Raw genomic sequence first — 115,343 nt, forward strand, 5'->3', positions numbered from 1 at the left:
CGCAGGGTTCCGTTCGTTCTCCCCCTGCCGGAGCAGGGTTCGCAGGCTTGACGGGTGAGTGACGCGGTTCACCGCCGCTGAGGGCGATTACTTCCGGCTCCGGCTTCGCCGGAGTGCGTTTGCGACTCCGGATCCGGACCACGACCGGGTTTGTGTCTTTGTCCCAGCCACTGTCACGCGGCTTGTTCCACGTGCCGCCGGTAGGTGTCGGTCCCGTCCCACTGCCGTCGGCGTCGTCCCCCGTCAGGCAGCGCCGGCAGCGGCATGCTTCATCGTGATCACGCCACCTCCTTGGCTCTCTCGGCTTCTCCGTGGCCTGTCGGTGGGGCCCCGGAGATCCTTCTCCACCCTGGCCGTGGGCTCGCAGCCGTCGTAAGGAACGCCGGTCAGGCGACTTACGACGGGGGCTGGAGCACCTGGTCGACGATGTGGACGACGGCATTGCTCGTGGCCACGTCGCCGCACAGGATGGCCGCGGAGTCGTTCACCTTGAAGGAGTCCCCGGACCCGGACGTGGTCAGTTCGGCTCCTTCGAGGCTCTGGAACCGGCCGTCGGGCAACTGGTCCGCGGTGACCTCCGTGCCGACGACGTGGTACGTCAGGAGCTTCTTCAGCTGCTCCTGGTCGTTGAGGACGGCGTCGAGTTGGGCTTGGGGAATCTTCGCGAAGGCATCGTTGGTGGGCGCGAACAGCGTGATCCCGTCGGCGTTGTTCAACGTCTCCACGAGCCCGGCCTTCTTCACGGCGGCGACCAGGGTGGACAGCTCCGGCTGCTGCGAGGCAGCGGTGGCGACCGGCTGGTCCGCCATGCCGGCCGGGCTGCCCGCACCACTCGTCGGCAGCGCGGCGCAGCCGGGCCCGAAAGGCTCAGCCGGGGGACCGGCCTGGGCCGTGGGAGCGAGGGCGAGGAGCGGAAGCGGTACGAGGAGGACACCGGCGGCGGCGAGAGCGGCGCCCCTGAGGCGATCGGTTGTCATGAGCTTCACCTTTGCTAAGAGGGAGTCGGCGGGCCCTCCGGCTGCCCGCCACACTCCACTCTTCGCGGGAAGCCCGCTTCCCGGATGCCGCCGGGCGGCGCGTTCTCACGGGCCGGGGTGCGCTCGCCGCAGCTCGCGCCCGCGGCCCCTCGTCCCTCGCCACGGCGGCCGCAGCCGCTCGCCCGCACGGCACGCGGCTCCCCGCTCTCCGTCCGGCGAGCCGGGCCCCCATGGTTTCAGCGGGTTCAGAACGGTTCGAAGCCCGGCTTGCGCGGGCCGATCTCACCGGCCGCAACGAGCTCCTCCAGGTCCTCCGGTTCCAGGAACTCCAGTGCCTCGGGATCCAGGCCGTGGTACCGGTCCACGTCCCGCAGGCCCTCCACGAACGACGGCACGAACTCCGCGAACGGCCCGTCGAACGTCCGGCATCCGACCTCGTGCACCATGGTCACGACCTTCCACCGGTCGGGGTCCGGCCCGCAGGGCAGGAAGAAGTGCTCGTCCCCGCCGTGGTCGTAGCCCCAGGAGACCAGCCCGCCGGGCTCGGGGTGGAAGGGGTGCGGAATGTGCTCGAGGTCCCCCTCGGCCGAGGCCGCACGGCGCCGCGCGGCGAACATCCGGTGCGTGGCCTCCATGCGAGGCAGCAACGGGCTGGAGCCCTCGGGGTGGAGGACGACGAGTTCCCCGCACACGACCCCGCTGCCGTACGAGTCCAGGAAGGCCGTGAAGTCGCGGGGCAGCGCGGAACCGACGTACCGCTCCACTCCGGCCCAGCCGGCCGTCCCGTGGGACCGGCGCACGGGTGCACCGAGCAGCGCTTTCAACTCGGCCAGAGCCGACATGGACCACCCCACCACTCCGCCGCGGGCAACGGCCCGTGAGCCTACTCCCGCCCCGAACGGTCGGACCGAGTGCCCCCGCGGGCCGGACCGGCCGCCGACTCCCACGACGGCGACGCACCCCGGTGTGGCTCCGTCGCCCGCCGACGACCCGCCCGTACGGTGGCCACGCCGGGCGGGGGCCCGGACGCGGCACGGTCCACGGTCCGGGTACGGGAGTACCGCGAGTGCGCCCCGCGCCGCACCCGACATCCCGTGACGTCCCGGACCTCGGCGACGTCGCCGATGAGCACAGGAGAGCGCTGACGATGGAAGGCGAGTGGACCTCGACCGTGCCGGACGACGTCCTGCGCACACTGCCGCGCACGGACGCCGCACTCGCCGACCCCCGCCTGGCGGCGGCCGTGGACCGGCTGGGACGCAGGCTCGTGAAGGCGGTGGTGGCAGCCATGCAGGAACGAGCCCGCGCCGGCGAGTTCCCGCCCTCCGAGATCAACGACCGCGCACTCGCCGCGCTGCCGGACACGGCGTCCGCACTCCGGCCGGTGATCAACGCGACCGGGGTCCTGCTCCACACCAACCTCGGCAGGGCACCGCTGTCCGCCGCCGCCCGTGACGCGGCGCTCGCTGCCGGCGGCACCACCGACCTCGAACTCGACCTCGACTCCGGCCGGCGGTCGCGGCGGGGCCTTTCGGCGGTCGACGCACTGCTCCGGCTGGTGCCGCCGGCGGAAGCCGCCCAGATCGTCAACAACGGGGCGTCCGCTCTGGTGCTGGTGGCGACCGCGCTGGCGAAGGGCCGGGAGATCGTCGTGAGCCGCGGCGAACTGGTGGAGATCGGTGACGGCTTCCGCTTGCCTGACCTGCTCGTGTGCACCGGCGCCAGGCTCCGCGAGGTCGGCACCACCAACCGCACCGACCTCGCCGACTACGCCGCCGCGGTGGGACCCGCGACCGGGTTCGTCCTGAAGGTCCATCCCTCCAACTTCCGTATCACCGGCTTCACCCGCGCAGCCGGGGTCACCGAACTCTCCCGGCTGGCGGTGCCCGTGGTCGCGGACATCGGATCCGGTCTCCTGGCCCCCGAACCGGCACTCCCGGACGAGCCGGACGCGACCACATGGCTGCGCGCCGGCGCGTCCCTGGTCACGGCCAGCGGCGACAAGCTCCTGGGCGGCCCGCAGTGCGGGCTCATGCTGGGACGAGCCGACCTCGTGGAGCAGCTCGCCCGCCACCCCCTCGCGCGGGCGATGCGGGTGGACAAGCTGACGCTCGCCGCCCTGGAAGCCACCCTGCGCGGACCCGCCACCCCGGTCCACCGCGCGCTCCACGCGAAGCCCGGGCGGCTGCGGGAGCGCGCCGAGCGGCTCGCGGGGGAACTGCGCGGCCACGGCCTGGACTGCCGGGCCGTCGACTGCGAGGCGGTGATCGGCGGCGGCGGAGCACCCGGCGTCACCCTGCCGAGCGCCGCCGTGTCACTGCCCGCGTCCTTCGCGGCGCCGCTCCGCCGCGGGCGGCCCGCGGTCATGGGCAGGGTCGAGGGCGGGCGTTGTCTGCTGGACCTCCGTGCGGTCCCGGAGGAGGCGGACACAGCGCTCGCCGCGGCCGTGCGGCACGCGTGCCCCCCGGCCCCCGCCGGCCACGACGAGACCGGCGGGTGAGCCGTGCACGTCCTCGCCACGGCCGGGCACGTCGACCACGGCAAGTCCGCCCTGGTGCGGGCCCTGACCGGGATGGAGCCCGACCGCTGGGCGGAGGAACGACGCCGGGGGATGACCCTCGACCTGGGATTCGCCTGGACCCGGTTCGCCGGGGTGGGCGAGTTGGCCTTCGTCGACGTGCCGGGCCACGAACGGCTGGTGGGCAACATGCTCGCCGGCGTGGGCACCGTACCGGCGGTGCTGTTCGTCGTCGCCGCCGACCAGGGCTGGCAACCGCAGTCGACGGAGCACCTGGCCGTCCTCGACGCGCTCGGAGTGCGCCACGCGGTGCTCGCCGTCTCCCGCAGCGACCTCGCGGACCCGGCGGCGGCACGCGAGGAGGCGCTGCGCCGGATCGCGGAGACCTCACTGGGAACCGTGCCGTCCGTGGCCGTGAGCCCGGTGACCGGCGACGGCCTGGACGACCTGCGCACAGCCCTCACCGGGGTGGCGCTGACACTGCCCGCTCCCGATCCCGACGCGGACGTACGGCTGTGGATCGACCGGGTCTTCACGGTCCGCGGCCGCGGGACGGTCGTCACCGGCACCCTCGGCGCGGGCACCCTCCGCGAGGGCGACCGAACCGAACTCGCCCGGACCGGGGAGCAGTTGCGCGTGAGAGGGCTGCAGACCCTCAAGGAACCCCGGCCGGAGGTGAGCGCCGTCGCACGGGTCGCGGTCAATGTCCACGGGCCCGGCGCCGGCGCACTGCGCCGCGGGGACGCCCTGCTCACCCCCGGACGCTGGCTCGGCACCGACGTCGTGGACGTACGGCTCCACGGCGACCCCGCCCGCGACCTCCCCCGGCACCTGACGCTCCACGCCGGCTCCGCGGCCGTGCCGGTGACGGTGCGTCCGCTGGGCGACGACACTGCCCGCCTGAGGCTGGCCCGCGCCCTGCCGCTCCGGATCGCCGACCGGGCCCTCCTGCGCGACCCCGGCCGGCATCGCATCCCGGCCGGGGTGACCGTCCTCGACGTCCGCCCCCCGGCGCTCACCCGGCGCGGCTCGGCAGCCGCACGCGCCCGCGAACTGCGGGCGGTGAGTGAAACCCCCGACGGAGCAGGGGAGTTGCGCCGACGCGGCCTCGTGCGCCGCTCGGACCTGCTCGCCATGGGCGTCGAACCGCCCGTCGAACCGGTCGCCGGGGACTGGCTCGCCGACCCGGCCCACTGGACCGCATTGCGCGACCGGCTCCACCGGGCCGTGGAGGAGCACGCCGGACAACACCCCCTGGAACCGGGCCTGCCCCTGGAGGCGGCCCGCCAGGCGCTCGGCCTGCCGGAGCGCGCCCTGGTCGAGGCACTGCTGACGTCCGGCACCGGGCTGCGGCAGCGCGACGGGCGCGTCTACGGCAGCCGGAACCGCCCCGCGCTTCCGCCCCCGGTCCGGGACGCCGTCGACGCGGTGTGCGCCGACCTGTCCCGGGCACCGTTCCGCGCCCCGGAGACCGAACGGCTGCGGGAGCTCGGGCTGACGCCCCGCATGCTCGCCGCCGCCGAGGCGGCGGGCGTGCTGCTGCGGATCGGGGACGGCATCGTGCTGCTGCCCGACGCGGACGAGCGGGCCGCGGCGGTCCTCTCCCGGATCGACCAGCCGTTCACCGCGAGCCAGGCGCGCCGGGCACTGGACACCACCCGCCGCGTCGTCATCCCCCTGCTGGAACACCTGGACCGGCACGGCTGGACGGTCCGGCTGGACGGTTCCCTGCGGCGCTGTGCGGCGCACGGCGCCGGGGATCCCGCAGGACCCGGCCGCTGATGCCGGCGGGCCCCGCCGCGCTCACGCCGCCCGTGCGCGGCTCACCCCCGTCGCCCACCGGGGTACGGATGCTGAGCGGAGACGGACGGGAATCGAACCCGCCTGCCCGAGTTGCTCGGACACCTCGGTTTTGAAGACCGGGAGGGCCACCAGGCACCTGGACGTCTCCCCGCCGGAACCGCGCGCGTGGGCGCGGGCCGGCGGAGCGCCCATCGAACCCCCGACCCGGAGAGGCGTCAACGCGCCGCGCCGCCCGCCCCGTACCGGCTCGACCACGACCCCGCGAGAAGGGAACCGACGATGACGAGCACCACCCGCCGCAGCGACATCCGGCTCACCCAGTACGCCCACGGCGGCGGATGCGCCTGCAAGATCCCCCCGGGCGAACTGGAGGAGGTCGTCGCCGGACTCATCGGCCGCACGCCCCTCGCGGGCCCGGCCGCGGACCTCCTCGTCGGGGTGGACAGCGGGGACGACGCCGCCGTGGTGCGGCTGCCCGGCGACACCCGTGCCCGGGCCGTCGTCGTCACCGCCGACTTCTTCACCCCGGTGGTCGACGATCCGTACGACTGGGGACGGATCGCCGCCGCCAACGCCCTGTCCGACGTGTACGCCATGGGCGGCACACCCCTGGTCGCCGTGAACCTGCTGTCCTGGCCCCGGGAGGTCCTGCCCCTCGAACTGGCGCGTGAGGTGCTGCGCGGCGGGCTGGACATCGCGGCGGAGGCCGGCTGCCATGTCGGCGGCGGCCACAGCGTGGACGACCCGGAACCCAAGTACGGCATGGCCGTCACCGGCCTCGCCGACCCCGGCCGGCTGCTGCGCAACGACACCGGCCGCCCGGGCGTGCCGCTGTCGCTGACCAAGCCCCTCGGCCTCGGCGTTCTCAACAACCGTCACAAGGCCACCGGTGAGGTGTTCGCCGAGGCCGTGCGGACGATGGTGACGCTCAACCGCGACGCGGCGCAGGCCGCCCTGGACGGCGCCGCGGACTGCGCGACCGACGTCACCGGCTTCGGACTGCTGGGACACCTGTACAAACTGGCACGCGCCTCGGGCGTCACCGCCGTCGTCCACTCCTCGGCGGTCCCGCTCCTCGACGGGGCCCGGGAGGCCGCCCGCGACGGTTACGTCAGCGGCGGCACCCGCCGCAACCTCGAATGGGTCGCCCCGCACACGGACTTCGGCGGGACCGACGAACTGACGCGGCTGCTGCTTGCGGACGCCCAGACGTCGGGCGGCCTGCTGGTGGCCGGGGAGGTGCCCGGCGCACCCGTTGTCGGCGAACTCGTCCCCGAAGGCGAACACCGCCTGGTCGTCCGCTGACCCGGTGCCCGGCGCGACACGCCGGGAAGGGCCGTCCTCGGGGCGCGCCCGGCCGTGTGGCGTGCAGGTCGGGGTCGGAGCCGTGCCCGCACTGTGCCGCGGGCGTGGGCCCGGTGACCTGGCCTGTGCGCGGCTGCGGGGCTGCGGGGCTGCGGGGCTGCGGGGCTGCGGGGCTGCGGGGCTGGACCAGCTGTGCCTCATGTGCCGGTCCGGGGCGGGGCGCGCCCGGCCGGGCGGCTTCGGTCCGGGGCGCGGCGAGCCGTGCCATGACCCGTGGTCCGGGCCAGGCGAGCCGTGTCCTCGCGTGCCGGTCCGGTACGGGGTCCGGTCGTGCGGTGCCGGTCCGGCGCTGAACGAGCCGTGCGTGTTCCACAGTCCGGGTCAGCCGTGCCGTGTCTTCACGTGCCGGTCGGGGCAGGCCGTCCACCGCGGGCTCGGGCCCGGTGACCTGGCCTGTGCGCGGCTGCGGGGCTGGACCGGCCGTGCCCTCATGTGCCGGTCCGGAACGAGACGGTCCGGCCGTGTGGTGCCGGACGGCCGCTGAACGCACCCGGCCGTGTACCGCTCCTCAGCCGCTCCGGGGCTGAACGAGCCGTGCCGTGACCCGCACTCGGGTCGGTCGAGCCGGCCCTCACGTGCCGGTCCGGCCGCTGAACGCACCCGGCCGTGACCCGCGCGTCGGCGGGCCGTGCGCGTTCGCCACCCGCCGACGACTCGTCAACCGCGGTCGCGCCCACCGGCCCCCGGCTCCTCGGGCTCCTCCGGTTCCTCCTGTGCCCCCCACCGTTCCCGCTCGCGCTCGGCCGCCCGCAGTCGCTCACGCTGAGGGACCACGACGTACGCCGGATCCTTCGTGGAGGCGACACCCGCCTCGAACGTGCCGAAGCGCTGCAGGACGCTGCCGGCGAGCAGCGCCGCGCCGGCCGCGGCGGCGCCCCGCCTGCTGCGCCCGGCGAGTGTCAGCGCGGCAACGGCACCGCCCAGCGTGAGGTACTCCGAGGCCCGGCGCAGCCGATGCGCCCGCCCGCTGGTGTACGCCTTCGCCACCAGGCCGGGCCGCCGTTCCATGAGCCGGGACGCGACGAGTTCCGCCGCCGCCCCCGCCGCGCCGAGCCGCCGGGCGGGGCCGGCCTCGGCCACCGGGGCGACGAGCATTCCGAGACCGCCGCCGGAGGCCGCCGCGGACCCGGCGAACAGGAACGGCAGTTCACGGCGGGCGTCGTGCCACGCGGGCACGGCCGTCTGGGACAGCAGCACCGCCGTGTACGAGGCGACCGCCGGGGCGAGAGCCGCGGCCCACAGCCCCGCGGGCCGCGCCGTCGCCCGCAGCAGCCGGCCGGGCAGGGACGGACGCCCGCTGGTGGGCAGCAGTTCCGACACGGCCGCCAGCACACTCCCGGGCCCGAACGCCGTGAGGATCCAGGTGCCCACCGACATCGGCGACGTCGGCCTGGCGACCCGCAGCATGTGGTGGAACCGCTCGGGCCGGCCCAGATCCGCCACCAGCAGATACATGCCGGCCACCAGCGCTCCCGAACCACCCAGCCGGCACCCGCGGCACAGCGCCGCCCGCCCGGTGACATCGGCGCCCGCGGCCACCAGCGCCGAACCGGCTGCCAGCCCGCCCGTGAACAGGTACGCGGCGATCCTCCAGTCCCACACCGGTGTCTTCAGCACCTGCCGCCCGTAGTAGGAGCGGAACTCCGCGCGCGGCACGACGGTCCGCTCCCGGCTCCCGTCGCCGTCCCGTCCGGAATCGAACGTCCGTGCCCAGTGATCGGCCGCCCCCGCGTCGCTGCGCGGCTCCCGCGGAAGTCCGTCGTCCTCGGTCATCGCCGCCGCCCTCTGCCCAGGAACGCGGCGGCGGACGCGGCCAGCAGGGCCGAGGCCGCCATCCCCGCGCCCTTCCACATCGCGGGCAGATCACGCGTCGGCACCACCGGGTCCGGCGGCAGCCCGTACACCTCCGGCTCATCCAGCAGCAGGAAGAACGCGCCGTCACCGCCCACCCCGTCGTTCGGGTCGTGGCCGTACAGCCGGGCCTCGGCCACACCGGCCCCGTGCAGCTGCTCCAGCCGCTCCGCAGCCCGCTCCCGCAGCTCGTCCAGCGGGCCGAACTGGATGGAGTCCGTGGGGCATGCCTTCGCACAGGCCGGCTCCAGGCCGTCGCGCAGCCGGTCGTAGCACATGGTGCACTTCCAGGCCCGCCCGTCGTCGGCGCGCCGGTCGATCACCCCGTAGGGGCAGCCGGACACGCAGTATCCGCAGCCGTTGCAGATGTCCGGCTGCACCACGACCGTGCCGAACTCGGTGCGGAACAGCGCCCCCGTGGGGCACACGTCGAGGCATCCGGCGTGCGTGCAGTGCTTGCACACGTCGGAGGACATCAGCCACCGGAAGTCCTGACGGCTCTCCGCCCCCGCCGCGGCACCGGGCAGCTCGAAGGACGGAAGCCCCAGGTCCACCGGCGTGTCGCCGGGACGTCCGGCGTCCCCTCCGGCGTGGCGCGGCCCTCCGGCCGGCAGTCCGTCCCGCCCGTGGGTGCCGGAAGGGCCGGTGGGCAGCGCGGAAAGGCCGGCATCCTGCCGGCCCAGCGGGCGCTCCTGCTCGATGAAGGCGACGTGCCGCCACGAGTTCGCGTCGAGCCGGCCGGTGTTGTCGAACGACATCCCCAACAGATCGAGTCCGTCCTCGGGCACGCCGTTCCACTCCTTGCAGGCGACCTCGCACGCCTTGCAGCCGATGCAGAGCGAGGTGTCGGTGAAGAAGCCCACCCGCGGCGGGTGGTCCGCATGGCCGGCGTCCGCCGCGGGATCGTCGAGTGGTCCGGACAGGCTGTGGTCGTGCGTCATGGTGATCCCTCCGGCGGGCCGGGTTCGGAGTGCGGCGGCGGGTCGTCGGCGGCGCCGGACTCGTTGTCCGACGGGGGTTCCCCGGCGGCGCCGGGCTCGGCGTGCGACGGGGGTTCCCCGACGCCCGTGGTCACGATGCGGGTACCGGTCTGCGGGGTGATCCCGGCCCGCCGACGGAATTCCTCCACATAGGCCCGCAGCGCGGGACCCCGGGGCCGGCGCCCACGTCGGATGTCGCACGTCAGCACCTTGCTCTCCTGGATGAGCACATTGGGCTCGACCACCACGCCGATCAGGTCGTTCACCGTGTCGCCCGTGGTGAGCCCCGCGGTGCCCCAGTGGTAGGGCATCCAGACCTGATGGACCGTCCGGCCGTCGACACGCAGCGGCGCCATCCGGTCGGTGACGAACACACGCGCCTCCACCGCCGTCCTGCTGGTGATCACATGCGCCCAGTCCAGATGACGCAGTCCCCGCTCCGCCGCGAGCTCCGGCGACACCTCCACGAACAGCTCCGGCTGCAGCTCCGACAGATACGGCAGCTGACGGCTCATCCCGCCCGCCGTGTGGTGCTCGGTGAGCCGCGCCGCGGTGAACACGAACGGGAACACCTCACTGTGCGCCTCGGGCGGCGCGGGGTTGGACGGGTTGTCCGGACGCCCGTACACCTTCCGCACCGGGCTGCCCTGCTGGGCGTAGAGCAGGTTGCGCACGGGGGACTCGTGCGGCTCGTAGTGCGTGGGCAGCGGCCCGTCCGCCAGCCCGGCCGGTGCGAACAGCCACGCCTTGCCGTCGGACATCATGATGAACGGGTCGTCGCCGGCCAGCGCCGCCGGCCCAGAGGCGTCCCCGGGCGGCCGGTACCCCGGGGGCTTGTGCTTCTCGAAGTCCGGGATGTCGTGGCCCGTCCACTCGCCGAGCGCCTCGTCCCACCACACGAGCGCCTTGCGTTCGCTCCACGAGCGCCCCTGCGGGTCGGCCGACGCCCGGTTGTACAGGACACGCCGGTTCAGCGGCCAGGTCCAGCCCCACTCCGCCTCGTAAGGGCCCTGCTCGAACCGGGACTTCCTGCGTCGGGACCGGTTGACCTCGCCCGCGTACACCCCGCTGTAGATCCAGCAGCCGCAGGCCGTGCTGCCGTCCGCCCGCAGCTCGGTGTATCCGTCGACCGTCCGCCCGGTGCGCAGGTCGATGCCGTTGAGGTGACGCAGCACGTCCGCGGCGGACGGCTCCCCGTCCTCCACCTCGTAGTCCCAGGCCAGGTCCAGCAGCGGGCGGTCGCGCTCGTCGCGCGAACCGGCCAGCTTCTCCTTCAGCCGCCGGCCCAGGTGGTAGAAGAACCACAGCTCCGACCGCTGGTCGCCCGCCGGTTCGACGGCCTGGTCACGCCACTGCAGCATCCGCTGGGTCTGGGTGAACGTGCCCGACTTCTCCACGTGCGAGGCGGCGGGGAAGAAGAACACCTCCGTGCGGCAGCGCTCGGCGGCGATCTCACCCGTCTCGATCTCGGGGGAGTCCTTCCAGAACGTGGCGCTCTCGATCATGGCCAGGTCCCGTACGACGAGCCAGTCGAGGTTCGCCATGCCCAGACGCTGCAGCCGGCCGTGGGCCGAGCCGACCGCCGGGTTCTGGCCGAGGAGGAAGTAGCCGAAGACCTTCCCGTCGACCATGTCCATCGCCGTGCGGTACGTGCCGTGGTCGCCGTCGACCCTCGGCAGGTAGTCGTAGCAGTAGTCGTTCTCCGCCGTCGCGGCCTCGCCCCAGTACTCCTTGAGCAGCGAGACCATGTACGCGTCGGCGTTGCCCCAGAACCCCTTCTGGTTGCGGGGCCGGACGGAGTCCAGGTACGCGGCCAGCGTCCCGTGCCCCGTGTCCGGCATGGGCAGATAGCCCGGCAGCAGATTGAACAGCGTCGGCACGTCCGTGGAACCCTGGATGCTGGCGTGCCCCCGCAGCGCGAAGATCCCGCCTCCCGGGCGCCCGATGTTGCCCAGCAGCAGCTGGACGATCGACCCCGCCCGGATGTACTGGGCACCGACGGAGTGCTGGGTCCAGCCCACGCTGTACACGAGCGCGGTGGTGCGTTCCCGGCCCGAGTTCTCCGTCCAGTCGCGGCAGACACCCAGGAACAGGTCCCGCGGCACCCCGCAGATCCGCTCCACCATCTCCGGGGTGTAGCGGGCGAAGTGCCGCTTCAGCACCTGGAACACACAGCGGGGGTGCTCCAGCGTGGGATCGGCGGCGATCTCGCCGGCGGCCCCCTCGACGGACGGACCGCGGGCGCCGTGCTGGTACGCGGCGGCCTGCTCCTTCGCCCGGTGCCCGAGCCGCTGCTCCGCCTCGACGCTCTCGTACAGCCAGGTGGACGGGTCGTACGAGGCGGTGTGCGGGTCGTAGCCGCTGAACAGCCCGTCCAGGTCCTCGGTGTCCCGGTAGCGCTCACTCAGCAGGAACGGTGCGTTCGTGTACGCCCGCACGTAGTCCCGGAACTCCAGGCCGTGGGACAGGATGTAGTTGACGACCCCGCCCAGGAAGGCGATGTCCGTACCCGCCCGCAGCGTGACGTGCTGGTCGGCCAGTGCGCTGGTACGGGTGAACCGCGGGTCGACGTGGATGACCCGGGCGCCGTGCGCCTTGGCCTCCATGACCCACTGGAATCCGACCGGATGAGCCTCGGCCATGTTCGAACCCATGATGACGACGCAGTCGGAGTTCGCCAGGTCCTGCTGGTAGTCGGTGGCGCCGCCGCGCCCGAACGAGGCTCCCAGACCGGGAACCGTGGCGGAGTGTCAAATACGCGCCTGGTTCTCGACCTGCAGGGCCCCCAGCGCCGTGAACAACTTCTTGATCAGGTAGTTCTCCTCGTTGTCCAGCGTGGCTCCGCCGAGGCTCGCGACGCCCATGGTGCGCCGCAGCGTCTTCCCTCCACCGTCCGTGTCCTGCCAGCCCTTGCGCCGCGCGTCGAGGACCCGGTCGGCCACCATGTCCATGGCCGTGTCGAGGTCCAGGTCCTGCCAGTCACTGCCGTAGGGCGGCCGGTAGCGCACCTTCAGCTCACGCTGCGGTCCGGTGACGAGCTGCCTGGAGGCCGAGCCCTTGGGACAGAGGCGGCCGCGGGACACGGGGCTGTGCGGATTGCCCTCGATCTGGACGACCTCCTCGTCCTTCACATAGACGCGCTGTGCGCAGCCCACCGCGCAGTACGGGCACACCGAGTCCACGACCCGGTCCGCGCTCGCGGTCCTGGCGGTGAGTCCGGCCGAGCGTGCCGACTCGGCGGCCTTGCCCCGCCCGAGCCGGTCCGTCCCCGTGAGCTGCCGGTACACCGGCCATGCCCGCAGCCAGCGCCTCACGCCCATCCGTCCGCTCCTTCGTGCGGTCACGCGCGTCCGTTTCGGACTGTACGCCTCGGGGGTGCCACCGCAAGCGCGGGAAGCCGCCGCGGCAGGACCCCGGCGGGCGGCGGATCCGCTGCGGGGCGCGCGGAGGGCTCCGCTATCCGCGTGCGACGCGGTGGCGGCCCGGCGCACAATCTCCCGGTGATCCTTCTGCACCCCGTTCTGGAGGTCCGTGCCGCCCGAGGCTTCGCACTCTGGCCGGTCGCCGACGTCGGTGTCGGTCCCTACGACTTCCTGCCGCTCAGCGGCGCACTCCAGCCCGCAGAGGTCGGCACCGCGGTGCTGGCCATCGCCGAGTGCAACGATGTCGGAGCGGACGACGACGGCCCGCCGCGGCCCGCCGATCCGGTCGGGAGCGTCCTGCACGGACTGCTCACCCAGGACCCCCTCGCCGCCGCCGGCGGTCTGCGCGTCATCGACACCGACAGCGCCACCACCCTGCTGCCGGGCTGCTGCAACGGGCTGGAGGAGCGGCGGGACTGGTTCCAGGTCCTCGACGGCGACGGCCGGGCCTCCTTCGGGCACGACCCCGGCCCGTGCGCCGAACGCGTCGGTCACACCGTCCAGTTGACGGTCGACAACGACCAGGACGGCAGCCCGGTGATCGAGCTGCCCGTCACGGAGCTCCGCCGTCTGCTCGCCGGCGCGGAACGCGACCTGGGCGACTTCCACCGCCTGGCCACCGGCTGGGCCGCACGGCATCTTCCCGACCACGCCGTCGCCGTGTCCGCCGCCCTCGCACGCGCCCTGGACCTGCCGCCCATGCCGCCGAAGCCGTAGCGCAACCAGCAGGGCCGGCCCTCCTCATACGCCCGTACAAGGCGTACGAGGAGGGCCGGCCGTCCCGCCGATGCCCACCGGTCACGCGCCCGTGCCGGGGGCGGATCACCCGGTCTCCGTCGGGCAGCGGATCCCGCTCACCCGGTTTCCGGGCTCACCCGATCTCCAGGAGGAGGTCGCCCCCCTCCACCTGCTGGATCCGGTTGATGGCCAGCCGGCCGACCTGGCCGGCCTTCGGGGCCGTGATCGTGGCCTCCATCTTCATCGCCTCGATGGTCGCCACCGTCGCACCGGCCTCCACCTGGTCCCCCTCGGAGACCGCGAGCGTCACGACACCGGCGAACGGCGCCGCCACATGGCCCGGGTCGGAGCGGTCGGCCTTCTCGGTGACCGGTACGTCCGAGGCCGCCGCCTCGTCGCGCACCTGGATGGGCCGCAGCTGACCGTTCAGCGTGGCCATCACCGTCCTCATGCCCCGCTCGTCGGCCTCACCGACTGCCTGCAGTTCGATGAGGAGCCGGACGCCGGGCTCGAGGTCGACTCCGTACTCCTGCGACTGGCGCAGTCCGTAGAAGAAGTCCTTGCTGTCCAGCACGCTGGTGTCGCCGAACGCCTGCCGGTGGGTGTCGAAGTCGCGCGTCGGGCCGGGGAACAGCAGCCGGTTGAGCGTGGCCCGGCGGTTCTTCTCGAGTCCCGCCCGGTCCTCGGCCGACAGCTCCTGCACCGGCTTGGCCTCGGCGCGTCCCTGCAGCGCCTTGCTGCGGAACGGCTCCGGCCAGCCGCCCGGAGGCGTGCCGAGCTCGCCGCGGAGGAATCCGATGACGGAGTCGGGGATGTCGAACCGGTCGGGCGTGGCCTCGAACTCCTCCGGGGACACCCCCGCACCGACCAGGTGCAGGGCCAGGTCGCCGACCACCTTCGACGACGGAGTGACCTTCACCAGCCGGCCGAGGATCCGGTCGGCGGCCGCGTACATCGCCTCGATGTCCTCGAAACGGTCGCCCAGGCCGAGCGCGACCGCCTGGGTGCGCAGGTTGGACAGCTGCCCGCCGGGGATCTCGTGGTGGTAGACGCGCCCGGTCGGCGACGCCAGACCCGCCTCGAACGGCGCGTAGATCCTGCGCACGCCCTCCCAGTAGGGCTCCAGGTCGCCGACGGCCTGCAGATCCAGGCCCGTGGGGCGCGGGGAGTGGTCGGTCGCGGCGACGATCGCCGAGAGCGACGGCTGCGAGGTCGTGCCCGCCATGGACGCGACCGCGCCGTCCACCGCGTCCGCACCCGCCTGGATCGCGGCCAGGTACGTGGCGAGCTGGCCGCCGGCCGTGTCGTGGGTGTGCAGGTGCACCGGCAGGTCGAACTCGCGGCGCAGCGCCGACACGAGCGTGGCCGCGGCCGGAGCGCGCAGCAGACCGGCCATGTCCTTCACGGCCAGGACATGGGCGCCGGCGGCGACGATCTCCTCGGCGAGGCGGAGGTAGTAGTCCAGCGTGTACAGCCGCTCCGAGGGGTCCGACAGGTCGGAGGTGTAGCACAGGGCGACCTCCGCCACGGCCGTGCCAGTCTCCCGCACGGCCTCGATCGCGGGCCGCATCTGGCCCACGTCGTTCAGCGCGTCGAAGATGCGGAAGATGTCGATGCCGGTGGCCGCCGCCTCCTGGACGAACGCGTCGGTCACCTCGGTCGGGTACGGGGTGTAGCCCACGGTGTTGCGGCCGCGCAGCAGCATCTGCAGACAGATGTTCGGGACGGCCTCCCGCAGCGCCGCCAGACGCTCCCACGGGTCCTCGGCGAGGAAACGCAGGGCCACGTCGTAGGTGGCACCGCCCCAGCACTCCAGTGACAGCAGCTGCGGCAGCGTCCGTGCGACCGTCGGAGCCACGGCGAGCAGGTCCTTGGTGCGGACCCGGGTGGCGAGCAACGACTGGTGGGCGTCGCGGAAGGTGGTGTCGGTGACGCCGATCGTCGGCGACTCGCGCAGCCACCGGGCGAAGCGCTCCGGGCCGAGTTCGACGAGCCGCTGCCGGGAACCCGCGGGCGGCTCCCCGGCGGGCAGCGGCGGCAGCTTGGCACCCGGGTCGATCAGGTCGGGCCGCTCCCCGTGGGGCTTGTTCACCGTCACGTCCGCCAGGTACGTGAGCAGCTTCGTACCGCGGTCGGCGGAGTGCCGCGCGGTGAGCAGATGCGGCCGCTCCTCGATGAACGACGTCGTGACACGCCCGGCCTGGAAGTCCGCGTCGTCCAGCACCGCCTGCAGGAACGGGATGTTCGTGGCCACTCCGCGGATGCGGAACTCCGCCACAGCACGCCGGGCCCGGCTGATCGCGGCCTTGAAGTCCCGGCCCCGACAGGTGAGCTTGACCAGCATCGAGTCGAAGTGGGCGCTGATCTCGGTGCCCGCGTGGGTCGTGCCGCCGTCGAGGCGGATCCCGGAGCCGCCCGGTGAGCGGTAGGCGCTGATCCGGCCCGTGTCCGGACGGAAGCCGTTCGCCGGGTCCTCGGTCGTGATACGGCACTGCAGGGCGGCACCCCGCAGCGTGATGGTCTCCTGGGCCAGCCCGAGGTCCGCCAGCGTCTCACCGGCGGCGATGCGCATCTGGGCCTGGACCAGGTCGACGTCGGTGACCTCCTCCGTCACGGTGTGCTCGACCTGGATGCGCGGGTTCATCTCGATGAACACGTGGTTGCCGTCGCGGTCGAGCAGGAACTCCACCGTGCCGGCGTTGCGGTAGCCGATCCCGCGGGCGAAACGCACCGCGTCCGCGCAGATCCGGTCCCGCAGCGCGGGGTCGAGGTTCGGCGCGGGCGCCAGTTCGATCACCTTCTGGTGCCGGCGCTGGAGGGAGCAGTCACGTTCGAACAGATGGATGACGTTGCCCTCGCCGTCGGCGAGGATCTGCACCTCGATGTGGCGCGGATCGACGACTGCCTTCTCCAGGAAGACCGTGGGATCGCCGAAGGCGGACGCCGCCTCTCGGGACGCCGCCTCGATCGACTCACGGAGGGCGGACGGGTCCTCCACGCGGCGCATGCCGCGCCCCCCGCCGCCGGCGACCGCCTTCACGAACACCGGGAAGCCGATGTCCTCCGCCGCCCGCACCAGCTCGTCCACGTCCGTCGACGGCTCGGAGGAGCCCAGCACCGGCACCCCGGCGGCGCGGGCCGCTGCGACGGCCCGGGCCTTGTTCCCGGTCAGTTCGAGGGTGTCCGCGCTCGGCCCGACGAAGGTGATGCCCGCCTCCTCGCAGGCGCGGGCCAGTTCCGGATTCTCGGACAGGAACCCGTAGCCCGGGTAGACGGCGTCCGCCCCGGCCCGGCGCGCGGCGCCGACGACCTCCTCGACGGAGAGGTAGGCCCGCACCGGGTGCCCCTGCTCACCGATCTCGTAGGCCTCGTCGGCCTTCAGCCGGTGCAGCGAGTTGCGGTCCTCGTACGGGAAGACGGCGACGGTGCGCGCCCCCAGCTCGTAGCCGGCGCGGAACGCGCGAATCGCAATCTCGCCGCGGTTGGCGACCAGCACCTTGCGGAACATCCTGGATCCCTTCAGCCTGGTGGCGACATACCCCATGGTCTCAGCCACCCCAGTCCCTACCCAGCGGTAACGTCAAGAGTCCCGTGGTGATCGGCACACCGATACGGCGTTGCGTTGATCACGTCACCCCTCGCCGGGCCGCGCCCCAGGCCTGTCACGTGCTCCGCGACGGCCGTCCGGGCGGGTCGTGAGCCGCGGTCGGCGGGGGCGGCCCGGTCGTGGCGGTCCGGCGGGGGAGGGCGGTCACTCAGCGGTCCTGCGAGAGCCGCAGCAGTTCCGCGAACGTGCCCCCGGCGTGGACCAGGTCGTCGTAACGGCCGCGCTCGGTGATGCGCCCGTCTTCGAGGACCACGATGTGGTCGGCGAGCCTCGTGTTCTCGAGGCGGTGGGTCACCACCACGGTGATGCGGTCACCGGCGATGGCCTTGATCCTCTCGAAGATCCGGTGCTCGCCACGGGGGTCCATCTGCGAGGTCGGTTCGTCCAGGATGAGCAGCGGCGGCTGCCGGTACAGGGCCCTCGAGCAGGCCAGCCGCTGCCACTGCCCGCCGGACAGCTCGGCCCCGCCGAAGATCTCACGGGCCAGGAGTGTGTCCAGCCCGGCGGGCAGGGCCTCGACCGCCTCACGCATGCCGACCGCGTCGAGCGCCTCCCACACCGCCCCGTCGTCGAACGTCCGGGGCTGGCCCAGGGTGACGTTCTCCCGCACGCACAGCGGCCACTGGGCGAAGATCTGCGGCACGAGTCCCGTGTTCGCCCACACGGTCGCGGGGGCGACCTCGGCGAGATCCGCGCCGTTCCAGGTCACCCTGCCCTTGTCGGGCAGGGTGATCCCGGTCAGCAATCGCGTGAGGGTCGACTTGCCGGAGCCGTTCACGCCTACGATGGCGAGGATCTCGCCGCGTCGCAGCGTCAGCGAGACACCGTCGACCGCGGGCTCCTCCTTGCCCGGGTACCGGTAGCCGACCTCCTCGAGCCGGATCTCCTCGACCGGCCCGCAGACCGCGAGATCACCGCGCTCGGGGGCGCGCGCCGCAGCGTCGTCGAGGAACGTCTGCATGTCACCCAGGTACAGGCTGGTGTGGAACACCGCGGCGCCGTTGACGACGACCTGGGACAGTGCCGCCAGCGTCGTCTGGACGGCGACGACCGCCGTCGCGGCCACCGCGGGCCCGATCCTGCCGGTCACGGCCAGCCAGGCCAGCACCGCCCAGGTGACGACCAGGAACACACCGCCCGCCAGCGAGGACAGCAGCGCGATCCGCAGCGTCCTCGGAGCGGCCGCCACCGTCCTGCGGTCGCACCGATCGGACAGCGACCGGTACCAGAACAGCAGGTAGTCGGTCATCGAGTTCGCGCGGACCTCGTCCGCGTACTTGGGCATCGTCGCCCACCAGCGCATCATCCCGCGCACATTGCGGTCCGCGACGTTGCGGTAGTGGATCTCGTAGTCGACACGGGCCGTGAGGACGGCGCCCGCACCGGCGGGCAGGACGGCCAGGAGCAGCAGCGGCAGCATCAGGAGGTTCAGCACCGACAGCACGCCGCAGGCGGTGACCATGCGGATCAGCGCGGACAGGAACCGCTGTGCGTCGGCGACCATCACCTGCGTGCGGATCACCCCCATCTCCGCCGCCTCCTGCCGGTCGGCGAAGCCGTCCACCGCGTAGGCCGCGGCCTCCACCCTGCAGACCGCCTCGACCAGAGCGGTGTCCGTCCCCGTCGTGAGGCGCGGCGTGAGGCGCCGCTCGGCATAGGTGGCCACCGCCCCCGAGACCCTCGCCGCCGCGGCGGCGGCCGCCACGACGACCAGCGCCGGCAGAGCCTCGCGCAGCCGCTCGCCCACCGACCCGGCACCGAGGACCGGTTCCATCGCCCGCGCGGTCGCGGCGAGCAGCACGGCGGCGGACACGCCCGTCACCACCTGGCAGCCGACGAGGAGTTGCACCGCGCGCCGGTCGGTGCGCCACGAGAGCCGGGCGATACGTCCCAGCACGGAGGGGATCCGCGCGCACATCCCCCGGAAGGACACCTGGGCGAGCGGATTGACCGAGTACTGCCCGCTGTAGGTGATCTCCGCCGGTGGCGGTGGCGGCGGGACGGTACGAGAACGGGTGGTCGCGGAAGTCAACTGGTCCCCCTTGCCGGTCGCCTGGTGTGCGGTCTCGCCCAGGTCAACGAGGGGGAGCGGTTATCGAACACATATTTTTCGGACGCGACGGAAACCGCATGACCGAGCGAAATCCGGACGTTGGTGGATGCACCCACCCGTAGCGCGCGGGCGCCGCGACCGGAGACGGGATTGGCCGAAACGCCGTGGCCGATACGGATGTGACGGGTGGGTTTTGCGGACATCTGCCGACCCGGCCGTGTGGATGTGCCGACCGGCCGGGCGGGTCCGCGCACCGGGCCGGGCGGGTCCGCGCACCGGGCCGGCGCCTGTGCGAACCCTGCCGGAACGGCGAACGGCGCCCCCCACGTCCCGAGGGGTGCGCCGTCCGCAGCCGTCAGGCGTCCGGGCCCGCCGTCGCCGGCGGGCCCGGACGCCGCGATCAGACCAGGTCGAACCGGTCCAGGTTCATGACCTTGTCCCACGCCGCGACGAAGTCCTTCACGAACTTCTCCTTCGCGTCGTCGCTCGCGTACACCTCCGCGAGCGCGCGCAGCTCCGAGTTCGACCCGAACACCAGGTCGACCCGGGTGCCGGTCCACTTGACCTCGCCCGTGACGTCGTCGCGGCCCTCGAAGGTGTTCGCGTCACCGGACGTCGCCTGCCACGTCGTACCGAGGTCGAGCAGGTTCACGAAGAAGTCGTTCGTCAGCTTCCCCGGTGTGGCCGTGAGGACGCCCAGCTGCGACTGCTGGTGATTCGCGCCGAGCACGCGCAGACCGCCGACGAGGACCGTCAGTTCGGGCGCGCTGAGCGTCAGCAGGTTCGCCCGGTCGATGAGCAGGTACTCGGCCGGCAGCCGGTTGCCCTTGCCCAGGTAGTTGCGGAAACCGTCGGCGGTCGGCTCGAGTGCGGCGAAGGACTCCGTGTCGGTCTGCTCCTGGGACGCGTCCGCGCGGCCCGGGGTGAACGGGACCTCGACGGCGACGCCGCCGTCCCGGGCCGCCTTCTCCACGGCCGCGCCGCCCGCGAGGACGATCAGGTCGGCGAGCGAGATCCGCTTGTCGCCGCTCTGGGCCGCGTTGAAGGACTCCCGGATCCCCTCGAGCGTGCGCAGCACGCCCGCCAGCCGGTCGGGGTCGTTGACCTCCCAGCCGCTCTGCGGCTGCAGGCGGATGCGTGCGCCGTTGGCGCCGCCGCGCTTGTCGCTGCCGCGGAAGGACGAGGCGGACGCCCACGCGGCCGACACGAGCTGGGACACCGACAGGCCCGAGTCGAGAACCTGCGCCTTGAGGGCGGCGACGTCAGCGGCGTCGACGAGCTCGTGGGTCACCTCGGGGAGCGGGTCCTGCCACAGCAGCACCTCGGACGGCACCTCCGAGCCGAGGTAGCGCTGGATCGGGCCCATGTCACGGTGCGTCAGCTTGTACCAGGCCCGGGCGAACGCGTCGGCGAACGCGTCGGGGTTCTCCAGGAAGCGCCGCGAGATCTGCTCGTAGACCGGGTCGACACGCAGCGACAGGTCGGTGGTGAGCATCGTCGGGGCGTGGCTCTTCGACGAGTCGTGGGCGTCGGGGACCGTACCCGCGCCCGCGCCGTCCTTCGGCCGCCACTGGTGCGCGCCGGCGGGGCTCTTGAACAGCTCCCACTCGTAGCCGAACAGAATCTCGAAGAAGCTGTTGTCCCACGTGGTGGGGGTGTTGGTCCAGATGCCCTCGAGACCGCTGGTGATCGCGTCGCCGCCCTTGCCGGTGCCGTGGCTGTTCTTCCAGCCGAAGCCCTGCTGCTCGATCGGGGCGGCCTCCGGGTCCGGGCCGACGGCGTCCGCCGGGCCGGCGCCGTGGGTCTTTCCGAAGGTGTGACCGCCGGCGATGAGCGCGACCGTCTCCTCGTCGTTCATCGCCATGCGGCGGAACGTCTCGCGGATGTCGCGGGCGGCGGCCAGCGGGTCCGGGTTGCCGTTGGGGCCCTCGGGGTTGACGTAGATGAGGCCCATCTGGACCGCGCCGAGCGGGTTCTCGAGCTCGCGGTCGCCCGTGTAGCGCTCGTCGCCCAGCCAGGTGGTCTCGGGACCCCAGTAGACGTCCTCGTCGGGCTCCCAGACGTCCTCACGGCCGCCGGCGAAGCCGAACGTCTCGAAGCCCATCGACTCCAGGGCGACGTTGCCGGCGAGGATCATGAGGTCGGCCCACGAAAGGCTCTGCCCGTACTTCTTCTTGACCGGCCACAGCAGCCGGCGGGCCTTGTCGAGGTTGCCGTTGTCCGGCCAGCTGTTGAGCGGGGCGAAGCGCTGCTGGCCGGCTCCGGCACCGCCGCGGCCGTCGCTGATGCGGTACGTGCCCGCGCTGTGCCACGCCATGCGGATGATGAACGGCCCGTAGTGACCGAAGTCCGCCGGCCACCAGTCCTGAGAGGTCGTCAGCACCTCGGCGATGTCCCGCTTCACGGCCGGGAGGTCGAGGCTCTTGAACGCCGCGGCGTAGTCGAACTCCTCACCGAGCGGGTTGGACACCGCGGGGTTCTTGGCGAGGATCTTCAGATTGAGCCGCTCCGGCCACCACTGGCGGTTGCCGCCGCCCTGCGTGGGGTGCGCCGCGCGCCCGTGGGCGACCGGGCAGCCACCCCCGCCCTCGGCCTTCGCGTCGGCGACGATTGCGTCATGGTTCTCGGACATGGGAATCCTTCCGGACTGGGCGGATCACGTGCTCAGGAACTGCGGGCGGTCGTACTGTCGGGGCGCGTCCTGCCGTGCTGAACTCCTCCGCACCCTTGGCTGTCGCCGGAACCGATCCTACGATGGACACAGTCCAGGTCAAGAAGCTCGCCTAATCCATATCCGATCAGAATCCGGACACCCACCGTTACACTTCGGCCATCCGCCACGTACGAATAGGTGAACCGACATGAGTGACCTGCTGGAGCGGCTGCGAGGGCGTGGCTGGCGCGTGACCGCCCAGCGGCGCGTCGTCGCGGAGGTCCTCGACGGCGACCACGTACACCTCACGGCGGACGAGGTGCACGCCCGTGCGGTGCGGCGGCTTCCCGAGATCTCGCGGGCGACCGTCTACAACACGCTGGGTGAACTGGTCGCCCTCGGCGAGGTCGCCGAGGTGTCCACGGACGGTCGCGCCAAGCGCTACGACCCCAACGCACACCACCCGCACCAGCACCTGGTGTGCTCCGGCTGCGGCACGATCCGCGATGTCCGTCCGACCGGCGACCCGCTGGCCGATCTCCCGGCCGAGGAGCGGTTCGGGTTCACGGTGTTCGGGGCCGAGGTCACCTACCGCGGGCTGTGCCCGTCCTGTGGCTGAATCCCGTCGATCCCGGGAACGGCGCGTGCGGGACGGCGTCGACCTGTTCCGGCGCGTTGCTGCCCGGCGCCGACTTCCGTGCCGCGCTCGACCCGCCTGCTGCCGCGCCCGCCGGTGCGGCGGGGGAGCGGTGCGAAGCAGTCCTGCTGCCGTCCGGAAGACGGCTGCGCCGCGTTGATCGGCGACGCCGGGGGCGCGTATCGCGCACAGCCGCCGCCATGGCCCGGGTGCGCACCAGGCTCCGGGCTGGTGTACGCGGCTGTGGCCGACTGCTTCAGTGGGGGGCCGGCGGCTGAGTGGGCGGCCTCGGCGCTGCACCGGGGCGGGGTCCGGTTCCCCGGGAGGCCGTCAGAGTGTCGGCGAGGCAGGCTGAATGCATGCTGTCGCTCTTCCGCTCATCCCCTCGGCCAGGAGCGGGCGGTCAAAGCGGGGTCCTGCTCACCCTGGCGCAGTGCGTGCCGTTCTTGATCGCGCTGGCCGTGCTGATCATCGAGCTCACACCCGCTCACTTCATCTACACCGGCCCCCTTCTCACCGCGGTGCCGGCGCTGGCGGCGGTGACGATGGCTCCCGGGCGCACGGCCTTGGCAGTGGCTCTGGCGCTGGCGGTCAGCGTGACGACGGCCACCTACAACCAGGCATGGGGCACCCTGCAGGTCTACACCAACTTCCTGGCTCTGGCTCTGGTCTCCGTGGCCGGTTTCATCACGAGTGGCGCCGTGCGTGCGTACAGGCGGAGCGAGCTCGACCAGGTCCGCCGGATCGCCGTGGCCGCACAGGAGGTCATTCTGAGACCTGTCCCCGAGCGCCTGGGCCCGGTGCGGGCGGCCAGCCTGTGTCTCGCGGCCGGGACGGGGGCACAGGTCGGCGGGGATCTGTACGAGGCTGTTCAGACGCGTTACGGCGTCCGGATGATCGTGGGGGACGTCCGCGGCAAGGGCCTGAACGCCATGCGCGCGGTCGCGGTGGCGCTGGGCGCGTTCCGGGTGGTCGCGTACTACGAGGACGACCTCGTGGCGGTGATGAACCACTGCGCGGCCGCGCTGCGCCGGGAGGCCGCCGTGCCGGGCGCCTATCCCGAGGAAGCCCGGATGGAGGGATTCACCACCGCGCTCATCGCCCAGGTGCCGAACGACGAACCCGTGGTGCAACTGGTCAACCGCGGACATCCGCCCCCGCTGGCACTCCACGAGGGCCGGACCCGGGCGTTGGTGCCCGCCTCGCCGCTTCCGCCCCTGGGCCTGGAGGACCTTATCGCCGCCTCTCGCGAGAAGCCGGAGAGCTACCCGTTGGTGCCGGGCGACCGTCTGCTCCTCTACACCGACGGCGTGATCGAGGCCCGCAACACCGACAACGACTTCTTCCCGCTGCCGGAGGCCATGGAGTCGATCGGCTCCAGCCCCATCCCTCAGGAGTTTCTGGAGCGACTGCACGAGGCGTTGATCCGCCATACCGGAGGCCATTTGGCGGACGATGTGGCGATGATCCTCGCCGACCGGCTGGAGGAATCCGGCACGCCGGTCGTCTGACCATGGGGTGAACTCCTCCACGAACCCGGCGCCCGTGGCGAGGTGGACTGGTCTCGGTGCGTGATCGACGCGGTCGGCGTCCGCGCGGCAAGCGGAAGCCACGTACGGGACCACCCGACTGCCCGCGGCAAGAGCGGATCGAGTACCCACCGGATCACGGCCGCAACGGACTGCCCCTGCCGGCTGCCGCCGTGGCGCAGGGCGTCGGTGGCGAGCTCGGAGACCGCGAGAGCGAGTGTCTCCGCGGTCCCGGCGGCCGAGCCGGGTCCCGCTCCCTCGTCGAGGGAGCGGGCGACGTCATCAGCGCGAGCGATACCGGCGGGACCGTCGCCTTCGGCGACCACGAGGGCTCTGGGGGTCTGCGTGCGCGTCGTGTCCGTGTCGGTCATGCACTGCGACTGCGCCTGTATCGGTGGTGCCGGGCTCGGCGGGTGCCCGCCTGGCGTGCTTGAACTCGGGACACCACCCTTTCGGCTGCAATCACGGCAGACATCCGCCGGCCGGCTTTGGAGAAAATCTGTTGTGGTCGCGGTAGACATTGGTTCTTCGCTGGGTTAGTGTTTGCGTTGTACTCAGGAAGTCGATGGGGCACGGCAGAGACGAACTGCCGTGCATGCAGGTCAAGAAGTGTGCGGCCCGAGGGTCGCGAGCAGAGTGCAGTACCAGTGTTGTCCGTAGTACAACCGAGTAACCGAAGGTGAAGGAGCAGAACGCCATCAGGATCGCCCGGGCGAGGAAGAGGTCCGCCCGGGTACCGCAGACCCCGGATTGGAAGGTGGTCCCCGGTCACGCATCCGCGATCCCCGCAGTGCTGTCCTCCCAGGCGGAACTGCGGACAAACAAGGCCGGCGCAGTGTGCCGGTAGATGGTGTTGAAAGCTCGGGGCTCGGGTGCCGCACGGCGCCCGAGCCCCCCGACGCGTCCCCGAAAGAAGAGGTCTATGCCCCCTGCCGGTTCCCAGCCCCTCGACAATCTCGACGATGACGCCTACCCCGCCTACACGATGGGCCGGGCCGCCGAGATGCTCGGCACCACCCCCGCTTTCCTCCGCGCCCTCGGCGAACACCGCCTGATCACCCCTTTGCGCTCCGAAGGCGGTCACCGCCGCTACTCCCGCTACCAACTGCGCATCGCCGGCCGCGCCCGTGAACTCGTCGACCACGGCACCCCCATAGAGGCCGCCTGCCGCATCATCATCCTTGAAGACCAACTCGAAGAAGCCCAGCGCATCAACGAGCAACTGCGCACCGAGAGCGGCGAGTCACAGGCGAACACCAGGGCCTGATCAGAATGCCGGGGCGACAGCGGCGGCGAGCCGCGCGGATGGTGCGTGACGAGGTACTCCGGGGGCGTTCCGGACGGCATGTGCGGGTGGTGCCGGCTCCGGCCGTGGCGGTACGACGCCCGTGTTTCCCGGACCGCTCGGATTGTTCGTCATGGTCTGTCCTCGAGCGCCGCACTCCGTGACTCTCGTCGTACTCGGCCGTGTCCGCCACCGCCACCGCCACCGCCGTCCGGGACTGCGGGGCCGGTACCGCCGATGGCGCGGTGGTGGGAACCGGGCTGCTTGGCCTGAGGGGTTCGGTGGGTTCGCCACTGGTTGCGGTGGAGGGAGCACCGGGCTCGGGCGGTGACGTTCGTGCAGGCGATGTCGGGCCGGTCGTCGACGCCGACGGCGTGGATGGCGACGTGGGTACGGACGGCGTCGTGCGGCTGCTCGCCGGCGGAGGTGTCAGCGGGGCGCCGGGGACGGGGGCCATGGGCCCCGCGAAGTACCGGGGCGCCGTGATGAGGGCCGTGACCGCACATGCCACCCCGAACCCCGTCGCCGTACGCGGCATGCGGCGACGGGGTTGTGCGGCGGATCTGCGCACAGCGGCCGGGCGTCGCGGCCAGGTGGTCGGAGGGGGTGCAGGACCATCGCGAGGGGTCGTCGGGCCGGGGTCCCGGGCCGTCCGCGCCGTCGTCGAAACGTGTGGTGAAGGCGGGATGGGTCGCGCCACGGGATTGTCCCTAGTGTCCTGAGTCGGAGATTTGTCGTTGGTCTGGTGTGAGTTGTCCTGGACCGAAGATTCCGCCGGTTGTGCTGACTGATGCCGAGCGGGAGATGGTGCAGTCGTGGGTGCGTCGTCGTTCGAGTGCCCAGTCGTTGGCGTTGCGTTCGCGGATTGTGTTGGAGTGTGCCGAAGGGCATGCGATCGCGGAAGTCGCCCGGCGGTTACGGATCACCACGGACATGGTCCGCACCTGGCGGCGGCGCTTCCTCGAGCGCCGGCTGGACGGTCTGTGCGACGAACCGCGACCGGGTGTGCTACGCAAGATCACCGACGCTGATGTCGAGCGGGTGATCGTCAAGACACTCGAGGAGACACCGAAGAATGCCACTCACTGGTCGACCCGGTCCATGGCCGCGTCCACCGGTATGTCGCAGTCGGCGATCTCCCGGATCTGGCGGGCATTCGGACTCCAGCCGCACCGGGCCGAGACGTTCAAGCTGTCCAAGGACCCGCTGTTCGTGGACAAGGTCCGCGACGTGGTGGGGCTGTATCTCGATCCGCCGGAGCGGGCACTGGTCCTGTGCGTGGACGAGAAGTCCCAGATCCAGGCCTTGGACCGCTCCCAGCCGGTTCTGCCGATGATGCCCGGGGTGCCTGAGCGCCGCAGCCGCGACTACGTGCGTGCGGGCACCACCACACTCTTCGCCGCCCTGGACACGGCAACGGGCAAGGTCATTGGCTCACTGCACCGCCGGCACCGGGCAACGGAGTTCAAGAAGTTCCTGATCAAGCTCGACCGCGAGGTGCCCCGCGAGCTCGACGTGCACCTGATCCTGGACAACTACGTCACCCACAAGGTGCCGGCCGTCAAGAAGTGGCTGGCCGCCCATCCGCGCTTCCACCTGCACTTCACACCGACCGGATCCTCGTGGCTGAACCTGGTGGAGCGGTGGTTCGCCGAACTCACCACCAAAAAACTCCGCCGAGGCGTCCACCGCTCCGTCCAAGCCCTCGAACGCGACATCCGCACCTGGCTCGCCGACCGGAACACCAACCCACGGCCCTTCACCTGGACCAAAACAGCCGACGAAATCCTCGACAAAGTCGCAACATACTGCCGAAGAATCTCCGACTCAGGACACTAGGGGGATCTTGCGTGCCGGTGGCATCAGCCATCGCCATTGCCGTCGCTTTGGGTGGGCACGCACGCAGATCCAAGCCCGCGAGGTCTCACCGTCGAACCATGCGCGAGGTCGAAGAGGCCGTGGCAGTTGCGGCGTTCACGGGCACACGACGGACGAGCCCATGGTGCCGGGGCGCATGGTGTGGACGTGGGCGCACTTTCGGACACGGGGGCGCACAACACCCTGGGACGGATCTGGCCACTGCGAGGTCCGGTGCACGGAAAAATTCGCGGACTTTCGAAAGTCCGGGGAGGTGGACCCACATACGGAATGTTGCGCTTCTAAGTGTCCAGAACCGTTCCGGCCAGATCGAATTATGCCCCTTACCGTTGCGTGTGAGCCTCAATAGACTCGCTGTCGCTCACAATCGTCAGGCACCCGCCTGTCGATTCTCTCTTCCTTGGACGGAGGAATTATGGGCGAGTCAACCACCCACGAGCAGACCATCATCGAGGACATCGAGTCCCTCGACAGCCTCGAGGTGCTGGAGGCCGAGGACCTCGACGAAGGCGTGGCGTTCCACGCCTTCCGCTTCCGCAACTGATTGCACTGCGCCGGCTCCGGAGCTGCACTCAGCCCGGGGCCGGCGACCCCCGCCGCCCGCCCTTGTGAAAGGCTCCGCATTTCCGGTGAGAACCTACCTTCAACTGCTCGGCCACAGGCGGTTCGCGGCACTCTGTTTCGGGCAGGCGGTTTCGCTGCTCGGAGACGCGCTTTTCCCGATAGTCGTCGTGGTTTCCGCGGCGCAGGCGGGAACTCCGGCGGAAACGATCGGTGCGGCGTTCGCGGCGCGGTTCCTCGCCCTGGGCGGCGTGGTGCTGTTCAGCGGTGCCGTGCTGGACCGGATCAGCCCGGTCGTCGCGGCGGTCTGCGCGGACGGCACCCGGGTCGCGGCGCTGGTGGCCCTTGCGGTGTTCTGGGACGGCAACCTGGATCCGCTGGTGCTGGTCGTGGCGGTGGTCATCGGACTCTGTGAGGCGGTCAGCGAACCGGCGCTGCTCGTCATCGCGCCCCGAATCCTTCCCCGCGGTCCTGAATCCGGTCCCCGCCCGGCGGAATCGGACGGCGGGACGGCGCCGCACGCCGACGCGGTACCGGACGGCGGGGCCGGCTCGGACGCCGACGAGGAGCGTGTCACCGCCGCCTACGGCCTCCTCGAAGGCATGCGCAACCTGTCCGGCATCTTCGGCCCCACTCTCGCTGCGGGCCTCGTCGCCGTGTTCAGCCCGTCGGCGGGTGCCTTCGCCGCGGCGGTGGCCTTCGGGCTCTCGGCAGCCGCCACCCGCTGGGCCGGCGGCCGATTCGCGGCCGCTGGCCGGGACGACACCGCCGGGGAAGCACCCGCGACGGGCGCGGGCTCGGACACCGCCGGGGAAGCACCCGCGCAGGAGACGGGCCGGGAAGCGGACGGGGAGGGCGGTGCGGACGCAGGGCAGGAGTCGCTGCTGAGGTCCGCACTCGGCGGACTGGCCGTGCTCTGGCGGATCCGCTGGCTCCGACGGGTCCAGCTGCTGGCCGTGGTCCATGTGCTGTTCGCGGTCGGCCCCTGGATGGTCGCCCTGCCCGTCCTCGTCATCGAACGGCAGCACACCGCCACCGTCTACGCCCTGGTACTCGGCTCGTTCGCGGCCGGCACGGTCGCCGGTGCCTTCCTCGGCGGCCGGATCCGCGGGCGCCACCGCGGCCTTGTCTCGCTGGCGCTGCTCGCCCTGTTCGGGCTGACCGCCCTGAGCCCGGTCCTGACCGGCTCGGTCCCTGTGCTCATGGCCGCGTTCCTGGTCGGCGGAGTCGGCCAGCAGGCCTTCGACGTGGTGAAGATGGCCGGGCTGCGCCGGGAGGTGCCCGAGCGGTTGCACGGCCGGGCGTTCTCCGCGGACTTCTTCTTCTCCTTCGCCTCGCTGCCCCTGGGCCAGCTGCTCGGGGCCGTGCTGCTGCGGTTCACGGAGGCCGAGGCGATCATGCTGTGGGCCGGCGGACTGGTCATCGCCACCACGGTCCTGGCCATGGCGGGCAAGGACGTCCGGGAGTTCCGCTCGGGGCAGCCCCCGGCACCGGACGACGGGGTACCGGAGCAGCGGGAGCCCTGGACGGGCAGCCCCGCGGAACAGGACGAGAATGCCGGGACACGTTGACCTGTTCGAGGAGCACGGCGAAGTGGCGGCCCTCTGGCCGCAGGGCGGCTACCGGGACCGCACCGTGGTCTGCTTCGACCGCCACCTCGACCTCAAGCCCCTCGCACCGGGCGGCGAGGAGGCGCTGCGGTGCGCCGCCACCCTCGGCGAGGACCCGGCCGCACACCTGCGCCGGCTTCCGGTGCGTGGTGTACCCGGCGCCTTCGGCCTCGACGACTTCTGGTCCGCGGCCGCCCTGGCGGGCGGTCTCACTTCCCTGGTGTGGGTGCCCAGTTGGGGCTCCCATCCGCAATGGCGGGCGACCGCGCTGGACTCCGTCTCCCTGATCTCCACCGGGGGCGTGACGCCCGACCCGCGGGTCAGCGGCTGCTGCCTGACCGTCCGGCTGTGCGGGGTGAGCCTGGCGATCGTCCCGCCCGACCTGCTGGCCCGCCATCTCGCCGTGCACGTGTCCGGCGAGGTGGTGGCCGACATCGACCTGGACTGGCTGATGGACGAGCACGGGCGGCCCGACCACACGGTCGACGAGCTGGCGGCTCTGGTCGCGCTCTGCGGCGGCGAGTTGTCGGCGATGACCTGGTCGACCCGCTCGGGCTTCCTGCCGGGGGAGTTCCGGCAAGTCGGCACCGACGTCGCCGCCCGGCTCGGGCTGCGGGCCCGCACTTCCTCGTTCCTGCCGGCCACGCCCTGGCCCGAGGACCTGCTGCTGAGCGTGCACCGCGGCGCCCCGCTGCCCCAGGGCGAGGAGGACGGCGGGGTGACCGTCGCCCTGCGCGGCCTGGCACTGGCCACCACCGACCCGGCGCAGGCCGAGGAGTGCCACCGCCGGGCTGCGGCGGCCGGGTACCGGTCGAGCTGGCTGGCGTACCGCATCGGCATCGCGCACTACGCCCGGGGCGGCCACCGCACTGCCCGGGAATGGCTGCGCGAGGCGGTCGCCGTCGACGGCCGCGACACCCTGGCCATGCACGCGCGGATCATGTCCGCGCGGGCCACCGCGCGGCTGGACGGCCCGGACCGGGCTTTCGCGGAACTCCGCGCCCTGGCCGGGGAACTCCCGCTGCGGTCCGGGGTCTGGCGGACGCTGCGGGTCCTGGCCCGCAGCTGCGGCGACACCGAGGCGGCGGCCGAGGCCGACGCCCGGCTGGCCCTGCTCGACCGGCTCACCGAGCCCGCCGTGGCCACGGCGGGGACCGGGCCCGACGACGGGGGGCGGGAGTGAGCCCCGGTGCGGCCACGGACGTCCTGCTGGTGATGCCGCCGGTCAGCGAGGCCGTGCAGTTCCCCTACCTGGCGCTGCCCCAGCTCGCCGCGGCCTGGACCGAGCGCGGCCACCGGGTGGTCTGCTGCGACCTGAACCTGGAGTACCGGACGGCCGTGCTGCGGCGCCACGGCGCCCCGGAGCGGGACGGGGACCGGGCTGCCACGACAACCGGTGGGGCCTTCGCGAAGGACGCCTTCCGCCGCATCAGCGAGCGCTACCGGCAGGGCCACGGGCAGCGGCTGCTGGATCGTTCCCGGGACCGCAGCTCGGGCTTCGACCAGGAGGTCGCGATCCGCGCCGTCGTGCGGTACGTCACCCAGCAGGCCACCGCGGACGGCTGGATGCTGCCCGGACCGTTCCCGCTGTCCCGGCTGGACGATCTCGTCGCGGACGGGCGGTCCGGCTGGTCGGCCGAGTGGGCGGCGCAGCGGCTGACCGAGCTGCTGGCCCTGCACCGACCGCGACTGCTCGGATTCTCCGTACCGTTCTTCAGCCAGCTGGTGCCCACCCTGGCGCTGTGCGGACTGCTCAAGGAGCAGCGGCCGGACCTGCGGATCATGCTGGGCGGGCCGACCGTGCAGATGTGGGCGGCCGCACTGCGCCGCCGGGTGGCCGCGGCCCGGGCCGTCGACCACTGGTGCCTGGGCCACGGCGAGGACTACCTCGGGCGGATCCTCGACGGCGCGTCGCCGGAGGCCGAGCGGACGGCCGAGCGCGCCGGGCTGGCCGACGGGTTCGTCCTCAACGAGCAGGCCATGCCCGACTTCGGGCAGTTCGACTTCGCCGACTACAGCAACCAGGCCCACCAGTTCCCCTACCGGCTGACCGTCGGCTGCTTCTGGGGCAGGTGCACCTTCTGCTCCTACGGCAACCGCTACCACGACGCACGGGCGTTCCAGCAGGTGTCCCCCGCGGTCGCGGCCGGGCACCTGGTCGAACTGGCGGCCCGGCTGGGCATCACCGATGTGGCGGTCACCGACGAGAACACCGGGCTGCGGCACCTGCTGCGGGTGATGCGCGCGGTCCGTGCGCGCGGCGCCCCGCTGACCTTCCGCGTCCGGGCCCGGCTGGAACCGGAGCTGGCCGACCCGGAGTTCTGCGCGGAGCTGTACGCCCTGGGGTGCGTGCAGATGTCGGCCGGGTACGAGACGGACGCGCAGCCCGTCCTGGACGCGTTGAACAAGGGCCAGGACGCGCGGCACGCGGAGCGGGCGGTGGCGAACCTGACCGCCGCGGGGATCACCACCAACCTGTCCTTCATGGACGGGTTCGCGCACCCCGACGCGGAGCGGGCGTACCGGGACACCGTGGCGGTGATCCAGCGGCATCCGGCGGACATGGGGCTGGACACCATGCAGTTGCTGGTCGCCGAGCCGGGCAGCCACCTGTGGGCGAGCAGGCGGGGCGCGGCGGACGACCCGCACGCGGACGCGGATCTGGTCACCAACGAAGGGCTGGCGTTCGCCGCCGGCCGGGTCGGCGGGGCGCTGCTGGACCCTCAAGGCACGGAGGAGGCCAGGCAGCGGCTGCTGCGGATGGCGGTCGAGGCCGTGCCGGACGCGGAACGGACGAGCCGCCCCGACCTGGAGCAGCGCCCGCGGGTGGCAGCCGGGACGGGCCCGGATGCGGACGGCCTGGTGGCCGCGGGCACGCCGGTGCGCCCGCGCTTCGGGGTGGCGCTGGACACCGTACGAACGCAGTGGTTCCTGGCCGATCTGGCGTGGCCGCGGATGGCCGCGGTCCCACCGGGTGTGGCGCGCGCCGGGGACGGGCGGCTCACGGCGGACGGGCCTGACGGGCGCAGGTGGCTCTCGAGGATGGTGGAGAAACGCCTGCTGGAAGTGGAAGGGGGCGGCTGATGGAACGAGTGGCGCGGCGGGCACGGGAGGAGCGGGGGGAGGGGAAGGGGGAGGACTCCGGGCGGCTCGGTCTCGGGCTGGGCATGGACCTGGTCTGGGGCGAGCGCATCGGGTTCGAGAAGACCGGCGAGGGACGGCCCACCGACCGGGTCGCGGCCTTCCTCCAACGGCACGCGCAGGACTACGACTACATGTTCGTGGCGTTCCAGCCGATCGACTACGGCCCACTGGAGCCGGAACGCTACTTCCCCGCCTACGACCGGCTGTTCGAGCTGTTCGGGCCGGGACGGGCGCGGGCCTTCCACCACACCATGCTCAACACCGGCAGTCCGGAGGAGTACGAGAAGGAAGCGGTGGCGGAGTTCACCAACGCGCTGATCGAACGGTACGGCTTCCGGTGGGTGATCGAGGACCTGGGCATCTGGTCGCTGGGAGGCCGGAGCCTGCCCTATCCGATGCCTCCGGTGCTGACGACGGAAGGGCTGCGGCGCTGTGTCGGGCACGTCGGCGAGTGGGTGCGCCGGCTGGATGCGCCGCTGTCGGTGGAGTTCCCCGGATTCACCGAGGGCGGCAGTTTCCTCGTCGGCACCCTGGACGCGTTCGCGTTCTTCGACACGGTGATCCGGGAGACCGGCGCGCTGGCCACCCTCGACGTCGGGCACGTCCTGGCCTACCAGTGGCTGATGGGCCGCACCGGGAAGCGGATGTTCGAGGGTGTGGAGGCGCTGCCGCTGGACCGCTGCCACGAGGTGCACCTGTCGGGCTGCCAGATCGTCGAGGGGCGGTTCCGGGACCTGCACCACGGCGTGCTGCTCGACGAGCAACTGGCCCTGCTGGAACACCTGCTGCCGATGATGCCCCGGCTGACCGGGGTGACGTACGAGGACCCGAACTTCGACGCGGCGGGGCGGCTCGTGCCGAAGTCCCGGCCCAACGCGGAGCGGCTGTTCGCGATCGTCCGCGCGTGGAAGGAGGAAGCGGATGCCGGAGCCCGACGGGTCGGCTGAGCACGACCGGATCCTGCGGGTGCTGGACCGGTTGCTGTACGACGAGGAGACGCGGAGCGCATTCGTCGAGCACGGCCCCCACCATCCCGCGCTCGGGCTGGACCCGGCGCTGGCCGCGGCGTTCGCCCGGGTCGACGTACGGGAACTGACCCTGGTCGGACGCAACATCCGCTCCGAGGTGGTGAGCGGGGGCACCGGGACGGGCCCGGGGCTGGCCCGCGGCTTCGCACGGTCGCTGCGGGCGATCCGGGAGCGCACCGGACTCACACCGAACGAACTCGCCGAACGGTTCACCGCATCGGTGGAGTTCCGCCATTTCCGGGACGTGCCGTTCTCGGCGGCCGGCCGCGGACGGCTCATGCCGGAGTGCTTCCACCGCTTCGTCGCCGCGTCCGCGGAGCCCCTGGCCGCAGTGGAACCGCTGGTGCACCACGAGGCGGCGGTGGGGGTTGCACAGGCGGTGGCCACCGGCGCGGAGGCGACATTCGACGTGGGGCTGGCGGGGTTCGCCGCGCACGGCGGTGTGCAGTGCGGGTTCCGGGAGTACGGGGAGGCAGCCGTGGAGTGGGGACTGGAGCCGACGCTGTACCTGGCGACACCGGGCCGCTGCATCATCGGGCGTGCCACCCGGCCCGTGTTCGAGGGGCTGGTGGCGGTCCTGGCGGGCCGGGACGGACCGTTGGCCCCCGCGACCCGGGCCGCACTACGGGACCGGCTGGACCACTGGGGGCTGCGATGAACCCGGGCCTGCTGGAGACGGACGTGCTGGACGTGGCGGAGTTCCGGCGTGAGTGCTGGCGGCGCCGGCCGGTGGTGTGGCGGGGCCGCGGAGCGGACTTCCTGGCCCCCGCCCTCGACTGGGCACAGGTCGCCGAGCTGGAGGAGCGGCTCGCCGCGACGGGCCACGGGCAGGCGGCGGTGCACCGGAGCGACGACGGGCAGGTGCTCTTCGTCAACCAGGCCCAGCACGTGATGCCGGTGCTCCGTGCGGCGTGCACGGTGCTGGCGGACCGGTTCGGCTGGGCCGAGTGCACCGCCGACCTGTCGGTGACCCGGGGCCGCGGCGCGGGCATCGGCTGCCACTTCGACCACAGCGACAACTTCGTCGTGCAGCAGCAGGGGGCCAAGGACTGGCTGGTGGGGCTGCCCGCGCACACCTCCGAGGCGCGGCAGCGCAAACGGATGCTGGAGACGAAGGGGTTCGTCCCCACGGGGCGGCTGCCGTCGGAACCGTTCCGGGTGCGGCTCGAGGCCGGCGACGTGCTGTACCTGCCGGTGTTCGCCCCGCACGAGGGGGTGGAGACACCGCCGGGGCCCGGCACGGGCGCGGAGCCCGGCTCGGTGAGCGTCTCGTTCTCGTGCAACGCCGAAAGCGCGCTCGGCCGGTATCTGCGGCCGTTGGTGCGCCGGCTGTCCGAGCAGCGGGAGTGGTGGGAGCCGCTGCCGACGGACGGGCCGGACACGGACCGGTTGGACCGGGCGCTGCTGCGGGCGCTGCGGGAGGTGCGGGAAGAGGGCGGGGACCACCGAGAGGGAGGGGACGGACATGCGGGTGAAGGATCTGAAGGCGGACCGGTCGGCGGCGGGGCTGCCTGACCTCTCGCTGATCGTGCTGGCCGAGGACGCGGCGGCGGTCGCGGCCAACGAGCAGCTCCACCGGGTGGTGGCCCGGCAGTACCTGGTGCGGGTGCTGCGGGCGGTGCAGCGGCTCGACGAGGGCCACCGGGCGGATCCGGCGCTGGCCCGGGTCCGCGGGCTCCTTGACGCGATGGACGTGGACGCGGCGCTGCTCTGGGCGCTGCGTCCGGAGGTGACGGGCTGGGTGTGGCGGGCCGAGAGCGGTGCGGTGGAGCCGGAGCCGCTGCTGCGGCTGCTGGCGCGGGCCCTGGCGTACGATCCGGACGCCGCGCCGGCCTCGGTGCGGCTGGCGGCGGCCGACGGCCCGGCTCCTGTGGTCACCGGCGACGGCCCGGCGCGGGGGGACCTGCTGCTGGAGTGGGCATCGGAGGGCGACGAACCGGCGGTGCGGCTGGAGGCGGCCGACGCGGCGGCGTTCGCGGCCCGGCTGCAGGAGGCGGCGGATCTGCTGGGGCGGGAGTGGCCGGAGGGGCTGGCGATGGCGGCCCGCGACATCCGGGCCTTCGCGGCCCTGGGCGGGCACCGGGGACTGCGCCCGCTGAACTTCAGCGTGCACGGGCTGCGCGGGCTGGTGCTGACGAGTGAGCGCCCGGCGTACATGCTCGCCCAGACACTCGTGCACGAGGGCACCCATCAGCGGTTCAGCGGGGTGCTGGACTGTGTGGCGCTGGTGCGCAACCCGCGGGCCACGCACCATTCGCCGTTCGTCGACGCGGAACGGCCGCTCGGGCACATCTTGCACGGCATCCTGTCGTTCATCAACGACGCCTGGGCGGCGGGGAGGCACCAGCAGGTGGAGGAGGACCCGGTCGAACGGGACCGGCTGGAGCGTTACCGCCAGGAGAAGGCCGGACAGCTGCTGGCGGCGGAGAAGAACCTGCTGGAGGTGGCGGACCCGACACCCGCCGGGGCCCAGCTGCTGGCCGGCTGCCGGGCCGCGATCGCCCGGCTGACCGGTGGCTGACGGGCTGTCGGCGGCGCTGGCCGACGCGGCCCAGGAGCTGGGTCCGGCAGCATCGCTGTCGCGGCGGGAGCAGCCCGACGGGCTGGTGCGGGTCCATGTCCGGCTCGGCCCCGCGGCACACGGGCACACCCCGCAGTGGGGCGTGGCCGCCTACGACACGGCTTTCGTGCTGGCGGAACTCCCCCGGGGAGTGTGCCGGTTGCTGGACGACCGGGAGCTGCTGGCACGCCGGACACCGGTCGGGGACGCACCGCTGGTGGGGCCGGCGGTGCTGTCACCGGCGGCGGCGGGGGTGTTCGTGCACGAGTGCTTCGGGCACACCAGCGAGGCGGACAACTACCTGGCCGCGCTGTCCGGCGGGGCGGACCGCGGACTGGGCGACCGGTGGACCCCGGCCCCGCTGACGGTCCACGACCGGCCGGCGACCCGCCCGTACGCGGGCAGTTACCGGCGGGACGACGAGGGGACTCGCGCACGGACGGTCGCGCTGCTGACGGACGGGCGGTGGACGGGACTGCTGACCGACCGCGCGACACGCCACCTGAGCGGCGGCCGGAGCACGGGCCACGGGCGGGGCCCGGCGGGGGCGGTGCTGCCGCGGTGCAGTGTGCTGGAGGTCTCCCCGGGCACGCATCCGCCGGCGGAACTGCTGGAGCGGTCGGACGACGGCTGGCTGCTGGGCAGCCCGGTCGGCGGCTGGTCGGTACGCGGACTGCTGGTGCTGGAACTGCTCTGGGTACGCCGGATCCGGCGAGGACGGCTCACCGACGAGATCCGCGGCCCGGCCGTGGTGTGCGCACGGAAGTCGGCACTCGCCGCACAGGTCGTGGCGGTGGGCGACGACCCCGTCGTGCTCAGCTCGCCGTACACCTGCGTCAAGGAGGGACACGAGGTCGGGTCGACCCTGATCAGCCCGTCGCTGCTGCTCCAGCAGTGCGTGCTGCGCCCGCTCGACAGGGTCGTGCGGGCGGACCGGGCGGCACGTACGCCCGCGGTCCCGGCACGGGGAACCTGACCGGCCGTCCGGCGAAACCGCAGGCTTGCCGCCGTCGCGGCCGACCGGGGAAGCAGAAGGACCGCCGGACCGTCGGGCGGGAAGCAGGGAGCGACCGTTCCGTGGGAATGCCCATCGGGCGGACGCCGGGGCGCGGGGGAGCAGCGGACGGGTCCGGAAGTTCACGGGCCGGATCGCGCAGCGCCGCGCCGTTCGCAACTCGGCGGAAGCGGCGAGCAGAGAGGCTTCCTCGCGTGAGCGCCCCCCGACTGCCCGGCGCTGAGGACAGACCCGTAAAGGATCTCGCCGCGCTTGCCGAGTTCCTGCCTCCTCGGTCACCGGGCCACGGTGAGGCCGCCCCGGGCGATCGCCCACGCGCCCTCAGGGTCCCGCCTCGGCGGCGTGTTGCAGCGCCTGCTCGGACCGTTTGACGAACATCGTGGCGTAGGCGGCGAGTCGCTCGCCGCTCACGTACGTCGCCTTGCCGAACGCATCGATCGACAGCACCGTCGTGCCCACCAGCACCGTCGCCCTCGCGTGCGGATCCCCCGTGGTCTCGAACGTGCCGAGGCGGCCATGACGACGCTCACCGACCGCCCCGAGGGCGACGTCCCGCTGCGCACGGTCAGCCTGATCCCGTTTCAGAACCAGCGCGTACGCGGCTGCAGCGGCCTTGCGGTCCCGGTAGGCGGTGAGGGCGAAATTCACGTTCGCCTCGCCCCGTGTCACGAAAACGGACGCCCCCGTCGTCATCGCACCGGCGCACAGCGCCTCGTCCTCACCCGCAACGCACGCCCCGGTACCCGGGTCCCGTGAAGGGATGACACTCCGCATCCCGTTCTTCAGGCCGGAAACAGCCGCACCCTCTGGCAGAGCCCCGGCCACCTGCTTCTCACTCAGCACGGCCGACAGGGCCGCGCCGGTCACAGGCGAGGCCGTGGCCCGAGCGGGCCCCGCGGCGCCACCGTCTCCCTGGGCGCGAGTGATCCCGCCACCCCCGCCGCACCCCGCCAGCAACACCACCGCTGCCATCGCCGCCGTTGCCGCGATCCGCCCACATCTGCCGCTCTTCACGATCCCCTGCCCCTGACGATGAGAGCCTTGAGCATACGGAGGAGTCCGACACCACCGGCCGGCGCCCGGCTCCTTCAGCGCCGTCCCGCCGACCCGGACCATACGCAAGAGCCAAGCCCTGCCCCCGGTCGGACCGTCCAGGACGCGGCCGGAAGCACGGACGAGCGCGGACGCCGGCGGGAACCCGAGATCCTCGCGCCTCCCACGCACGCACTCGGAGGAACGAGGCGCCGTCGTCCGGGCCCGCGGTGACCAGCCCGCGGGCGCCGCCCGCGTTGTCAGAGGGGCCAGTCAGGATAGGAGTCATGACAGACGGAACGACCTGGCTCGCCGCGCCGCGATCCATCGCCTTCGGGGGCTACCGCGTGGTGCTCGCCCGCGGACTCTCCCCGCAAGAGCTCGCCGGCCGCCTCGCGGAGACCGTGTCGTACGACGGGGAGCACCTCGTCGTGGAAGTGGGGGCCCACACGGGAGAGTCTCTTCTGGAGCTCATGGACGACACCTACGGCGATTCCTCCGACGGCATCGGCCTGCGCCTCGGCAGCGCCGGTGACTGGGCATACGCGGTCGCGTACGGCGGCTGGCAGGGGGAGTTCGGCCCCCTGACCCCCGTGTCGCGCGGTGGTGCGCACGTCTGCCTCCTGGAGTACGAGGAGGAGAACGGCAAGCCCGTGCCGCCGCAGTTCGCGTACTTTCACGACGGCCGCCTGCTGAGTGCCTGCAATCTGCATCTGGACGCCTCGTGGGGCTGTCAGGGCGTAGAAGGCGACCCCGCGACGGCCGCCCCCTTGCAGGAGTTGCTGACCGCTGCCGGCCTCCCGGACCCGGAGCGGGACAACAGGGAGGTGCACCGCACCGCGCTGGGCATCGTGGAACGATACTTCGGGCTCTCGCTGCCACAGGGCCCCATCGTCAGAGGCACCCTGCCGGCGGTTCTGGTGGAACCGGCGTAGTCCGGAACCGGACTCCCGGGAAGCCGCAGGGAAATGTGCGGGCCACCCCGAGCCCGGGTAGCTCATAGTGGAGCCCTGCACCTGTTGATCAACACGAACGGACGGCCTGTGCCTGTGACCACCGCCTACAGCGAAACCTCCACCGCGCGCGTGCCCGGACGGTCCTGGACGGTCCGGCTGATGGGCCACGCGGATCACTCCGCCACGGTCTCCTGCAGTACCGCCGCGTGCCGGATGCCGCCCCGGTCCAAGGACCTCGCGAGCTTGCGCGCGTTCGCCGCCCGGCACGCCGCCGCCCACGCCCGCGCCGCGACCGTCCGTCCGAACGCGTCATGCCACTGCCGTGCCGAGCAGTGCGGCGCACACCAGGACACCCGCGTGCAGTGCGCCGGATCCGTGGTCATGATCCTGCGCCACGACCCGACCGTCGGGCGGGTGTGGAGCGTTGCCGAGGTGTGCGCAAGCTGCGCCCCGCTGCTCCCGCACGCCACCGTCATCGCCGGCGCCGCCCGGCCCCGCCCCGCCGCCGCGGCCTCGCCGAGCGCGCCCGAGGTTCCCGCCGCCCGGACCCCCTCCCCGGTGCCGGGAGGATTCTCCTCGCCCGGTGCTGCCGGTCCCGAATCCGATGCCGTGCGGCGGCGGCCCAGGCGGGGCGGACAGCGCCCCCGCCGCCGGACCGGGCAGGGACACTGAGCTCGCACCGGCCTCGTTTCCGGGGCTGCCCGCCCCGGCTGCCCCGAGTGAATCCCAGCCGGTGCTCGGGAACGCCGGTACCACCGGAGTGGGGGAGCTCTTGCTCAGTCGTGGCTGTGTCCTTGGGCGGCTGCTGGGGGAAGAGGGGACGCAACCGATGGCAGATCTGCACTGTCCTGGTGATGCGTGAGAGGACGTCTGACCGGTCGTGCCTCTGACCGGTCGGCGCCGTACTGCCCTGACCGTCGAAGCCGCGATCCTCGTGGCCACGGGAGTGTCCTCCACAGGAGGGGACCTGCTCGATGCCAACTGACCGAGGCCCGAGCGCCGTATCGACCCCAGACGCTTCCCGATCTGGTGAAGCCGGCCTTCGGCGTGGTCGCCGGGGCTGCCTTGGTCGCTCTCGTCGTGGCCTGACGGCGGCAGCGTGTCCACGAGGACGGTGCTCTGCGGGTGGCCACCCGCCTGCACACCGAGCGCTTCCCCAGCGCGCGGTGAGGTCGCGGCGGTCCGGCTGGAGCAGTCCGGACTGCTTGCCCTCGGACTGCCGGCGAGGGTGCGGCTGCGCCCCGCGGCACTGCGGTGGCGGGACGCTCCAGGACCAACGGCAGAGCAACTCCAGGTGGTCGCCGAGGCGGTCCGGGACGACCCGACCGACTTCGACCGGCGGCGAGATCGCGTGGCTGGGCCCTTGCCACCATGTCCGCGGACAAACTCTGTGGACAACCTGCCTCTTGCCCACGTACGGTCCGCGAGCGCCCGCCGCAGGTGGTGGACGTCGTACACCTGTGGGGGGTTGTCTGTCATGTCCACGTTGCCCATGTTTACACCCAGACCTGAGTTCCGCGTGCCGGTTCCGACCGGGCTCGCTGCGGCGACCTGCGTGCTGCTCGGCCTCGCTGTGCTGGCCGACGTGTTCTCGCTCGGCGTCGGCCGGCAGTACTACGGCCTCTGGAGCGGCCTCGGAGAGGAGGGGATCCCGACCGCCCTCGAGGAGTTCGAGCGGGTCGAACGCCTCTACAGACTCTCGGGCGTCGTCCAGACCGTGACCTTCCTGGTCTGCGGGATCGTGTTCATCGTCTGGTTCCGGCAGATGCGGGAGAACGCCCAGCTCTTCGCGCCCGAGGTGCACAGGAAGTCGCCGGGCTGGGCGGTGTGGGGCTGGATCGTACCGGTCGTCTCCCTGTGGTTCCCGCGCCGCATCACCCTGGACATCTGGACGGCGAGTGAGCTCCGGCGCGATGTCCCCGATGCGCCACGCACGCCGGTCACCATCGTCAATGTCTGGTGGACGGTGTGGATCTGCGACGTCACGCTGGGCAATCTGGCCTCCCGCTACCTCGTCCGGGCCGACGAGGCGGACGCGATCAAGCAGGCAGTGGGGCTGCTGATGGTCGCCGACGTCCTCGACGTCGGCGCCGCCGTGATGGCCATCGTCGTCGTACGCAGGCTGACCAGGATGCAGCAGCGCAGGGCCGCGTGGACCGACTCCGGCCAGGACAGCCCGCTCGAAGCTTCCGGACAGCCCGCGTGAAAGCGTTCCCGCGGCTGGCGAACGCTTGCCTGTCGCTCAGGACACCGCATCGGACAAGGGCGCTGAGGACCACTGCGCGGCCGCGTCGGTGAAGTGGAGCCCGGGGCGGGCGGGTTGTCCGGTCCGCGAGTCTTGACCGCTGTCGAGGCTCCCGGATTCCGAACGCCTGCTGCCAGGACCGGAGACAGCCCCGCGTTCCTCGATCAGAGTGCGATCGGCCGGTACTTCAGGGCCTCGTCGACGATCTCCTCGGCAGATGCATCCTGGAGGAGGGGAGAGAAGATCAGACCACTGACCCCGGGTCGCAGCACGTTCGCTTCGAGGAGCAGCAGGTAGTAGTCGCTCTCCGGGTCGGCCGCGAGCACTCTGCGGACGATCTCGGCGAGCTCACCCCGCGTGATGTCCGGAACCCGGGGCCGAGCGGGCCGTGCCGCCTCTCTGGCGAACTCCTCCAGGCTCCTGCCTGCGTCGTACTCGGCGAAGTCGAGGGCCCGGTAATCGTGGCCGGTCATCGCGTTGAAGGCCCGGATCGCCTCGTCTCCGTCCCCGGTACGGCCGGTCACCAGGTCGGCGATCCGCTTGATCTCGCAGCTCAACTCATCCAGCCGTTGCCGGCTCACGGGCGGGGGCACCAGCTCTGGTCTCAGGTTCACAGCCGAATTATGTCCACGGTGACAGCAGACGAGCGAACGCGGAGCACGTTCCTCCAACAGTCGGCCGGCGGAGGACCGTCCCTCCGACTGACGGGTTCCCCTCGACCGGAGAAGGGGAACGCGAAGCCTGGCGTTGGGCCTGCCACCGGGTGTCGATCGCCCGTGCACCGCGAGGCCGTGCGGCGCCCTGCGTTCGGTCGCTCGTGTTCCCCCGCATCCGGCGAACACCGAGCAGTGCGCCGTGCCCGACGTGCGGATGACACATGTACGGGCATCGGGAGCGGGGCACGCGCACAGCCCTCGGACCCTGCCTGGCAGATCTTCCCCACCGCCGAGGGTTCCGCTTCCCCCGGACAGGCCAACGAGTACCCAAGCCGACCGCGACACCCTCAACGGCCTCTGTTTCAGGGCCCCTCGAGTCGGCGTTGCAGGATGTAGAGGTCCCAGCTGTCGGGGTCGCCGATGTAGACGAACAGCTTCAGGTGTTCAGGCGTCCCGAGGACCTCCCAGGCGTCCCTGGGGCAGTCGTCGAGGGAGACATCCACCTCCTGGGACCACGGTCCGGCGCCCGGGTCGTACTCCCAGGTTCCGACGCCCGTGCACTTGTGCACCACGGGTTCGAAGGAGTCGTCGATATTGAACGTTTCGACGTGGGGCGCGGTTGCCTTGCCATCCGCCGTGAGGATGAGCGTGCCGCCCTTTCCGTCCGACCAAGTCCCGGTGACCTGTTCGGTGCTCAGCCGCAGAGGTTCGTATCCGATTCCGGCGTACAGGGCGATGCCGGCGACCATACCGGTGTGACGACGGCGAGTGTCCCGTACAGCGCCACCCGACCGAACATCGCCACGCCGGAGAGCCGTGGCCGGTCCGGCAGCAGCAGCCTGCGGGCGACCAGCGCCGTGACGGTGAGCGCCGCCGTCGCGGTGAGCCATCCGCCCAGGCCGGCCAGGACACCGGCCTCCGCGAGCACCGCCACCGCCGGGGCCGGCGGGGCAGTTCCGGCGGCCGCCACCGCCGGGACCCACCACCACGCCTGGTGTCCCGAGAGCCGGCGTCCCAGCCGTCCGGCCACCGCCAGGAGCGGCATTACCGCACCGATCGACAGCAGAGCGCCGAGAACAGCTCCGGCCGCGGCCATGAACGGCGCCATCACCAGCAGAACGAGCACTCCGAGCGGGCTGTAGCTAAGTGGTCGGGCCCGGAAGTTCCTCGGGGGTTGACGCTGAAGCAGCGACCGTGCATGTCGCTGCGGCAGATGTCAGGGGCCGCGGGATAGGGGGAGCGTCCGATGAAGTGCTCGATCACGTCTGCTCGGGGGTCTGCGGCGAGAGCGGCCGCTCGAAGAAGGTCTCAAGGACCACCGTGGCCTGCGTCCTGCTGACCCCCTCGATGGCGTAGATCCGGCGCAACACATCCTGCAGTTGCTCGGTGGATGCGGTCCTAACCTTCACCAGCACCGAGGCGCTGCCCGCGATGATGTGCGCCTCCAGGATTTCGGGGAGCGCGGCGAAGTCCTGCGCCGCATCACCCATCCAGGAAGTCGAGTCGACCATCACATAGGCCAGCACTGCGCCGCCCAGCGCGGCCGGGTCCGTCTCGACGGTGGTGCGCCGGATGACGCCTCGCTCCCGCAACTTGCGCACACGTTCGTGAGCGGCGCCGGCCGAGAGGCCGGCGGCCCGGCCCAGCGCGGCGTAGGACTGGGTGGCGTCCTGCTGGAGCTGCGTCAGCAGGACGCGATCGATGTGATCCATAGCCCTCCGTTCGGAATCCCCTTGCGTTGACCATACCTTGTCCTGCAATCTTGGCTTTGAGTCAAAGAATGTTCAGTATGTGGTGTCTGTCGAAGGGAGGGGCCTCATGACCGGCAAGCGCCCCGGGCTGTACGAGATGCTCGATGACCGGTTCCGTGCCGGGCGGTGCATGAACGGTGACGAGGCACTGGAGGTCCTGTACACCGGCTGCCGCTGGGCCGAGGGGCCGATCTACCTGCCTGCCTGGCGGCAAGTGGTCTGGAGCGACATCCCCAACGACCGGATGCTGCGCTGGGACGAAGAAACCGGTGCCGTCAGCGTCTTCCGCCACTCCGCCGGGCACACCAACGGCAACACTGTCGACCGTCAGGGCCGGCTGATCACCTGCGAGCAGGGCAACCGTCGAGTGACCCGGACCGAACACGACGGCACCATCACCGTGTTGGCGGACCGGTGGAAGGGCAAGCGCCTGAACAGCCCGAACGATGCGGCCGTCAAGTCCGACGGTTCGATCTGGTTCTCCGACCCGGACTTCGGCATCACCAGCGACTACGAGGGCTATCGTGCGCTGAGTGAGATCGGCTCCAACAACGTCTACCGTATCGATCCGGCCACCGGCGAAGTGCGGCTGGTCGCCGACTGTTTCGGCGCCCCGAACGGCCTGGTCTTCTCACACGACGAGCAGCAACTGTTCGTCTCCGATACCCGAGCAGGCTTCATCCGGGCCTTCGACGTACACGAGGACGGCACGCTGTCCGAGGGCAAGGTCTTCGCTGAAGCGGAGGCTCGCAAGGCCGCACGCTTCGACAATCTCCGCTTCGACGACGCCGGTCGGCTCTGGGCCGCCGCGATGGGCGACGGAGTGCACTGCTACGACCCCGACGGCACGCTGATCGGGCGTCTCAACGTCCCCGAGGCAGTTGCCAACATCTCCTGGGGCGGCGCCAAGCGCAACCGTCTCTTCATTGCCGCAGAGACCAGCCTCTACTCGGTGGTCATGGGCGTCACAGGCACGCACCCGACCGGACCGGGCCGGCGCCCCTGGCTCTGAGCGGTCGGCTCCGGAAGTCCTTCGGGGTTGACTTCGAAGCTGGCGCCCGGTCAGGTGTCCGGGTTGGCGAGATGGAGGTTGCAGGCGCACTCGAGGGCCTGTGAGGGGGTGCCGGTGATTGAGCCGGTGGGCAGGACGGTGTTCTCGTATGTGTCGCTGCTGGCGAGGTAGAGGGCGAAGCCCCGCGTGGCGGCGGTGCCGGTGTGGCGCAGCCGCATCAGCTTGACCTGTTCGCCGTCGGCCAGCTGGCCGGCTACGTAGGCGAAGGCGCCGCGATGGCGGGACGGGCAGCCGAGCCAGCTGCGGCCAGGCGGTGCGGGCATGGTCGCCCAGGCGCTGCTCGAGCGAGAGCCTGGTGTGTTCCGAGGGTGCGGGCATGTCGCCATCCTGCCCGCCGGGCCGTGGCCGGGAGACGGCAGGCTACGTCTGTCGTGCTCTGCCTCTCTCATGATCGGCTCCGCTTCATGCCCGTGGTCCCGGCCCGCCCGATCACCCCCCGCCGCCAAGCGTGAGCGGCTCAAGAAGATGGCCTACGGTCACAATACCGAGTATAGGCTGCGGGCTCGTTCGCAGGTGGTGCTGCACGCGGCCAGGGGCCGCTCCAACGCGCGGATCGCCCGGGAGACCGGCCTGCATCTGGACACGGTGCGCCGGTGGCGTGGTCGGTTCGCCGAGCAGCGCCTGGCCGGGCTCGCCGACCGTCGACGCTCCGGCCGCCCGCCGGCCTTCACCGCGTTGCAGATGTCCGAAGTCAAGGCGCTGGCCTGCCGGTTACCCGTCGAGACCGGTGCGCCGTTGTCGCGCTGGCCGTGCCCAGAACTGGCCCGCGAGGCGATGGCCCGGGGCATCGCCACCTTCGTGTCGGCGTCCACCGCGCGCCGCTGGCTGGACCGGGACGCGCTCAAACCTGGCAGCACCGCTCCTGGATCTTCATCACCGACCCCGACTTCCGCACCAGGGCCCAGCGCGTGCTGGACCTGTACGCCCGCACCTGGGATGGCGTCCCGCTCGGCGAGGACGAGTACGTGATCAGCGCGGACGAGAAGACCTCCATCCAGGCCCGCTGCCGCTGCCACCCCACCCTCGCTCCCGGCCAGGCGAGAGTGATGCGCGTGAACCACACTTACCAGCGCGGCGGTGCCTTGGCCTACCTGGCCGCCTACGACGTCCACACCGCCAGGGTGTCCGGCCGCACCGAGCCACGTACCGGCATCGGGCCGTTCATGAACCTGGTCACCCAGGTCATGAGCCGGGAACCATACGCCAGCGCCAGACGGGTGTTCTGGATCGTCGACAACGGCTCCTCCCACCGCGGCAAGAACGCCGCCGACCGGCTGACCGCCGCGTTCCCGAACGCCGTCATGGTTCACACGCCCGTCCACGCCTCCTGGCTGAACCAGGTGGAGATCTACTTCTCCGTCGTCCAGCGCAAGGTCGTCTCACCCAACGACTTCACCGACCTCACCGAGGTCGGGAACCGGCTCCGAGCCTTCGAAGACCGCCACAACGCCACGGCACAGCCGTTCCAGTGGAAGTTCACCACCTCCGACCTGGACGATCTGCTGGCCAGGCTCGACCGGCACACCACCGATCACCAGGAAGAATCCGCGCTCCGCCTCGCCGCATGATCAACCCCCGAAGGACTTCCGAAGCCGACCAGTAAGACCCGGGCTCTCCTGTGTCTGCCCCCACACCATGAGCGCGATCGCCCCGATCACAGCCTCGACGGCCATCACCGACACCGACGCCGTCAGCACCGCGCCGAACCTGTCCCTCACGCGTGCCTGCGCCTGCCTCGACTCCCGCATTTCTGAACGCATTCAAATCCCCTCCCGCCCCGTATCCTCCTCCATGCGGGACGACCTCCATCACCGGGGTCTGACGGGCGCCGTACTGCACCGACGTTCGGCCGGGAGCAATCGGGGAATCCTCGGCACCTGAGGGGCAGTCGCCGGCGCCAGACCGCAGGGTGCGCATGGAGCGCGTTCTGCACGCCACGGCGCAGCAGCGTTCGCCTCGCTGGGACCCCCCCTGGGGCTGATGCGCCTTTGTCCTCGACATCACGGGACGGCGGGCACGGCGGCGTTGATCCCGAGGCGGGCCGTGACGGAGCTCGCGGACCGGGTCACGACGCTCGACGGCCGGATGCAGCTGTCGAGTCCGGCGGGTGGTCCCACCCTGCCGCACGTGGAGGTTCCGTGTCGCTTCGCCTGGTCGGGGCCGAGGACGCCGTTCTGTTGCGCGTGGGCCTGGTCGGGCTGCTCGAACGGGTGGTGGTGGCGGCGGTCGGGGACACCGAGCGGCCGGATCTGGTCGTCACCGACGTACGGATGCCGCTGTCGATCAGCGGCGACGGCCTGCTGTGCGCAGTGAAGCAGCGCGAGGAGTTCCCGGGCTGCCCACGCTCGTCCTCAGCCAGTACGTGGCGCGCTCCTCTACGCGTTGCGCCTGCTGGCCTCGAGTGAGCGCGCGGCGGAGTGGCGGTGGGCCACCTGCTCAAGGAGCGATTGAGCGCGCCGACTTCACGCCCGCGAGCGAGCAGGTCGCCGTCGGGGGACGGTGGTTGGAACCCTGTGGTGATCCACCAACTGGTCCGGCAACGCCAGGACCCGCTGGGGCGGCTGAGCGCCCCCGGGAGGGCGAGGTGCTGGGACTGATCGCGGCGGGCCGCTCCAATGCCGGCTTGCGGCGCACGTGTTCATCAGCGGGTGCTGGCGTCCTCGCCTTCCTGCGGCATGACGCGAATCGCTGCCCTCCTCGGTGATCGGGAGGGCAGGCCAGACAGCCCCGGAATACGCCGGCAGTTGCGGTGGTAGACGTGTGGCATCGAGGCCGAAAAGCAGGGCCGGGCGGAAGGAGTAATCCGATCCCGGACCACCTGGATGTCACAATGCTCGGTGCGTCGGTGCGTCGGTGCGTCGGTGCGTCGGTGCGTCGGCAGCGTCGCGGCCACCACGGTCCAGGCCCGGGCCCTGGACGACCACGTGGGGCTGCTCCTGCTGGTACTGACAGCGTTGTTCGGGCTGCTCGGCGCCGCCGGCGGGTCGGCGATGGAGATCGCTGCCCGGGCCACGCGGCGGGCGAGTCGGATACCCCACCCACCTGCCCTGTCGGCCCGAGTCCGATGACGGTCGGTGTGCATTCGGCAGCTCGGCGGGCTCCCCGGACTGCTGAAGCCGTACTCGGCTGCGGGAGCGAAGGTGTTCTCGGCGGTCACGTCCGGGCGCCGGCCCCTTCAGGGCCACACCACGCAACGTGACCGTCTCGCCCGCGAGGACGGCCCGCAGGGGTGGGGTGCCCGGCAGGCTCACACCGAGTCGCGCCCGCGCCCGCGGGGATGGTCCGGGTGCCAACGGGGGACGCCGGACTTGGGGGAGGGAGCGCAACAGCGGCGCCGACGGGCTCTCGGCTGCGCCCCGGCGACGTCGGATCCCGTCCCGGTGGCGGCATTCGTAGGTTCACTGCCCGACGTGGCAGTCGGAGGTGAAGGCCTCCCCTCCCCGTGAGGGGCATGGGGGAGGCCTTCCTCGCCGATCACATGCCACGGGGCGGGCACGGGCTTTCCGGTCGGCTGAAGCCGCTCAGCGGATCACGGCGGTTGGAGGGATCGCTGTCAAGGACGTCACGGGCGGCCGTGATGCTGCGGACGTACCGTCAGTTCGCGTTCACCAGGTCGTGCGCCGGCACCGTCACCGTCCGCTTGCCCGGCGTGCCGCCCAGCTCGACCTTCCGCAGGGCACTGTTGTTGGCGGTGCTGGTCTCCTTGAGCCGGTTCTCCGGGTTTGCCAGTACCTGGATGTAGTACGTGCCGTTGGGCAGGTCGGTGATGTCGAAGGACTGGCCGGGCAGGTCCTGGGTGTAGGTGTCACCGGAGCCGACGTCCAGCACCTCGCGGACGGAGATCGAGTTCTCCTGGCCGCAGGCGGTGGCCAGATCGGTGTTGTTCGGGTGCCAGTTGGCGTTCTTCACCGTGTAGTCGACCGCGTCGGTGTTGGCCAGGCAGAAGGCCTCCTTGCCGCTGCGCACGGTCTCCTTCTTGTCCGCCTTCAGCAACCGGTAGCTGGCGAAGTCGGTGAAGTGCCAGTGCACGTGGCCCGGCCGCGGGTCCCATTCCATGGTGCCGGTCGGGGTGTGGCCGACCTGCTTGCCCTTGGCGTCGTAGAAGTACTGGTAGGCGTCCATCGTGGCCTTGCCGGGCGAGCGGAATCCGTCCACCACGAGCTGCGCCGGGCCGGCGTTCCACACATTGGCACTGAAGGCCAGGTAGTCCTTGCCGGGGACGTCCCTCCCGCCGTCGCTGATGGTGATGCCGTAGGCCGGCAGCGACCGCAGGTCGGGCTTGGGCACGTCCGGGACGGAGGGCTTGCCGGTGGGCCGCTTGGGCTGCGGCCCCAGGGCGGGCGCCTTGCGCGAGCCGTCGGTCCGGCCCGCGGCGTCGCCGACGTCGGTCGATCGTGCCGTCTGCTGCTTCTTCAGTGCCCACGGCAGAGCCGGAGGAGCGGCCTTCAGCGGCCCGTGACCGACGTTGTACGAGGGACCGGCGCCGCTCGTCACCGGCGCGGCGGCCTGGGCGGGCGCCGGGGCGTGTCCCGGTCCGTGGCCGGCGTGCGCGGCGCCGGCTGCCGACGGTGCCTGGTGGGCGGCGCCGTGCCCCGCGTGCGGACCGGGCTCGGCTGTCCGCGCCGCGGCGCCCCGGCCGTCCTCGAAGCTGCGCTCCTCCACGGTGACCTTCACCGTGGCGGGCTTGTTCGCGATGCCGAACAGGTCACGGTACTTCTTGGCGACCGAGACCTTGGCGGTGTAGGTACCGGCGGCCAGCTTGACCGGCTGGGTGTACGAACCGGCGTAGGTGTTGGCGGCCCAGCCCTTCTCCACGCCCCACACGGAACCGAGGGTGAAGGGATTGGTCGGGCAGCTCTCCGGATACTTCGAGGTGGCGGGCGCGTCGGGCCGTATGCGGCCACTGGCGTTGTTCGGGCAGAAGCTCTCCGCACGTCTGAGGACCTGCTTGCCCGCCTTGTCGGTGACGGTGATCTCCACGAAGCCCGGCAGCCCGGAGAAGTCCTTCACGGTGCCCTTGGGCAGAGCTTTGGCCTTCGCCTTGCCGCCTTCGTACACGGTCTGGGTGATGGCCACCGGGTCCTTGTAGGACTTCCGGGTCACCTTCAACTCCAGCGGCGTCCCTTCCGCGGTGAGGTAGGTTCCGAGATCCAGATAGACGCCCGGATCCTCCTTCCAGGAGGTGAGCGTGATCGAGGTGCTCGCCGCGATGAGGCTCAGGTCGGGCGCCGTCGCGGCCTTCGCCGCATCCGACGTGGCGGCCACGAATCCGGCCGTCACGGCCATGACGGCGATGGCCGTGGTCCCCGCGAGCAGCGGACGCCGCAGCCGGGTGGTACGCGTTCTGGTCGTCATTCCCTCGTCCTCCGGGATGCTGGGTGGGAAGGAAGCAGACAGCGGGCGACGCGGCTCGACGACATCCGACAACGCCTGCCCGGGTGGTGAGAGGAGCGGACCGGACGCTCGGTTGTCCGCAGGGTCGAAGGCACCGCGAGGTTGGCCGGATGGAGCCGGTACAGAGGAAGCCAGGCTTTGGTTCGCGGGTACGCCGCTGTGGCCGGCAAACTCCTTGGCCGCTGGTCACCACGCCGGATGTGGCCGAGGACGTCGAGTTCGAGCTCGCCGAGAGCTTGTCGATGGCGCTGATGCTTGTCCTGAAGACGCTGTCATCGACCGATCGGGCCGTCCTCGTGCTGCGCGAGGTCTTCTCCGTCGGCAGCGACGAGACCGCGGCCGCCGTCGACAGGAGACCCACGGCCGTCCGCCGGATCACCACCGCGCCCGCCGGCACGTCAATGCCCGGCGCCCGCGCCACGGGGTCTCCTCGAACGAGGGCCGGACGTTCGTTTCGGGCAGCGGCCGTGAAGGTGGGGGATCGAACGAGGACGCCGACACCCATGGCGTCATGGCTCGCTGAGGGCGCTGCCGACAGCCAGGGCGGACGGCCGATGTCAGGCAGTCTGCTTCTGCGGGTGCAGGTCGAGTGCGATGTGCGGGGCGAGCGCGTGAAGGAAGTCCCGGGCGTCGAAGATCTCGCCGGCGGAGGCGACGCCGACGGCCTTGGTGCGGCCGGTCAGGACGCGTTCGAGGGCCTCGGCGACTAGAGGCGCGGTGACGGCGTAGATGTCCTGTCCGCCGGCCGTGGCCCTGCGTTCGGCTCCGCCCGAGCGCACGACGACGTCGACGAGGAAGGTCTGGTCCGAGCGTCCGCTCTCGTCGGCGGGGGTCGGGGCCGGTGTGTGGGGGGCGGCGACATCGCGGACCGCCTCGGCGGTCATGTACGTGGTCACATCGGGGATGGCCAGGTGCTGGGGGACGGTGACGACGTCCGCCATCGTGAACTCCCCGATCACCGGCCGGGGGCCCATCGGATCCGGGAAGCTCCACTCCAGGGTGGGCGCGTCGTCGGTGCGGTGCTCCCACTGTCCGCCGCTGTAGCGCAGGCGGTTGGCGCCGCGCCGCTCGCGCGAGACCGCGCCCGAGAGCCGGGTGCCGGCGGTGGGGTGCCAGCTGCTGAGCGCGTAGGCGATGTGTGCCTCGTCGGCTGCGTTCCAGTCGCCCATCGCCGCGGTGGCCAGCAGGTCGCCGAGCCCGCCGAAGAAGGCCATGGCCGGGACGATCACCGCTCCCATGTCCCGGGCCCGCTCGCGGTAGTGGGCGAAGGTGTCGAGGTTGGCCTCGAGTTCGGCGGCCACGTCCAGGTACGGGATCCCCGCGCGCAGCGCGGCCTCGATCACGGGACCGGTGGTCGAGGCGAAGGGGCCGGCGCAGTTGATGACCGCCGCCGTGCCCGCCAGGGCCCCCTCCAGGGAGGCCGGGTCCTCGACCGATGCCACCCGGGCCTCCAGCCCGTGCTCGTCGGCCAGCTCCTTCAAGGCCTGCGCGTTGCGCCCGGACGGCACCGGGACGAACCCCCGCGCGGCCAGTTCCGCCACCACGAACCGTCCGGTGTGACCGTACGCGCCGAACACCGCCACCAGTTGACCTGACCCCATGAGACCACTCCCGTACTCGATCGCCCGCCGCGATGTCGCACCGCTGCGGCCTGACACCGACATCCTGTCCTCGCGTCAGCACCCGCACGAGCGTCGGAAACGACATGCCGCGTACAGTTTCGGACATGCCCACTGTCGCGCTGGCCGTCACCGACGGCATGCTGCACTACGAACTGGCCGTGGCCGTCGAGGTCTTCGGTGCAGTCCTGACCCACGTCGTGGACCCCTGGTACGACTTCTCCCTCTGCGGGAGCGGCCCGGTGCGCGTCGACCGCTTCCGTCTGGAGCCCGATCACGGACTCGACCACCTCGCGCACGCCGACACGGTGATCGTCCCCGGCTGGGCGGACGCGGATCGCGAACCGCCCGCCACGCTGGTCGAGGCGGTGCGCGCCGCTCACGCGGCCGGCGCCCGCGTGGCCTCACTGTGCACGGGCGCCTTCGTCCTGGGCGCGGCAGGACTGCTCGACGGCAGGCGCGCCACCACACACTGGGCCCACACGCGGGAACTCGCCCGGCGCCACCCGGCGGCCACCGTCGATCCGGACGTCCTCTACGTCGACAACGGCGACGTCCTCACCTCCGCGGGCAAGGCCGCCGCCATGGACCTGTGCCTGCACCTGGTCCGCCTCGACCACGGCTCTGCCATCGCCAACAAGATCGCCCGCCGTCTGGTCATCCCGCCGCACCGCGACGGCGGCCAGGCCCAGTTCATCGCAACCCCCGTCCCCGCCCCGGGCAACCACCCCCTGGGCGAGCTCTTCCCCTGGGCGCTGGAGCGACTGGACCAACCGCTCACCGTGGAGGACCTGGCCCGCCAGGCCCGCATGAGCTCACGCCACCTCGGCCGCCACTTCAAGCACCTCACCGGCACCACACCACTGCAGTGGTTGCACAGCCAGCGCATCCGCCACGCCCAGGAACTGCTGGAGACCACCGACGCCACCGTGGACACCATCGCCGCGGCCACCGGCATGGGCACCGCCACCACCCTGCGCCGCCACTTCCACCGCAGCGTCGGCGTCCCACCCGACACCTACCGCCGCACCTTCCGCCCCTGAGACGTCATCTCCATCGGCGGCTGATGGAGTGGATGGCCGCCGGCAACTGTGCCGTGTCGAGTGCACGGGCCAGGTAGCGGCGTACGCCTGTGGGGAGTCCTGGGCGAGGACACGTGCCGGGTCCGTGTCCCGGTGGGTGCCGGCTCCCGGCAGATCACGGCGCTCTGCCGCAGGGCGGCGAGGGGTGGGTGGCCATCACGGACGTCTGTGCGGGGTCAGGGGATCGAGCGCATCGGAGCTGAGGAACCGGGTCGATCTCGGCACCGTGGGCGCCGGTCCCGGCGATGCGGGCCGCGAGGATTTCGCCGTGTGCGCGCAGCCGGTCCAGCAGCCTGCGGTTGCCGTCCGGAAGCCCGACCCGCCGGGCGCGAGGTGGCACGCCCGGCAGGCCGACGATGCACGCAGAGGACGGCCCGAGCGTCCGTCAGTCAGTCAGCCAGTCAAAGAGGCAGATTCCCGACCGGTGCCATGGCCGATCCTCATGGTCAGTCTTCGACGGCCTGGTAGAGACTCGTCCAGAAGTCGTGCATGAGCCGTACCGGGTCCGGGACGGACGCCCCGATCTGGGTGAGCAGGATTCCGGTGATCCGGTGGTGCGGGTCGGCGTAGGTCGACGTGCCGCTTCCGCCGTCCCAGCCGAACTGGCCGATGGGCGCGTAGTCGCCGCGGTAGGTGCGCACTGCCATCCCGAACCCCCAGCCGCCGTGCTGCCCTTGACCGAAGGACACATGGACGTTGTCGGTGGCTGTGGCGTTGCGGGCGGCGTTCTGCTCGGGCGTGAGGCGGTTGGTGGTCATCAGCTGGACGGCGGGCCGGGACAGGATCCGTTCGCTCCCGTGCATCCCGCCGTTGAGCAGCATCCGGAAGTAGGCGTGGTAGTCGTCGACGGTGGAGACCAGCCCGCCCCCGCCACCCTGGAACGCCGGAGGCCGGCTCCACCGTCCCCCTGTGGCCTCGTCCCAGACGGTGAACTCTGCGGTGTGCGGGTCGGGGGCGTAGAGGGGCGGTAGCCGGTCCGTCTTGTCGGCGGGCACGTGGAAACCGGTGTCCTTCATCCCCAGCGGGTCGAAGATGCGTTCGCGCAGGAACGTCTCGAACGACTGGCCGGTGACCCTGGCGACGAGTACGCCGAGCAGGTCGTTGCTGATGTGGTACTGCCAGCGTTCTCCGGGCTGGTGCATCAGTGGAAGCGTGCCGAGGCGGCGTATCCACTCGTTCGGCTCGGGCATCGGCTCCGGCAGATTGGGGGTGAGTCCCTGCTCGAAGATCGCGTCCATGATCGGTGTGCCCAGCGCCGTCATATCCATGCCGAGCCCGAACGTGGAGGTCAGCACGTCCCGTACGGTGATCGGCCGCCGCGCCGGCACGGTGTCGTCCAGGGGGCCGTCGATCCGCCTCAGCACCCGCCGGTCGGCGAGTTCCGGCAGCCACGGCTCCACGGTGTCGTCCAGCCGCAGCCTGCACTCGTCCAGCAGGACCATCGCCGCCGCCATCGTGACCGGCTTGGACGTCGAGGCCATCCGGAAGATCGTGTCCCGGCGCATCGGCGCGTCACCGTCGTGGTGCATCGTCCCGATCGCTTCGACGTGCGTTTCGTCGCCCCGGCCGGCCAGTGCGACGAGCCCGGGAATCCTTCCGGACGCGACGTGCCGTGCCAGCGCGTCGCGTGTCCTGCGCCACCCTGCTTCCGGGAAGCCGCTGTTGCGTCGTCCCATCGTGCATCTCCTTCGTTACGTGTGCGTTCGGTGCGCCGTGTCCCGGGATGGGCTCGTGGCCTCAGCGGGCCGGAGACCTGGTGTGGGGATGTGATGCACGGCTTCTCCAGGCCGCGCGCGTGGATCGCGGGCCCCTCGGAACGAGCGGCCGGGCCCTCGGCGAGTCTTCGGGATCTCGATCGCGGTGGGCCCGGCCGGTGGTCCTGGTTCTGTTCCTTCAGAGGCTGCGGGCGGTGATGTCGCCGTGGGAGGTGGTGGCGCGGATGTCGAGTTCGGCGGTGCCGTCGTTCTTGAGGGCGTTGCTGATGCGGCCGTGTCCGGTGTCGGCATCCAGGGCGGCCGAGACGCCGGCGGCGGCGGCGACCGAGATGTTGCCGGACTGGGTGCGGAGCACGACCGTGCCGCGTACGGCCTCGGTGATCCGGATGTCGCCCCGTGCGGTGCTGATCTCCGCGGTGCCGCCCAGCCGGCCGATCTCGACATCGCCGTCGGTCGCGGTGAGGCGGACGCTCGCGGCCTCGTCGATCTTGGTCTGGCGGTACGCGCCTTCGAAGGCGACGTCGCCGAGGCGTCCGACGCCGCGGAGCTCGGCGCCGGCGGCCTTGGCCTCGATGCGGGAGCCGGCGGGCAACTGGACGGTCACCTCGATGGATCCGGAGGCGCCGAAGAGCTGGTTGTCGTGGGCCTGGGCCGTGATCCGCAGGACGCCGTCGGCGTAGGTGACCGCGGTCTGCTCGGCCGCCTTCACATCGCGGTTCTTCGAGGCGTCCGCGGGCAGGACCTCGACGGTGGTGTCGGCGCGGTCCGCGGCGATGAACTGGATGCGTCCGGCGGGGACGTCCAGGACGGCGGTGACCGGGGCGGGAGTGTCGAACTTCTGCATCGTGCTTCTCCTGTGATCGTTGTTTCCGATGGAGGAAAAGCTACGTTGCTTTCCATTCTGCGACAACGCATCTGTTGCGTAGAAGTGGTATTTATGCAGGTGAAACTCAGTAAAGTGTTGCAATGGCCTTGAAGGTAATGCAATGAACGATGCCTTGATCGTTGCAATGGATGAGAAGTGAACGCTATGGTTGGGGGAACAGGGACCACCACGAGGACACCGAGGAGACCGCGATGCCGGGAGGCAGGCTCACCCAGCAGGACCGCCGGCAGATCGCGCTGGGACTGGCCGACAACCTCTCCTACGCCGAGATCGCCCGACGCCTCGCCCGCCCGACCTCGACCATCACGCGTGAGGTGATGCGCAACGGCGGCCCTACCGCCTACCGCGCCGACCTGGCCCACCGCGCTACCGAAAGCCGCACCCGCCGGCGCAGGCAGCCCGCGTCGCGAGGCACCGAGGCGTCACCGCAGGCTCACGGGCGCGACGCCGAGGCCGTGCGCAAGTACGAGGAGACGTTCACCACCGTCATGATGGCTTCGGGCCTGCCCAAGATGATGGCCCGGGTCATGGCCTGCCTCACCCTCACCGACACGGGCAGCCTCACCGCGTCCGAACTCGTCCAACGCCTGGATGTCAGCCCTGCGTCCGTCTCCAAGGCGATCACGTTCCTCGACAGCCAGGGGCTCGTCCGTCGGGAACGCGACAAACACCGCCGCGAGCGCTACATCGTCGACGACGACATCTGGTACCAGTCGATGATGGCCAGCGCCCGGTCCACCGCCCAAATCGTCGAGACCGCACGGCAGGGCGTCGGCATCCTCGGCCCCCACACCCCGGCCGCCGCCCGCCTCGAGAACGTCGCCCGCTTCCTCGACTTCGTCTCCGAGAGCATCACCCGCGCCGCCGAACAGGCTCGGGACATCCTCCACACGAAACCCGCAACGGCCCCGGACGGCACTGCCGAGCCACGCTCAGACCCCTGATCAACGAGCGTGTCGATGGTCACCGTCATGAGACGAAGCCGGCCGCGTCCTCGGGGAAACACGGCAGCCTCACGCCGGTTGCACCAGACGGTGACGGCATACGTCGCCGCCTGAGGCCATGACCGGCGCACGACGGGGGAGCTGCAGGACGGATGCGGCCGATCCGGCGCCCATCACGACTCCGCTCCGATCCCTGACACTCCCTCGACACCCGCACTCCGGGCGCCATGAGAGCCGAGAGGGCATTTCTGGGCTCCGCCAAGGGCTCTTTGCGGAGGTGCGGGTGTCCAGGTCCGGGATGTCAGCCGACGTGGACGCGGGGCCGGTGCGCCCGGTTGGGTTCAGCCTCGCGGAGTACCTCGCGGGTCACGGGGGCGACCTCGCCCTGGCCGAAGAGGAAGAAGCGGAGAAAGTTGGTGAAGGGGTTGCCCTCGGACCATTCGAAGTAGATGTGGGGGCGCTGACCGGTGGTGTCGCGTACGTGCAGGAGGAAGGCGGCCAGGGCGTTGGGGATGGAGGAGCTTTCCAGGGTCAGGACGCGGTAGCGGCCGTGCAGTACCTCGCCGCGTACGGCCAGATGCGCCTCGAACTCCGAGGGGTCGACGACGGTGACCTCGACGAAGACGAGGTCGTCCTCGGGCGGGATGTCGTTGTCGGCGCGGATCTGGTGCATCTTGTTGCGGTATTCGGCGATGTCGCGCGAGTCGGGCTCGTTGGCGATGAAGCGCGCGGTCCGATGGGAGACGTCGCGGACGAATCGTTCGGCCATGGAGTCCAGCGTCACGCCGGTGACGCGTAGCTCGAAGGCGCGGGCGAGCCGGGACGCGAGGGACAGCAGGATGATGCCGGCGATGAAGCAGGCGCCGATCTTCACGCCGTCGGGGCGTTCGATGATGTTGAGGGCGGTGGTGTAGAGGAAGACCGCCGAGATGACGGCGAAGGCGATGGTCCAGTTGCGCTGCCCGGCGCGGTGGGCAGCGATGGTCACCGCGATCGCCGCGGAGCAGATCAGGACGAGGACGCCGGTTGCGTAGGCGCCGCCCTGGGCGTCGACGTCGGCGTCGAAGATCCAGGTGACGAGGAACGCCACGAGGATGAAGACGATCACCATGGGCCGTACGGCGCGCGCCCAGTGCGGGGCCATTCCGTAGCGTGGGAGGTACTGGGGCATCAGGTTGAGCAGCCCGGCCATGGCGGAGGCGCCGGCGAACCAGAGGATGGCGATGGTGGCGACGTCGTAGACCGTGCCGAAGACGCTGCCGAGGTAGTTGTGCGCCAGGTAGGCGAGGGCGCGTCCGTTGGCCTGGCCGCCCGGCTCGAACTCCTGGTGCGGGATGAGCAGGGTGGTGATGAAGCTGGTGGCGATCAGGAAGACGCTCATGATGAGCGCAGCGGTGGTCAGCAGCTTCTTCGTGCCCCGGATGCGTCCCGCGGGCTTCTTCTCCGTATCGCCGGGTTCGCCCGCGACGTGCGGCATGACCGCGACACCGGTCTCGAACCCGGACAGGCCCAGCGCGAGCTTGGGGAAGACGATCAGTGCCACGCCGATCATCGCGAGAACGTTTCCGTGCTGGGTGGTCAGGGCGGTGGTCCAGTCGGTGACGACATGGGACTCGGTGGCGAGGTGCCAGAGACCCACCACCACGATGACCGCGTTGAGGGCCAGGTAGACGCCGACCAGGGCGACGGCGACGCCGATGGCCTCCAGGAAGCCCTTGAGGAACACGGCTCCGAGGAGGGCGATGAGCAGCAGGGTGACGAGCATCTGCTGGTCGTGCAGAAAGCCGGGTACGTGCGGGTTCTCGATCAGGTGGATGGAGGAGTCCGCCGCGGAGAGGGTGATGGTGATGAGAAAGTCGGTGGCGGCGAAGCCGAGCAGGGTCAGGACGAACAGTTTGCCCTTCCAGAACGACAGCAGCCGCTCCAGCATGGCGATGGAGCCCTGCCCGTGCGGGCTCTCCTCGGCCACCCGCCGGTAGACCGGCAAGGCGCCCGCCAGGGTGACGATCACCAGGACGATGGTGGCGATCGGTGACAGCAGCCCCGCCGCGAGCGCGGCGATGCCCGGCTGGTAGCCCAGGGTGGAGAAGTAGTCGACGCCGGTCAGGCACATGACCCGCCACCACCGCTGCCCCTTGTGCTCGTGCGCGGTCGCCGGCTCGGCGGGCGCCCCCTTCTGATGCTTGGCCATGTCAGAAAGCCCCTCCAACATCCACGCGCGAAAGCGGCCCGAGCGGGTGGGGAGGGGCGTGCCCATCGGTACTCCTGACCTACGACGACAATCCATTCCGGCCATCGCGGGAAGACGGCCCGATCAGCGTAGGCAGGACTTCCCCCCGACCTGTGCGAGCAGACGAGCCCGACAGTGCGGGCGCGAGCCTTCGGCGGGTCATGTGGCAGGGGGCTGACGGTGGGGAGAAGTGGCCGTAAAACCGCATCAGAGCTGGGCGAAACGCACCCTTGAGGCTGTCGGTGAGTGCCGCATGCGTGGCTGAGCAGGCACGCACATTCCGCTGGCCAGAAGGGTGTCAAGAAGTCGTTAGGATTACCTGGAGGGTCGCACATATGGCGCAATTGCGGCGGCACTTGTAGGGGCCTGTCGCGATGAGTTGCTCGACGAGGGAACCGTGCGCGCCGGGTCCCTCTTCCTACGTGCGCGTATGGACATGGCGCCCCGTCATCCCTTCGGACGGGGGTCTGGCGGAGCGGGTGTCGGCGAGCTTGTTGAGACGCTTCACCATTGCCGTCAGCGTCTCGTCATGGCATGCCGGGACCACGGAAGACGGAGGATGGCGTCGGCGTCGCGCCCCGGACGTCTCCCCGCCCGGGCGCTCTCCTTGCTCATTTCGAGGGATCTCATCGAGAACGTCGTCGACTGACCGGATCCGGGACGGCCTGTGCCGGGGGACCAGGCCAGTGACCTGGCCCCCCCCGGAGAGGGTCAGCCGATGTTCGGGATAGGCAGCGACAGGTGGTACGCGTACTCCTCGCCGCCGCGCAGGAAGGTGAACCGGACGAGGAGCGTACGAGCGGCGGCGGGAAGCCCGGGCTGTCCCGAGATCTCGCCCTCGGTCCGTGTGCCGTCGTGTTGCGGCGGTGTGGGGCCCGCAGGGCGGGTTGATGGCCTTGCCGTTGACGTATGCGTACGGCATCGACACCGTGACCGTCGGGCCGAGGTCGGTGCGGGCAGTGGGGGACAGCTTGAAGCCCCAGGCCAGCGTGCCGCCGGTGGCGCGCTGGAAGGGTGGACACGGCATGAGTCCAGGCACCGGTGCACAGCTTGTTCACGGGCGTACGGGCGTGGACGTCTTCGGTGTGCTGCCGGGCGAGCTCCTCCACGGTGGCGTCGTCCTTGGGCTGTGCCTCGACGAGGAACCCGCCGCCGTTGTCCGTCGGCCCACCGTCGGCCGCGGAGGCCGGGGTGGCGCCGGTGACGAGCAGCCGCAGCGGTCGGCCCGGACCGGGTGAGTCCCGGCACGGTTGCCGGGGCCGGTTGACGTCGCACCTGCAGGCGCGCGTCATTGCTCCAGGCCGGAGATCCTGAACACGGACTGGGCGGTCTCGCCGTCGATCGTCCGTGAGAGCTGGCGCAACGCCGTGGCGCCGCACAGCAGCGTGCCTCGGCCCAGGGACGTTCGGGCGCCGGCGTCCAGCAGACGCCACAGCTGCGGATTGGCGACGAGTACCTGCGGGTCCACCTCGACCCGTCCGCCCTCGATGTCGCGCAGGACCACCCGTCGCGCGACACCGTCGGACCAGCGCACAGCGATCAGCAGGTCCGTGAGCACCCTCCGCTCGCGCCACAACCCCCGCGTGGCCAGCCAGCCCGCCCCGGCGGTCACCCGCGGCGGCAGGAGCACCACGAACATCAGGATCGCGAGTCCCGTCCACACGGCGGCGCGCGACGGGGTGAGACTGCCCGAGCCTCCGTCGAGCAGCAGCAGCAGCGCGAGCAGCAGTGCGGCGCAGCGGACCGCGGCCCGTCGCTCACCGGCCCAGCCATGGTCGTAGGAGGCTCCGGACGGCTCCGGAGGTTCGGTGCCGCCACCAGCTGCAGATCGTGAGGTACGCCGTCCCATGCGGCCGACGCTAGAAGGGACGGCGCCCGGGCCGCTGGTGTGCTGACGAACCGCTGATGCGGCTGGAGCAAACCTTGATGCTCTGCTGACGGCCCTCGTCAGGAATGCGTGAAGAGCGTGCCCTTCCGTGCCAAGGATGCGCCAGGAGCGGGCGCTCACGTCCGGCGCCGGGCACACCCTGAGCGGACCTGAACAGAAGGAGTACGTGCATGTCCGCAGTGACCACCGAGGTTCTCCCCGCCGAAGGCGCCGAGGAACCCCCTGATACCGGTGCGCGCCACAAGCTGACCGCCGTCACCGGTCTCGCCGCGCTCTCGCTCGACGCGATGGCGTCGGTGGCGTACGGACCGGAGGCGATCGTCCTGGTCCTGGCCGCGGCGGGCGGCTACGGGCTCGGGTTCACCCTCCCGGTCACCCTCGCCATCGCCGGTCTTCTCGCGGTGCTCGTCGCCTCGTACCGGCAGGTCATCGCCGCCTTCCCGGACGGCGGCGGCTCGTACGCGGTCGCCAAGACGCACCTGGGCAGGCGCACCGGCCTGGTTGCGGCCGCTTCGCTGGTCCTGGACTACGTCCTGAACGTCGCGGTGGCGGTCACCGCCGGAGTCGCCGCGCTCACCTCGGCCTTCCCCGAGCTCTACGACGACCGGCTCTGGCTCTGTCTCGCGGTCCTCGTCCTCATCACCACCGTCAACATGCGCGGCATCGTGGACTCTGCGCGGGCCTTCATCGTGCCGACCGTGATCTTCATCGTCTCCATCCTGGGTCTGATCGCCGTCGGACTGTTCCGCGACGCCCCCGTCTCCACCGAGACGGCTGCGGGCCACGCGTCCGTTCTCGCCGACAACGCGACCACCGTCGGAGCACTCCTCCTCCTGAAGGCGTTCGCGTCCGGCTGCTCCGCCCTCACCGGCGTCGAGGCCATCGCCAACGCCGTGCCGTCCTTCCGCGCCCCGGCGGTGCGTCGCGCCCAGCGCGCCGAAGTCGCGCTCGGCGCGCTCCTCGGCGTGATGCTGATCGGCCTGTCCGTGCTCATCTCCCGCTTCGGCCTCCAGCCGGTCGAGGGCGTCACCGTCCTCGCCCAACTCGCTGACGCGTCCGTCGGACACAACTGGGCCTTCTACGTCGTCCAGTTCGCGACCATGGCGCTGCTGGCACTCTCCGCCAACACGTCCTTCGGCGGACTGCCCGTGCTCCTGAAGCTGCTCTCCCGCGACAACTACCTGCCGCACGTCTTCGGGCTGAAGGCCGACCGGCAGGTCCACCGCCATGGAGTGCTCGCCCTCGCCGGTGTCTCCGCCGCGCTGATCGTCTTCTCCGGCGGCGACACCAACACCCTCGTGCCCCTGTTCGCCATCGGCGTCTTCGTCGGCTTCACCATCGCCCAGACCGGCATGGTCCTGCACTGGCGGAGGACCCGTGGCCCGCACTGGGCGGGCAAGGCCCTGCTGAACGGGCTCGGCGCCCTCCTCACTGGCGTGAGCGCCCTCGTCGTCACGGCAACCAAATTCCACGACGGCGCCTGGCTGATCGTCGTCGCGCTGCCGCTGCTCGTCGCCGCGTTCGACCTGGTCCACCGTGCGTACGGGAAGCTCGGCGAGCGACTCGGGGTCGGGCGCATTCCCGAGCCACCGCGCCGGGAGCGGTCCCTGGTCGTGGTTCCCGTGTCCTCGTTGACCCGGTTGACGAGTGAGGCGCTCACCGCCGCGGTATCGCTCGGCGACGAGGTCCGCGCGGTCACCGTCTGCCATACGGACGTGGAGGACCACGCCGCCGCGGACGCGCTGGAGCGCGACTGGGCGTTGTGGAACCCGGGCGTGGAGCTGGTCCGCGTGTCGTCGGAGCGCCGCTCTCTGGGCCGTCCCATCGCCGCGTACGTACGCGGGCTGGTGGCGGAGGAGCCCGGTGCGCGGGTCACGGTGTTGATCCCCGAGGTGGAGCCGGCGCATGTGTGGCAACGGCTACTGCAGAACCAGCGGGGCGCGGTCGTGGCTCACGCCGTTCGGCGCGACACGGACGCGGTGATCTGCCGGCTGCGCTTCCGGCTGTCCGACCTGTCCTGACCGTCCAAGCGGGCGTTGTCAGTTCGTGCGGGCAGTCGCGGCCGTCGTCAGCCCCGGCGGTTCGGGCTGGACCGGTGCACGGGCGCCCGCCCGCCCGAGGGCGATGACCATGGTCAGTCCGCCGCCGGGGGTGTCCTCGGCGGTGACGGTGCCGCCCATGGCCTCGACGAAGCCCCGGGCGACGGCGAGGCCGAGGCCGACCCCGGTGCCGCGCGGGGCGTCGCCGTGGCGCTGGAAGGGTTCGAACACGGCCTCCTTCGCCTCGTCGGGGATGCCGGGTCCGCGGTCCACCACGCGCAGCTCGACCCGGTCACCGAGCGTGCTGGCGGACACCACGACAGGGGTCGCGTCCGGGCTGTACCTGACGGCGTTCTCCACGATGTTGGCGACGGCCCGTTCCAGGAGTCCGCGGTCGACGGAGACCAACGGCAGGGTCTCGGGGATGTCCAGCTCGACGCTGCCGTCCGGCACGCCCGCGAGAGCCATGGGGACGACCTCGTCGAGGCCGGTTTCGCGGATGAGCGGAGTGACGGTGCCGGTCTGGAGGCGGGACATGTCCAGGAGGTTGCCGACGAGGTGGTCGAGCCGGTCCGTGCCTTCCTCGATGCCCTCGAGGAGTTCGGCCCGGTCCTCGTCGGACCATTCGATGTCGTCCGAGCGGAGTGAGGTGACGGCGGCCTTGATGGCGGCGAGAGGGGTGCGCAGGTCGTGGCTGACGGCGGCCAGCAGGGACGTACGGATGTTGTTGGCCTCGGCGAGCCTGCGTGCCTGTTCGGCTTCGTCGACGAGACGCCGGCGGTCGAGGGCGACGGCGGCCTGAGCGGCGAAGGCGCCGAGTAGCCGGCGGTCCTCCGCGGGCAGGGGACGGCCGGAGAGTGCCAGCGCCAGGCGATCGCTGATGGGCATGTCGACGTCCGAATCCTCGGGACGGTGCACCGGGGCGGGCCCGACGCTGCCCGCGCAGGTCCACGGCTCGACCTCGCTCACGCGCTCCAGCAGGGCCACGGACTCCATGGCGAAGGTCTCCCGGACCCGTTCCAGCAGGGCGTGCAGAGCGGTTTCTCCGCGCAATACGCTTCCGGCCAGCAGGGAGAGGGTTTCCGATTCCGCACGGAGCCGGGCCGCCTGCTGTGTGCGGCGGGCGGCCAGGCCGACGACCGACGCCACGGACAGGGCGACGGCGAAGAAGACCGCGATCGCCACGATGTTCTCCGGGTCGGCGATGGTCCAGGTGTGGATCGGCGGGGTGAAGTAGTAGTTCAGCAGCAGCGAGCCCGCGGTCGCCGAGGCGAGGGCGGGCAGCAGTCCGCCGAGGAGCGCCGCGGTCACGGTCAGTGACAGGAACAGCAGCATGTCGTTGGCCAGTCCGGGCCCGGTGTCCAGGCTGGTCAGCAGCCAGGTGAGAAGGAGCGGGCCGGCCACACCGACGAGCCAGCCGGCGATGGTGCGGGAACGGCCCAGCCGCGCGCCTCGCACGGTCGGCAGGCCGCGCCCCCGCCCGGCCTCGGCGTGGGTGACGATGTGGACGTCGAGGTCGGGCCCGGACTCGCGGGCGACGGTGGCGCTGACGCCGGGGCCGAAGACGTACTGCCAGGCGCGCCGGCGGCTCACGCCGAGGACGATCTGGGTGGCGTTCACGCCGCGCGCGAAGTCGAGCAGCGCGGAGGGGATGTCGTCGCCGATGACGTGGTGGAAGGTGCCGCCGACATCCTCGACGAGCGTTCGCTGGAGAGCCAGCTCTTTCGGGGATGCGGAGGTCAGGCCGTCGCTGCGGGCGATGTAGACGGCGAGGACCTCGCCTCCGGCGCCCTTCTCAGCGAGCCGTGCGGCGCGGCGGATCAGGGTGCGCCCCTCCGACCCGCCGGTGAGTCCCACGACGATGCGCTCGCGGGCCTGCCAGGTGGCGCGAATGCCGTGCTCACCTCGGTACTGCTGGAGGTACTCGTCGACCCGGTCGGCGACCCAGAGCAGCGCCAGCTCACGCAGCGCGGTGAGGTTGCCGGGCCGGAAGTAGTTGGACAGGGCCGCGTCGACCTTGTCCGCCTGGTAGATGTTGCCGTGGGCCATGCGTCGGCGCAGCGCCTGCGGGGACATGTCGACCAGCTCGATCTGGTCGGCCCGGCGCACGGCCTCGTCGGGAACGGTCTCCCGCTGCCGAACCCCGGTGATCGACTCGACGACATCACCCAGCGACTCCAGGTGCTGGATGTTGACCGTCGAGATCACGTCGATGCCCGCGGCGAGCAGCTCCTCGACGTCCTGCCAGCGCTTGGTGTTGCGCGAGCCCGGCACGTTCGTGTGGGCCAGTTCGTCCACCAGGGCGACTTCGGGCGCGCGCGCGAGCACCGCGTCGACGTCCATCTCGGTGAAGACAGCCCCTCGGTAGTCGATCGTGCGCCGCGGGATCTGCTCCAGCCCGTGCAGCATCACCTCGGTGCGCGGCCGGTCGTGGTGCTCGACGAAACCGACGACACAGTCCGTGCCGCGCTCGACGCGGCGGTGCGCCTCGGAGAGCATGTCGTACGTTTTGCCGACGCCCGGTGCCGCACCGAGATAGATCCGTAGTTTGCCGCGACCCATGATGTCGATCTCCATGGCAGAGACAGCGGAGGTGTGAATCCCACCTCCAGTCTGCGCCTCGGCCGGGCGATCGAAGGATCAGGCAGCGGTCCGTCGCGTGTCCTGTGCACTGGGCCGCCCTGCGGCGTAGTGGACGTATTCGCGCTCCAGTCGGAAGCCCGCGGTCCAGGCCAGCAGCCTGCTCGGGCGGTTGTCGCGCGAGCAGGTCCAGCTGGCGCGGTGGCCGCGCTCGGCGATGTCCGCGCAGAGGGCGGTGACGCAGGCGAGGGCGAGATGCCGACGGCGGTGCCCCGGGGCGGTGACGCAGGCGATGTCCTCGAAGGCGCTGCCGAGGAAGAAGGTGCAGGCCACGGCGAGGATGTCCTGTCGGTGGAAGGCGGCCCAGCCGAGACCGGAGGAGGCGAGGCCGAGCGGTCCGTCCCACGTCCCGTGGATCCACGCGGTGTCCGAGGGCAGCGAGGCGAGTGCCGGGGCGTCCTCGGGAGCCAGGCGCCGCACGCGCACTCCCCGCGGCAGGCGCGCGGCGGTGGCGGGCTCGCGATGTACGTACAGCATGCGTTCCCACGGCAGGACCCGGTCGAAGGCGGCCCCGAGGACCGGCAGAAAGCGGCCAGGGGTTTCGATGTAGTGCCCGGAAAGCGGGGCGAGGCACTCGGGCGTGAGGGCCCGCGGGTCGCCGCGCAGCAGCGCATGGTCGGCGCAGCTGACGGCGACGGCGCGCGGGCTGCTGGCCCGGTCGGCCCACCAGGCGCCGGTGCCGGTGGCCAGGACGTGTTCGGGAATGACGGCCGGGCCGGCTGCTCCGGCCGGGAACCACCTCGAAAGGGACGGCAGCTGGTGGTTCGGAAGCGGGATCACGGTCTCCCTCCGGATCGGATCGGGGCTGGGTCGGTGCGGGGGCGGGCCTGGTGGAGGGCCGCCCCCGCGGGGGTTCAGCGCTGGCCGGCCTTGCGGCCGTGGTTCGCCTTCTTCTTGCGGCGGGCCTTCTTCTTGCGTGCGCGCTTCGACATGGAGGTGCAGATTCCCTTCAGGCGGAGTGGCCGACGAGGACGTCGGCGAGCTTGTTGAGGCGCTTGACGGTGCGCTCCTCGGTGGCGCCGGGTGCCGGGTCGACGCGCTGGTCGCGGTCGTAGTAGGCGCCGTTGACGAGCTCGACGAACGGGTCGCACAGCCGCACGATGTGGGCCGCCCCCGCGGCCGGGGTGGCGCCTTCGTGGGCGTAGAGCGGGAGGAGCGCGGTGTCGCAGATGCCGGGGTGGACGGAGACGGCGGTGACGCGCGGGTCGGCGGCGAAGACGGTCAGCGCCAGTTGCGACTGGGCGTAGGCGGCCAGCCGGGAGTAGCGGCGGGCGCGGTTGGGGTCGCTCCACTGGATCGAGCCACTGCGGTGCAGTGAGGAGGACACGTTGATGACACGGCCGCCCGGGTCCTCCCCTCGCGCTTCGCGCTGGGGGTACCCCATGGTCAGCGCCCGCTCGAGGAGGCTCGTGAGCAGGTAGTGGGCGAGGAAGTTGACCTGGAAGGCCAGTTCGTTGCCGTCGGCGGTGACGGTGTGGCGCTCGGGCGCGGCGATGGCGGCGTTGTTCACGAGGACGTCCAGGCGCGGATGTTCGGCGACGACGCGCGCGGCCATCGCCTCGACCTCTTCCAGCCGGGCGAAGTCGGCGGCGAACGCGCACACGCGCTCGGCGGGGATGCCGGCCGTGGCGACGAGTGCGTCGGTGGCGGCCTGGGCGTCCTCGGCGGTGCGGCCGTGGACGAGCACGGTGGCGCCGCGCGCGGCGAGCTGCTTGGCGGTCTCGTAGCCGATGCCTGAGGTGGCTCCCGTCACGAGCACAGTGCAGGAGGAAAGGGGGAAGTCAGACATGATCCATCCATGAGAGATGCGGGTATCAAGAAGGGGCGCCGGACCAGGTCACGGCGCCCCGAAGGCAACGGAACACGCGTCAGCGCGAACGTCTCGGTGTGAGGAGGTCGTTCAGGCGGGTGTTCCCGGGCAGCGGGGCACACGACGGAGCGCCGGATTCGGCGGCCGGTCGAGAAGGAGCCACTCGCTGTTCACAGCTCCCATCGAACCCGCACCCGATCGCCTGGACAAGCTCAGCGGCCTTTCCCTGACGGTCCCCTGACGAGCGGACGGCTCAACCGCCCAGTCCTGGAACCGTCGAGATCAGCAGGTCGATCAGCTTGATGCCGACGAAGGGAAGGACCAGGCCGCCGAGCCCGTACACGGCCAGGTTGCGGCGCAGCAGATCGTGGGCCGAGGCCGGGGTGTAGCGCACGCCGCGCAGGGCCAGCGGGATGAGCGCCACGATGATCACTGCGTTGAAGATGATCGCGGAGGTGATCGCCGAGGTCGGACTGTGCAGGCCCATGATGTTGAGTGCCTCCAGGCCCGGGTACGTCCCCGCGAACATCGCGGGGATGATCGCGAAGTACTTCGCGACGTCGTTGGTGATGGAGAAGGTCGTCAGCGCTCCGCGGGTGATGAGGAGTTGCTTGCCGATCTCGACGATCTCGATGAGCTTGGTCGGGTTGGAGTCGAGGTCCACCATGTTCCCGGCCTCCTTGGCGGCCGAGGTACCGGTGTTCATCGCGACGCCGACGTCCGCCTGCGCAAGCGCCGGGGCGTCGTTGGTGCCGTCGCCGGTCATCGCGACGAGCTTGCCGCCGGCCTGCTCGCGCTTGATGAGCGCCATCTTGTCCTCGGGAGTGGCCTCCGCGAGGAAGTCGTCGACGCCGGCCTCGGTGGCGATCGCCTTGGCGGTCAGCGGGTTGTCGCCGGTGATCATCACCGTACGGATGCCCATCCGCCGCAACTGGGCGAAGCGTTCGCGGATGCCGTCCTTGACGACGTCCTTGAGGTGGATGATTCCGAGCACCCGCGGCCCGTCCCCGTCGTGCACGGCTACGAGCAGCGGCGTACCACCGCTCGCGGAGATCGCGTCGGACCAGGTGCGGGCCTCGTCCGGCACCGCCCCGCCGTACATCTCCACCCAGCCGATCACCTGCGCGGCCGCGCCCTTGCGGATGTGGCAGGCAGCCCCGTTGCTCCAGCGCAGATCGATGCCGCTCATCCGGGTCTGTGCACTGAACTCGACGAACCGGGCGTTCGCCAGCTCCCCTTCGGCCGGGGCGCGCAGCCCGTACTTCTCCTTCGCCAGGACCACCACCGAGCGGCCCTCCGGAGTCTCGTCGGCGAGCGAGGACAGCTGTGCGGCGTCCGCCAGGACGAGCTGGTCGGCACCGGGCATCGGGATGAAGCCCGCCGCCTCGCGGTTGCCCAACGTGATCGTGCCGGTCTTGTCGAGCAGGAGGGTGTCGATGTCCCCCGCCGCTTCGACGGCCCGTCCTGACATGGCGAGGACGTTGCGCTGGACGAGCCGGTCCATGCCCGCGATGCCGATCGCCGACAGCAGCGCGCCGATCGTCGTGGGGATCAGCGTCACGAGCAGTGCGACCAGTACGGTCGTGGACTGCGCGGCGCCCGCGTGGCCCGCCATCGGCTGGAGCGTGACGACGACCAGCACGAAGACGACGGTAAGGGCCGCGAGCAGGATGTTGAGCGCGATCTCGTTCGGGGTCTTCTGCCGGGACGCGCCCTCGACGAGCGCGATCATTCGGTCCAGGAAGGAGTGACCGGGCCGGGAGGTGACGCGTACGACGATCCGGTCGGACAGCACGGTCGTACCGCCCGTCACTCCCGACCTGTCTCCGCCCGACTCCCTGATCACCGGTGCCGACTCCCCGGTGACGGCGGATTCGTCGACGGCCGCGATGCCGTCGACGACGTCGCCGTCCGCGGGGATCAGCTCACCCGCCTCGACCAGGACGAAGTCGAAGAGCTGCAGATCGGTCGCGGCGACGGCCTCCGTCGCGGCTCGGTCGAGGTCGGTACCGTACCGCCAGTGGCGCAGCCGGAGCGCGACCGTGTCCGTGCGTGCCCGGCGCAGCGACTCGGCCTGCGTCTTGCCGCGGCCCTCCGCGACCGCCTCCGCCAGATTCGCGAAGATCACGGTCAGCCACAGCCAGACGCTGACCACCCAGGTGAAGACGGACGGATTGAGCAGCGCTGAGAGCGTGGTGAGGACCGAGCCGGCAGCCACGACGAACAGCACCGGGTTTCTGACCAGGGCCCGCGGATGCAGCTTGCGCAGGGCATCCGGGAGGCACTTCACCAACTGCACGGGATCGAGCAGGCCGCCCTGCGCCGAGCGTCGGCGCGATGGCCGGGGTACGGCGGACCGGGGAGGAACGGAGGGGGTCGTGGGCGCCTGCTGGGGGGCGGCGGGATGCATCGCGGAGACCTTCTGGTGGGCCCGGCCTCCCGCGCGGCGGGGGCGGGGAGTGCCGACATGGCGACCGCCGAGCCTTGCCGGTGCCGAGAGCTCCCGGCACCGGCAAGGCGTGTGGGCCCGGCAGCAGTGCTTGCGCGAGGCCACGGCAGCACGACAGGCGTGCCGCGTGTGACCTCGCGGCCCGGGGACGGTCATGCCACTGACGTCCACAGCCCTGAGCGGCCGAAGGAAATCTAGCCCCGCTCCCGGCGCCCCACCGCCGTCGGCCGAGGAATTGACGGCCTTCTGACGGATCTGCGACATCGCTCGTCCCTCGTCGTCAGGAGGGCGACAAGGAAATCCGAAAGCACGTCAGAAGAGCGTCGGGGCACGCCGTGAACGACTCGGACGCTCCGCATCCCGCCCTCTGATCACACGTGAGGGGCTCCGGACGGCCCACCACCCCGGCAAGCCCCCAACCCGCCGACAGCGGACCCGTCAAAGCAGCGTCAGCATCCTTCCGATCGGCGCCAAATGGTCGTCAAGGCGGCTGTCCGCGATGCCCTTGCGGCCTTTCCCTGTGCGACGAGGGCCAGGCCAAGGGGCCGGCCGCCAAGAGGAGTTGATCGTTGATGAGTGTGGAGAACGTGGTGGGGCTCATCGTCGCCGTCTGTCTGCTCGGCTATCTCGTGGCCGCCCTGATCAACCCGGAGAAGTTCTGAGGCTCGACGAACCGCCGGGCGTATCGCTGAGCGGGCCACGATCGCGTACCGCGGCCGAACGTAGCCGGAGCCCGACGTGGACGCCGTGCTCCGGCGACGTCCCGAGGTGTTCTGGTCGGCGAACTCGCCCGTGCGAACGTTCCCGGCAGCCGCAACGCAAGGCGCCGGCGGGACGTGGAGGAGTTGCCGGCCGCCGTGATCCGGGCGGCGCGGCGGAGGCGGGCAACTCGCACGCGGCTGTCGGTCGCCCGCGGAGGAGGTCCTGCCCGCGGTCCTGGACACGCTGCCGCGGAGGTCGCGCCGCCCGTGGGCCAGGAGCTGGACGAGAGCCCGCCCCTGCTCGCCGATCCACCGCCGCTGGAGCGGGTGATCGCGGAGCTGGTGAGCAACGCCGCGCGGTACGCGCCCCCGGAGCATCCGGTGCTGATCACCGCGAGCGCGCTGGCCGGCCAGGTCGGGCTGGGGATCGCCAGCCGGGGCCCGGACCTGCCCCCGGAGGACCGCCGGCGGGCCTTCGAGCCGTTCCAGCGGGACGGAGACACCGACGACACCACTGGTATCGGCCTCGCCCTCGCGCCGGCCCGTGGGCTGACCGAGGTCATGGAGGGGTCACCCCCGGAGGACACCCCCCGGAAGGGGCCTGACCATGGTCTTCTCGCTGCCGTTCCCCGGGATTCTCGCCGTGCACCTGCCCGCAGCGCCGTGATACGCGGTGCGGAGTGCGGCCCGGTCCGCGAGGGCTGACGGCGTCCAAAAGGGCAGGCGCGGAACGAGCCGGGGAGGGTCCCGCCGCTTGGTGCAGAGGGCCGTACGAGTTGCGTAAAGAACGCCCGGGAGACCGTAAGAGGGCCGTTAACGGAAGCCGCGTCGTGGCTGAAAGCCGGTTACCTCTAACCGTCCGACAATCCGTACCTCACCCAGGAGCTCACGATGGCCGATGTGGCCTTCGTCGTCACCACGATCGCGGTCTTCGCGCTGGTGGCTCTCATCGCCAAGGGGGTGGCGAAGCTGTGACTGCCGAGAACATCGTCGGCCTGATCGTGGCCGCCGCCCTGCTGGGCTATCTCGTCCTCGCCCTCGTCAAGCCGGAGAGGTTCTGAGTCGATGAGCCCCGTTCTTGCTGACGTGCTCCAGGTAACGGCGCTGATCGTGGCGCTCGCTCTGGTGCACCGCCCGCTCGGCGACTACATGGCCCGCGTCTACTCCTCCGAGAAGCACCTGCGGGTGGAGAAGTGGATCTACCGCGCGGTCGGCGCCAACCCGAACGCGGAGATGCGCTGGCCCGCCTATCTGCGCGCGGTCCTGGCCTTCTCCGCGGTGGGTGTGCTCTTCCTGTACGTGCTCCAGCGCGTCCAGGACAAGCTGCCGCTGTCGCTCGGCTTCGCGCCGATCACCGCGGACCAGGCGTTCAACACCGCCACGTCCTTCGTCTCCAACACCAACTGGCAGTCGTACTCGGGTGAAGCGGCGATGAGCCACGTCACCCAGACCGCCGGACTGGCCGTCCAGAACTTCGTCTCCGCCGCAGTCGGCATCGCCGTCGCGGTGGCGCTCGTGCGCGGCTTCGCCCGCTCCCGCACCGGTGAGCTGGGCAACTTCTGGGCCGACCTCGTCCGCGGCCTTGTGCGCATCCTGATACCGATCTCGGTGATCGCCGCGGTCCTGCTGATCGCGGCCGGCGCCATCCAGAACTTCGGCGAGATCCACCAGCTCACCACGGTCACCGGGGAGACCCTGTCGATCAGCCCTGGTGCGGTCGCCTCCCAGGAGGCGATCAAGGACCTGGGCACCAACGGAGGCGGCTACTTCAACGCCAACTCCGCCCACCCGTTCGAGAACCCCAACGGCTTCTCGAACCTGCTGACGATCTTCCTGCTGCTGGTGATCCCGTTCTCGCTGCCGCGGACCTTCGGCAAGATGGTCGGCAGCGTCAAGCAGGGCTACGCGATCGTCGCCGCGATGGGCCTGATCTGGTTCGCCGGCGTGGTCCTGGTCACCTGGATCGAGTACGCCCACCCGGGCACCGCCTCGCAGATCGCGGGCGGCGCGATGGAGGGCAAGGAGCAGCGCTTCGGTGAGGGAGCGTCCTCGCTGTTCGCGGTCTCCACGACCATGACATCCACCGGTTCGGTCAACTCCTTCCACGACTCCTTCAGCGGGCTCTCCGGTGGTGTGCTGCTGCTGGGCATGATGCTGGGCGAGATCGCACCCGGCGGTGTGGGCTCCGGCCTCTACGGCATGCTGATCATGGCGATCATCGCGGTGTTCATCGCGGGCCTGATGGTCGGCCGTACGCCGGAGTACCTGGGCAAGAAGATCGGCACCCGCGAGATCAAGCTGGCGGCGCTCTACATCCTGGTCACCCCGGCGCTCGTGCTGATCGGCACCGCGGTCGCGATGGCGACCGGAAACGGTGAGTCGTCGATGACCAACGTCGGCGCGCACGGCTTCTCCGAGGTCCTGTACGCCTACACCTCCGCGTCGAACAACAACGGCTCCGCGTTCGCCGGCTTCGCCGCCAACACGCCGTTCCACAACACCGCGCTGGGCCTGTGCATGCTGCTGGGCCGGTTCCTTCCGATGGTGTTCGTGCTGGCGCTCGCGGGCTCGCTCGCCGAGCAGAAGCCGATTCCCGCCACCGCCGGCACCCTGCGCACCGAGAAGCCGCTGTTCACCGGTCTTCTCGTCGGCGCGATCCTGATCATCACCGGTCTGACCTTCTTCCCGGCCCTGGCACTGGGTCCGCTCGCCGAAGGGCTGGCGTCATGACCACGAACGTCAAGAAGCACGAGGACCCCGTGTCCCAGACATCCACTCCCACACTCGCTCCCCATCAGGACGCGCCCACCGGGCACAAGCCCGACGGCAGCGGCCGGGTCGGCGCGGGCCTGTTCGACCCCAGGCAGCTGGTCAAGTCCTTCCCGGACGCGATCCGCAAGCTCGACCCCCGGGTGATGATCAAGTCACCCGTGATGTTCGTGGTGCTGGTCGGCTCGGTGGTCACCACCGTGCTGGCGATCAAGAACCCGACGGACTGGTTCGGCTGGGCGATCGCCGTCTGGCTGTGGCTCACCACGATCTTCGCCAACCTGGCCGAGGCCGTGGCCGAGGGCCGCGGCAAGGCGCAGGCCGACACCCTGCGCAAGGCCAAGACCGACACCGTCGCCCGCCGGCTGGCCAAGGACGGCAGGACCGAGGAGCGGGTGCCCGGTACCGAGCTGCGCATCGGCGACCTCGTTGTCTGCGAGGCCGGCGACATCATCCCCGGCGACGGTGACGTCGTCGAGGGCGTCGCCTCGGTGGACGAGTCCGCCATCACCGGTGAGTCCGCCCCGGTCATCCGCGAGTCCGGCGGCGACCGCTCGGCCGTCACCGGCGGTACCAAGGTGCTGTCCGACCGGATCGTCATCAAGATCACGACGAAGCCGGGGGAGACCTTCATCGACCGGATGATCAACCTGGTCGAGGGTGCCGCGCGCCAGAAGACGCCCAACGAGATCGCGCTGAACATCCTGCTTGCCTCGCTGACGATCGTCTTCCTGCTCGCGGTCGTGACGCTGAAGCCGTTCGCGATCTACGCGGGGGCGGACGAGCAGACCTCGATGATCGTGCTGACCGCGCTGCTGGTCTGCCTGATCCCGACCACCATCGGCGCACTGCTGTCCGCGATCGGTATCGCCGGCATGGACCGCCTGGTGCAGCGCAACGTGCTCGCGATGTCGGGCCGCGCGGTCGAGGCCGCCGGTGACGTGTCCACGCTCCTGCTCGACAAGACCGGCACCATCACCCTCGGCAACCGCCAGGCCGCCGCGTTCGTCCCGGTCAGCGGCACCACTCAGGCGGAGGTAGCGGACGCCGCGCAGCTCTCGTCGCTGGCCGACGAGACCCCGGAGGGCCGCTCGATCGTCGTCCTCGCCAAGGAGAGGTACGGGCTGCGCGAGCGTCACCAGGGCGAGCTGGCCCAGGCCACCTGGGTTCCGTTCACCGCCCAGACCCGGATGTCGGGTGTGGACGTCGACGGCAGGAAGGTCCGCAAGGGCGCGGCCGGTTCGGTCATCACCTGGGTCAAGGAGCAGGGCGGCGAGGTCGCGGACGATGCGGACACGCTCGCCAACAAGATCTCGGAGGCGGGCGGTACGCCGCTGCTCGTCGCCGTCGAGGACGGCAAGGGCGCCCGTGTGCTGGGTGTCATCCACCTCAAGGACGTCGTCAAGGACGGCATGCGGGAGCGGTTCGAAGAGCTGCGCCGCATGGGCATCAAGACCGTCATGATCACGGGTGACAACCCGCTGACCGCCAAGGCGATCGCCGAGGAGGCGGGCGTCGACGACTTCCTCGCGGAGGCCACTCCCGAGGACAAGATGGCGCTCATCAAGCGCGAGCAGGCCGGCGGCAAGCTCGTCGCGATGACGGGCGACGGCACCAACGACGCCCCGGCCCTCGCCCAGGCGGACGTCGGTGTCGCGATGAACACCGGTACCTCGGCCGCCAAGGAGGCCGGGAACATGGTGGACCTCGACTCCAACCCGACCAAGCTCATCGAGATCGTCGAGATCGGCAAGCAACTCCTCATCACCCGGGGCGCGCTGACGACCTTCTCGATCGCCAACGACGTGGCGAAGTACTTCGCGATCATCCCCGCGATGTTCGCGGTCGCCTACCCGGGCCTGGACAAGCTCAACATCATGCAGCTCGCCTCGCCCGAGTCCGCGATCCTCTCCGCGGTCGTCTTCAACGCGCTGATCATCGTCGCCCTCGTGCCGCTCGCCCTCAAGGGCGTGCGCTACCGGCCGACCAGCGCCGACAGGATGCTCCGCCGCAACCTCGGGATCTACGGACTCGGCGGCCTGGTCGCCCCGTTCATCGGCATCAAGATCATCGACCTGCTCATCTCCCTCATCCCTGGCATCGGGTGACGCCCACCATGAACAACTCCGTATCCAACACCGCCCGCCTGGTGTGGGCAGGGCTGCGCATGCTGCTCGTCCTCACCGTCGTCACCGGAATCGTGTACCCGCTCGTGGTCACGGGCGTCGCGCAGGCCGTCTTCCCCGACAAGGCCAACGGCTCGATCGTCAAGGTCGACGGCAAGGGGGTCGGCTCCGAGCTCATCGGGCAGAACTGGAACCTGCCGAAGAAGAACCCGGACGACGAGAACGAGGTCGCCCGGCCGGACCCCAAGTGGTTCCAGCCGCGTCCCTCCAACAGCGGCTACGACCCGCTGGCCACCGGCTCCAGCCAGCTCGGCGCCAGTGATCCGACCCTGACGAAGACGGTCGCGGACACCAAGAGGGCAGTCGCCGCCTTCAACGGGGTGCCCGAGTCCGAGGTCCCCAAGGACGCGGTCACCGGCTCCTCCTCCGCGATCGACCCGCACATCTCCCCGGAGTACGCGCAGATCCAGGTCAAGCGTGTGGCCAAGGCCAACGGCCTTGACGACGAGCAGGTCGAGAAGCTGGTCGAGGACCACACCGAGGGCCGGACGGCCGGCTTCCTCGGCGAGCCGCACGTCAACGTGCTCATGCTCAACCTGGCACTCAAGGAACTGACCAAGGGCTGAGCCGTGAGGCAGACGGACGGGAGCCGGCGGGCCGAGGGAGGTCCAGGGCCCGCCGGCTCCCGTTCGGCCGCATCCGTCACGAGAGGAAGGCACCACGCCGATGACCGGGGTGCTCGATCCGGGTCTGCCCGGCATGGACGGCGTCGATGGCATCAAGGCGCTCAGGGGGATGGAGCCGGGCGCCGATCGTGGTGCTCCCCGCGCGCAGTGGTCCGGAGGACAAGATCCGCGCCCTGGACGCGGGAGGGCGCCATCATGGGCCGGGATCAGGGGACTTCGGGGCGGCCGCTGAGGGTCTGGTCCTGCCCGGAATGTCTCTGGCTTGCTCAACGGTCCGGCCGATCGCACGGCCGGTCGGCGCAGCAGGCGCCGCCAGGCCGTCCCATGCCGTCGCAAGCCGCGGAGAACCGACGAAATGCGCTGGTCAGGCGTCGCTCCCGCCGTTCGGTGACAGGAACATCCTCCCGACCTACGGGTCCGGATCGGTCTTGCCCTCGTCGCTCGGCGAGTCTCGCCGCTTGACCTCCCCCTGCGCGGAAGGACCCTTCTCCTGCCCCTCCAACAGATCCAGGAGCGCAGCGTCTGCCTTTTTCCGGTCTTCCTTCGTCAATTCGAGAGGAGCGTTGTTGTAGACGGTGTACCGGTCGGGAAAGATGATGTTGGTAGTCCTCAAGGTGAACGTCAGAAGCGAGCGCCAGCCCTTTCGGTGACCGACCCTCGCCTGGATTCGGACCTTGTAGTCACGGGCCTCCGGAACCAGCCCGGTAAACGGCGCCTCGAACTCGATGAAGAGTTGTTTCGCTTCTCTGCCCCCCACAACGAATCCGGCCGGCAACTTCGGTTCCTCGTCCGGCCCGGGTTGGAGACGGGATGGTGAGGACGTCCACAGGAGTGGCAGATGCGAGGCGGGCTCGTCGGGGAAGCTCAGCATGAGATCCTGCACGACGATCGGCTTGGCGCCGGTGTTGTGAAGGACGAGCGGAAGCCGCAGGCGAACCATGGAACCGTGGCAGATCGCGGCAAAGGAATGAGGCTCCCACGTCTCCAGGCGCCCCTGTCTGGCGTTGAGCCACCAGAATGAGGCGACGGTGAAGACCAATGCACTGACCGATACAACGCTGGCGGCAGAAAGCGACGAGGACGCGATCTGATCAGCGGCGGCCATCAGCGGAAGCACAAATTCAGTGTGCCAGCCTCGGGGTGGGCACGCTAACAGGACTCAGTTGCGCCGGGCCCCGGAGCGAACCAGCCTCCGACGAGGGGCAGCCGGGCCGCCGTCATCCTCACCTACCGCCCCGGCGAGCCTTCGGCAAAGAGGTGCCTCAGCAGCGCGTCCGAGTCGATGTGGTCGGACTCGGATCCTCTGGGCACGAGTGCCTCCGTCTCGTGCAGGAACCCCCTGATGTCCTGTGCCGTGGCTTCGAGCAACGCCGCACCGTCTGGCGGCTTGAGGACGATGTACACGGCACCGCGGTCGCGCTCGCCGGCCGGCCATATCCGAACGTCTCCCTCACCGACGGGGCCTTCCAGGCCGTCGATCAGCAGATCGCGTCCGATGATCCATTCCACTGCCTCGTCGCTATCGTCCGCGGTGAACGCGACACGAACGGCATAAGGATCACTGGACTCGTACCGCAGCCTCATGCACATGGACAGGGACATCTCCTGCGAGACGACAAGCTGTACAGGTAGACCCCGTATCACGGTTCCGATTGACTTCATGGGTTCGCTCCTGGTGCCTCGATCCGTGCGGGGACGGCTGCGGCGGGACCGGTGGCGGACGGCACGAGAGCGCTCACAGGAGCCGCACCTCGTGCCGTCGCCAGGGTGTCCGGCCGGTCGGCAGGAGCAGACGTAGCCACCGCTGACGGCCGGGGGGCATCACAGGGATGCAGGCAACCTCGGTTGCCGGACAAGAGGCAGGTTCGTGTCAGTGGCCACTGCCCTGCCGGTCGTGGTTGTGGTTGCCCCCGCCGTCACGGTCCCCGCCATGGCCGCCCCACGAGGAGCCGGTGTCCTGGTCCGCGCGGTGGCCGTCACCACGGTCCCAGCGGTGGCCATGGTCGTAGCCCGTGTGGTCGTGGTCCGCGCGGTGGCCGCCACCACGATCCCAGCAGTGGGCGTGACCGCCGCCCCAGCGGTGGTTGTCGGCCTCGGCACTGACGGTCGGCCGCGGGGCGTGCCCGGACGTCGGCGTCGCAGCCGCCGCGGTACCTCCGGCACCGACAACGGCTCCGCCTGCCACGGCCATGGAGGCAAGGGCGACACACACACGCTTCGTGAAGCTGCTCAAGGGTCTTCTCCTTCGGTTCGGAGCAATCCGCCGTCGCGACGGGTGCTCCTGTCACTGGTGCGTTCGTGGGGCGCTGTGCGAATGCAACGGCATTCGCCACCCTTCGCGGACTCAGTCGGCTCTGCACTCTGTCGCCGAGCGCGAAGAGAGGTTGCCGTCACATCAGGGTCCCAAGGTTCCGTACGTCGTACGGAAACTTCTCTTCGAGTAAACCATACGATGTACGGAAGCGCGAGTGCGAAGTTCCAGGCCCACCGGATCCGCAGGCGTTCCCTCCCCTGGATCGCTCCAGACCCGGCATGGCACACGACGCTGTCGAGCCTTCTCGACGAACTGCTCAACTCGCGCCGGCGCCCGGGGGAGCACGGGCTCCGCGCCACTCGGTCCCCTCCCGCCCGTCCCTCCGTCCTCGCGGCCGCTTGCCGAGGCGCGCGGGGCCGGCAGCGCCACCGTTCACACTCTGGTGCTCCGCCTGCGGCAGTTGATCGAGGAACCGACGTCAGTCGGCCCCCAGGCCCACCGGGTCGAGGGCGCCGACGACCCGACCCGATGCGTGAGTGCTGGTACCGACCGATATGACGGACGGGGGCCCGGATCCGGATCCGGATGATGTCGCCGGTGCCGGGCCGTCAGACGACGTCGTACCGCCACCGGGAGATGCCGGATACGGCCGCTACGAGGACGGTCGCTTCCGGAAGGTCCATCACCGCCACCTCGGGCAGGGGCGAAAAAATAGGGGGCGCCGGTGCTCAGGAGAGCACCGACGCCCACTGCAGGGCACCTCTCACCTCTACGCCGAACGCGCTCGGGGGCTCGGACGTCCCATCCCGCGCGACCAGGAGGCGGCAGCGCCGTCACGCATAGGCGACGGCGTCCTCGACGGGCACGCGGGGCAACCGCGGGAACCACGGGTCGTCACCGGGGTGGCCGATGTTGACCACCAGATGCGAACGCCAGCTGGTATCGGCGAAGAACTCCTCGTCCACGCCGGCCTTGTCGAAGCCCGCCATGGGACCGGCCGCCAGCCCCGCTGCGCGCACCGCGAGCAGGAAGACCCCGGTCTGCAGTGCCGAGTTGTACGCCGCGATGCTCTCGCGCTTCTCGATCTGGCCGGCGAACGCCGCTCGCAGCATGTCGCCGCGGGCCGGGAAGACGGTCGGCATCTGCTCGTGGAAGTCGACGTCGTACGCCAGGATCGCCACGGCCGGCGCTTGAAGCGTCTTGGCCCTGTTGCCCTCGTCGAGATGCCGGACCAGCCGCTCCTTGCCCTCGCGGGTGCGCACGAAGAGCACGCGCAGAGGCTGGCCGTTGGCGGCGCTCGGTGACCAGCGGGCGAGTTCCCAGATCATGGCGAGTTCGTCGTCGGCGACGGCCACCTCGGCAAAGGTGTTCGCGGTGCGGGCCTCGGTGAACAGCACCTTTCGCCCGACGTCGTCGAGGGCGTCGAGGGCCTGCGGTTCGCGGTCGGTCGTGCTCATGGTTTCTCTCTTGCTTCCGTTGTGTGGATGATGCGGTGCCGGGGCGGGTTGACCGCCCCGGCACCGCCCCGTGGGGACGGGGGTCTGCGGAGCCGGCGGCACAGGGATCCGGCGATGTCACGTGGCCTTGCGGCCCGTCGACGTCATGTGGGCCGGGTCGATCGCCTGCTCCGCTCGGTGCCCAGGCGGGCGAAGTAGGAGATCAGTTCGGGGTTGTCGACCGCCGAGGGGTTCAGGACCTGCTCGGCGGGGGCGCCCTGGAGCAGGCGCTTGACGGGAACCTCGAGCTTCTTCCCGGTCTTCGTGTGCGGGAGGGCCGGTACGCCCAGGATCTCGTCGGGGACATGGCGGGGGGAGGCGCCGGTGCGGATCGCGTCGCGGATCTTCTCGCGCAGGGAGTCGTCCAGGCCGACCCCGTCGGCGAGGACGACGAAGAGCGGCATCCAGTAGCCGCCGTCGGGTTCCTCCGCGCCGATGACGAGGGCCTCGGTGATCTCGGGGAGGCGTTCGACGATGTCGTGGATGTCTGCACTGCCCAGGCGTACGCCGTTGCGGTTGAGGGTGGCGTCGGATCGGCCGTGGACGATCACCGAGCCGTGGGAGGTGTGGGTGATCCAGTCGCCGTGCCGCCACACACCGGGGTAGGCGTCGAAGTAGGCGGCACGGTAGCGGCTGCCGTCGGGGTCGTTCCAGAAGTACAGCGGCATGGACGGCATCGGCCGGGTGACGACCAGCTCGCCGACCTGGTCGAGGACCGGGGTGCCCGCCGCGTCGTACGCGGCTAGCGCCACGCCCAGGCCAGGGGCGGACAGCTCGCCCGCCCAGACGAGGGTCGTCGGGGCGCTGCCGGCGAAGCCGGAGACGACGTCCGTGCCGCCGCTGGTGGAGGCCAGCTGGACGCCGGCGCCCACGTGGTCGCGGACCCAGGGATAGGCGGAAGCGGGCAGCGCGGAGCCGGTGGAGCCGATGACGCGGATGGCCGACAGGTCGTGCACGGAGGGTTCGATGCCCAGCTTGCTCATGGCCAGCAGGTACTGCGGACTGGTGCCGAAGACGGTGACCTTGTGGCGGGCCGCCAGCTCCCACAGGATGCCCGGTCGCGCGAGGGGCGCGGGGCTGCCGTCGTAGGTGCAGGTGGTGGCGCCGGTCAGCAGGGTCGAGACGACCAGGTTCCACATCATCCAGTGGGTGGTGGTGTACCACAGCAGGCGGTCCCCGGTGCCCAGATCAGTGTGCAGGCCGAGTGTCTTGAGGTGTTCGAGCAGGACGCCGCCGTGCCCGTGGACGATGCCCTTGGGCAGGCCGGTGGTGCCGGAGGAGAAGACGACCCACAGCGGGTGGTCGAACGGCACCGGGGCGAGGGTGAGGTGCTCGGTGCGGGTGGCGGCGTCTTCCCAGGGCACCGTCAGCCCCGGGTGCCCGCCCTCGGGCCGGGCAAGGCCCACGTGGTCCACGAGCACCGTGGCCTTGAGTGTCGGCAGGGCGGCGGCGAGGTCGCGCGAGGCGGCGCGGCGGTCGTGTGTGGTGCCGTTGAAGAGGTAGCCGTCCGCGGTGATGAGCACCGTGGGTTCGAGCTGGGCGAAGCGGTCGGCGGCGGCCTTGGGTGCGTAGTCCTGGCCGCACACCGACCACACCGCGCCCAGGCTGGCGGTGGCGAGGAAGGCGATGACGGCGTGGGGCGTGTTGGGCAGGTAGCCCACCACCCGGTCGCCCTGTCCCACGCCCAGGTCGCGCAGGGTGGCCGCAACGGAGGCGACCTGGGCGCGCAGTCCTTGGCCCGTGATCTCGTAGCCGGATCCGGTCTCGTCCAGGGCGGTGATCGCGGGAGCGTCCGGCTGCAGGTTGCGCAGCGCGTGGTGGGCGTAGTTGAGGGTGGCGCCGGGAAACCAGCGGGCGCCGGGCATGGCCTCCTCTGCCAGTACCCGCTCGTACGGAGTCGTCGCATCGACGGCGAAGTACTCCCACACCGCGGCCCAGAACCCTTCCAGGTCGGTGATGGACCAGCGGTACAGGGCCTCGTAGTCGGTGGGGTCCTGGATTCCTTCGGCGCCCTGGTGCCGGGCCGCCCATCGGGCGAAGTCCGCGATGCGGCTGCGGGCGGCCGTCTCCGGGTCGGGAGTGAAGAAGGGTTCCGGATACGGCGTGGGGTGCGGGGTGCTCATGGTGTGGTGCTCCTCGTCAGGGGACGTGCCGGACATCGGCGGGACGGCGGGCCGTGTGCAGCAGGGGAGCCCAGGCGGCGGTGTCCGTGAAGTCGCCGGTGCCGGCCGGGACGGTGTCCATCACGACGCGGTCGGGGCGCAGCAGGACGGCGTCGGCCCGGCCGCGTGCCAGCCAGGCGGCCAGGGCGCCGTCGTCTCCCAGGTCGTCGACGCGGACGGTGTGTGCGCCGAGCGCCGTGGCCACGGCCGTCATCTGCGCAGAGGGGGGCACGGCGGTCAGGATGGCGAAGGAGTCCCCGAGGAGGTCGTCGAGGCGCACTCGCCCGCCGTCGTGCCGTATCCAGGGCTGCGGGGAGAAGGTGCCGGCCAGCCCGCGGCCGGTGAGCCTGGGGCGGCGCCGAACCAGCGGTCCGGCGGTCAGGGCGGGGCTGAGGTCACGGCTCACCGCCGCGGTCACGCCGGGAAGTCGGCAGACCGCGCCCACTACGGCCCGGCGAACCGCAGCAACGCGGTCCTGTCCGCCGGTCATGGCCCAGCCAACGGCGACCGCGACGCGGATCACATGGCGGGCGTGTGGCTTGCGCTCACGCTCGTAGGTGTCAAGCAGCCCCTCGTCCGCGCCCTGCCGGAGGACGCGAGCGAGTTTCCAGGTGAGATTGCGGGCGTCGCGCAGGCCGGCGCACAGGCCCTGCCCGACGAAGGGCGGGGTCAGGTGGGCGGCGTCGCCCAGCAGGAAGACACGCCCCCGGCGCCACCGGTCGGCGAGACGCGCCTGGAAGGTGTACTGCGCCTGCCGGATCACCTCGAAGTCGTCGCTTCGTGAGGCCGGCAGGTCCACCCAGGGGGCGACCAGCTCGCGCAGGCGCTCCCATCCGTCCGGGCCCTCCAGGTCCTGGTCGTCGGCCAGCCGGAACTCCCAGCGGTAGCGGTCCTCGCTGATGCGCATGAAGGTGGCCGGCCGGTGGGGACAGCAGATCTGCTCGGCGCCCTCCCAGGTCCGCACCGGGCGGCTGGTGCGCACGTCGATGACCCGCCAGCTCTCCTGGAAGTGCAGGTCCTCCCACGCGGCGCCGACGGCGTCACGGGTGAGGCTGCCCGCCCCGTCGCAACCGAGGACGGCATCGGCCCACAGGTGCTCCTCCTCATCGCTGCCGTCGCGCCGGAAGGTGACCCGGATCGGACCCGTCGGATCGTGGGGTGCGTCGGTGTTCGGCGTGTCGGACTCGGTGACGGACACGACCTCCACCCCGCTCCACAGCTCGCACTCCGGGCGGCGCGCCAGGGCGCCCCGCAGTAGGCGTTCCAGCTCTGGCTGGTTGAACATGCTCAGCTGCGGGAAGCCGTGGAGTCCGTGCAGGGACCGCGGGAACTCGCTGATCACGCGGCGGCGGGCGTCCAGCAGCCGTAGGCCGGGCGCCGGGCGGGCGAGGGCGGCGAACTCCTCATGGACGCCGACGCTCTGCAGGATCCGGCGGACCTCGTCGTCCACGACGACGGCCCGTGGCAAGGGGTAGACATCGGGGTGGCGTTCGAGGAGCAGGCTGCGCACTCCGTACCGGGCGAGCAGGAGCGCGGCCGTGACTCCCACGGGTCCCGCACCGATGATCACCACCGGTGTCCGGGATGCGGCCTTCATGGTGTGTCCGTAACGGGGGTCCGCTGCTCGCCGAGGTCGATCTGCCCGTCGGGGGTGGCGATCGTGGCGGTGATGAGGTCACCGTCGCGCAGGTAAAGGGGGTTCTTGGCCTGGCCGTTGAAGAACGCCTTCCACTTCAGCGCGGGCGGCAGCAACGCGCTGATCTTCGCGATCGGCTTGGGCGGGGCCTTCAGGGCGGTGCCGCCGGGAGTGCCGGTCAGCAGCAGGTCGCCCGGGTCGAGGGTCTGGAAGCGGGCGAGCAGGGTGAGCGCCTGGGCCGGTCGTACGATCATGTCGGCGAGCGTGCGGTCCTGGCGCGGCACGCCGTTGACCGACAGCCGCAGTCGCAGGTTCAGCAGATGAGCGAAGTCCTCGGGCTCCAGCAGAGCCAGATACGGACCGGTCGGTGTGAAGGTCGGGTAGGACTTGCTCTCGTAGAACTGGGTCTTGGTCAGCTGGACGTCGCGGGCGCTGACGTCGTTGGTGAGGACGAGCCCGGCAACGTAACGGGGCAGGTCCCGCTCCTCCACAACCGTGCCCACCGGCAGTGTCGCGCCCATGACGAGGCCGAGTTCGACCTCGTAGTCGAGGAACTTCACGTGCGGGGGCCGGACGATCGTGTCGTGCGGGCCGCTGACCGAGCCGGACGCCTTGCGGAAGAAGGTGGGCGGGATGTCGCCGGTGAAGCCCGAATCCTTGGCGTGGCTGCGGTAGTTGACCATCTGGGCGACCACCCTGCAAGGGGTGGTGACCGGAGGCAGCGCCACCAGGTCGGCGACGGGCGTGCCGCTCTCGGCGGAGGCGGCGGCCTCGCGGACCGCGTCCCGGTCGGCGAGCAGTTCGGCGGTGGTGACCGCCTTGGTCTCGACGCGGACGGCGCGCTCGCCCCGGACAGCCCACCAGCCGTCGGTGGTGCGCAGAACGTTGGTGCTCATGAGCTCATCGCTTTCATCAGGCCCAGCAGGCGTGCGGGGTCGAGTTCGTTGTCGCCGCGCAGGGCCGTCATGACCTCGCGCAGCTTGGCGGGGGACGGGTTCGTGCCCAGGAAGTCACGGGTGACCGGCGGGCCCCACTGGGCGAGACCGCTCGCCGACATCGGCGCCCAGCCGGGCTCCAGGTCGCAGGAGAAGAGGTCGCCGTCGGCGAAGTGCTCCAGCATGAAGCGGTCGGGGTCGCGCCAGTAGTCGAAGAGCTGGCTGCCCTGGATGTGCCGGCCGATGCCCCAGCTGCGCCGGTAGCCGCGTTCGGCCAGGTACTCCCCACCGGCGGCGATCGCGTCGAGGTCGGTGACCTGGTAGGCGGAATGGACATAGCCGGTTCCGGGTCCCAGGTGCAGGGCCAGCGTGTGGTGATCCACGGCCAGGCTGCCCTGGTCGCACCGGATGAACGCCATCGTCGGCCCGCGCCCGCGCTGACCGTCCAGGAACAGGAAGTCGGACACGATCATCCCGAGGGTGTCCAGGTACCAGTCCAAGGTGCGGGCGAACAACGGTGTCTCCAGCACCACATGGCCCAGCCGCTGGATGCGGGACGGTTCACGGGGCGGACGCTGGGTGGCGTTCGTACGACGGTGATCGCTACCGAAGTTGAAGATCAGCGGCTGCTGCTCGGGCAGCGCGGGCAGTTGCTCGGCGCAGTGCACGACCCGGACCGGCAGGCCCGAGGGATCGAGCAGGGCGACCGACTGCCCACCGCCCGGTACGCCGATGTCCCGGACGCTACTGCCGGTGGAGCGGGCCAGACGGTCCAGATCGGCCCGTTCGGCCGCGCGGAACGCAGGCCCGATGAACCGGGACGCACGCCCCTTGCGGATCACCATGCACGGCGAGCCGGCGAAGGTGCCGCGCAGCCACAGCTCCGACTCGGTGCGGGCGGCGATCGCGAAGCCGAAGTCACGCGCGAAGACCTCGGCCCGGTCCAGGTCGGGCTTCTCGAACTCCAGCCAGGCCAGATCGGCCACCTTGATCACCGGACTGCGGGAACGTCCGGGGTGCTCGCCGCGCAGGGCGCCCTGCTCACTGTGGAGGTCTTGGTGGGGCGTCTCGGGAGCGGCGCTGTCAACGGGGGTGTGGGACATGGTTCCCTCCAAGCAACATTGCCGTAATGAGAAAATCATCAACTTTGCTGATACTCATCGTCAATAGGGTGAGGCCAAAGAATTGATGGCTTCATCAGTGATGCGGGGCTCATCGTGGCGTTGTTACACTCGCCGCATGCCGACGTCAGCCCCGCCCAAGAACCGCTTCGAGCGGCGCCGCGCCGAGACTCGTCAGGCACTCGTCCGTGCGGCTCGGCAGATCCTCGCGGAGACCGGGGACACCAGCGCCAGCATCCAGGCCATCGCCGAGCGCGCGGACGTCGGTTTCGGCTCCTTCTACAACCACTTCGAGTCGAAGACGGAGCTGTTCGACGCCGCCGTGACGGACGCCCTGGAGGAGTTCGGCCAGGTCATCGACGAGCGCGTGGAGGGGATCGAGGACCCGGCCGAGCTTGTCGCGGCGGGCTTCCGGCTCACGGCCCGGATGGCCGACTCGCACCCGGAGCTCATGCGGATCCTGCGTGATCGCGGTCTGGCCCAGATTCACTCAGAACGCGGACTCGCCCCGAGAGCCCTGCGTGACCTGGAGCGCGGCATCGCCTCGGGCCGCTTCGCCTGCACCGATGCGACCACGGCGCTGTCCGCCATGGGCGGGACCCTGCTGTCCCTCGTGGCGCTGAGGCTGGCCCGCCCCGACCTCGACGGCGACGAGACCGCCTCCGACCTGGCCGAAATGGTCCTTCGCATGCTCGGCGTCCCCCCGGACGACGCCCGTGAGGTCACCCGGCGCCCCCTGCCGAACCCCACCTGATGCCCTGGCCGAGGGTGCCGCCGGATGTGAGAAGCCGCCTGCGGCGGCTCACTGGTACCATACAACGTATGGAAAAGTCGAGGAAGGCTCCCCGGGGGACCAGGAAGAGGGCCGTCCCCCTCACCAAGGACGGCATCCACGCCATGGCGCTGCAGCTCATCGACGCCGATGGGGTCGAGGCGCTCACCATGCGTAAGCTCGCGACCGCGCTGGATGCGAATCCGATGTCGCTGTACCACCACGTGCCGAACAAGGACGCAGTGCTGCGTGGCGTGGCCGAGAGCGTCGGCTCGCGGTTCCGTGCGGGGGAGCGGGAGGACATCCCCTGGCAGGACCGTCTTCGCCGGCTGGCTCTTGACTTCCGTGAACTGTCGCACCGCCATCCGAAACTGATGGCGTACTCCTTCGCGCGAGCCGACTACGTCCAGCCGGAGGACCCCTTTTGGCAGGGGCTCATCGACATCCTGGCCGCCGCGAAACTGCCGGCCTCGGAGATCCCGCGCGTCGCCGCCTCCCTGTGCGCGGTTTTCACGGGGCTGCTGCTGAGCGAACTCACCGGAGCGCTGCAGCGGTGGACCACCCTGCCGCCGGCGCCGGTCGGCGCCGACGGGGAACACGCCCCCGCTCCCGCGAAGAACGTGATCGACGCGATGTTCAACTGTGCGCTCGACGCCACGATCGTCGGCCTGGAGAGCCACGTCGCACGAACCCGCGAGGAGCCGTGACGGAGCGGAACGGCCGCGGGCTCGGCTGACGCAATCGACCTCACCGCCTCAGTGGCGCCAACCATCTCGGCCTGTACGCCGAGGCGATCAGCCGCTCCGGCGAGCAACCGGGCACCTTTCGCCAGGCATTCACTCATCCCGCCCTCATCAGTGCCGCCTTCGACCTGGCCCGTGCAGTGGGCTGACCGCCGTCCTCCACTTGCCGCGCCCACGCCTCCTCGGAAAGCCGTGGGCGCCGGCGCTCCCTCAAACACCGGCGCCCACTCACCCCTGCCCAGGGTGGCTTGTCGTCCTGCTGACGGGCGTCAGGGGACGAGGATGAGGCGGATCGGGTCGCCGATCTTGTTCTCCAGCCGGTCGACCGCGTCGGCCGCCTCGGCGAGCGGGATGTGGTCGGTGATGGAGGGGGCGAGGTCGAGGCGGCCGGCTGCGGTCAGCTGCACCAGCTCGGAGACGGACTCGGGGAAGCCGCCGTAGTGGCCGCGCACCTGCTTCTGCAGGTAGTTGAAGGTCAGGCCCTCGGTGATGGTCAGTGGCCGGGGTGTGATGCCGACCAGGATCAGGGAGCCGCCCAGACCGAGCACGGAGGCGGCCTGGTCGCGGACGGCGGGGACGCCTGCGCAGTCGAAGGCGAAGTCGAGGCCTCGTCCAGCGGTGGCCGCGTACACCTGGTCGGCGAAGTCGTCGGCCGTCGGGTCGAGGGCGAGATCCGCGCCGAACGCCAGCGCGCGCTCGCGGGCGCTGGGCAGCGGGTCGACGGCGATGATCGGGGCGGCGCCGACCAGGCGGGCGAGGCGTACGTTGTGCGCACCGACTCCGCCCACGCCCCAGACACCGACGGACTGGGCGGCACGGACGCCCGCGGTGGCGACGACGGCGGCGTAGGGGGTGGAGACCGCGTCGGGGATGATCGCGGCCTGGTCGAAGGGGAGACTGTCGGGAATGGGGATGAGGGTGTCCTCGCGGGCGATCACATACTCGGCCCAGCCGCCGTCGTAGTCGATGCCGGCGGTGAGCATCTGGGTGCAGGGGCGGTGGCGCACGCATCCGGCGCACTTACCGCAGGTCTTGCCGGCCTCCAGGGTGACGCGGGCGCCGACGGCCAGGCCGCGCTTGAGGTCGGGGCCGAGCGTGTGGATCACACCGGAGACCTCGTGGCCGACGGTGACCGTGTCGGAGGTGGCGAACAGCGGGACGAGGGAGCCGTCGAGCAGGTGGACGTCGGAGAGGCAGACGCCGGCGGCCTTGACCTCGATGAGGACCTCGCCCGGGCCCGGCACGGGGATCGGGACCTCTTCCACGGCGAACTTCTTGCTGTCCAGGTGGAAGCGTCCGGCGAGCATGGTGTCCATGGTGATCTGCTTTCTGTGAGCGGCACGGCCCGGTGGTCCGGGCCATGGGTGCCATGGGGTGTCTGAGTGGCTGGTGGGGCCGGGTGGCGTGCGGGGGAGGCAGGACGTCCGCACGCCTCCCGGCGGCTGGGGTCGGCGCGCCTTGACGGCGTGCGAGGGTCAGGCGAAGACGTCCTGCTGGTAGCGCTCGTCCGCTTCGAGCTGGGCGAGCCACTGCTGGGCGGTCTCGTCGTCGCTGCCGGTGTTCTGGCGGTGGATGGCGGCGAGGGCCTCGCGGACGGCGGGGGCCATGCGGCGGCCGTCACCGCAGACGTAGATGTACGCGCCGTCCTGGATCGCCTGCCACACGGTGTCTGCGGCGTTCGCGATGGCGTTCTGCACGAACCGGGCGGGGTGGCCGGTCACCGCCGAGTAGGCGGTGTGCACCTGGGCGATGCCGGCCTGCTGCCAGTCCTGCATCTCCTGGCGGTAGAAGTAGTCGTGCTCCGGGTGGCGGCAGCCGACGAACACCTGGGACAGGCCCACCTGGGTGCCGTTCGCGTGCTGTGTCGCCCGCTCCTCCAGGAAACCGCGCAGCGGCGCGATGCCGGTGCCGGGGCCGATGAGGATCAGCGGCGTGGCGGGGTCGGCGGGCGGGGCGAACGTCGGGGAGGGCACGCGGACGTAGCCGTAGACGACGTCTCCGGGCTCCAGGCTCGCGATGTAGGAGGAGCAGGTGCCGCGGTACTGGCCGTCGCCGGACAGGGCCGGGCCCTCCAGCAGGCCGACGGTCAGGCGCACGTGGTGCGGGTTGGCCGACGGGGCGGAGGAGATGGAGTAGAAGCGGGGACGGATGGGGCCCATCATCTCCAGGAAGACCGCCAGCGGCAGTTCGACGGCCGGGAAGCGCTCGAGCAGGCCCAGGACGGAGACACGCTTGCCGAGGATCTCCTTCTGGTAGCGCTCCTCGGCCTCCTCCGTCTCGGCGGTGTACGCCTGGAGCTGCGGCCGGGTCCATGGGCACGCCGTGTTCTCGGCGAGGGTCTGGATCTGGGACCGGGTGGCCACGTCCTGCAGTTCCAGGAACTCGGTGAGCAGCAGGCCGGCGGTGACCGGGGTGCCGACCGGCAGGTGGGTGCGGCCACCGGCCGGCTGCTCGAGCCGCAGCACCTGGTCGTAGTCGACGCCGAGCCGCTTCAGGGCGCGCTCGACCAGGGCGAGTTCGTTCTTGGCGAAGACGGCCAGGTGGTTGCCGGTGTCGTAGGTGACGCCCTCGGGCAGCTCGACGGTGATGGACTTCGCCGACGGGCGCGGCGGCTCGATGGCGAAGTCCCACAGGCCGGTCGCGTCGGCCACGAGCTCCTCGTTGGCCACCACGGTGAGCGGGTACGCCTGCTCGGAGACGATCGCGGGGCGCACGTCGGACTCGGTGAGCAACTGGACCTGGTAGCGGGGGCCGCTCGCCTGGGAGGTGTCGGCGGCGTATTCCTCGGCCAGAGTGGCCCACAGGTTGTCCATCCACCGCGTGGCCATGCCGTCGAAGTCACCGGCGGCGTCCGCGATGCCGCGCTCGACGACGGGGGTGGCGCCGGCGGCCAGCAGACCTTCCTCGATCCGCTTGGGGAAGGCCTGGTAGGTGGCCACCCATTGGGTGTTGCCCGCGCCCAGCAGTGCGAACCGCACATTGGACAGGGAGCCCTCGGGCAGTCCGGCGGCCAGCAGGTCGTCGAAGTGCTGGGCGTTGTCGGGGGCCTTGCCGTTGTAGCTGGAGGCGACGACCACGAGCAGGCCCTCGCTGGGCAGGTTCTCGCCCAGCTCGTCCAGGCTCACCAGCGTGGTGCCGAAGCCGGAGCGCTCACTGCGGTCGGCGATGGTGCGCGCCAGGTCCTCGCTGGAGCCGAGGCTGGAGCCGTAGGCGACGGTCATGTTGACCCCGACGCCGCTCACCGCTGCCTGCGCCTGCGTGTCGTCGGTCTGCAGGGCCTCGGCGCCGAAGACGGTCCGCTCGTGCTCCTGACGGCGGCGGACGACCAGCTCGAAGTTGCCGGGCTTGCGCGTCAGCGCCTCCCGGGGGTCCATCTTGTAGTCGCTGGTGTCGGCGAACTTGAACTTCTGCAGCACCAGCGCAAGGGCCAGGCGGGCCTCGACGAGCGCGAACTGGCGGCCGATGCAGGCACGTAGGCCGTTGCCGAACGGCTTGTAGGCGTGCGGGTGCTGATTGACCCGGTTCTCCGGCAGCCACCGGTCGATGTCGAACTCCTCCGGCCGCTCCCACGCCTTGGGGTGGGTGTGCAGCGGGCCCTCGAGGATGAGGACCTTCGTGTCCTTCTTCAGCTCGTAGCGGCCGCCGATGACGGTGTCCTCCCGCGCCGTCTTGCCGAACGACGGGATGGGAGCCCACAGGCGCAGCGTCTCGTCCAGGATCCGCGGGATGACGTCCATCTGCATGATCGTGTCGTAGTCCGGCACGGTGTCGCCCGGCAGCAGGCGGTCCACCTCGGCATACGCCTGGGCCAGCACGGACGGGTTGCGCATCAGCGAGTACGTGGCGAACGACAGCAGACCACTGGTGGTCTCGTGACCGGCGATCAGGAACGTCAGCACCTGGTCGCGGACGTTGTCGATGTCCAGCTTCTTGCCGGTCTCCGGGTCGGTGGCCTCCAGCATCAGACCCAGCAGGTCATCCTCACCGCTGGACTGCCCCTCGCGGCGCTCCTTGATCACATTTTCGACCAGCTCCTGCATCATCTGGATGTTCGCGCCGTACCTCTTGGCATCGGCCTTGCGGAGCTTGGTCATCATCGGGAGTTCCTGCGAGCGCCGCAGCGACTCGATCAGCGCCTCCAGCAGCGCGTTGAGGAAGGGGTGCAGCTCCTCCTTCTCGAAGGAGTCGAACCGGTAGCCGAACCCGGACAGGGCGATGGTGTCCAGGGTGAGCCGGGTGTAGTCGTCGGTGATGTTGACCGACTGGCCCTCCCGGCGCTCCCACTTGCCCGCCAGGTTCTGGGCGATCTCCAGCATCTGCCCGAAGTAATTCCTCATGGCGCGCTGGCTGAAGGCCGGCAGGAGGATCCGGTGCGCCATGCCCCATTCCTCTTCGTGCTGGTGGGCCGTGAACAGGCCCGAACCCGCGAAGTCCCGGACATGCTGCAGCGGCGTCTTCTCGATCTGCTTGAAGAACCGCGTCTCGTCGGAGACCTCGGCCACCAGGTCCGGGTCGTAGACGAAGATCTGCTCGATACCGGCGATGTCCAAGCCGTAGATGCCCTCGGGGAACTGCTTGGACAGCTCGGCGAAGTACTCCACCGGGTTGGTGCCGGGGATCTGCGGCGTGTTGCCCAGGAGGGGGATCCCGCGCGGGGACCGGATGGGGCGAAGGTCGTTCGCGGAGTGCGTGGTCATGGCTTGCTCCTCTGCGTGGAGGGGAATGGGCAAGGGCGCGCTGCTCAGGTCGATGCCGTGGCGCCGTACGGAAACATACGCCGTATGGAATTGGTACCATACGACGTATGGAAATGTGAAGCAAGCCTGGTCGCCTGGTGGACGCTGTGATCTGGGCCATTTTCATACGACGTACGAAACTGATACCGTACGAGGTATGGAAAGTAAGGTGAGGCATCCCCCGCGGGGAACGAGGAAGAGGGACGTGCCTCTGACCGAGGCCGGGATCTACGCCGCCGCCCTGCGGCTGATCGACGCGGACGGTGTCGAGGCGCTCACCATGCGCAAACTCGCCACCAAGCTCGACGCGAACCCGATGTCGCTGTACCACCACGTGCCGAACAAGCAAGCGGTGCTGCGTGGCGTGACCAGAATGGTCGGCGCCCAGTTCCGCACCGTGACGCTTGAGGACGCTCCCTGGCAGGAGCGCATCCGCCTGCTCGCAACGGACTTCCGGACCCTGGCGCACCGTCACCCCGAACTGATGGCCTACTCGTTCAGCCACCAGCCGGACTTCATCCAGCCCGACGACCCGTTCTGGACCGCGCTCACCGCGATCGTGGAGGCTGCCGGGGTTCCGCAGTCAGAGGTCTCGGAGATCGCGGCGCTGATGGTCGCCGTCGTCATCGGAGTCCTCGCCGCCGAAATCAACGGCTCGCTCCACCAGTGGTCGACCCTCAAGCCCCCAGGCTTTGACGATGGTGAAGACGGTGACGGGGATGCAGACCCTGACTCTGCGGACACAGCTCCTGAAGGCCCTGACCAGGACCACATGTTCCGCCTCGTGCTGGACACGCTGATCACGGGTCTGGAAAGCCGGCTCACCGGCGATCGTGACGGGCGGGACGCCGGCCTTTGAACCACGCCTGCTGAGGCGCTGCGCCCCAGGCACCGGCCCCTGAGCCGCGCACGCAGTCGGGCGATCCCAGGCTGCGATATGCGGGAGCCACCCCCGTCACATCGGGTAACACCGCCCGGCGGGGTGGTTCTTCAGCCTCTGCAGGGCAGCCGCATGACGCTGACCCGGGGAATGACCATCTCGTCGGCTTGTTGCCGGTCTCCCTCCCGAACCGGGAGTTCGCCGGCCTCGTCGAGCCGCATCACCCATCCGTTCACCGAGGCGGCCAGCCGCCGAGTACTACTGCCGTGAGCGCGAGGTGGCGCCCCGTGCCGGGTGAGCCGTACCTGATCTCGATCGGTTCCTTTCTCTCTTACGCCACCCCCCATGCGCTGTCCGGAGGGCTGCCCGCATGTCCCAGAACGCCACCGCCGCTGCTCGCGGCGCCGAGACCGCACCTGAGAATGTGCCCGAGCTGTCGCACCAGCGGCGCTGGTGGATTCTGCTGGTCGTTTCGCTGGCCATGCTGATGGGTGTCCTCGACGGCACCATCGTGAACATCGCCCTGCCGTCCGCCCAGCACGACCTCGGCTTCGCCGACGCCGACCGGCAGTGGGTGGTCACCGCCTACGCGCTGGCCTTCGGCAGCCTGCTGCTGCTCGGCGGCCGCATCGCGGACCTGGCCGGTCGGAAGGTGACCTTCTTGGTAGGTCTGGCCGGCTTCGCGGCCGCTTCCATGGTTGCGGGCGCGGCGAACGGATTCGCCGCGCTCGTCATCGCGCGTGCCGTGCAGGGGCTGTTCGCCGCCCTGCTGGCCCCGTCCGCCCTCTCGCTCCTGATGACCACCTTCACCGATCCGCGCGAACGAGCCAGGGCCTTCACCGTCGCAGGCTCGGTCGCCGGTGCCGGCGGAGCCATCGGCCTGATTCTCGGCGGCGTGCTGACCCAGTACCTGGACTGGCGCTGGACCATGTACGTCAACGTGATCTTTGCGGTGGCGGCGTTCGTCGGTGGGGCAGCCCTGCTGCACCGCACCCCGCGCGACACGTCCTCCAAGCTCGACGTACCCGGCACCCTGCTGGCCTCCATCGGCCTGTTCTGCCTGGTCTACGGATTCTCGAACGCCGAAACGTACGGCTGGGGTTCGCCGGCGACATGGGGCATGCTGGCGGCCGGTGCCGTACTGGTGGCCGTCTTCGTGTCGTGGCAGAACAGGGCGGCGTATCCGCTGCTGCCCCTGCGAGTCCTGCTGGACCGCAACCGCGGCGCCTCCTTCGCCGCCCTCTTCGTCACCGGCGCGGGGATGTTCGGCGTGTTCCTGTTCCTGACCTACTACCTGCAGCAGAGCCTCGGCTACAGCGCTCTGAACACCGGCTTCGCCTTTCTGCCCATGATCGTGGCCTCGTCGTCCGCCTCCGCCGTGGCCAACAACGTCCTCGTGGCGCGTATGGGGCCGAAGCCGGTGGTCCCGCTGGGCATGGCCATCGCGGCCGCCGGGCTCATCTGGATGACCGAGCTGGAATTGAACAGCGGATACGTGATGCAGGTACTGCCCCAGCTGGTGCTCGTCGGCATCGGGCTGGGCACGGTCATCGCGCCCGCCATGAGCCTGGCGACCTCCGGCGTGGAGGCAACCGATGCCGGCGTCGCGTCGGCCGCTGTCAACACCCTGCAGCAGATAGGCGGTTCCATCGGTATCGCCTTGCTCAGCACGATGGCATCCGACGCAGCCACCGGCTACCTCTCCGGCCGCAACTCCAAGGACCCCGGCGTCCTGGCTCAGGCCGGCCTCGAGGCTTATTCCACGGCCTACTGGTGGTCGGCGGCCGTCTTCGCCATCGGCCTCGTCGTCACTGCCCTGCTCTACCGCCGGGGTGTGCCCCAGCAGGACGAGAACGCGGCACCTGTCGTGCACATGTAGCAGGACGGGTGGCCACCTGAGGGGTTCACCCCTGACCCACGGGTCGGACAAACTTCCCACCCGCCGGCATTCAGCCCAGCGAAGCGCGCTCTCCACGGCATCACCTGGAACCTTTTCTTCCGGACCTGGGCTAGTGACCAGCGGTAATGGGCGAGTACTCGCCTCTGCGCTCACATGTAATACCGAGAGCCGTACAGACCTCGACAGGAACTGACGCGGGGCATGTACGGCTGAAGAGGGCGTAGAAAGGGCGTAAGGGTGCGCGAGGTCTGTCGGGAGACCGCCTCTTGGAGCAGTGCGCGGGGCGCGGGCTGCTGGTGATCGCGCTACATGGGCAACCCATGGCCTCGGACATCGCCAATCAGAGCCCGGGTGCAGGGGTCATCAGCACGGGCGACCGCCAACAGGGTGCCCCCGATCATGTCCCATGCCGGGGGATCTCCCCTGTGACAAGAGCTGTTGGATGCTGGCCCTCATGGCCCAAGCACCGGTCGCATGGCAACTGTTGAGACAACAGCTCCGGGAGGTAGCCGACTACGACACAGCGTCCTTTGCCGGTGCCCAGCGTGAGGACTTGATCAACCGCGGCTGTACCACCCTGGTACGCCACGTGGAATGCGGCGCATGCTCGGGCTTGAGGAAGTGTCCCCGTCCTTCCTCACAGTGAACGCCGCCCTCCAAACTCCTGTCGCGGGCGATGTCCCCGGGATACTCGAGGCAATCGGCCAAGCCCGACACCCCAACGAGTGCACCGTACCGACCTCCACTCCCCCCTGTGCTCACCGAGGACAGCGAGGAGCACCGTCTGCTTCGGTCCTGGGGTCCACGCAGTCGGCGGGGGCGTGCGTGCAGGCAGACGATCGACCGCAGGATCAGGTAGGAGGGCACCGGCTTCGCCACGCCCGAGGCTCGACACCTGTACCGACTGACCTTCCCAACAGGAGAGCTGCGGGGCGCACAACGGCAGCCGGCGCGGGCGGCCCGGTCACGCCACCGGTGCCCGTCCGCGGCTTCGACTGGCATGGTCCGACCACCGTCGTCGACGAGACGGCGGGAAATCGCACGCGCCGTCGCGCGCACGGCCGGCCCGTACCCCGGGTTCGGCGAACCGGTGCCGGGCGCCACGACCGACAACGCCGCGACCGCCTCGCCGCCGTCACGTACCGGCGCGGCCACGGTGCTCACCTGCCATGGACGGTTCTGGTGGCCGACAGCGTGATCGCCGCATCGTACCTCCACCAGCACGCGACCCAGGTCGGCGGGGGTGCGGATGTCGTCGTCGCCGCGCTCCTGCGCATAGGCGGCGATGGCCCTGCGGGGCGAGAGCAAAGCGGACAAACGGCAGTCGGCCTTCCGCTGCAGGGCGCACCACGACGACGTACACAACGCCTTCAGGTCCGTCCCTGCGGCAGAGCCGGCCGACGAGCGGCGAGATACGGAGCGGGGGGATGTGGGCGAAGCGACACAGGTAGTGGGTTGCCGCGTGGCGGCTGGTCTCACCGGGGCGGGTCGGCCGCGGAGTCGCGGCGAACTTCCTGACCGAGGCCGGCTTCGATCCGGCCGCCCTCGACGCCACGACTGCGGACATCCACTCACCATGGCGGTGAACACCGATGCGCAGACGTCCGTGTGCCTGCCTCAGGTCGCACCCTGACAGGACTCACCCTTCGGCGAGGAAGTGAGCCAGCAAGCGGTCGATGTCGCTGTGGCCGAGCTCGGCCCCCCTGGGCACCACTGCCTCGGTTTCCTGCAGGAACGCCTTGAATTCCTGCGCCGGGGCCTTGAGCAAGGCCGAACCGGACGGCGGGTTGAGAAGGATGTACAAGTCGCGCCAGCCCTCCTCGCCGGTGGGCCATATGCGAACGTCCCCCTCGCCGGCGGGGCCCTCCAGGCCGTCGATCAGCAGATCGCGCCCGATGATCCATTCCACCAGCTCGTCGCTGTCGCCATCGGTGGTGAATGCGACATGGACGACATAGGGGTCGCTCGGCTCGTACCGCAGCTTCATGATCAAGGGCAAGGACGTCGCGTGCGCGCCTACGAGCTTCGCAGGTAGCCCCTGGATCACAGTTCTCAATGACTTCATGGGGTCTTACTCCTGGTGCTTTGAGTCATCCGGGGAGGGCCATCGGAAGGGCTGTCGTCGGATTCAAAGGGGCTGAACAGAGAAGCGGTTACTGCGAGGACCGGTGACGGTCGGCACGAGAACACCCGCAGGAGCAGTTCCTCGTGCCGTCGCAGGGGCGCCCGGTCGACGGGAGCAGGCGAGGCCACAGGTGCCCTGCTTATGGGTCGGTATCGAAGGCAGCAAGGGCCACCACTGGTGGGTCGCCATCGACGACACCGGAACCACCATCGAAGGGCCGCCGGGTGCCGGCCCTTCTGGCCCCGTCACTCGTCGCAGGCCGACCGTCAGCGCAAGGGTGAGTCCACGGTGGGCGTCAGGAGGGTCTCGTCGAGGCCGACGATCTGGCTGATGTCGAAGCCCTCCATGTCCGCGAGGAATTCAGGACTCGACAGGTATGCCTCCAGCCGCTCCCGCACGTCGTCGGCGTCCTTGTAGGAAACGAGGGCGTACAGCCGGGGAGTGTCGCTTCCGGGCGCCGCGGGCAGCGTCCAGACGCCGTGCGTGGTGATCCGGTGCTTGGCCATACCGGGAATGTGCTTGGCCCAGATCTTCTCGTAGTCGGAGAGGGCATCAAGGCTGCGCAGGGTGTAGACGCGAAGCTGGTACTGGGACATGACAGGTTCCTTTTCTTCGGAGCTTGGATGGTCGGCGGTCAGCCTTGCGAGGGGAGGCGTGCCAGTTCGACGTCCCAGTCGATGTGTCCGGACTCGGTACCTCGTGGCACCAGAGCCTCCGTGTTCTGGAGGAAGGACATGAGGTCCATCACAGGGACCTCGAGCAAGGCGGTGCCGGCGGAGGATCCGAGGGCGATGTACATCAACTGGTCGCCCCGCCCCGCGGCCGACCAGATCCGGACGTCTGCGTAGCCTGCGGACCCCTTCAGGCCACCAGCCAGAAGATCCCGCCCCAGAACCCATTCGACCGGCTCGTCACAGTCGACGAAGAAGGCGGCACGGACGACGTAGGGATCAGTGGGCTCGTACCGCAGACGTACGCACAGGGGCACTGAGGAGTCGCGCGAGACGACCAGTTGTACGGCGACCCGCCGCTCTATGGCCTTCAAGGACTTCTTCATTGACTTTCCGCTTCTGTGCGTGGCTCGGCGGTGCCTCATGCCCGGCCTGTGGCGAAGAGGCAGCGCGGGCGGAGGTGGACCAGCAGGTCGCGGGCGCCGGTCCCCGACCGCCGGGCGTGTCTCTGCCGCAGGCGGGGATCGGACCGCGAGGAACGGCCGGTCCCACGGCCTCGACCAGTCCCGTCTCACCGGTCGTCGCGGATCAGGTAGTAGTGGTCCCTGCCCCGGCCGTCGTGCCAGAGGCGGTTTCGGTCGTGGTGGTACGACCTGTCCGACTTCCAGACGTGTCCCTCACCCTCCCCGCGGTAGAAGTGGCCATCGCGGTAGAAGAGACCGTCACAGTCGTGCCGGGGCGAGTCGGTGTGGTGGTGGTCCTGGTGCCAGCCGCGGATCGCGTCGCAGGAGTAGCCCTGCTCGAGCAGGTAGCCGACACCGTGGTCCCAGCTGTAATCAGCGGCCACGGCCCCTTCGGCCGGGCGCTGGACGTGTGTGGATGCGAGGGGCGCGGCCGAAGCGGTGCCTCCGGCACCGAGGACGGCGACACCGGCGACCGCGACGGAGGAGACAGCGAGGGCGATTCGCTTCGTGGGCTGCTTCATGATCTTTTCCTTCCCGGTTGGCGTGATCTGCGCCAACGGCGGTTCTGTCAGGCGACGTGCGGCGCCTGGCGTGGTCCGAGCGACGAGTTTCATACGCTGTATGGAACTGCCCTTCCATTGCTACCATACGCCGTATGGAAATGTCGAAGTGGCGAAGGTAACCGGGGTGACCGATACGCATGAGTGCCAACCGACACCGCTCTTCGGGTGCGAGCTGCCTCTCGCCAGCCCTCTACTGGGCGCGTCGGGCCTTGCCTTGCGTTGGTTGCGACAGCGTGTGTTCACCCTGCGTACTTGCGAGGACGCGGTGGGCGCCCTCCGCGGCACCTGACCAGGCTTGTGGGCCTTGTGCGACGCAACCACAGCGAGGACCTGCGCACCGCGGGGACGTTCACCGGCCTGTCCGGGAACGCTTCCCGGTGCGGAGGCGTGCGGAGGTGTTCGACAGCAACGGCATCGAGGCGACGTGTGCGTCGTGGCGCTGGGGCACGATCCGCAACGTCGAGTGGCTGGCGGACTCCGGGCTCGCGGCGGGCCCGCGGGGAGGTCGCCCAGCCGTTTTGCGCGAACATCGCCCGCATTGACCACCACCGGGAGCAGCGCGTTCAGCGCACCCAGGTGCTGGAGAGGCTGACATACAGGCGGTCGCTGCTCAGGCGCACACCCTCGCCGGTCGGGCAGCGTTCGAGACGCGCGACGACGAGGCACCGCGGGCGCTGTACGCCGAGGCGACCGCCACCGCGGGGGGTACCGGCTCGTCGTGGCGGCGCGCAGTCGTTCACTTGGGGCACGTCCTGGTCACCCTGTACTCGACGCCCGGTATCGAGGCAGCACAGCGGCTCGTCGACGCCGCCGTACGTGACGCGCGAGCCAGCGAGAGCGTGACTGTCCGGGCGCGACCACACGGCCTGCAGGCGGAGACCGTCGCCGGCGCCAGGCGCTGAGCAGCATGCGAAAGCTGCGCTCGACCTCGCGTGGTACGACATGGACCGCGACGGCGACCCGGCGTCGACGTTCTTCACGCCCGCGCACCTGTGCGGTCAGCACCGCGCCCTCGGGCAGCAGGTGCCGCACGGCCAGGCGGGACAGGGATAAGCCCAGATGTCCGCATCCCAGCGGGCGGGGGAGAAGAAGGCATGGCTGCGGTGGCGGGGGCAGGCCCGCGTCAGCCCGCGCCGGAAGCATCCCTGTCACGGTGCACCGCTGGTATGCGCGGCCAGCCCTGTGTCCAGCGCGGCGAAGATGGGGAAGGCCAGCGTGGTGACGTTATCGTCCAGCAGGCTGCAGGGCATTTCGGGCCGACGCGGTCCGCCCCAGGACGCCGAAGGCCACCACCGGCGCAACGACAGCGACCACTTGCACCGCCCCGAGGACGCCATCGCGCAAGCCCGGTGGTAGCGCGGTCGCCGCGTCGAGCAGCCCCTGCTGTGTCCTGGGGGTGCGCGCGAACGCCTCGACGGCCGGCAGCACCGCCACCAGCAGCACGGCACCGGACACAAGCAGCCGCGACAGATCGGCCGCCCGGCGCACGTTGCACGGCGGCGGGGCGTCGATCACCGGAGCCGCCGCGGCCGGAGCACCTCCCGCGGCAACGGAGAGCGGGTGATGCCAAGGCGTTCACTCGCAATCGGTCGTCCAGGCGGATCCTGCCTTGGTCATGTCGGCTCCTCGTCGGCGGGCCGCGACCCGGGAAGCTCTGGCGGGATCCGCCGCTTCATCCGGCACACTCATGCGGGCAAGCGGGTCCGCTCTTCCGCCACGCGTCCAAGACCGGTCCGCAAACTCACGCCACCCAGAGCGCGCGACGGGGTGTTGATCGCAGCAGCGGGTTTGCGATCGTCGGAGGGCGGGAGGAGCATTTTCTTAGGGCGGAACGGCCGGGGCAGACCTGGATGCCGATGTCAGCGGATCTGTCCGAGACCTTCGGACCGTGACGGTCACCGGGAGCAAGCGTCACCGCGAAAGCAGCACCCCGGCGAAGAAGATCGAACATGCGGCTGCTCAGCCGGTGGCGTCGGGGGTGAGGGGTGAACTCCAGCTGGGCCGGCAGATCGGAAGGAGTCTGCCCATGCGGATCATCGTGGACCTGAATCGCTGTCAGGGATACGCGCAATGCGTGTATCTGGCGCACGAGGTCTTCAGGTTGAACGGTCAGGAGGCGCTCACCTACGAGCCGAACCCCGATGACGCGCGGCGCCTGCAGGTCGAGCGAGCCGCTGCGGCGTGTCCGGTGCAGGCGATCGTGATCGACCGCCTGGACGGCGCGGAGCGGGGCGAGACGTCATGACCGTGCCGGCAACGGTGGCAGGGTTGGTACGCGAGTTCCGGGCCAACGGCCGGATCGTCGTCGTGGGTGCCTCCCTGGCCGGGCTGCGGGCCGCGGAAACCCTGCGTGAGGAGGGCTTCACCGGGTCTCTGACCATCATCGGGGACGAGCCGTACGAGCCCTACGACCGTCCTCCGCTGTCCAAGCAGGTGCTCAAGGGCTGGGTGCCGGCCGACCACACCAAGCTGCCCCGCCTGCGCGAAGTGGATGCGGAGTGGCGGCTGGGGGTGGCAGCCATCGGGTTGGACCGGGTCGCCAAGCAGGTACGTCTGGCGAATGGGGAGCAGGTCCCGTACGACCGGTTGCTGATCGCCACGGGCACCCGCGCGCGGCAGTGGCCGAACCCGGACGAGGCCGCCCTGGACGGGGTCCACACGATTCGTTCGCGTGATGATGCAGAGCAGTTGCAGAAGGCGCTGGCTGCGCCGCCGTCGCGAGTGTTGGTCGTCGGTGCCGGGTTCATCGGCTCGGAGGTTGCCTCTGTGTGCCGGGAACTCGATCTCCCGGTGACCGTCGTCGAGCGGGGTTCGGCGCCGCTGGTCGGCGCGCTCGGCGGGGTGATCGGGGAGATCGCCGCGCAGATGCAGCGCGATCACGGCGTGGACCTGCGCTGCGGGCTGGGCGTGTCGTCACTGGAGGGCGACTCGGGCGGGCATGTGCGGCGTGCGCATCTGTCCGACGGCACCACTGTCGACGCCGATGTGGTGGTGGCCTCCTTGGGGTCGATCCGCAACGTGGAGTGGCTGGAGGGCTCCGGGCTGGCGTCCGGCTTCTGGGGTGTCGGGTGCGACGCCGGTGGTCGTGCCTTCGACATCAACGGAGTGGTGACCGACAGCATCTACGTGGCTGGTGACGTGGCGCGTGCGCCGCATGTGCTGTACGAGTACCAGTTCCTGGCGATGGAGCACTGGGACAACGCCGTTCTCGGCGCCGGGGTCGCGGCGCACAACATGGTGAACCTCGAGCCCCACTATCGTCCGCATCTGCTGCTCCCCGGCTTCTGGTCCGGTCAGTTCGGCGTGAACATCAAGTCCGTCGGCGTGCCGCCCTTCGGCGACGAGATCGTCTTCACCCAAGGGTCCGTCAAAGAGCGCCACTTCGCCGCCGCCTACGGCCGCCGCGGCCGCATCGTCGCGGCCGTCACCTTCGATCACGGCAAGTGGCTGGAGTACTACGGGCAGCTGATCGAGCAATCGGGTCCGTTCCCGCCTCCGCCGCCGGGCTGGGACCATCCGCCCGACATGAAGCCGGTGCCGGCCGAGTTCCCGGACCCGAGGGTTCCGACGGCGGTCCCCGACGTCGTCCTGACCGGCCACGCCCCGAGCGAGCGGACGGCCGAGTTCCGGCCGCGCCGTCACTGACGCGCGCGTCGGGGCAAGCCGGTAGGCGGACAGCATCGACAGGAAGAAGGAGGGGAACTCGTGATCGAGGAAACCCCCTGGCAGCAGGCCCTCCGTTACACGAACCGCGCCAACCCGTACCCGTTCTACGAGGAACTGCGCAAGACACCGGTGGCGCGGCAGCCGGACGGCACCTACGTCGTCAGCACCTACCGGGAGATCGTCACGCTGCTGCACGACCCCCGGGTCAGCTCGGATCCACGCAAGTGCCCCGTCCCGGCCGCGGCCCCGGCCGAGGGATCGGTGGAGGCGGAGGCGGAGCCGATCACGGAGGCGGTCATCTCTTTGGAGCCGAACATCATCACCCAGGATCCACCCGAGCACGATCGGGATCGCCGGATGATGATGCCGCATTTCGTCGGCCCACCCCACTCCCCTCACCTGATCTCCGACCTGGAACCCGAGATCCGCCGCATCGTGGACGGGCTCCTGGACGACATGCGGGGCAAGACCCGGATCGACGCCGTCGACGACTTCGCCTACCCCCTGCCGGTGACCGTGATCTGCAAGGTCCTGGGCGTGCCACTGGAGGACGAGCCACGCTTCCACCACTGGATCGAAACGGCCCTGGACGCTTTGGACTTCGGTCCCGAGGCCGCCTCCGAGGAGATGCAGAGCCGACTGGCCGGGGGCCGCCAGGCCGTGCAGGAGTTCGGGCAGTTCGCAGCCGAGCTGCTCCACCGGTACGCCCGGCAGCCCGGCCCGGGCATGCTCTCGGCCATGGTGAACGAAAACCGCCCGGAGGGAGGGATGTCCCAGGGGGTGCTCGCGAGCAACGCCCTGCTCCTGATCTTCGCCGGGCATGAAACCACGGTCAACCTCATCGCCCACAGCGTGCTCACCCTGCTGCGCCACCCCGACGCGCTCGAGAAGCTGCGCCGCCGGCCCGACCTGATCGTGCCCGCCGTGGAGGAACTGCTGCGCTACGAGTCGTCGGTGCAGTTCTGGCACACCCGCTCCGCCGTGGAGGACATCGACATCGCCGGCACCACCATCCCCAAGGGCGCGCCGATCTTCCTGGCATACGGCTCGGCCAACCGCGACCCGAAGCGGTTCACCGCCCCCGACGAACTCGACCTCGAACGCCCCGACAACCAGCACCTCGGATTCAGCCAGGGCATCCACTTCTGCTTCGGCGCTCCGCTCGCGCGACTTGAGGTCCAGGTCGCGGTCGGCGAGTTCGTCCGCCGGGTGCAGAACCCCAGGCTCGTCGAGGACCCCCCGCCGTACCGGCACAACCAGATCTTCCGCGGACCGCGCCACGTCCTGGTCGACATCGACGGCGTCCGCGACTGATCAGTGTGCGCGTGAAGGATCGCTATGCGGGCTTTTCAACTCGTCGGTTGGCGGCAGCCGCCCGAACTGCGCGAGGTGCCGGTGCCCGAGCCCGGCGCGGGCCAGGTCCTGGTGAAGGTCGCAGGTGCCGGTGCCTGTCACTCCGATCTGCACATCATGCAAGCACCCGAACCGCTACCCGGCTTCACGAACCCGCCCTTCACGCTCGGCCATGAGAACGCGGGATGGGTGGAGCGGCTGGGACTGGGCGTCACCGGGTTCCAGCCCGGAGATCCTGTGATCGTCTACGGCTCCTGGGGTTGTGGCATCTGCCCAAGCTGCCGTCAAGGCCAGGAGAACTACTGCCAGAGGCGCGCGGGTGAGGGCCCGGGCCTGCGCGGTGGACACGACGGCGGCATGGCCGAGTACCTGCTGGTCCCGGCCGTGCGCTACCTGATACCGCTCGGCACCGTCGATCCCCGCCAGGCCGCCCCGCTCAGCGACGCCGGACTGACCAGCTATCACGCTGTGAAACGGTCGCTGCACCTGCTGGGGCCGGGCTCGACCGCGGTCGTGATCGGGGCCGGCGGTCTGGGTCAGATGGCCATCCAGATCCTGCGCGCGCTCAGCACGGCGACCACCGTCGTCGCCGTGGACACCGACGCCGGCAAGCTGGAGACCGCCAGGCGTATGGGCGCCGACGAGGCTCTGCTCTCGGGCGACGAGGCGGTCGCGCGCATCAAGGACATGACGGGGCAGCAGGGCGCTCAGCTCGTGCTGGACATGGTCGGCGCAGAGCCGACGCTGCGGATGGCCGCCCGGGTGGCCAGGGTGCTCGGGCACCTGACCATCGTCGGTCTCGGCGGCGGAGCCCTGCCCGTCGACTTCTCCAGTCCGCCGCACGAGTGCTCGGTCGCCTCGCCCTACTGGGGCTCTCTGACCGAACTGATGGATGTGATCACGCTCGCCCAGCAGGAAAAGATCAAGGTGCTGGTCGAGCACTTCCCCCTGCAACGCGCCGACGAGGCCTACCAGCTCCTGCACGACGGCAGGATCGAAGGACGTGCCGTCATCACCGCCCACGGGTGAATGCGGTTTTCAACGCGACGGATACCGCGGCTGTGTCTGGCCGCCGTCATCCGGGGGGTCCGGCGAAAACGCCCCCGGCTTCCGCAGGACGGAGGAGCTACCTCATGCGCCACGGACCCGCGCCCTCCCCACCGAGCGGCATGAGGTTGATCGGGTGACGATGGACATGTAGTGAGGTGACCACGCTGCTCACAGAAGGAGGCAGGTGCCATGACATCTCCTTCGGAATCGCCCGGTTCCGTTCCGCCACGTGGCACCGAACCACAAGAGGGTCCTGCGGCCGAAGGCATGGCCGCCCTGGCGAACGTGGGCTGGCAGCTCCTGCTCACCATGGGCCTCGCCACCATCGCCCTGGGCGTCATCGCCCTGGTCTGGCCGGGCGAGACGCTCCGCGTCGTCGGCGTGCTCTTCGGCGTCTACCTGCTGGCCACCGGTGTCTTCCAACTCGCCGCCGCCTTCGGCACCCACGTCCCCCGGCATCTTCGCGTCCTGCACTTCATCAGCGGCGCGGCCTCCATCCTGCTGGGACTGGTCTGCTTCCGGGGCCCCCTCGAGTCGGTCTTCCTGCTCGCCCTGTGGATCGGCTTCAGCTGGCTGCTCCGGGGCATCGTGGAGACGGTCGCGGCGGCTTCCGATCAGACCATGCCGGCCCGAGGCTGGCACGTGGCTTTCGGCATCATCGGCTCTATGGCCGGCATCGTGATGATCGTCATGCCGTTCGCCTCCATCGGGACACTCACCCTGGTCGTGGGCGTTATGGCCATCGTCGTCGGCCTGGCCGAGGTGGTCCGCGCCATCAGGACACGCGTCGAGATCGGCCATCTGGATGCCGGCACGGCCCCCCAGCGGCGCCCCCTGTTCCACGCACGTCCGCACGCCCAGCACTGACCGGCGGAGCCGGACCGACCGGGCGTCGGCGAGCGGCGACATCATGCGCCTCCGCGGACTGTCGGCCGGCGGAGGCGTTTCGTGCGCATCGTAGTGGGCGCGGCCATGACGGCGACGTCGGCGTCGTGCGGCGCGCCCAACTGGGCCGGGCTGTCTCGGGCTCGGCACATTCGTCAGGGCGCACTCACGTTCCGCCCGAGCCGGAGAAGCGGAGAAGCCCTCCCGGTGACCACCGCAGCAGCAGCCGAGGTGTTCGGTCAGTCCGACGTCCAGGGCCCGCTCGAACACTGTCCGTGTCTGCCTGTCAACGTCTTTCGCCTGGCGGAGAAAGGCGCCGTCGTCGACCTGAGACCGCGTTTGAGATCTGCCGTGGCCGTGGGTTGGAGTACTCGTTGAGCTCTGCGTGAGTGGTTCTGGGGACGGGTATCCGTCGGATCTGACGGACGGGCAGTGGGCATTGGTGGAGCCGTTGCTGCCGCCGGCGCGGGTGGGGCCGAAGGGCGGGCGGCGGGAGAAGCACTCGCGGCGGCGGATCGTGAACGCAATCTTCTACGTGGTCCGGACCGGTTGCTCCTGGCGGCAGCTGCCGAAGGACTTCCCTCCCTGGCCCACGGTCTATTGGTACTTCACCTGGTGGCACGACGACGGCACGGTCGAGCGTGTCCACGACGCCCTGCGTGCCCGGGTCCGCGAGGCCGACGGCCGCGCCCCCGAGCCGAGCGCCGGACTGATCGACTCACAGTCCGTGCGAACGGCGGACACCGTCCCCGCCGCGACCAGGGGCTTCGATGCGGGCAAGAAGGTCAAGGGCCGCAAGCGGTTCATCGTCACCGACACCCTCGGCCTGCTCCTGGCCGTCCACGTCGTCGCCGCGAGTGTCCAGGACCGCGACGGCGCGCGGCGCCCGTTGCTGTGGACCCGCCTCGACTACCCCGGGGTGAAGAAGATCTGGGCGGACCAGGGCTTCGCCGGGCGTCTGGTCGACTGGACGGCCGCCATCCTGAGCCGCGAGCTGGAGATCGTCCGCAAGGACCCTGAGCAGCGCGGCTTCCAGGTCCAACCCAAGAGGTGGGCGATCGAGCGCACCTTCTCCTGGCTCACCGCCCACCGCCGCCTCGCCCGGGACTACGAGACCATTCCGGCCCGGTCCGAGACCGTGATCCGCTGGGCGATGATCGGCATCATGGTCCGCCGACTCACCCGCGGCCGACCGGCGACGCGGCCGGGCCCGCAGCCGCTCGTACGCACAGCAACCGGACAGGCTGTTTGACTCAACTGAGCGATTCGAGGTCGTCGGGCGTGCCGTCAAGGGCAGGACCACAGCCTGGGGGGAGGTGCGAGGCTACGAGTTCCACGGCCTCATCGGCAGTAACAGCGCCACCGATCTGCTCCCGCCCCGAACCGCACGGCTCATGCAGCCGACGAACACGGAAGTACCGTTCGCCATCGTAGGGAAAGATCGAGGGCAGGTCTTGCGACCAAGGGAAACGGGTGCACCGGCTGAACTGCAGCGATCCATGGGTGACCAGCGGAAACAGAGCCCGGAGGGCGGGGTTTGCGTATGCGGCCTCTACCAGGGATTTGTCGATGAGGCCCGCGTCCATGTCCCGCACGACCTGCCACTTGGCTGCCACAGGGTCATCTGGCGCTGTCCCGAGTATGTCCTTCTCCACCATGCTCGGACATTAGCTGACTTTGCAACGCCTGGTTCGCAGGTCGCCGTTCGCCTCCCCTCGCTGATGAGGACGTGCTTCACCGATATCACCTCTGGCCACCCCATCAGATAGCTCCCCTCAACAGCACCGACCACTCTGGCGGCGCCTCAGCTGCAAGACAGAGCAGATCTCAAACGCGGTCTGAGCGAACTCATCGTTGCGCTTGGGCTGCCGGATTCCGTCAGCCCGTTATTCGGGGGCGTCGGAACGGTAGGCGTTCTCGGGACTGTTGTCAGTCCGTGTCGGCAGTCCCGGTGACCGACCGCCGCGGTGAGCCCAGATGTCACCGAGGACGACCTGGATGACGCCGGTGACGGGAATCGCCGGCAGGGCACCGAGGATTCCGGCGACTTCGGCGGCGATCAGGGTGACCAACAGCACGGTGAGGGGGTTGAGTTTCACCGTCCGAGACAGGATGACCGGTTGCAGGAGGTGGTTTTCGGCCTGCTGATAGACGATGAAGAGGATGACGGCCCCAATGCCGGCTCTGGGAGTACTGGCCGTCAGGGTGGAGACGCCCGCAGAGACGGCCCGCCCGGGCAGCGCCTCCCGGGCAGGCAAAACAGTCCTCTACGCCGAGATCCGTCGGGGATCCGCCGCGCCCCCTTGGCGGACATGGGCGACGTGTCTCTGCGCGGGTGCGACGTGCGGTACACCGCGTTACGGGCGCTGGTCACATCCGCATGCGTCGCCGATCTTGCTCGCCATTGTCAGGTCCGGGGCAGCGACGGCAGGGGCCGAGTGGCGATCTCCTGTGCTTCGGTGCGCGTCATGCCGAACATGCGCAGCAGGCGGAAGGCCAGCTGGTCGGAAGCATGCGCGGCATCGAGGTCCGGGCGGGTCTCCAGTAGGTGGAGCACTCCGAGCAGGGCGCCGCCGACCATGGCCACAGAAGTGCGCGGGTCGTCGATGTCCAGCCGTCCGGTGTCGGCGGCGGCCCGCAGATCCCGCATCGCCTGCGGTGCCAAGCCGCTGTCGGAGGTCAGATAGGGCATGCCCGTACGGACGAGGATCCTGGCGATCTGTGTGTGGGTGCGCTGCAGTCGGCCGGTCAGGCGGACGCTGGCGGCGAAGATCTCCGCGGGGTCCTTCAGGTCTCCCACGACGGATTCCAGGAGTGCGCCGTGTTCCTCCAGGGTGAGGGCGACGGCCGCGTCGAACAGCTCGTCCTTGCTGGTGAAGTGGTTGTAGAAGGAGCCGAAGCCGACGTCCGCCGCCTCGGTGATCTCCTGGATACTCACGTCGATCCGCCCCTGCTCGGCGAGAAACCCCTGCGCGGCGGCGATCAGCGCGGCACGGGTACGCGCCTTGCGTCGGTCCACGCGGTTGGGCGTGTGGCTGGGTGTCCGACTGTCGGCCCTGCCCTGTCGGTCGATACTCATCTCTCCACCACACCCAGCGCATCAGATTTGATTGTTTCGTCACGACTGACTGCCGTTGACAGGGTCGTCATCTGGACTGATTCTCTCATCACTGCTGACTGGAGCTGCTCGCGGGAGCGGTCCGGTCGGTGCCTGTCCAGGACTCAGGAGAGCCGATGAGTATCCAGGTCGTCCGCACCACAGACGGCTGGTGGGTGGAGAGCGGCACAGGACGGCTGCACCGCGTCGAGACCGACGCGGACACCACCGCCGGCCTGCTCGCCGACCGTCCCGCCGTGCAGCAGGCGGCTTCCCGCGCCGCGGGTGACCCCGACGCCGGGGTTTCGGCTGGAGAAGCCGAGCTGCTGTCGCCTGTCACCACGCCCTGCCGGGTGGTGGCGCAGATGGTCAACTACCGTTCCCACGCGGTGGACTCCGGATTCGACCCGGACATCGTTCCGCCCGCGTTCTTCCGCAAGGCGTCCGGGTCCGTCAGCGGGCCCTACCAGGACATCGTGCGTCCACAGCACGTGCGCTTCCTGGACTACGAGGTGGAGCTCGGGCTGGTGATGGGCGCCGATTTGCCGGTCGGCACCGAGGTCACCGATGCCACGCTGGCGGAGTATGTCGCCGCGCTGGTCGTTGCGGACGACGTCAGCGCGCGTGACCTGCAGCTGCCCAAGACGCAGTTCTACGAGTCCAAGTCGTACCCCTCCTTCACTCCGCTGGGCCCCCCGGCTGCTCCTGGTGGACGCCGACGACCTGGCCCGCCTGCCGGACCTGCGGCTCACGCTGAAGGTCAACGGGGCCACCCGGCAGGAGCGCACCACCACGGACATGATCGTCCGGCCCGCCCACGCCCTCAGTCTGCTCGCCCGCTTCCAGCAGCTGCAGCCCGGTGACGTCCTGCTCACCGGAACCCCCGGCGGCACCGCCCTGAAGTCTCCGGGCAGGCTCCTGACCACGCTTGCCGCCCTGCTGCCCCCGCACAAGCGCTGGCAGAAGTTCTTCGCCCGCCAGCAGGCGAACCCCGACTACCTCAAGGACGGCGACGTCGTCACGGCTCGTATCGCGACGGACGACGGCGCACTCGATCTCGGCGAGCAGCGCACGGTGGTGCGCGCCCGCTGACGGCTCCCGGGACCCCCGCCCGGGACCGGCCGGCCCGGCATCCCCGTACCGGGCCGGCCACCTGACCCCATCCCTCACCCTGCAAAGGCGCACCGGTGACACGCACACCCGCCGACCTGCTGTGGCCCACCCCCGACAGCAGCGCGGACCTGTTCACGATCGAGGCCGTTCCGCTGCATGAGCGCGGCCTGCCCGCCACCACCTACGACACCCTGCTGCGCGCCGCCCGCCTGTGGCCCGACCGCCCGGCCCTGACGGTGCTACCCGATGCGGCCCGCTTCCTGCGCCCCGCCACAGCCACCTTCGCGCAACTGCGTGACCAGGTGCATCGCACCGCCAATCTGCTGGGCTCTCTCGGCGTCACCCGCCGGACCGCCGTGGGCCTGCTCGCGCCGAACACCGCGGAGCTGCCCGGCGCCCTGCTGGCCGCGCAGGCAGCGGGCATCGCCGCCCCGGTCAACCCGGGCCTGGCGTCCGAGCACGTCGAGCAGTTGCTGCGGCGCAGCGGCGCGCGGGTGCTCATCGCCGCCGGTCCGCAGCTGGATGCACAGGTGTGGACCACGGCCCGGCAGGTCGCCGCGGCCTTGCGGCTGGACGCGCTGCTGGCACTGACCCCCACCCTGGCCGACGGCCCCGCCCCCGCTCTGGACCCCATCGAGGGCGTACGCGTCGGCTATCTCACGGAGCTTGCCGCGTCCCATCCCGCCGATCGGCTGGTGGACATCGAGCCCCCCGCCGCCGACGACCTGACCTCCTACTTCCACACCGGCGGCACCACCGGAACTCCCAAGCTCGCCGCGCACACGCACACCAACGAGGTCGTCGACGCCTGGATGGTGGCCGCGAGCATCCCTCTCGACGAGGACTCGGTAATGTTCGCGGCGCTGCCGTTGTTCCACGTCAACGCTCTGATCGTCACCCTGCTCGGCCCGCTGCTGCGCGGTCGGCAGGTGGTGTGGGCCGGGCCGCTGGGTTACCGCGACCCCGAGCTGTATCCGGTGTTCTGGAAGCTGGTGGAGCACTACCGCATCGCCGCCATGTCGGCGGTGCCCACCGTGTACTCCGTCCTCGCCCGTGTCCCCGTCGACGCGGACGTCTCCAGCATGCGGTTCGCCGCCGTCGGCGCCTCCCCGCTGCCGCACGCCGTACGGGAGTCCTTCGAGGAGCACACCGGCATCCCCCTGTGCGAGGGCTACGGGCTGACCGAGGCGACCTGCGCCTCCGCCCTCGGCCTGCCCGGCCACACTCGCCCCGGCAGTGTCGGCCGGCGCCTGCCCTACCAGCAGGTCAAGACGGTGCGGATCGACCCGGACACCGGTGAGTGGCACGACCTGCCGCCGGGCGCCACCGGGGTGCTCGCCGTCAGCGGCCCGGTCGTCTTCGCCGGGTACGTCGCCGAGCACACCGCCCACGGGCCTCGCCTGGAGACCGCCGGGAAGATCTGCGACGGCTGGCTGGACACGGGCGACCTGGCCCGCATCGACGCCGACGGCTTCATCCATCTCGCCGGCCGAGCCAAGGACCTGATCATCCGCGGGGGCCACAACATCGACCCCGCCGCGATCGAGGACGCCCTCCTCGCCCACCCTCAGGTCACCGCCGCCGCGGCGGTCGGCCGTCCCGACCCGCACGCCGGCGAAGTGCCCGTCGCCTACGTCACCCTCGCCCCCGGCGCCCGGACCGACCCCGCCGAACTGCTCGCCTGGGCCACCGAACGGGTCCCCGAACGCGCCGCCACCCCGCGCGAGGTGCTCGTGATCGACGCCATCCCGCTCACCGCCGTCGGCAAGCCCTACAAGCTCGGCCTCCGCGTGGACGCAACCCGCCGCGCGGTCCACGCCGAACTGGCCGCCCAGGGCGCGGACTGCGACCCGGAACGCATCCTGTGCCGACCGCACGACGGCGGTGTCCGCGTCACGGTGCCCGCCCTTGCCGACGAGGCGGTACGACGCAGGGTCACCGCAGCCCTCGACCGGTACCTCCTGCACTGGCAGTACGCCCCCAGCAAGCCACTTGAGAGAGAGACCCCATGAGCACCACCGCCATCGTCCTCGCCGTCCTCCTCGCCGGAATCTTCCTCCTGCTCGGGTCGGCCAAGCTCGCGGCACTCCCCGCGATGCGCCAGGCCGCGTCCCACGTCGGCATGACCACCACCCACTACCGTCTGCTGGGCGCTCTGGAGGTGGCGGCAGCGGCCGGTCTGCTGCTCGGCCTGCGGATCACCGCGCTCGGTGCCGCCGCATCGGTCGGCCTGATCCTGCTCATGGCCGGAGCCGTCGTCGCCCACCTGCGCAGCGGCGATCCGGCGGCCCGCTGCCTGCCGGCCGTCATCGTGGGGGCCTTGGCCGGAGCCGATCTCGTCGTGCTGGCCGGCGGCTAGCATCGCCGCCGCCTGGGACCTGAGGAGCATCACGAGGAGCCGCATCGACGTCCGCCAGCATCTGCTGCCCTGCGCCTCCGCGCGGTGGCTGGTGTAGCACAGCGTCCATACTCAGCCCGGCTCCGGTAGGCCGCCTTGCTTTCGTACGGCTCGTACGGCGCCCACCGCATCTTCTCCGCCTTGGCCGCCGAGGCCGTGTGCGGCCTCTGAATCGACACCACCGTTTCGGCGCTCCGCGCCGTCCCGGCTGCCGACGCGCGCCCGCAGCGACCGGGCGTCTCTCGGAACCGACCAGCCTTTCGCATCCGTTCGCCGCCGCTCGCTCAACCCGCGAACGGGACGGGCATCCCGCCTCGATCAATCGACCGGGGAAACGCCCTTGGCGCTCTTCCCCCGCCGCCCTTGAGCCGTCCCCACGCCATGGCCCCGAGCCGTGACACCCCATGGAGTACCCGTGAACGACATCGACGTCCCCGTCCTCATCGTCGGCGGAGGCGGTGCGGGGCTCACCGCCTCCATGCTGCTCAGCCGCATGGGCATCGAGTCCCTGCTGATCACCGCCTGGCCCAGCACCTCCGTCCTGCCCAAGGCCCATGTCCTCAACCAGCGCGCCATGGAGATCATGCGCGACGCCGGCGTGGCCGACACCATCTACGCCGCCTCCACCCCGGCCGAGCAGATGTCCCACACCGCCTGGTACGTCGGCCTGGCAGGCGACCACGAAGACTACGGCCGCAGGGTCGCCAGGATGGAGGCTTGGGGAGCCGGCGGGAACTCTCCGGAGTGGCTCGCGGCCAGCCCCGAGCGACAGGCCAACCTGCCCCAGATCCGACTGGAACCGGTCCTGCGCACCCGCGCCGAGGAACTCGCCACGGGCCGGGTCCGCTTCCACCACGAGCTGACCGCACTCGCCCAGGACGACGAGGGCGTCACCGCCGCCGTCACCGACCGCGAGACCGGCGAGACCTACCGGGTGTGGGCCCGCTACCTGCTGGGTTGCGACGGCGGCCGCACCGTCGGACCCGCCCTGGGCATCGTGCAGGAGGGTGTGCGCGACCTCGCGCGTGTGGTCTCGTTCCACCTCTCCGCCGACCTGTCCCGCTGGGCGCGCGACCCGGAGGTGCTGATCCGCTGGTTGTGGCTGCCCGGCCTCGGCATCCCTGGTGTTCTCGTGCCCATGGGCCCCAGGCACTGGGGTCCCGAGTCCGAGGAGTGGGTCTTCCACCTCAACTACGGGCCCGATGACGGCCGCGCGCTGGACGACGAGTCGGTACTGGCCGACCTGCGCACCGGACTGGGCCTGAGCGAGGAGGACGTGACGGTCCACATGATCTCCCGCTGGACCCTCGAGGGCGTGGTCGCCGACCGCTACCGCGTCGGCCGCGTCCTGATCGCCGGCGACGCCGCCCACCGGCATCCGCCGACCGGCGGCCTCGGCCTGACCTCCGCCATGCACGACGTCCAGAACCTCACCTGGAAGCTCGCCGCCGTGCTGAACGGCCATGCCGGTGCTGCCCTGCTGGACACCTACGAGGCCGAGCGGCGCCCGGTGGACGCGACCAACGTCCAGCGCTCGCTGGAGAACGCCATGAACCACATCGCCATCAGCGCCCTCTTCGGCGGCGGGCCCGAGGCCGACGAGGAGGAGAACTGGCGGCAGGCACGCCGCCTGTGGAGCGAGGATCCCGCCGACGCCGACTTCCGCCGCACCTTCCTCGCTGCCGTGGCCGCCCAGTCCATGGAGTTCAACGAACTGGGCGTGGAGTTCGGCTACACGTACGAGTCCGCGGCCGTCGTTCCCGACGGCACTCCCGCACCCGGGAACCCCGACCCGGTCCGCATTTACCAGCCCGCCGCTCGCCCCGGACACCCGCTGCCCCACGCCTGGCTGGAGGACCTCGACGGCCGTCGCGTGGCCCTGGCCCGTCTGGTGCGCCCCGGCCGCTTGCTGCTGATCGCCGGGGAGGACGGTCAGGCGTGGTGCGAAGCCGTCGAGAAGATCGCCGCCGAGAGCGGGCTGCCGCTGGACGCGATCCGGGTCGGCCATGTCGACGGCGACTACCGCGACCTGCGCTCCACCTGGACCGCCGCCCGAGGTCACACACCGCAAGGCGCCGTCCTCGTGCGCCCGGACCGCTTCATCGGCTGGCGCGCCGAGGGCGCGGCCACCGACCCGGTCGCCGAACTCACCGCCGCACTGGACTCCCTCCTCGCACGGTAGGAACCGGTCACCTGCCGTGCCACCCGGCCTGCCGATCACCGCCGCAGTCGGCGGGCCGGGCCCCGCCCTCACCCCCGCCTCGCCTCTGGGACACCGCGGCACCCCAGGCCGGCGAAGTAGGCGACGAGGTCCGGGTTGTCGACCGCGGAGGGATTGAGGACCTGCTCGGCGGGCGCGCCCTGGAGCAGGCGCTTGACCGGGACTTCACGTTTCTTGCCGGTTCTGGTGTGCGGGATGGCCGCCACGGCGAGGATCTCGTCGGGGACGTGGCGGGGTGAGGCGCCGGTGCGGATGGCGTTGCGGATCTTCTCGCGCAGGACGTCGTCCAGCGTGACACCGGGGGCGGGTACGACGAAGAGGGGCACGTGGACGCCGACGCTCTGCAGGATCCGGCGGACCTCGTCGTCCACGACGACGGCCCGTGGCAAGGGGTAGACATCGGGGTGGCGTTCGAGGAGCAGGCTGCGCACTCCGTACCGGGCGAGCAGGAGCGCGGCCGTGACTCCCACGGGTCCCGCACCGATGATCACCACCGGTGTCCGGGATGCGGCCTTCATGGTGTGTCCGTAACGGGGGTCCGCTGCTCGCCGAGGTCGATCTGCCCGTCGGGGGTGGCGATCGTGGCGGTGATGAGGTCACCGTCGCGCAGGTAAAGGGGGTTCTTGGCCTGGCCGTTGAAGAACGCCTTCCACTTCAGCGCGGGCGGCAGCAACGCGCTGATCTTCGCGATCGGCTTGGGCGGGGCCTTCAGGGCGGTGCCGCCGGGAGTGCCGGTCAGCAGCAGGTCGCCCGGGTCGAGGGTCTGGAAGCGGGCGAGCAGGGTGAGCGCCTGGGCCGGTCGTACGATCATGTCGGCCAGGGTGCGGTCCTGGCGCGGCACGCCGTTGACCGACAGCCGCAGTCGCAGGTTCAGCAGATGAGCGAAGTCCTCGGGCTCCAGCAGAGCCAGATACGGACCGGTCGGTGTGAAGGTCGGGTATGACTTGCTCTCGTAGAACTGGGTCTTGGTCAGCTGAACGTCGCGGGCGCCGACATCGTTGGAGGACGGGTGCTGGTAGGTGGTCCGCGAAGACGCCGTCGCGCTGAGCGCGCCGTAGGGTTGCGATGGCTTCTTCGCGGGCCGGTGCCAGGGTGGCGTGGATCGTCTCCTCTCCCAGATGGCGCCGTCCCAAGGTGATGAGCATGCGGTAGTGGTCGCCCACTGTCCATGCCGCCGGCACCATTCGTGTCATCGCCT

The 115,343-nt window shown here is 70.7% G+C and carries 89 protein-coding genes, 1 tRNA gene and 4 pseudogenes (1 of these 94 running past the window's edge); 48 read left to right on the forward strand and 46 right to left on the reverse strand.

The annotated features are described in order from the left end of the window. From QRN89_RS34155 to QRN89_RS34165, 3 genes are all read right to left on the reverse strand, one after another. Nucleotides 1-5 carry the 5' end (the start) of an RNHCP domain-containing protein gene (locus QRN89_RS34155; RefSeq protein WP_356948704.1) on the reverse strand. The gene continues 403 nt to the left of window position 1, outside the view, so 5 of the gene's 408 nt are visible here — the first part of the coding sequence; it begins with the start codon at nucleotides 3-5; the stop codon falls past the left edge of the window. Nucleotides 6-395: 390 nt separating this feature from the next. Next, nucleotides 396-977 (reverse strand): fasciclin domain-containing protein, encoded by a 582-nt coding sequence (locus QRN89_RS34160; RefSeq protein ID WP_290353280.1) that lies wholly within the window; start codon nucleotides 975-977, stop codon nucleotides 396-398. Nucleotides 978-1,222: 245 nt separating this feature from the next. Further along, the gene (locus tag QRN89_RS34165; RefSeq protein ID WP_290353281.1) at nucleotides 1,223-1,819 is read right to left on the reverse strand and encodes a hypothetical protein; all 597 of its coding nucleotides are present in this window, start codon (nucleotides 1,817-1,819) and stop codon (nucleotides 1,223-1,225) included. Between the two features lie 305 nt (nucleotides 1,820-2,124). On the opposite strand from QRN89_RS34165, the gene selA reads away from it, so the two are divergent. Together selA and selB are read left to right on the forward strand one after the other, a co-directional pair. Then, nucleotides 2,125-3,477: an L-seryl-tRNA(Sec) selenium transferase gene (gene selA, locus QRN89_RS34170; protein ID WP_290353282.1), complete on the forward strand. Its 1,353-nt coding sequence runs from the start codon at nucleotides 2,125-2,127 to the stop codon at nucleotides 3,475-3,477. Nucleotides 3,478-3,480: 3 nt separating this feature from the next. Beyond that, nucleotides 3,481-5,277: a selenocysteine-specific translation elongation factor gene (gene selB, locus QRN89_RS34175; protein ID WP_290353283.1), complete on the forward strand. Its 1,797-nt coding sequence runs from the start codon at nucleotides 3,481-3,483 to the stop codon at nucleotides 5,275-5,277. 75 nt (nucleotides 5,278-5,352) lie between these two features. Here selB and QRN89_RS34180 read toward each other — a convergent pair. Continuing rightward, a tRNA-Sec gene (locus QRN89_RS34180) sits at nucleotides 5,353-5,446 on the reverse strand. Between the two features lie 131 nt (nucleotides 5,447-5,577). Between QRN89_RS34180 and selD the strand changes: the two genes are divergently transcribed. Next, nucleotides 5,578-6,603 (forward strand): selenide, water dikinase SelD, encoded by a 1,026-nt coding sequence (gene selD, locus QRN89_RS34185; RefSeq protein ID WP_290353284.1) that lies wholly within the window; start codon nucleotides 5,578-5,580, stop codon nucleotides 6,601-6,603. 717 nt (nucleotides 6,604-7,320) lie between these two features. On the opposite strand, the gene nrfD is transcribed toward selD, so the two are convergent. The 3 genes and pseudogenes from nrfD to fdh all read right to left on the reverse strand — a co-directional run. Next, nucleotides 7,321-8,436, reverse strand: coding sequence for an NrfD/PsrC family molybdoenzyme membrane anchor subunit (gene nrfD, locus QRN89_RS34190; protein ID WP_290353286.1), 1,116 nt, complete (start codon nucleotides 8,434-8,436; stop codon nucleotides 7,321-7,323). Beyond that, entirely contained in the window at nucleotides 8,433-9,455 is a 1,023-nt protein-coding gene (locus QRN89_RS34195) for a 4Fe-4S dicluster domain-containing protein (protein ID WP_290353287.1), read from the reverse strand. The genes nrfD and QRN89_RS34195 overlap by 4 nt, the downstream gene beginning before the upstream one ends. A 134-nt stretch (nucleotides 9,456-9,589) precedes the next feature. Continuing rightward, a pseudogene (fdh, locus tag QRN89_RS34200) lies at nucleotides 9,590-12,814 on the reverse strand (formate dehydrogenase); the annotation flags it as partial. 180 nt (nucleotides 12,815-12,994) lie between these two features. Here fdh and QRN89_RS34205 point away from each other — a divergent pair. Next, on the forward strand, nucleotides 12,995-13,633 hold the full coding sequence (locus tag QRN89_RS34205) for a hypothetical protein (protein WP_290353289.1): 639 nt from the start codon (nucleotides 12,995-12,997) through the stop codon (nucleotides 13,631-13,633). 154 nt (nucleotides 13,634-13,787) lie between these two features. Here QRN89_RS34205 and QRN89_RS34210 read toward each other — a convergent pair whose 3' ends face one another. From QRN89_RS34210 to katG, 3 genes are all read right to left on the reverse strand, one after another. Then, nucleotides 13,788-17,162: a pyruvate carboxylase gene (locus tag QRN89_RS34210; RefSeq protein ID WP_290353968.1), complete on the reverse strand. Its 3,375-nt coding sequence runs from the start codon at nucleotides 17,160-17,162 to the stop codon at nucleotides 13,788-13,790. A gap of 247 nt (nucleotides 17,163-17,409) precedes the next feature. Next, entirely contained in the window at nucleotides 17,410-19,293 is a 1,884-nt protein-coding gene (locus QRN89_RS34215; RefSeq protein WP_290353290.1) for an ATP-binding cassette domain-containing protein, read from the reverse strand. Between the two features lie 421 nt (nucleotides 19,294-19,714). Further along, nucleotides 19,715-21,946 carry a catalase/peroxidase HPI gene (gene katG, locus QRN89_RS34220; RefSeq protein WP_290353291.1) on the reverse strand — a complete coding sequence of 744 codons (2,232 nt, stop codon included), beginning with the start codon at nucleotides 21,944-21,946 and terminating at the stop codon, nucleotides 19,715-19,717. Between the two features lie 229 nt (nucleotides 21,947-22,175). Between katG and QRN89_RS34225 the strand changes: the two genes are divergently transcribed. The 13 genes from QRN89_RS34225 (at nucleotide 22,176) to QRN89_RS34290 (ending at nucleotide 37,175) form a co-directional block, all read left to right on the forward strand. Beyond that, nucleotides 22,176-22,586 (forward strand): Fur family transcriptional regulator, encoded by a 411-nt coding sequence (locus tag QRN89_RS34225; protein WP_290353292.1) that lies wholly within the window; start codon nucleotides 22,176-22,178, stop codon nucleotides 22,584-22,586. Nucleotides 22,587-23,041: 455 nt separating this feature from the next. Further along, nucleotides 23,042-24,115 (forward strand): PP2C family protein-serine/threonine phosphatase, encoded by a 1,074-nt coding sequence (locus QRN89_RS34230; protein ID WP_290353293.1) that lies wholly within the window; start codon nucleotides 23,042-23,044, stop codon nucleotides 24,113-24,115. Between the two features lie 940 nt (nucleotides 24,116-25,055). After that, on the forward strand, nucleotides 25,056-25,400 hold the full coding sequence (locus tag QRN89_RS34240) for a MerR family transcriptional regulator (RefSeq protein WP_290353294.1): 345 nt from the start codon (nucleotides 25,056-25,058) through the stop codon (nucleotides 25,398-25,400). An 822-nt stretch (nucleotides 25,401-26,222) separates the two neighbouring features. Further along, the gene (locus QRN89_RS34245) at nucleotides 26,223-27,257 is read left to right on the forward strand and encodes an IS630 family transposase (RefSeq protein WP_290353969.1); all 1,035 of its coding nucleotides are present in this window, start codon (nucleotides 26,223-26,225) and stop codon (nucleotides 27,255-27,257) included. A 454-nt stretch (nucleotides 27,258-27,711) separates the two neighbouring features. Then, nucleotides 27,712-27,840, forward strand: coding sequence for a hypothetical protein (locus tag QRN89_RS34250; protein ID WP_290353295.1), 129 nt, complete (start codon nucleotides 27,712-27,714; stop codon nucleotides 27,838-27,840). A gap of 85 nt (nucleotides 27,841-27,925) precedes the next feature. Beyond that, the gene (locus QRN89_RS34255) at nucleotides 27,926-29,428 is read left to right on the forward strand and encodes an MFS transporter (protein ID WP_290353296.1); all 1,503 of its coding nucleotides are present in this window, start codon (nucleotides 27,926-27,928) and stop codon (nucleotides 29,426-29,428) included. Further along, nucleotides 29,412-30,650 carry a tetratricopeptide repeat protein gene (locus QRN89_RS34260; RefSeq protein WP_290353297.1) on the forward strand — a complete coding sequence of 413 codons (1,239 nt, stop codon included), beginning with the start codon at nucleotides 29,412-29,414 and terminating at the stop codon, nucleotides 30,648-30,650. Before QRN89_RS34255 ends, QRN89_RS34260 begins: the two co-directional genes overlap by 17 nt. Beyond that, nucleotides 30,647-32,551 carry a B12-binding domain-containing radical SAM protein gene (locus QRN89_RS34265; RefSeq protein WP_290353298.1) on the forward strand — a complete coding sequence of 635 codons (1,905 nt, stop codon included), beginning with the start codon at nucleotides 30,647-30,649 and terminating at the stop codon, nucleotides 32,549-32,551. The genes QRN89_RS34260 and QRN89_RS34265 overlap by 4 nt, the downstream gene beginning before the upstream one ends. Continuing rightward, complete coding sequence (locus QRN89_RS34270) at nucleotides 32,551-33,558, forward strand: multinuclear nonheme iron-dependent oxidase (protein ID WP_290353299.1); 1,008 nt, start codon at nucleotides 32,551-32,553, stop codon at nucleotides 33,556-33,558. The genes QRN89_RS34265 and QRN89_RS34270 overlap by 1 nt, the downstream gene beginning before the upstream one ends. Beyond that, complete coding sequence (locus QRN89_RS34275; protein WP_290353300.1) at nucleotides 33,533-34,297, forward strand: hypothetical protein; 765 nt, start codon at nucleotides 33,533-33,535, stop codon at nucleotides 34,295-34,297. The genes QRN89_RS34270 and QRN89_RS34275 overlap by 26 nt, the downstream gene beginning before the upstream one ends. After that, nucleotides 34,294-35,154 carry a JmjC domain-containing protein gene (locus tag QRN89_RS34280; RefSeq protein ID WP_290353301.1) on the forward strand — a complete coding sequence of 287 codons (861 nt, stop codon included), beginning with the start codon at nucleotides 34,294-34,296 and terminating at the stop codon, nucleotides 35,152-35,154. Before QRN89_RS34275 ends, QRN89_RS34280 begins: the two co-directional genes overlap by 4 nt. Further along, nucleotides 35,105-36,160 (forward strand): aKG-HExxH-type peptide beta-hydroxylase, encoded by a 1,056-nt coding sequence (locus tag QRN89_RS34285; RefSeq protein ID WP_290353302.1) that lies wholly within the window; start codon nucleotides 35,105-35,107, stop codon nucleotides 36,158-36,160. The genes QRN89_RS34280 and QRN89_RS34285 overlap by 50 nt, the downstream gene beginning before the upstream one ends. Continuing rightward, nucleotides 36,153-37,175, forward strand: coding sequence for a metallopeptidase TldD-related protein (locus tag QRN89_RS34290; protein ID WP_290353303.1), 1,023 nt, complete (start codon nucleotides 36,153-36,155; stop codon nucleotides 37,173-37,175). Before QRN89_RS34285 ends, QRN89_RS34290 begins: the two co-directional genes overlap by 8 nt. A 360-nt stretch (nucleotides 37,176-37,535) precedes the next feature. On the opposite strand, the gene QRN89_RS34295 is transcribed toward QRN89_RS34290, so the two are convergent. After that, nucleotides 37,536-38,081, reverse strand: a complete 546-nt coding sequence (locus tag QRN89_RS34295; RefSeq protein ID WP_290353304.1) for a hypothetical protein — start codon at nucleotides 38,079-38,081, stop codon at nucleotides 37,536-37,538. 452 nt (nucleotides 38,082-38,533) lie between these two features. Here QRN89_RS34295 and QRN89_RS34300 point away from each other — a divergent pair, with 452 nt between their 5' ends. Both QRN89_RS34300 and QRN89_RS34305 read left to right on the forward strand, forming a co-directional pair. Next, a complete protein-coding gene (locus QRN89_RS34300) occupies nucleotides 38,534-39,181 on the forward strand; it encodes a DUF6461 domain-containing protein (RefSeq protein WP_290353305.1) in 648 nt (215 codons plus the stop codon). A gap of 1,540 nt (nucleotides 39,182-40,721) precedes the next feature. Next, a complete protein-coding gene (locus tag QRN89_RS34305) occupies nucleotides 40,722-41,408 on the forward strand; it encodes a DUF4328 domain-containing protein (RefSeq protein ID WP_290353306.1) in 687 nt (228 codons plus the stop codon). Between the two features lie 203 nt (nucleotides 41,409-41,611). Here QRN89_RS34305 and QRN89_RS34310 read toward each other — a convergent pair whose 3' ends face one another. From QRN89_RS34310 to QRN89_RS34325, 4 genes are all read right to left on the reverse strand, one after another. Next, nucleotides 41,612-42,061: a bacteriocin immunity protein gene (locus tag QRN89_RS34310; RefSeq protein WP_290353307.1), complete on the reverse strand. Its 450-nt coding sequence runs from the start codon at nucleotides 42,059-42,061 to the stop codon at nucleotides 41,612-41,614. A gap of 404 nt (nucleotides 42,062-42,465) precedes the next feature. Further along, nucleotides 42,466-42,852: a hypothetical protein gene (locus QRN89_RS34315; RefSeq protein WP_290353308.1), complete on the reverse strand. Its 387-nt coding sequence runs from the start codon at nucleotides 42,850-42,852 to the stop codon at nucleotides 42,466-42,468. Next, a complete protein-coding gene (locus tag QRN89_RS34320) occupies nucleotides 42,798-43,229 on the reverse strand; it encodes a hypothetical protein (protein WP_290353309.1) in 432 nt (143 codons plus the stop codon). Before QRN89_RS34320 ends, QRN89_RS34315 begins: the two co-directional genes overlap by 55 nt. 133 nt (nucleotides 43,230-43,362) lie before the next feature. Next, nucleotides 43,363-43,815: an Lrp/AsnC family transcriptional regulator gene (locus QRN89_RS34325; protein WP_290353310.1), complete on the reverse strand. Its 453-nt coding sequence runs from the start codon at nucleotides 43,813-43,815 to the stop codon at nucleotides 43,363-43,365. A 106-nt stretch (nucleotides 43,816-43,921) separates the two neighbouring features. Here QRN89_RS34325 and QRN89_RS34330 point away from each other — a divergent pair, with 106 nt between their 5' ends. Continuing rightward, nucleotides 43,922-44,866, forward strand: coding sequence for an SMP-30/gluconolactonase/LRE family protein (locus QRN89_RS34330; RefSeq protein WP_290353311.1), 945 nt, complete (start codon nucleotides 43,922-43,924; stop codon nucleotides 44,864-44,866). Between the two features lie 50 nt (nucleotides 44,867-44,916). Here QRN89_RS34330 and QRN89_RS34335 read toward each other — a convergent pair whose 3' ends face one another. Further along, nucleotides 44,917-45,189, reverse strand: a complete 273-nt coding sequence (locus QRN89_RS34335) for a hypothetical protein (RefSeq protein WP_290353312.1) — start codon at nucleotides 45,187-45,189, stop codon at nucleotides 44,917-44,919. A gap of 202 nt (nucleotides 45,190-45,391) precedes the next feature. Between QRN89_RS34335 and QRN89_RS34340 the strand changes: the two genes are divergently transcribed. The 3 genes from QRN89_RS34340 (at nucleotide 45,392) to QRN89_RS34355 (ending at nucleotide 47,331) form a co-directional block, all read left to right on the forward strand. Further along, entirely contained in the window at nucleotides 45,392-45,895 is a 504-nt protein-coding gene (locus QRN89_RS34340; RefSeq protein ID WP_290353313.1) for a helix-turn-helix domain-containing protein, read from the forward strand. Beyond that, nucleotides 45,835-46,494: a transposase gene (locus tag QRN89_RS34345; protein WP_290353314.1), complete on the forward strand. Its 660-nt coding sequence runs from the start codon at nucleotides 45,835-45,837 to the stop codon at nucleotides 46,492-46,494. Before QRN89_RS34340 ends, QRN89_RS34345 begins: the two co-directional genes overlap by 61 nt. Before the next feature lie 570 nt (nucleotides 46,495-47,064). Then, a complete protein-coding gene (locus QRN89_RS34355) occupies nucleotides 47,065-47,331 on the forward strand; it encodes a response regulator (RefSeq protein WP_290353989.1) in 267 nt (88 codons plus the stop codon). Nucleotides 47,332-48,520: 1,189 nt separating this feature from the next. Here QRN89_RS34355 and QRN89_RS34360 read toward each other — a convergent pair. Then, nucleotides 48,521-50,281 (reverse strand): lysyl oxidase family protein, encoded by a 1,761-nt coding sequence (locus QRN89_RS34360; RefSeq protein WP_290353315.1) that lies wholly within the window; start codon nucleotides 50,279-50,281, stop codon nucleotides 48,521-48,523. A gap of 200 nt (nucleotides 50,282-50,481) precedes the next feature. On the opposite strand from QRN89_RS34360, the pseudogene QRN89_RS34365 reads away from it, so the two are divergent. Beyond that, nucleotides 50,482-50,768: pseudogene (locus tag QRN89_RS34365) on the forward strand (sigma factor-like helix-turn-helix DNA-binding protein); the annotation flags it as partial. 109 nt (nucleotides 50,769-50,877) lie between these two features. On the opposite strand, the gene QRN89_RS34370 reads toward QRN89_RS34365, so the two are convergent. Then, entirely contained in the window at nucleotides 50,878-51,921 is a 1,044-nt protein-coding gene (locus tag QRN89_RS34370) for a saccharopine dehydrogenase family protein (RefSeq protein WP_290353316.1), read from the reverse strand. Nucleotides 51,922-52,046: 125 nt separating this feature from the next. On the opposite strand from QRN89_RS34370, the gene QRN89_RS34375 reads away from it, so the two are divergent. After that, nucleotides 52,047-52,982: a helix-turn-helix domain-containing protein gene (locus tag QRN89_RS34375; protein WP_290353317.1), complete on the forward strand. Its 936-nt coding sequence runs from the start codon at nucleotides 52,047-52,049 to the stop codon at nucleotides 52,980-52,982. Between the two features lie 485 nt (nucleotides 52,983-53,467). Here the strand turns inward: QRN89_RS34375 and QRN89_RS34380 are convergent, their stop codons facing one another. Together QRN89_RS34380 and QRN89_RS34385 are read right to left on the reverse strand one after the other, a co-directional pair. Further along, the gene (locus QRN89_RS34380; protein ID WP_290353318.1) at nucleotides 53,468-54,697 is read right to left on the reverse strand and encodes a serine hydrolase domain-containing protein; all 1,230 of its coding nucleotides are present in this window, start codon (nucleotides 54,695-54,697) and stop codon (nucleotides 53,468-53,470) included. Nucleotides 54,698-54,914: 217 nt separating this feature from the next. Continuing rightward, nucleotides 54,915-55,580 (reverse strand): DUF4097 family beta strand repeat-containing protein, encoded by a 666-nt coding sequence (locus QRN89_RS34385; protein ID WP_290353319.1) that lies wholly within the window; start codon nucleotides 55,578-55,580, stop codon nucleotides 54,915-54,917. 233 nt (nucleotides 55,581-55,813) lie between these two features. Here QRN89_RS34385 and QRN89_RS34390 point away from each other — a divergent pair, with 233 nt between their 5' ends. Beyond that, a complete protein-coding gene (locus QRN89_RS34390) occupies nucleotides 55,814-56,566 on the forward strand; it encodes a GbsR/MarR family transcriptional regulator (protein ID WP_290353970.1) in 753 nt (250 codons plus the stop codon). A gap of 301 nt (nucleotides 56,567-56,867) precedes the next feature. Here QRN89_RS34390 and QRN89_RS34395 read toward each other — a convergent pair whose 3' ends face one another. Beyond that, a complete protein-coding gene (locus tag QRN89_RS34395; protein ID WP_290353320.1) occupies nucleotides 56,868-58,823 on the reverse strand; it encodes an APC family permease in 1,956 nt (651 codons plus the stop codon). Between the two features lie 998 nt (nucleotides 58,824-59,821). On the opposite strand from QRN89_RS34395, the gene QRN89_RS34400 reads away from it, so the two are divergent. Then, nucleotides 59,822-60,034 carry a hypothetical protein gene (locus tag QRN89_RS34400; RefSeq protein ID WP_290353321.1) on the forward strand — a complete coding sequence of 71 codons (213 nt, stop codon included), beginning with the start codon at nucleotides 59,822-59,824 and terminating at the stop codon, nucleotides 60,032-60,034. 50 nt (nucleotides 60,035-60,084) lie between these two features. Here the strand turns inward: QRN89_RS34400 and QRN89_RS34405 are convergent, their stop codons facing one another. Next, entirely contained in the window at nucleotides 60,085-60,645 is a 561-nt protein-coding gene (locus QRN89_RS34405) for a hypothetical protein (RefSeq protein ID WP_290353322.1), read from the reverse strand. 209 nt (nucleotides 60,646-60,854) lie between these two features. Between QRN89_RS34405 and QRN89_RS34410 the strand changes: the two genes are divergently transcribed. After that, a complete protein-coding gene (locus tag QRN89_RS34410; RefSeq protein WP_290353323.1) occupies nucleotides 60,855-62,705 on the forward strand; it encodes an APC family permease in 1,851 nt (616 codons plus the stop codon). A gap of 18 nt (nucleotides 62,706-62,723) precedes the next feature. Here QRN89_RS34410 and QRN89_RS34415 read toward each other — a convergent pair whose 3' ends face one another. The 4 genes from QRN89_RS34415 to kdpB (QRN89_RS34430) all read right to left on the reverse strand — a co-directional run bounded on the left by QRN89_RS34415 (nucleotide 62,724) and on the right by kdpB (QRN89_RS34430) (nucleotide 69,583). After that, nucleotides 62,724-65,285: a DUF4118 domain-containing protein gene (locus QRN89_RS34415; protein WP_290353971.1), complete on the reverse strand. Its 2,562-nt coding sequence runs from the start codon at nucleotides 65,283-65,285 to the stop codon at nucleotides 62,724-62,726. 78 nt (nucleotides 65,286-65,363) lie between these two features. Continuing rightward, nucleotides 65,364-66,143 carry a GNAT family N-acetyltransferase gene (locus tag QRN89_RS34420; protein WP_290353324.1) on the reverse strand — a complete coding sequence of 260 codons (780 nt, stop codon included), beginning with the start codon at nucleotides 66,141-66,143 and terminating at the stop codon, nucleotides 65,364-65,366. A 169-nt stretch (nucleotides 66,144-66,312) separates the two neighbouring features. Continuing rightward, nucleotides 66,313-67,152 (reverse strand): SDR family NAD(P)-dependent oxidoreductase, encoded by an 840-nt coding sequence (locus tag QRN89_RS34425; protein WP_290353325.1) that lies wholly within the window; start codon nucleotides 67,150-67,152, stop codon nucleotides 66,313-66,315. 274 nt (nucleotides 67,153-67,426) lie between these two features. Further along, entirely contained in the window at nucleotides 67,427-69,583 is a 2,157-nt protein-coding gene (gene kdpB / locus QRN89_RS34430; protein ID WP_290353326.1) for a potassium-transporting ATPase subunit KdpB, read from the reverse strand. A gap of 611 nt (nucleotides 69,584-70,194) precedes the next feature. Here kdpB (QRN89_RS34430) and kdpF (QRN89_RS34435) point away from each other — a divergent pair. The 6 genes from kdpF (QRN89_RS34435) to kdpC all read left to right on the forward strand — a co-directional run bounded on the left by kdpF (QRN89_RS34435) (nucleotide 70,195) and on the right by kdpC (nucleotide 75,844). Beyond that, nucleotides 70,195-70,284 (forward strand): K(+)-transporting ATPase subunit F, encoded by a 90-nt coding sequence (kdpF, locus tag QRN89_RS34435; protein ID WP_242332431.1) that lies wholly within the window; start codon nucleotides 70,195-70,197, stop codon nucleotides 70,282-70,284. A 306-nt stretch (nucleotides 70,285-70,590) separates the two neighbouring features. Then, nucleotides 70,591-71,028, forward strand: coding sequence for a sensor histidine kinase (locus QRN89_RS34445; protein WP_356948680.1), 438 nt, complete (start codon nucleotides 70,591-70,593; stop codon nucleotides 71,026-71,028). 266 nt (nucleotides 71,029-71,294) lie between these two features. Then, the gene (gene kdpF, locus QRN89_RS34450; protein WP_290353327.1) at nucleotides 71,295-71,384 is read left to right on the forward strand and encodes a K(+)-transporting ATPase subunit F; all 90 of its coding nucleotides are present in this window, start codon (nucleotides 71,295-71,297) and stop codon (nucleotides 71,382-71,384) included. Nucleotides 71,385-71,388: 4 nt separating this feature from the next. Continuing rightward, the gene (gene kdpA, locus QRN89_RS34455; RefSeq protein ID WP_290353328.1) at nucleotides 71,389-73,053 is read left to right on the forward strand and encodes a potassium-transporting ATPase subunit KdpA; all 1,665 of its coding nucleotides are present in this window, start codon (nucleotides 71,389-71,391) and stop codon (nucleotides 73,051-73,053) included. Beyond that, entirely contained in the window at nucleotides 73,050-75,200 is a 2,151-nt protein-coding gene (gene kdpB / locus QRN89_RS34460; RefSeq protein ID WP_290353329.1) for a potassium-transporting ATPase subunit KdpB, read from the forward strand. The genes kdpA and kdpB (QRN89_RS34460) overlap by 4 nt, the downstream gene beginning before the upstream one ends. Nucleotides 75,201-75,208: 8 nt before the next feature. Then, a complete protein-coding gene (kdpC, locus tag QRN89_RS34465; protein ID WP_290353330.1) occupies nucleotides 75,209-75,844 on the forward strand; it encodes a potassium-transporting ATPase subunit KdpC in 636 nt (211 codons plus the stop codon). 469 nt (nucleotides 75,845-76,313) lie between these two features. Here kdpC and QRN89_RS34470 read toward each other — a convergent pair whose 3' ends face one another. The 8 genes from QRN89_RS34470 to QRN89_RS34505 form a co-directional block, all read right to left on the reverse strand. Next, entirely contained in the window at nucleotides 76,314-77,021 is a 708-nt protein-coding gene (locus tag QRN89_RS34470; protein ID WP_290353331.1) for a hypothetical protein, read from the reverse strand. Between the two features lie 110 nt (nucleotides 77,022-77,131). After that, entirely contained in the window at nucleotides 77,132-77,566 is a 435-nt protein-coding gene (locus tag QRN89_RS34475) for an SsgA family sporulation/cell division regulator (protein ID WP_290353332.1), read from the reverse strand. Between the two features lie 208 nt (nucleotides 77,567-77,774). Continuing rightward, nucleotides 77,775-78,137, reverse strand: coding sequence for a hypothetical protein (locus QRN89_RS34480; protein WP_290353333.1), 363 nt, complete (start codon nucleotides 78,135-78,137; stop codon nucleotides 77,775-77,777). An 854-nt stretch (nucleotides 78,138-78,991) separates the two neighbouring features. Beyond that, complete coding sequence (locus QRN89_RS34485; RefSeq protein WP_290353334.1) at nucleotides 78,992-79,615, reverse strand: malonic semialdehyde reductase; 624 nt, start codon at nucleotides 79,613-79,615, stop codon at nucleotides 78,992-78,994. Between the two features lie 143 nt (nucleotides 79,616-79,758). Next, nucleotides 79,759-81,777 carry an acetoacetate--CoA ligase gene (locus QRN89_RS34490; RefSeq protein WP_290353335.1) on the reverse strand — a complete coding sequence of 673 codons (2,019 nt, stop codon included), beginning with the start codon at nucleotides 81,775-81,777 and terminating at the stop codon, nucleotides 79,759-79,761. A gap of 16 nt (nucleotides 81,778-81,793) precedes the next feature. After that, nucleotides 81,794-83,413, reverse strand: a complete 1,620-nt coding sequence (gene mhpA / locus QRN89_RS34495) for a bifunctional 3-(3-hydroxy-phenyl)propionate/3-hydroxycinnamic acid hydroxylase MhpA (RefSeq protein ID WP_290353336.1) — start codon at nucleotides 83,411-83,413, stop codon at nucleotides 81,794-81,796. Further along, nucleotides 83,410-84,348: a fumarylacetoacetate hydrolase family protein gene (locus QRN89_RS34500; RefSeq protein WP_290353337.1), complete on the reverse strand. Its 939-nt coding sequence runs from the start codon at nucleotides 84,346-84,348 to the stop codon at nucleotides 83,410-83,412. Before QRN89_RS34500 ends, mhpA begins: the two co-directional genes overlap by 4 nt. Continuing rightward, on the reverse strand, nucleotides 84,345-85,490 hold the full coding sequence (locus QRN89_RS34505; RefSeq protein ID WP_290353338.1) for a VOC family protein: 1,146 nt from the start codon (nucleotides 85,488-85,490) through the stop codon (nucleotides 84,345-84,347). The genes QRN89_RS34500 and QRN89_RS34505 overlap by 4 nt, the downstream gene beginning before the upstream one ends. A gap of 136 nt (nucleotides 85,491-85,626) precedes the next feature. On the opposite strand from QRN89_RS34505, the gene QRN89_RS34510 reads away from it, so the two are divergent. Both QRN89_RS34510 and QRN89_RS34515 read left to right on the forward strand, forming a co-directional pair. Then, nucleotides 85,627-86,262, forward strand: coding sequence for a TetR/AcrR family transcriptional regulator (locus tag QRN89_RS34510; RefSeq protein WP_290353339.1), 636 nt, complete (start codon nucleotides 85,627-85,629; stop codon nucleotides 86,260-86,262). A gap of 68 nt (nucleotides 86,263-86,330) precedes the next feature. After that, nucleotides 86,331-86,987: a TetR/AcrR family transcriptional regulator gene (locus QRN89_RS34515; protein WP_290353340.1), complete on the forward strand. Its 657-nt coding sequence runs from the start codon at nucleotides 86,331-86,333 to the stop codon at nucleotides 86,985-86,987. A gap of 305 nt (nucleotides 86,988-87,292) precedes the next feature. Here the strand turns inward: QRN89_RS34515 and QRN89_RS34520 are convergent, their stop codons facing one another. After that, nucleotides 87,293-88,339, reverse strand: coding sequence for a zinc-binding dehydrogenase (locus tag QRN89_RS34520; RefSeq protein WP_290353341.1), 1,047 nt, complete (start codon nucleotides 88,337-88,339; stop codon nucleotides 87,293-87,295). A gap of 159 nt (nucleotides 88,340-88,498) precedes the next feature. Next, nucleotides 88,499-91,720 carry a bifunctional cytochrome P450/NADPH--P450 reductase gene (locus tag QRN89_RS34525; protein ID WP_290353342.1) on the reverse strand — a complete coding sequence of 1,074 codons (3,222 nt, stop codon included), beginning with the start codon at nucleotides 91,718-91,720 and terminating at the stop codon, nucleotides 88,499-88,501. Between the two features lie 244 nt (nucleotides 91,721-91,964). Here QRN89_RS34525 and QRN89_RS34530 point away from each other — a divergent pair, with 244 nt between their 5' ends. Together QRN89_RS34530 and QRN89_RS34535 are read left to right on the forward strand one after the other, a co-directional pair. Further along, on the forward strand, nucleotides 91,965-92,618 hold the full coding sequence (locus QRN89_RS34530) for a TetR/AcrR family transcriptional regulator (RefSeq protein ID WP_290353343.1): 654 nt from the start codon (nucleotides 91,965-91,967) through the stop codon (nucleotides 92,616-92,618). 391 nt (nucleotides 92,619-93,009) lie between these two features. Then, entirely contained in the window at nucleotides 93,010-94,518 is a 1,509-nt protein-coding gene (locus QRN89_RS34535) for an MFS transporter (RefSeq protein ID WP_290353344.1), read from the forward strand. Nucleotides 94,519-96,178: 1,660 nt separating this feature from the next. Here the strand turns inward: QRN89_RS34535 and QRN89_RS34545 are convergent. The 5 genes from QRN89_RS34545 to QRN89_RS34565 form a co-directional block, all read right to left on the reverse strand. Then, nucleotides 96,179-96,604, reverse strand: a complete 426-nt coding sequence (locus tag QRN89_RS34545; protein WP_290353345.1) for an SsgA family sporulation/cell division regulator — start codon at nucleotides 96,602-96,604, stop codon at nucleotides 96,179-96,181. A 326-nt stretch (nucleotides 96,605-96,930) separates the two neighbouring features. After that, nucleotides 96,931-97,260 (reverse strand): NIPSNAP family protein, encoded by a 330-nt coding sequence (locus tag QRN89_RS34550; protein ID WP_290353346.1) that lies wholly within the window; start codon nucleotides 97,258-97,260, stop codon nucleotides 96,931-96,933. A gap of 38 nt (nucleotides 97,261-97,298) precedes the next feature. Next, nucleotides 97,299-97,721: an SsgA family sporulation/cell division regulator gene (locus QRN89_RS34555; protein WP_290353347.1), complete on the reverse strand. Its 423-nt coding sequence runs from the start codon at nucleotides 97,719-97,721 to the stop codon at nucleotides 97,299-97,301. Nucleotides 97,722-97,906: 185 nt separating this feature from the next. Beyond that, the gene (locus tag QRN89_RS34560) at nucleotides 97,907-98,320 is read right to left on the reverse strand and encodes a hypothetical protein (RefSeq protein ID WP_290353348.1); all 414 of its coding nucleotides are present in this window, start codon (nucleotides 98,318-98,320) and stop codon (nucleotides 97,907-97,909) included. Between the two features lie 1,266 nt (nucleotides 98,321-99,586). Continuing rightward, nucleotides 99,587-99,877, reverse strand: coding sequence for a hypothetical protein (locus QRN89_RS34565; protein WP_290353349.1), 291 nt, complete (start codon nucleotides 99,875-99,877; stop codon nucleotides 99,587-99,589). A 511-nt stretch (nucleotides 99,878-100,388) separates the two neighbouring features. Between QRN89_RS34565 and QRN89_RS34570 the strand changes: the two genes are divergently transcribed. The 6 genes from QRN89_RS34570 to QRN89_RS34595 all read left to right on the forward strand — a co-directional run bounded on the left by QRN89_RS34570 (nucleotide 100,389) and on the right by QRN89_RS34595 (nucleotide 106,568). Beyond that, a complete protein-coding gene (locus QRN89_RS34570) occupies nucleotides 100,389-100,607 on the forward strand; it encodes a ferredoxin (RefSeq protein ID WP_290353973.1) in 219 nt (72 codons plus the stop codon). Continuing rightward, nucleotides 100,604-102,007, forward strand: a complete 1,404-nt coding sequence (locus tag QRN89_RS34575) for an NAD(P)/FAD-dependent oxidoreductase (RefSeq protein WP_290353350.1) — start codon at nucleotides 100,604-100,606, stop codon at nucleotides 102,005-102,007. The genes QRN89_RS34570 and QRN89_RS34575 overlap by 4 nt, the downstream gene beginning before the upstream one ends. A 60-nt stretch (nucleotides 102,008-102,067) precedes the next feature. Further along, a complete protein-coding gene (locus QRN89_RS34580; protein ID WP_290353351.1) occupies nucleotides 102,068-103,342 on the forward strand; it encodes a cytochrome P450 in 1,275 nt (424 codons plus the stop codon). Nucleotides 103,343-103,366: 24 nt separating this feature from the next. Beyond that, nucleotides 103,367-104,410, forward strand: coding sequence for an NAD(P)-dependent alcohol dehydrogenase (locus QRN89_RS34585; RefSeq protein WP_290353352.1), 1,044 nt, complete (start codon nucleotides 103,367-103,369; stop codon nucleotides 104,408-104,410). A 210-nt stretch (nucleotides 104,411-104,620) separates the two neighbouring features. Then, nucleotides 104,621-105,298 carry an HdeD family acid-resistance protein gene (locus QRN89_RS34590; protein WP_290353353.1) on the forward strand — a complete coding sequence of 226 codons (678 nt, stop codon included), beginning with the start codon at nucleotides 104,621-104,623 and terminating at the stop codon, nucleotides 105,296-105,298. 364 nt (nucleotides 105,299-105,662) lie between these two features. Then, complete coding sequence (locus QRN89_RS34595) at nucleotides 105,663-106,568, forward strand: IS5 family transposase (protein ID WP_435833312.1); 906 nt, start codon at nucleotides 105,663-105,665, stop codon at nucleotides 106,566-106,568. A 1-nt stretch (nucleotide 106,569) separates the two neighbouring features. Here QRN89_RS34595 and QRN89_RS34600 read toward each other — a convergent pair whose 3' ends face one another. The 3 genes from QRN89_RS34600 to QRN89_RS34610 form a co-directional block, all read right to left on the reverse strand. Continuing rightward, a complete protein-coding gene (locus QRN89_RS34600) occupies nucleotides 106,570-106,974 on the reverse strand; it encodes a DUF6193 family natural product biosynthesis protein (RefSeq protein WP_290353355.1) in 405 nt (134 codons plus the stop codon). 228 nt (nucleotides 106,975-107,202) lie between these two features. Beyond that, nucleotides 107,203-107,574 (reverse strand): AI-2E family transporter, encoded by a 372-nt coding sequence (locus QRN89_RS34605; protein ID WP_290353356.1) that lies wholly within the window; start codon nucleotides 107,572-107,574, stop codon nucleotides 107,203-107,205. A gap of 149 nt (nucleotides 107,575-107,723) precedes the next feature. Beyond that, entirely contained in the window at nucleotides 107,724-108,395 is a 672-nt protein-coding gene (locus QRN89_RS34610) for a TetR/AcrR family transcriptional regulator (protein ID WP_290353357.1), read from the reverse strand. A gap of 155 nt (nucleotides 108,396-108,550) precedes the next feature. Here QRN89_RS34610 and QRN89_RS34615 point away from each other — a divergent pair. The 4 genes and pseudogenes from QRN89_RS34615 (at nucleotide 108,551) to QRN89_RS34630 (ending at nucleotide 114,106) form a co-directional block, all read left to right on the forward strand. After that, nucleotides 108,551-109,505: pseudogene (locus QRN89_RS34615) on the forward strand (fumarylacetoacetate hydrolase family protein). A 95-nt stretch (nucleotides 109,506-109,600) separates the two neighbouring features. Next, the gene (locus QRN89_RS34620; RefSeq protein WP_290353358.1) at nucleotides 109,601-111,538 is read left to right on the forward strand and encodes an acyl-CoA synthetase; all 1,938 of its coding nucleotides are present in this window, start codon (nucleotides 109,601-109,603) and stop codon (nucleotides 111,536-111,538) included. Continuing rightward, nucleotides 111,535-111,885, forward strand: a complete 351-nt coding sequence (locus QRN89_RS34625; RefSeq protein ID WP_290353359.1) for a DoxX family protein — start codon at nucleotides 111,535-111,537, stop codon at nucleotides 111,883-111,885. The genes QRN89_RS34620 and QRN89_RS34625 overlap by 4 nt, the downstream gene beginning before the upstream one ends. A 454-nt stretch (nucleotides 111,886-112,339) precedes the next feature. Beyond that, nucleotides 112,340-114,106: an FAD-dependent monooxygenase gene (locus QRN89_RS34630; protein WP_290353360.1), complete on the forward strand. Its 1,767-nt coding sequence runs from the start codon at nucleotides 112,340-112,342 to the stop codon at nucleotides 114,104-114,106. Nucleotides 114,107-114,174: 68 nt separating this feature from the next. Here the strand turns inward: QRN89_RS34630 and QRN89_RS35905 are convergent, their stop codons facing one another. Together QRN89_RS35905 and QRN89_RS34640 are read right to left on the reverse strand one after the other, a co-directional pair. Next, complete coding sequence (locus tag QRN89_RS35905) at nucleotides 114,175-114,663, reverse strand: FAD-dependent monooxygenase (protein WP_290353361.1); 489 nt, start codon at nucleotides 114,661-114,663, stop codon at nucleotides 114,175-114,177. Then, nucleotides 114,660-115,148, reverse strand: a pseudogene (locus QRN89_RS34640) (fumarylacetoacetate hydrolase family protein); the annotation flags it as partial. The gene QRN89_RS35905 and the pseudogene QRN89_RS34640, both read right to left, overlap by 4 nt. Between the last annotated feature and the right edge of the window lie 195 nt (nucleotides 115,149-115,343).

It is taken from the genome of Streptomyces sp. HUAS CB01 (assembly GCF_030406905.1).
GTDB classification, from domain to species: Bacteria; Actinomycetota; Actinomycetes; order Streptomycetales; family Streptomycetaceae; genus Streptomyces; species Streptomyces chengbuensis.

What these genes read in the sequence shown, in the direction of transcription:
- QRN89_RS34335 (WP_290353312.1), bottom strand. Translation starts at nt 45,189, where the DNA reads ATGCCCGCACCGCCTGGCCGCAGCTGGCTCGGCTGCCCGTCCCGCCAT.
- QRN89_RS34575 (WP_290353350.1), top strand. Translation starts at nt 100,604, where the DNA reads ATGACCGTGCCGGCAACGGTGGCAGGGTTGGTACGCGAGTTCCGGGCC.
- QRN89_RS34490 (WP_290353335.1), bottom strand. Translation starts at nt 81,777, where the DNA reads ATGAGCACCCCGCACCCCACGCCGTATCCGGAACCCTTCTTCACTCCC.
- QRN89_RS34195 (WP_290353287.1), bottom strand. Translation starts at nt 9,455, where the DNA reads ATGACGCACGACCACAGCCTGTCCGGACCACTCGACGATCCCGCGGCG.
- QRN89_RS34225 (WP_290353292.1), top strand. Translation starts at nt 22,176, where the DNA reads ATGAGTGACCTGCTGGAGCGGCTGCGAGGGCGTGGCTGGCGCGTGACC.
- QRN89_RS34285 (WP_290353302.1), top strand. Translation starts at nt 35,105, where the DNA reads ATGCGGGTGAAGGATCTGAAGGCGGACCGGTCGGCGGCGGGGCTGCCT.
- QRN89_RS34360 (WP_290353315.1), bottom strand. Translation starts at nt 50,281, where the DNA reads ATGACGACCAGAACGCGTACCACCCGGCTGCGGCGTCCGCTGCTCGCG.
- QRN89_RS34245 (WP_290353969.1), top strand. Translation starts at nt 26,223, where the DNA reads ATGGTGCAGTCGTGGGTGCGTCGTCGTTCGAGTGCCCAGTCGTTGGCG.
- QRN89_RS34375 (WP_290353317.1), top strand. Translation starts at nt 52,047, where the DNA reads ATGCCCACTGTCGCGCTGGCCGTCACCGACGGCATGCTGCACTACGAA.
- QRN89_RS34400 (WP_290353321.1), top strand. Translation starts at nt 59,822, where the DNA reads ATGAGTCCAGGCACCGGTGCACAGCTTGTTCACGGGCGTACGGGCGTG.
- QRN89_RS34160 (WP_290353280.1), bottom strand. Translation starts at nt 977, where the DNA reads ATGACAACCGATCGCCTCAGGGGCGCCGCTCTCGCCGCCGCCGGTGTC.
- QRN89_RS34510 (WP_290353339.1), top strand. Translation starts at nt 85,627, where the DNA reads ATGCCGACGTCAGCCCCGCCCAAGAACCGCTTCGAGCGGCGCCGCGCC.
- selD (WP_290353284.1), top strand. Translation starts at nt 5,578, where the DNA reads ATGACGAGCACCACCCGCCGCAGCGACATCCGGCTCACCCAGTACGCC.
- QRN89_RS34500 (WP_290353337.1), bottom strand. Translation starts at nt 84,348, where the DNA reads ATGAGCACCAACGTTCTGCGCACCACCGACGGCTGGTGGGCTGTCCGG.
- QRN89_RS34415 (WP_290353971.1), bottom strand. Translation starts at nt 65,285, where the DNA reads ATGGGTCGCGGCAAACTACGGATCTATCTCGGTGCGGCACCGGGCGTC.
- QRN89_RS34210 (WP_290353968.1), bottom strand. Translation starts at nt 17,162, where the DNA reads ATGTTCCGCAAGGTGCTGGTCGCCAACCGCGGCGAGATTGCGATTCGC.
- QRN89_RS34330 (WP_290353311.1), top strand. Translation starts at nt 43,922, where the DNA reads ATGACCGGCAAGCGCCCCGGGCTGTACGAGATGCTCGATGACCGGTTC.
- QRN89_RS34395 (WP_290353320.1), bottom strand. Translation starts at nt 58,823, where the DNA reads ATGGGCACGCCCCTCCCCACCCGCTCGGGCCGCTTTCGCGCGTGGATG.
- QRN89_RS34610 (WP_290353357.1), bottom strand. Translation starts at nt 108,395, where the DNA reads ATGAGTATCGACCGACAGGGCAGGGCCGACAGTCGGACACCCAGCCAC.
- QRN89_RS34525 (WP_290353342.1), bottom strand. Translation starts at nt 91,720, where the DNA reads ATGACCACGCACTCCGCGAACGACCTTCGCCCCATCCGGTCCCCGCGC.
- kdpB (WP_290353326.1), bottom strand. Translation starts at nt 69,583, where the DNA reads ATGCATCCCGCCGCCCCCCAGCAGGCGCCCACGACCCCCTCCGTTCCT.
- QRN89_RS34515 (WP_290353340.1), top strand. Translation starts at nt 86,331, where the DNA reads ATGGAAAAGTCGAGGAAGGCTCCCCGGGGGACCAGGAAGAGGGCCGTC.
- QRN89_RS34485 (WP_290353334.1), bottom strand. Translation starts at nt 79,615, where the DNA reads ATGAGCACGACCGACCGCGAACCGCAGGCCCTCGACGCCCTCGACGAC.
- kdpF (WP_242332431.1), top strand. Translation starts at nt 70,195, where the DNA reads ATGAGTGTGGAGAACGTGGTGGGGCTCATCGTCGCCGTCTGTCTGCTC.
- QRN89_RS34280 (WP_290353301.1), top strand. Translation starts at nt 34,294, where the DNA reads ATGAACCCGGGCCTGCTGGAGACGGACGTGCTGGACGTGGCGGAGTTC.
- QRN89_RS34275 (WP_290353300.1), top strand. Translation starts at nt 33,533, where the DNA reads ATGCCGGAGCCCGACGGGTCGGCTGAGCACGACCGGATCCTGCGGGTG.
- QRN89_RS34240 (WP_290353294.1), top strand. Translation starts at nt 25,056, where the DNA reads ATGCCCCCTGCCGGTTCCCAGCCCCTCGACAATCTCGACGATGACGCC.
- QRN89_RS34390 (WP_290353970.1), top strand. Translation starts at nt 55,814, where the DNA reads ATGCCGGGAGGCAGGCTCACCCAGCAGGACCGCCGGCAGATCGCGCTG.
- selA (WP_290353282.1), top strand. Translation starts at nt 2,125, where the DNA reads ATGGAAGGCGAGTGGACCTCGACCGTGCCGGACGACGTCCTGCGCACA.
- QRN89_RS34380 (WP_290353318.1), bottom strand. Translation starts at nt 54,697, where the DNA reads ATGGGACGACGCAACAGCGGCTTCCCGGAAGCAGGGTGGCGCAGGACA.
- QRN89_RS35905 (WP_290353361.1), bottom strand. Translation starts at nt 114,663, where the DNA reads ATGAAGGCCGCATCCCGGACACCGGTGGTGATCATCGGTGCGGGACCC.
- QRN89_RS34385 (WP_290353319.1), bottom strand. Translation starts at nt 55,580, where the DNA reads ATGCAGAAGTTCGACACTCCCGCCCCGGTCACCGCCGTCCTGGACGTC.
- QRN89_RS34475 (WP_290353332.1), bottom strand. Translation starts at nt 77,566, where the DNA reads ATGAAGTCAATCGGAACCGTGATACGGGGTCTACCTGTACAGCTTGTC.
- QRN89_RS34545 (WP_290353345.1), bottom strand. Translation starts at nt 96,604, where the DNA reads ATGAAGTCATTGAGAACTGTGATCCAGGGGCTACCTGCGAAGCTCGTA.
- QRN89_RS34535 (WP_290353344.1), top strand. Translation starts at nt 93,010, where the DNA reads ATGTCCCAGAACGCCACCGCCGCTGCTCGCGGCGCCGAGACCGCACCT.
- QRN89_RS34425 (WP_290353325.1), bottom strand. Translation starts at nt 67,152, where the DNA reads ATGTCTGACTTCCCCCTTTCCTCCTGCACTGTGCTCGTGACGGGAGCC.
- QRN89_RS34550 (WP_290353346.1), bottom strand. Translation starts at nt 97,260, where the DNA reads ATGTCCCAGTACCAGCTTCGCGTCTACACCCTGCGCAGCCTTGATGCC.
- kdpA (WP_290353328.1), top strand. Translation starts at nt 71,389, where the DNA reads ATGAGCCCCGTTCTTGCTGACGTGCTCCAGGTAACGGCGCTGATCGTG.
- mhpA (WP_290353336.1), bottom strand. Translation starts at nt 83,413, where the DNA reads ATGAAGGCCGCATCCCGGACACCGGTGGTGATCATCGGTGCGGGACCC.
- QRN89_RS34340 (WP_290353313.1), top strand. Translation starts at nt 45,392, where the DNA reads ATGGCCTACGGTCACAATACCGAGTATAGGCTGCGGGCTCGTTCGCAG.
- QRN89_RS34410 (WP_290353323.1), top strand. Translation starts at nt 60,855, where the DNA reads ATGTCCGCAGTGACCACCGAGGTTCTCCCCGCCGAAGGCGCCGAGGAA.
- QRN89_RS34570 (WP_290353973.1), top strand. Translation starts at nt 100,389, where the DNA reads ATGCGGATCATCGTGGACCTGAATCGCTGTCAGGGATACGCGCAATGC.
- katG (WP_290353291.1), bottom strand. Translation starts at nt 21,946, where the DNA reads ATGTCCGAGAACCATGACGCAATCGTCGCCGACGCGAAGGCCGAGGGC.
- QRN89_RS34520 (WP_290353341.1), bottom strand. Translation starts at nt 88,339, where the DNA reads ATGGACACCATGCTCGCCGGACGCTTCCACCTGGACAGCAAGAAGTTC.
- QRN89_RS34505 (WP_290353338.1), bottom strand. Translation starts at nt 85,490, where the DNA reads ATGTCCCACACCCCCGTTGACAGCGCCGCTCCCGAGACGCCCCACCAA.
- QRN89_RS34370 (WP_290353316.1), bottom strand. Translation starts at nt 51,921, where the DNA reads ATGGGGTCAGGTCAACTGGTGGCGGTGTTCGGCGCGTACGGTCACACC.
- nrfD (WP_290353286.1), bottom strand. Translation starts at nt 8,436, where the DNA reads ATGACCGAGGACGACGGACTTCCGCGGGAGCCGCGCAGCGACGCGGGG.
- QRN89_RS34300 (WP_290353305.1), top strand. Translation starts at nt 38,534, where the DNA reads ATGACAGACGGAACGACCTGGCTCGCCGCGCCGCGATCCATCGCCTTC.
- kdpB (WP_290353329.1), top strand. Translation starts at nt 73,050, where the DNA reads ATGACCACGAACGTCAAGAAGCACGAGGACCCCGTGTCCCAGACATCC.
- QRN89_RS34270 (WP_290353299.1), top strand. Translation starts at nt 32,551, where the DNA reads ATGGAACGAGTGGCGCGGCGGGCACGGGAGGAGCGGGGGGAGGGGAAG.
- QRN89_RS34260 (WP_290353297.1), top strand. Translation starts at nt 29,412, where the DNA reads ATGCCGGGACACGTTGACCTGTTCGAGGAGCACGGCGAAGTGGCGGCC.
- QRN89_RS34165 (WP_290353281.1), bottom strand. Translation starts at nt 1,819, where the DNA reads ATGTCGGCTCTGGCCGAGTTGAAAGCGCTGCTCGGTGCACCCGTGCGC.
- QRN89_RS34250 (WP_290353295.1), top strand. Translation starts at nt 27,712, where the DNA reads ATGGGCGAGTCAACCACCCACGAGCAGACCATCATCGAGGACATCGAG.
- QRN89_RS34590 (WP_290353353.1), top strand. Translation starts at nt 104,621, where the DNA reads ATGACATCTCCTTCGGAATCGCCCGGTTCCGTTCCGCCACGTGGCACC.
- QRN89_RS34315 (WP_290353308.1), bottom strand. Translation starts at nt 42,852, where the DNA reads ATGGTCGCCGGCATCGCCCTGTACGCCGGAATCGGATACGAACCTCTG.
- QRN89_RS34405 (WP_290353322.1), bottom strand. Translation starts at nt 60,645, where the DNA reads ATGGGACGGCGTACCTCACGATCTGCAGCTGGTGGCGGCACCGAACCT.
- kdpC (WP_290353330.1), top strand. Translation starts at nt 75,209, where the DNA reads ATGAACAACTCCGTATCCAACACCGCCCGCCTGGTGTGGGCAGGGCTG.
- QRN89_RS34555 (WP_290353347.1), bottom strand. Translation starts at nt 97,721, where the DNA reads ATGAAGAAGTCCTTGAAGGCCATAGAGCGGCGGGTCGCCGTACAACTG.
- QRN89_RS34625 (WP_290353359.1), top strand. Translation starts at nt 111,535, where the DNA reads ATGAGCACCACCGCCATCGTCCTCGCCGTCCTCCTCGCCGGAATCTTC.
- QRN89_RS34560 (WP_290353348.1), bottom strand. Translation starts at nt 98,320, where the DNA reads ATGAAGCAGCCCACGAAGCGAATCGCCCTCGCTGTCTCCTCCGTCGCG.
- QRN89_RS34600 (WP_290353355.1), bottom strand. Translation starts at nt 106,974, where the DNA reads ATGGTGGAGAAGGACATACTCGGGACAGCGCCAGATGACCCTGTGGCA.
- QRN89_RS34585 (WP_290353352.1), top strand. Translation starts at nt 103,367, where the DNA reads ATGCGGGCTTTTCAACTCGTCGGTTGGCGGCAGCCGCCCGAACTGCGC.
- QRN89_RS34325 (WP_290353310.1), bottom strand. Translation starts at nt 43,815, where the DNA reads ATGGATCACATCGATCGCGTCCTGCTGACGCAGCTCCAGCAGGACGCC.